This window comes from Geodermatophilus sp. SYSU D00708, from assembly GCF_054050115.1.
In genome coordinates this window covers 1-107,376 of record NZ_JBJGYS010000018.1, presented here as the reverse complement: position 1 = coordinate 107,376, position 107,376 = coordinate 1, and the positions used below count along the sequence as shown (strand labels likewise).

Annotated in this window: 94 protein-coding genes and 1 pseudogene; 45 read left to right on the top strand and 50 right to left on the bottom strand. The window is 74.4% G+C overall.

All coding sequences use genetic code 11. The annotated features are described in order from the left end of the window. Positions 1-212: 212 nt before the first annotated feature. Positions 213-896: a TetR/AcrR family transcriptional regulator gene (locus tag ACI79D_RS16260; RefSeq protein WP_456919480.1), complete on the top strand. Its 684-nt coding sequence runs from the start codon at positions 213-215 to the stop codon at positions 894-896. Positions 897-1,157: 261 nt separating this feature from the next. Here the strand turns inward: ACI79D_RS16260 and ACI79D_RS16255 are convergent, their stop codons facing one another. The 6 genes from ACI79D_RS16255 to ACI79D_RS16230 all read right to left on the bottom strand — a co-directional run bounded on the left by ACI79D_RS16255 (position 1,158) and on the right by ACI79D_RS16230 (position 8,357). Further along, on the bottom strand, positions 1,158-1,517 hold the full coding sequence (locus ACI79D_RS16255) for a DUF6221 family protein (RefSeq protein ID WP_456919479.1): 360 nt from the start codon (positions 1,515-1,517) through the stop codon (positions 1,158-1,160). Between the two features lie 72 nt (positions 1,518-1,589). Then, positions 1,590-1,922 carry a hypothetical protein gene (locus ACI79D_RS16250; protein ID WP_456919478.1) on the bottom strand — a complete coding sequence of 111 codons (333 nt, stop codon included), beginning with the start codon at positions 1,920-1,922 and terminating at the stop codon, positions 1,590-1,592. A gap of 119 nt (positions 1,923-2,041) precedes the next feature. After that, positions 2,042-4,195, bottom strand: a complete 2,154-nt coding sequence (gene helR, locus ACI79D_RS16245) for an RNA polymerase recycling motor ATPase HelR (RefSeq protein WP_456919477.1) — start codon at positions 4,193-4,195, stop codon at positions 2,042-2,044. Between the two features lie 351 nt (positions 4,196-4,546). Further along, positions 4,547-6,754, bottom strand: coding sequence for a catalase/peroxidase HPI (gene katG, locus ACI79D_RS16240; RefSeq protein WP_456919476.1), 2,208 nt, complete (start codon positions 6,752-6,754; stop codon positions 4,547-4,549). 111 nt (positions 6,755-6,865) lie between these two features. Then, positions 6,866-7,294, bottom strand: a complete 429-nt coding sequence (locus tag ACI79D_RS16235) for a Fur family transcriptional regulator (protein ID WP_456919475.1) — start codon at positions 7,292-7,294, stop codon at positions 6,866-6,868. A 235-nt stretch (positions 7,295-7,529) separates the two neighbouring features. Continuing rightward, positions 7,530-8,357 carry a mycofactocin-coupled SDR family oxidoreductase gene (locus ACI79D_RS16230; RefSeq protein ID WP_456919474.1) on the bottom strand — a complete coding sequence of 276 codons (828 nt, stop codon included), beginning with the start codon at positions 8,355-8,357 and terminating at the stop codon, positions 7,530-7,532. A gap of 121 nt (positions 8,358-8,478) precedes the next feature. Between ACI79D_RS16230 and ACI79D_RS16225 the strand changes: the two genes are divergently transcribed. The 4 genes from ACI79D_RS16225 to ACI79D_RS16210 all read left to right on the top strand — a co-directional run bounded on the left by ACI79D_RS16225 (position 8,479) and on the right by ACI79D_RS16210 (position 12,151). Next, positions 8,479-9,084: an acyl-CoA-like ligand-binding transcription factor gene (locus ACI79D_RS16225; RefSeq protein ID WP_456919473.1), complete on the top strand. Its 606-nt coding sequence runs from the start codon at positions 8,479-8,481 to the stop codon at positions 9,082-9,084. A 173-nt stretch (positions 9,085-9,257) separates the two neighbouring features. Further along, complete coding sequence (locus tag ACI79D_RS16220; RefSeq protein WP_456919472.1) at positions 9,258-10,094, top strand: mycofactocin-coupled SDR family oxidoreductase; 837 nt, start codon at positions 9,258-9,260, stop codon at positions 10,092-10,094. A gap of 122 nt (positions 10,095-10,216) precedes the next feature. Continuing rightward, positions 10,217-11,158 carry an AAA family ATPase gene (locus tag ACI79D_RS16215; protein ID WP_456919471.1) on the top strand — a complete coding sequence of 314 codons (942 nt, stop codon included), beginning with the start codon at positions 10,217-10,219 and terminating at the stop codon, positions 11,156-11,158. A gap of 318 nt (positions 11,159-11,476) precedes the next feature. Continuing rightward, positions 11,477-12,151: a vWA domain-containing protein gene (locus ACI79D_RS16210; protein ID WP_456919470.1), complete on the top strand. Its 675-nt coding sequence runs from the start codon at positions 11,477-11,479 to the stop codon at positions 12,149-12,151. A gap of 16 nt (positions 12,152-12,167) precedes the next feature. Here the strand turns inward: ACI79D_RS16210 and ACI79D_RS16205 are convergent, their stop codons facing one another. Next, on the bottom strand, positions 12,168-12,341 hold the full coding sequence (locus ACI79D_RS16205) for a hypothetical protein (protein ID WP_456919469.1): 174 nt from the start codon (positions 12,339-12,341) through the stop codon (positions 12,168-12,170). A 181-nt stretch (positions 12,342-12,522) separates the two neighbouring features. Between ACI79D_RS16205 and ACI79D_RS16200 the strand changes: the two genes are divergently transcribed. Together ACI79D_RS16200 and ACI79D_RS16195 are read left to right on the top strand one after the other, a co-directional pair. Next, the gene (locus tag ACI79D_RS16200) at positions 12,523-12,840 is read left to right on the top strand and encodes a WhiB family transcriptional regulator (protein WP_456919468.1); all 318 of its coding nucleotides are present in this window, start codon (positions 12,523-12,525) and stop codon (positions 12,838-12,840) included. A gap of 102 nt (positions 12,841-12,942) precedes the next feature. Further along, positions 12,943-14,328, top strand: coding sequence for an MFS transporter (locus ACI79D_RS16195; protein ID WP_456919467.1), 1,386 nt, complete (start codon positions 12,943-12,945; stop codon positions 14,326-14,328). Here ACI79D_RS16195 and ACI79D_RS16190 read toward each other — a convergent pair. From ACI79D_RS16190 to ACI79D_RS16175, 4 genes are all read right to left on the bottom strand, one after another. Beyond that, positions 14,321-15,073, bottom strand: coding sequence for an SDR family NAD(P)-dependent oxidoreductase (locus tag ACI79D_RS16190; RefSeq protein ID WP_456919466.1), 753 nt, complete (start codon positions 15,071-15,073; stop codon positions 14,321-14,323). The two genes, ACI79D_RS16195 and ACI79D_RS16190, sit on opposite strands and share 8 nt — an antisense overlap. A 17-nt stretch (positions 15,074-15,090) precedes the next feature. Then, positions 15,091-16,068: an ABC transporter substrate-binding protein gene (locus ACI79D_RS16185; RefSeq protein ID WP_456919465.1), complete on the bottom strand. Its 978-nt coding sequence runs from the start codon at positions 16,066-16,068 to the stop codon at positions 15,091-15,093. Between the two features lie 59 nt (positions 16,069-16,127). Next, positions 16,128-17,255: an LLM class flavin-dependent oxidoreductase gene (locus tag ACI79D_RS16180; RefSeq protein ID WP_456919464.1), complete on the bottom strand. Its 1,128-nt coding sequence runs from the start codon at positions 17,253-17,255 to the stop codon at positions 16,128-16,130. Between the two features lie 65 nt (positions 17,256-17,320). After that, entirely contained in the window at positions 17,321-17,968 is a 648-nt protein-coding gene (locus ACI79D_RS16175) for a cysteine hydrolase family protein (protein ID WP_456919463.1), read from the bottom strand. 183 nt (positions 17,969-18,151) lie between these two features. Between ACI79D_RS16175 and ACI79D_RS16170 the strand changes: the two genes are divergently transcribed. Next, complete coding sequence (locus tag ACI79D_RS16170; RefSeq protein WP_456919462.1) at positions 18,152-19,552, top strand: hypothetical protein; 1,401 nt, start codon at positions 18,152-18,154, stop codon at positions 19,550-19,552. 45 nt (positions 19,553-19,597) lie between these two features. Here the strand turns inward: ACI79D_RS16170 and ACI79D_RS16165 are convergent, their stop codons facing one another. The 5 genes from ACI79D_RS16165 to ACI79D_RS16145 form a co-directional block, all read right to left on the bottom strand. Next, complete coding sequence (locus ACI79D_RS16165; protein WP_456919461.1) at positions 19,598-20,062, bottom strand: MarR family winged helix-turn-helix transcriptional regulator; 465 nt, start codon at positions 20,060-20,062, stop codon at positions 19,598-19,600. 104 nt (positions 20,063-20,166) lie between these two features. Then, positions 20,167-20,559 (bottom strand): universal stress protein, encoded by a 393-nt coding sequence (locus ACI79D_RS16160; RefSeq protein WP_456919460.1) that lies wholly within the window; start codon positions 20,557-20,559, stop codon positions 20,167-20,169. Continuing rightward, entirely contained in the window at positions 20,556-22,070 is a 1,515-nt protein-coding gene (locus ACI79D_RS16155) for a tripartite tricarboxylate transporter permease (RefSeq protein ID WP_456919459.1), read from the bottom strand. Before ACI79D_RS16155 ends, ACI79D_RS16160 begins: the two co-directional genes overlap by 4 nt. Before the next feature lie 9 nt (positions 22,071-22,079). Then, positions 22,080-22,583, bottom strand: coding sequence for a tripartite tricarboxylate transporter TctB family protein (locus ACI79D_RS16150; protein WP_456919458.1), 504 nt, complete (start codon positions 22,581-22,583; stop codon positions 22,080-22,082). A 125-nt stretch (positions 22,584-22,708) separates the two neighbouring features. Beyond that, positions 22,709-23,722, bottom strand: coding sequence for a tripartite tricarboxylate transporter substrate binding protein (locus tag ACI79D_RS16145; RefSeq protein ID WP_456919457.1), 1,014 nt, complete (start codon positions 23,720-23,722; stop codon positions 22,709-22,711). Positions 23,723-23,862: 140 nt separating this feature from the next. On the opposite strand from ACI79D_RS16145, the gene ACI79D_RS16140 reads away from it, so the two are divergent. From ACI79D_RS16140 to ACI79D_RS16110, 7 genes are all read left to right on the top strand, one after another. After that, positions 23,863-24,756 (top strand): LysR substrate-binding domain-containing protein, encoded by an 894-nt coding sequence (locus ACI79D_RS16140; RefSeq protein WP_456919456.1) that lies wholly within the window; start codon positions 23,863-23,865, stop codon positions 24,754-24,756. Between the two features lie 136 nt (positions 24,757-24,892). Beyond that, positions 24,893-25,807, top strand: coding sequence for a 5-dehydro-4-deoxyglucarate dehydratase (gene kdgD / locus ACI79D_RS16135; RefSeq protein WP_456919455.1), 915 nt, complete (start codon positions 24,893-24,895; stop codon positions 25,805-25,807). Between the two features lie 25 nt (positions 25,808-25,832). Further along, positions 25,833-27,161 (top strand): glucarate dehydratase, encoded by a 1,329-nt coding sequence (gene gudD / locus ACI79D_RS16130; RefSeq protein ID WP_456919454.1) that lies wholly within the window; start codon positions 25,833-25,835, stop codon positions 27,159-27,161. Positions 27,162-27,178: 17 nt separating this feature from the next. After that, positions 27,179-28,351, top strand: a complete 1,173-nt coding sequence (locus tag ACI79D_RS16125) for an L-talarate/galactarate dehydratase (RefSeq protein WP_456919453.1) — start codon at positions 27,179-27,181, stop codon at positions 28,349-28,351. A gap of 27 nt (positions 28,352-28,378) precedes the next feature. Continuing rightward, complete coding sequence (locus ACI79D_RS16120) at positions 28,379-29,893, top strand: aldehyde dehydrogenase (NADP(+)) (protein WP_456919452.1); 1,515 nt, start codon at positions 28,379-28,381, stop codon at positions 29,891-29,893. Continuing rightward, the gene (locus ACI79D_RS16115) at positions 29,890-30,747 is read left to right on the top strand and encodes an ATP-grasp domain-containing protein (RefSeq protein WP_456919451.1); all 858 of its coding nucleotides are present in this window, start codon (positions 29,890-29,892) and stop codon (positions 30,745-30,747) included. Before ACI79D_RS16120 ends, ACI79D_RS16115 begins: the two co-directional genes overlap by 4 nt. A gap of 4 nt (positions 30,748-30,751) precedes the next feature. Beyond that, complete coding sequence (locus tag ACI79D_RS16110) at positions 30,752-31,672, top strand: AEC family transporter (protein ID WP_456919450.1); 921 nt, start codon at positions 30,752-30,754, stop codon at positions 31,670-31,672. 62 nt (positions 31,673-31,734) lie between these two features. Here the strand turns inward: ACI79D_RS16110 and ACI79D_RS16105 are convergent, their stop codons facing one another. Beyond that, the gene (locus ACI79D_RS16105) at positions 31,735-33,114 is read right to left on the bottom strand and encodes an MFS transporter (RefSeq protein WP_456919449.1); all 1,380 of its coding nucleotides are present in this window, start codon (positions 33,112-33,114) and stop codon (positions 31,735-31,737) included. Positions 33,115-33,307: 193 nt separating this feature from the next. Continuing rightward, positions 33,308-33,604, bottom strand: coding sequence for an antibiotic biosynthesis monooxygenase family protein (locus tag ACI79D_RS16100; protein WP_456919448.1), 297 nt, complete (start codon positions 33,602-33,604; stop codon positions 33,308-33,310). A gap of 218 nt (positions 33,605-33,822) precedes the next feature. Here ACI79D_RS16100 and ACI79D_RS16095 point away from each other — a divergent pair, with 218 nt between their 5' ends. Continuing rightward, complete coding sequence (locus ACI79D_RS16095) at positions 33,823-34,767, top strand: quinone oxidoreductase family protein (RefSeq protein ID WP_456919447.1); 945 nt, start codon at positions 33,823-33,825, stop codon at positions 34,765-34,767. A gap of 113 nt (positions 34,768-34,880) precedes the next feature. Next, positions 34,881-36,998: a DUF222 domain-containing protein gene (locus ACI79D_RS16090; RefSeq protein ID WP_456919446.1), complete on the top strand. Its 2,118-nt coding sequence runs from the start codon at positions 34,881-34,883 to the stop codon at positions 36,996-36,998. Between the two features lie 56 nt (positions 36,999-37,054). Here the strand turns inward: ACI79D_RS16090 and ACI79D_RS16085 are convergent, their stop codons facing one another. Beyond that, the gene (locus tag ACI79D_RS16085) at positions 37,055-37,750 is read right to left on the bottom strand and encodes an alpha/beta fold hydrolase (RefSeq protein WP_456919445.1); all 696 of its coding nucleotides are present in this window, start codon (positions 37,748-37,750) and stop codon (positions 37,055-37,057) included. Between the two features lie 184 nt (positions 37,751-37,934). Between ACI79D_RS16085 and ACI79D_RS16080 the strand changes: the two genes are divergently transcribed. After that, on the top strand, positions 37,935-39,533 hold the full coding sequence (locus ACI79D_RS16080) for a carboxylesterase/lipase family protein (protein ID WP_456919444.1): 1,599 nt from the start codon (positions 37,935-37,937) through the stop codon (positions 39,531-39,533). Positions 39,534-39,578: 45 nt separating this feature from the next. On the opposite strand, the gene ACI79D_RS16075 is transcribed toward ACI79D_RS16080, so the two are convergent. Continuing rightward, complete coding sequence (locus ACI79D_RS16075; protein WP_456919443.1) at positions 39,579-40,943, bottom strand: TrpB-like pyridoxal phosphate-dependent enzyme; 1,365 nt, start codon at positions 40,941-40,943, stop codon at positions 39,579-39,581. 308 nt (positions 40,944-41,251) lie between these two features. Between ACI79D_RS16075 and ACI79D_RS16070 the strand changes: the two genes are divergently transcribed. After that, complete coding sequence (locus ACI79D_RS16070; RefSeq protein ID WP_456919442.1) at positions 41,252-42,463, top strand: cytochrome P450; 1,212 nt, start codon at positions 41,252-41,254, stop codon at positions 42,461-42,463. Between the two features lie 87 nt (positions 42,464-42,550). On the opposite strand, the gene ACI79D_RS16065 is transcribed toward ACI79D_RS16070, so the two are convergent. From ACI79D_RS16065 to paaA, 8 genes are all read right to left on the bottom strand, one after another. Next, complete coding sequence (locus ACI79D_RS16065; protein ID WP_456919441.1) at positions 42,551-43,936, bottom strand: MFS transporter; 1,386 nt, start codon at positions 43,934-43,936, stop codon at positions 42,551-42,553. Positions 43,937-44,035: 99 nt separating this feature from the next. Then, positions 44,036-44,455: a thioesterase family protein gene (locus ACI79D_RS16060; RefSeq protein WP_456919440.1), complete on the bottom strand. Its 420-nt coding sequence runs from the start codon at positions 44,453-44,455 to the stop codon at positions 44,036-44,038. Continuing rightward, positions 44,452-45,222 carry an enoyl-CoA hydratase-related protein gene (locus tag ACI79D_RS16055; RefSeq protein WP_456919439.1) on the bottom strand — a complete coding sequence of 257 codons (771 nt, stop codon included), beginning with the start codon at positions 45,220-45,222 and terminating at the stop codon, positions 44,452-44,454. Before ACI79D_RS16055 ends, ACI79D_RS16060 begins: the two co-directional genes overlap by 4 nt. Next, a complete protein-coding gene (paaE, locus tag ACI79D_RS16050; RefSeq protein WP_456919438.1) occupies positions 45,219-46,295 on the bottom strand; it encodes a 1,2-phenylacetyl-CoA epoxidase subunit PaaE in 1,077 nt (358 codons plus the stop codon). Before paaE ends, ACI79D_RS16055 begins: the two co-directional genes overlap by 4 nt. Before the next feature lie 3 nt (positions 46,296-46,298). Further along, positions 46,299-46,805 carry a 1,2-phenylacetyl-CoA epoxidase subunit PaaD gene (gene paaD, locus ACI79D_RS16045; protein WP_456919437.1) on the bottom strand — a complete coding sequence of 169 codons (507 nt, stop codon included), beginning with the start codon at positions 46,803-46,805 and terminating at the stop codon, positions 46,299-46,301. Between the two features lie 8 nt (positions 46,806-46,813). Then, positions 46,814-47,725, bottom strand: coding sequence for a 1,2-phenylacetyl-CoA epoxidase subunit PaaC (paaC, locus tag ACI79D_RS16040; RefSeq protein ID WP_456919436.1), 912 nt, complete (start codon positions 47,723-47,725; stop codon positions 46,814-46,816). Between the two features lie 93 nt (positions 47,726-47,818). Continuing rightward, the gene (gene paaB, locus ACI79D_RS16035; RefSeq protein ID WP_456919435.1) at positions 47,819-48,181 is read right to left on the bottom strand and encodes a 1,2-phenylacetyl-CoA epoxidase subunit PaaB; all 363 of its coding nucleotides are present in this window, start codon (positions 48,179-48,181) and stop codon (positions 47,819-47,821) included. Next, positions 48,178-49,140: a 1,2-phenylacetyl-CoA epoxidase subunit PaaA gene (gene paaA / locus ACI79D_RS16030; RefSeq protein ID WP_456919434.1), complete on the bottom strand. Its 963-nt coding sequence runs from the start codon at positions 49,138-49,140 to the stop codon at positions 48,178-48,180. The genes paaB and paaA overlap by 4 nt, the downstream gene beginning before the upstream one ends. A gap of 230 nt (positions 49,141-49,370) precedes the next feature. Here paaA and paaK point away from each other — a divergent pair, with 230 nt between their 5' ends. From paaK to paaZ, 3 genes are all read left to right on the top strand, one after another. Continuing rightward, entirely contained in the window at positions 49,371-50,717 is a 1,347-nt protein-coding gene (gene paaK / locus ACI79D_RS16025; protein ID WP_456919433.1) for a phenylacetate--CoA ligase PaaK, read from the top strand. A gap of 69 nt (positions 50,718-50,786) precedes the next feature. Continuing rightward, positions 50,787-51,401: a TetR/AcrR family transcriptional regulator gene (locus tag ACI79D_RS16020; protein WP_456919432.1), complete on the top strand. Its 615-nt coding sequence runs from the start codon at positions 50,787-50,789 to the stop codon at positions 51,399-51,401. Positions 51,402-51,422: 21 nt separating this feature from the next. Beyond that, positions 51,423-53,471, top strand: a complete 2,049-nt coding sequence (paaZ, locus tag ACI79D_RS16015; RefSeq protein ID WP_456919431.1) for a phenylacetic acid degradation bifunctional protein PaaZ — start codon at positions 51,423-51,425, stop codon at positions 53,469-53,471. 9 nt (positions 53,472-53,480) lie between these two features. On the opposite strand, the gene ACI79D_RS16010 is transcribed toward paaZ, so the two are convergent. The 7 genes from ACI79D_RS16010 to ACI79D_RS15980 all read right to left on the bottom strand — a co-directional run bounded on the left by ACI79D_RS16010 (position 53,481) and on the right by ACI79D_RS15980 (position 61,559). Beyond that, positions 53,481-54,626, bottom strand: coding sequence for an RNA polymerase sigma factor (locus ACI79D_RS16010; protein ID WP_456919430.1), 1,146 nt, complete (start codon positions 54,624-54,626; stop codon positions 53,481-53,483). 6 nt (positions 54,627-54,632) lie between these two features. Next, positions 54,633-55,040, bottom strand: coding sequence for a YciI family protein (locus tag ACI79D_RS16005; RefSeq protein ID WP_456919429.1), 408 nt, complete (start codon positions 55,038-55,040; stop codon positions 54,633-54,635). Between the two features lie 140 nt (positions 55,041-55,180). Next, complete coding sequence (locus ACI79D_RS16000; protein WP_456919428.1) at positions 55,181-56,506, bottom strand: cytochrome P450; 1,326 nt, start codon at positions 56,504-56,506, stop codon at positions 55,181-55,183. Positions 56,507-56,536: 30 nt separating this feature from the next. Beyond that, positions 56,537-57,391 carry a 3-hydroxyacyl-CoA dehydrogenase family protein gene (locus tag ACI79D_RS15995; RefSeq protein WP_456919427.1) on the bottom strand — a complete coding sequence of 285 codons (855 nt, stop codon included), beginning with the start codon at positions 57,389-57,391 and terminating at the stop codon, positions 56,537-56,539. A gap of 101 nt (positions 57,392-57,492) precedes the next feature. Further along, positions 57,493-58,086: a TetR/AcrR family transcriptional regulator gene (locus ACI79D_RS15990; RefSeq protein WP_456919426.1), complete on the bottom strand. Its 594-nt coding sequence runs from the start codon at positions 58,084-58,086 to the stop codon at positions 57,493-57,495. A gap of 70 nt (positions 58,087-58,156) precedes the next feature. Beyond that, positions 58,157-59,608, bottom strand: coding sequence for an APC family permease (locus ACI79D_RS15985; RefSeq protein WP_456919425.1), 1,452 nt, complete (start codon positions 59,606-59,608; stop codon positions 58,157-58,159). Continuing rightward, positions 59,601-61,559 (bottom strand): primary-amine oxidase, encoded by a 1,959-nt coding sequence (locus ACI79D_RS15980; RefSeq protein WP_456919424.1) that lies wholly within the window; start codon positions 61,557-61,559, stop codon positions 59,601-59,603. The genes ACI79D_RS15985 and ACI79D_RS15980 overlap by 8 nt, the downstream gene beginning before the upstream one ends. Positions 61,560-61,705: 146 nt before the next feature. Between ACI79D_RS15980 and ACI79D_RS15975 the strand changes: the two genes are divergently transcribed. Beyond that, positions 61,706-62,029: a hypothetical protein gene (locus tag ACI79D_RS15975; RefSeq protein WP_456919423.1), complete on the top strand. Its 324-nt coding sequence runs from the start codon at positions 61,706-61,708 to the stop codon at positions 62,027-62,029. 136 nt (positions 62,030-62,165) lie between these two features. Then, positions 62,166-63,428 (top strand): MFS transporter, encoded by a 1,263-nt coding sequence (locus ACI79D_RS15970; RefSeq protein WP_456919422.1) that lies wholly within the window; start codon positions 62,166-62,168, stop codon positions 63,426-63,428. A gap of 21 nt (positions 63,429-63,449) precedes the next feature. On the opposite strand, the gene ACI79D_RS15965 is transcribed toward ACI79D_RS15970, so the two are convergent. Next, positions 63,450-64,463, bottom strand: a complete 1,014-nt coding sequence (locus tag ACI79D_RS15965) for an Lrp/AsnC family transcriptional regulator (RefSeq protein WP_456919421.1) — start codon at positions 64,461-64,463, stop codon at positions 63,450-63,452. Between the two features lie 111 nt (positions 64,464-64,574). Here ACI79D_RS15965 and ACI79D_RS15960 point away from each other — a divergent pair, with 111 nt between their 5' ends. Continuing rightward, on the top strand, positions 64,575-65,906 hold the full coding sequence (locus ACI79D_RS15960) for an MFS transporter (protein WP_456919420.1): 1,332 nt from the start codon (positions 64,575-64,577) through the stop codon (positions 65,904-65,906). A gap of 28 nt (positions 65,907-65,934) precedes the next feature. After that, complete coding sequence (locus ACI79D_RS15955; protein ID WP_456919419.1) at positions 65,935-67,353, top strand: amidase; 1,419 nt, start codon at positions 65,935-65,937, stop codon at positions 67,351-67,353. 13 nt (positions 67,354-67,366) lie between these two features. Here the strand turns inward: ACI79D_RS15955 and ACI79D_RS15950 are convergent, their stop codons facing one another. The 8 genes from ACI79D_RS15950 to ACI79D_RS15915 all read right to left on the bottom strand — a co-directional run bounded on the left by ACI79D_RS15950 (position 67,367) and on the right by ACI79D_RS15915 (position 76,671). Further along, on the bottom strand, positions 67,367-68,059 hold the full coding sequence (locus ACI79D_RS15950) for an IclR family transcriptional regulator (protein WP_456919418.1): 693 nt from the start codon (positions 68,057-68,059) through the stop codon (positions 67,367-67,369). 94 nt (positions 68,060-68,153) lie between these two features. Beyond that, positions 68,154-69,602 carry an aldehyde dehydrogenase family protein gene (locus ACI79D_RS15945; protein WP_456919417.1) on the bottom strand — a complete coding sequence of 483 codons (1,449 nt, stop codon included), beginning with the start codon at positions 69,600-69,602 and terminating at the stop codon, positions 68,154-68,156. A gap of 47 nt (positions 69,603-69,649) precedes the next feature. Further along, complete coding sequence (gene fahA / locus ACI79D_RS15940) at positions 69,650-70,840, bottom strand: fumarylacetoacetase (RefSeq protein ID WP_456919416.1); 1,191 nt, start codon at positions 70,838-70,840, stop codon at positions 69,650-69,652. Beyond that, entirely contained in the window at positions 70,837-72,042 is a 1,206-nt protein-coding gene (locus ACI79D_RS15935; protein ID WP_456919415.1) for a cupin domain-containing protein, read from the bottom strand. Before ACI79D_RS15935 ends, fahA begins: the two co-directional genes overlap by 4 nt. A gap of 57 nt (positions 72,043-72,099) precedes the next feature. Beyond that, positions 72,100-73,698, bottom strand: a complete 1,599-nt coding sequence (locus ACI79D_RS15930) for an FAD-dependent monooxygenase (RefSeq protein WP_456919414.1) — start codon at positions 73,696-73,698, stop codon at positions 72,100-72,102. A gap of 8 nt (positions 73,699-73,706) precedes the next feature. Then, positions 73,707-74,669 (bottom strand): MBL fold metallo-hydrolase, encoded by a 963-nt coding sequence (locus tag ACI79D_RS15925; RefSeq protein ID WP_456919413.1) that lies wholly within the window; start codon positions 74,667-74,669, stop codon positions 73,707-73,709. Between the two features lie 201 nt (positions 74,670-74,870). After that, on the bottom strand, positions 74,871-75,680 hold the full coding sequence (locus ACI79D_RS15920; RefSeq protein WP_456919412.1) for a phosphotransferase: 810 nt from the start codon (positions 75,678-75,680) through the stop codon (positions 74,871-74,873). Between the two features lie 40 nt (positions 75,681-75,720). Continuing rightward, on the bottom strand, positions 75,721-76,671 hold the full coding sequence (locus tag ACI79D_RS15915; RefSeq protein ID WP_456919411.1) for a sugar-binding transcriptional regulator: 951 nt from the start codon (positions 76,669-76,671) through the stop codon (positions 75,721-75,723). A 150-nt stretch (positions 76,672-76,821) separates the two neighbouring features. Between ACI79D_RS15915 and ACI79D_RS15910 the strand changes: the two genes are divergently transcribed. From ACI79D_RS15910 to ACI79D_RS15890, 5 genes are all read left to right on the top strand, one after another. Then, complete coding sequence (locus ACI79D_RS15910) at positions 76,822-78,183, top strand: ABC transporter substrate-binding protein (RefSeq protein WP_456919410.1); 1,362 nt, start codon at positions 76,822-76,824, stop codon at positions 78,181-78,183. A gap of 52 nt (positions 78,184-78,235) precedes the next feature. After that, the gene (locus ACI79D_RS15905; protein ID WP_456919409.1) at positions 78,236-79,198 is read left to right on the top strand and encodes a carbohydrate ABC transporter permease; all 963 of its coding nucleotides are present in this window, start codon (positions 78,236-78,238) and stop codon (positions 79,196-79,198) included. After that, a complete protein-coding gene (locus ACI79D_RS15900) occupies positions 79,195-80,088 on the top strand; it encodes a carbohydrate ABC transporter permease (RefSeq protein WP_456919408.1) in 894 nt (297 codons plus the stop codon). The genes ACI79D_RS15905 and ACI79D_RS15900 overlap by 4 nt, the downstream gene beginning before the upstream one ends. A gap of 87 nt (positions 80,089-80,175) precedes the next feature. Then, entirely contained in the window at positions 80,176-81,288 is a 1,113-nt protein-coding gene (locus ACI79D_RS15895; protein WP_456919407.1) for an ABC transporter ATP-binding protein, read from the top strand. Between the two features lie 25 nt (positions 81,289-81,313). Next, positions 81,314-82,831 (top strand): mannitol dehydrogenase family protein, encoded by a 1,518-nt coding sequence (locus ACI79D_RS15890; RefSeq protein ID WP_456919406.1) that lies wholly within the window; start codon positions 81,314-81,316, stop codon positions 82,829-82,831. 93 nt (positions 82,832-82,924) lie between these two features. Here the strand turns inward: ACI79D_RS15890 and ACI79D_RS15885 are convergent, their stop codons facing one another. Beyond that, positions 82,925-85,063 (bottom strand): MMPL family transporter, encoded by a 2,139-nt coding sequence (locus ACI79D_RS15885; RefSeq protein WP_456919405.1) that lies wholly within the window; start codon positions 85,061-85,063, stop codon positions 82,925-82,927. Positions 85,064-85,123: 60 nt separating this feature from the next. Continuing rightward, a complete protein-coding gene (locus ACI79D_RS15880) occupies positions 85,124-85,714 on the bottom strand; it encodes a TetR/AcrR family transcriptional regulator (protein WP_456919404.1) in 591 nt (196 codons plus the stop codon). A gap of 190 nt (positions 85,715-85,904) precedes the next feature. Between ACI79D_RS15880 and ACI79D_RS15875 the strand changes: the two genes are divergently transcribed. The 7 genes from ACI79D_RS15875 to ACI79D_RS15845 all read left to right on the top strand — a co-directional run bounded on the left by ACI79D_RS15875 (position 85,905) and on the right by ACI79D_RS15845 (position 95,258). Then, positions 85,905-86,936, top strand: coding sequence for a Gfo/Idh/MocA family oxidoreductase (locus ACI79D_RS15875; protein ID WP_456919403.1), 1,032 nt, complete (start codon positions 85,905-85,907; stop codon positions 86,934-86,936). 260 nt (positions 86,937-87,196) lie between these two features. Then, positions 87,197-88,171 carry a substrate-binding domain-containing protein gene (locus ACI79D_RS15870; RefSeq protein ID WP_456919402.1) on the top strand — a complete coding sequence of 325 codons (975 nt, stop codon included), beginning with the start codon at positions 87,197-87,199 and terminating at the stop codon, positions 88,169-88,171. A gap of 67 nt (positions 88,172-88,238) precedes the next feature. Beyond that, the gene (locus tag ACI79D_RS15865) at positions 88,239-89,297 is read left to right on the top strand and encodes an ABC transporter permease (protein WP_456919401.1); all 1,059 of its coding nucleotides are present in this window, start codon (positions 88,239-88,241) and stop codon (positions 89,295-89,297) included. A 4-nt stretch (positions 89,298-89,301) separates the two neighbouring features. Then, positions 89,302-90,117, top strand: a complete 816-nt coding sequence (locus tag ACI79D_RS15860) for an ATP-binding cassette domain-containing protein (protein ID WP_456919400.1) — start codon at positions 89,302-89,304, stop codon at positions 90,115-90,117. A 548-nt stretch (positions 90,118-90,665) separates the two neighbouring features. Beyond that, complete coding sequence (locus tag ACI79D_RS15855) at positions 90,666-91,514, top strand: glycine betaine ABC transporter substrate-binding protein (protein ID WP_456919399.1); 849 nt, start codon at positions 90,666-90,668, stop codon at positions 91,512-91,514. 220 nt (positions 91,515-91,734) lie between these two features. Beyond that, positions 91,735-93,105, top strand: coding sequence for a hypothetical protein (locus ACI79D_RS15850; protein ID WP_456919398.1), 1,371 nt, complete (start codon positions 91,735-91,737; stop codon positions 93,103-93,105). Next, entirely contained in the window at positions 93,102-95,258 is a 2,157-nt protein-coding gene (locus tag ACI79D_RS15845; protein WP_456919397.1) for a sensor histidine kinase, read from the top strand. Before ACI79D_RS15850 ends, ACI79D_RS15845 begins: the two co-directional genes overlap by 4 nt. A gap of 142 nt (positions 95,259-95,400) precedes the next feature. Here ACI79D_RS15845 and ACI79D_RS15840 read toward each other — a convergent pair whose 3' ends face one another. Both ACI79D_RS15840 and ACI79D_RS15835 read right to left on the bottom strand, forming a co-directional pair. Continuing rightward, positions 95,401-96,588 (bottom strand): phytanoyl-CoA dioxygenase family protein, encoded by a 1,188-nt coding sequence (locus ACI79D_RS15840; RefSeq protein WP_456919396.1) that lies wholly within the window; start codon positions 96,586-96,588, stop codon positions 95,401-95,403. An 88-nt stretch (positions 96,589-96,676) separates the two neighbouring features. Beyond that, positions 96,677-97,519 carry an aldo/keto reductase gene (locus ACI79D_RS15835; RefSeq protein WP_456919395.1) on the bottom strand — a complete coding sequence of 281 codons (843 nt, stop codon included), beginning with the start codon at positions 97,517-97,519 and terminating at the stop codon, positions 96,677-96,679. A gap of 95 nt (positions 97,520-97,614) precedes the next feature. On the opposite strand from ACI79D_RS15835, the gene ACI79D_RS15830 reads away from it, so the two are divergent. The 5 genes and pseudogenes from ACI79D_RS15830 to ACI79D_RS15810 all read left to right on the top strand — a co-directional run. Continuing rightward, entirely contained in the window at positions 97,615-98,658 is a 1,044-nt protein-coding gene (locus ACI79D_RS15830; RefSeq protein WP_456919394.1) for a LacI family DNA-binding transcriptional regulator, read from the top strand. 33 nt (positions 98,659-98,691) lie between these two features. After that, positions 98,692-99,780: a Gfo/Idh/MocA family oxidoreductase gene (locus ACI79D_RS15825; protein ID WP_456919393.1), complete on the top strand. Its 1,089-nt coding sequence runs from the start codon at positions 98,692-98,694 to the stop codon at positions 99,778-99,780. Continuing rightward, positions 99,777-100,805 carry a Gfo/Idh/MocA family protein gene (locus tag ACI79D_RS15820; RefSeq protein WP_456919392.1) on the top strand — a complete coding sequence of 343 codons (1,029 nt, stop codon included), beginning with the start codon at positions 99,777-99,779 and terminating at the stop codon, positions 100,803-100,805. The genes ACI79D_RS15825 and ACI79D_RS15820 overlap by 4 nt, the downstream gene beginning before the upstream one ends. Before the next feature lie 100 nt (positions 100,806-100,905). Further along, positions 100,906-101,922 (top strand): LacI family DNA-binding transcriptional regulator, encoded by a 1,017-nt coding sequence (locus ACI79D_RS15815; RefSeq protein WP_456919391.1) that lies wholly within the window; start codon positions 100,906-100,908, stop codon positions 101,920-101,922. Between the two features lie 116 nt (positions 101,923-102,038). Continuing rightward, positions 102,039-103,309: pseudogene (locus ACI79D_RS15810) on the top strand (cytochrome P450); the annotation flags it as partial. Between the two features lie 11 nt (positions 103,310-103,320). Here ACI79D_RS15810 and ACI79D_RS15805 read toward each other — a convergent pair. Together ACI79D_RS15805 and ACI79D_RS15800 are read right to left on the bottom strand one after the other, a co-directional pair. After that, positions 103,321-104,103, bottom strand: coding sequence for a DUF899 family protein (locus tag ACI79D_RS15805; protein ID WP_456919390.1), 783 nt, complete (start codon positions 104,101-104,103; stop codon positions 103,321-103,323). Positions 104,104-104,293: 190 nt separating this feature from the next. Then, complete coding sequence (locus ACI79D_RS15800; RefSeq protein ID WP_456919389.1) at positions 104,294-105,295, bottom strand: LacI family DNA-binding transcriptional regulator; 1,002 nt, start codon at positions 105,293-105,295, stop codon at positions 104,294-104,296. Positions 105,296-105,408: 113 nt separating this feature from the next. On the opposite strand from ACI79D_RS15800, the gene ACI79D_RS15795 reads away from it, so the two are divergent. Then, positions 105,409-106,428 carry a Gfo/Idh/MocA family oxidoreductase gene (locus ACI79D_RS15795; protein WP_456919388.1) on the top strand — a complete coding sequence of 340 codons (1,020 nt, stop codon included), beginning with the start codon at positions 105,409-105,411 and terminating at the stop codon, positions 106,426-106,428. Next, positions 106,425-107,207 (top strand): TIM barrel protein, encoded by a 783-nt coding sequence (locus tag ACI79D_RS15790; RefSeq protein ID WP_456919387.1) that lies wholly within the window; start codon positions 106,425-106,427, stop codon positions 107,205-107,207. The genes ACI79D_RS15795 and ACI79D_RS15790 overlap by 4 nt, the downstream gene beginning before the upstream one ends. The last annotated feature ends 169 nt before the right edge of the window (positions 107,208-107,376 follow it).

Below are 107,376 nucleotides of genomic sequence, written 5' to 3'. Positions count from 1 at the left end.
GCGATCTAGGGGTGGTCGAGGTTTTGGGCGGGAGGGGGGTGGCTGATCGCGATCGTCGCGGTGGGGGTGGTCACCGGGCGACCGGCGGGCGCCGCGGAGCCGGCGCCGGCTCCGCTGCCCGTCGAGGCGGACCTCGCGGCCGCCCGGTGACCTCGTCGGCGGCGGTGCGCGCAGGGGTCGTGCAGGCGGCCCGGGCTGGCACGATCCCACGCGTGCGCACCGCCGCCGGGCGCCCCCGGCTCGAGGACCGCAGGCGCCCGGGCGACACCGCCCGCGACGAGGTCCTCGACGCCGCGGGCGAGCTGTTCACCACCCGCGGGTACGCGGCCACCTCGACCCGACAGGTCGCCGAGGCCGTCGGGATCCGGCAGGCCTCGCTGTACCACTACTTCCGGACCAAGGACGACATCCTGGAGGCGCTGCTCAGCGGCACGGTGACCCGGCCGTTGGCCGCGTGCGCCCGGCTGGACCGGCTGCCGCTCCCGGCGGACGTCCGGCTGCACGCGCTCACGCTGCTCGACGCCCGGCAGCTGTGGGAGGGCGCGTGGAACCTGGGCATCCTGTACCTCCTGCCCGAGGTCCGAACCGATCGCTTCGCCCGCTTCCACCAGCAGCGCGACCTGCTGCGGCGGCGGTACCGGGAGCTCTCCCGCGCGGTGGTCGCCGACCTGCCGCCACCGGCCGCCGACGTCCTGCCGGCCGACCCGGAGGACGACCTCGTCTTCCGGCTGACCGAGACCCTGCCCGCGCTGCGCGCCGACGGCCTCGGGGCTCCCGACCAGCCGCTGCGCACCGCGGACCAGGGCCTGCACGTGCTGGGCTGGCGGGGCGACTGGGCACTCCTGCGCACGGCCTCCGCCACCGCGGCCGCCGGCGTCACGGATGGACCGGCCTGACGACGACCGCCTGCTCGGGGGCGCCTCGCGGAGCTTCGTCGCTGGGTCTCCAACCCGCCCGCTGGGACGCCCCGGACCTGGTCTCGGTCCTCGAGGAGCACGGCGGCGCGCGACGGTGCGGTCTGTTCGACACGGGCTCGCTCGCTCGCACGACGGGCCACCGTCGGCAGCGCCGGCTCAACAGGGGGGGGCTGCCGTGCACCGCACCGGTCTGGAGGCGCTCGCGCAGGACTGATGCCGCCGCGGTGAGAACGACGGCCGTCACGGCCGCCACTCCTCGCGGTAGTCCGCGTGCCCGGCGTAGAGCGACGCCAGCAGGCGGAGCACCTGCAGGTCCACCCGGCCGTCCTCGGAGCCGCGGTGCGGAGAGCCCGGCACGGTGTCCGTGGCCCGCGGCGAGCAGAGCTCGACCAGCCGGCGCTTGACCTCGATGGAGGTCCGCACCCGGGCGGGGTCGGACTGCGCTGCGGCGAACACCGCGCCGATGCCCTCCCGCACCCCGGGGTCGAGGTCGTCCGCGTCGGCGGTGGCGGTCGCCTTGGCCGACAGTCGGCCGAGGTCCTCCGCGGCGCGCTCCTCCTCGGCGATGCGGGCCAGGAGGAAGCCGACGAGGTCGCTCATGCGCTCATCCTGTCGACGTCATCGAGCTGGGGGCGATCCCTCCCGACAGTCGGGAGCCGGGTGTACGCCAGGTCACGTTCCGTCCGGGCCGTGTCCCTCGTCCTCGGGCCGCACTCGGGACGGCGGGGGGTCGGTGCGCTCGAGGCGCTGTCGGATCGCCGCGACGTTGAGCGCGAGGTCCTCGAGTGCCTCGACGGCGCGCGTCGCGAGGGCGAAGGTGAGGTTCTCGCGCTGCTCCCCGGGGCTGGGCTCGCGGTGGCCCTGGAGGACCTCGGAGCGCTCGCGCGGACGACGCGTGGCCTCGGCCCACGGCTCGTCGTCGCCACGCGGATCGCCGAAGAGCTCGCGCAGCATCCGCTGCGCCAGCTCGAGGAACTCACCCGGGTCGGGCCGGTTGTTCGCCATCCCTCGCCCCTCTCAGCTCGTGCGAGCACGCCGCGCGGACCGGCGGAGCGCCGTCCGCGACGGCGCGACCAACGTACGACCCACCGGCCCCCCGGGGTAGCCGCTGACGTCGGGCGACCTCAGGAGCTCGTGAGGACGACCAGGCGCTGGGTCGCGCGGGTCATCGCCACGTAGCGGTCGACCGCGCCCTCGATGCCGGTGCCGAACGCCTCCGGGTCCACGAGGACGACGAGGTCGAACTCCAGGCCCTTCGCCAGCGCCGGGGTCAGCGACCGGACGCGGGAGGTCGCCGCGAACGTGGGGTCGCCGATGACGCAGGCGGTCCCCTCGGCGTGCTCGGCGAGCCACGCGTCGAGGATCGAGCCGAGCTCCGAGGCGGACCCGTGCCGGACGGGGACGCCGCTCTGGCGGACGGAGGTCGGCACGTTCGCGTCCGGGAGGACGGCGCGGATGACCGGCTCGGCCTCCGCCATCACCTCCGCCGGCGTGCGGTAGTTGATCGTCAGCGACGCCACGGCGATCCGGTCCAGCCCCACCCGCTCGAGCCGCTCCTCCCACGACTCGGCGAAGCCGTGCCGGGCCTGGGCGCGGTCGCCGACGACGGTGAAGCTGCGGGACGGGCAGCGCAGCAGCAGCATCTGCCACTCCGCGTCGGTCAGCTCCTGCGCCTCGTCGACGACGACGTGCGCGAACGGCCCGGCCAGCCGGTCCGGCTCGGCGGCGGGCAGCGCGGCCTCGTCGACCAGGGCGTCGCGGAGGTCCTGGTGGCGCAGGCTGGTCATCAGCAGCAGCTCGGAGTCGTCAGCGGCGATCAGCTCGTCGATGACGCCGGCCATGCGCTCGCGCTCGGCGGCGACGACGACCTCCTGGCGGCGCCGGCGCCGGGACGCCTCCGGGTCGCCGAGCCGCTGCCGGGCGGCGTCCAGCAGCGGCAGGTCCGACACCGTCCACGCGGAGGCATCGGTGCGCTGCAGCGTCCGGACGTCGTCGGGACCCAGCCACGGCCCGCACCTGCGCAGGTACGCCGGCACCGACCACAGGTCGCCGACGACGTCGGTCGCCTCGAGCAGCGGCCACGCGCGGTGGAACGCCGCGACCAGCTCCCGGTCCTGCAGCAGCGTCTTGCGGAGCAGGTCGGCCGGGACGTCGTCCTCGTCGTGCGCGTCCGCCACGATCGCGAGCAGGGCCTCCCAGACCTGGTCGCGCGCCTCGTTGTGCGGAGTGCCGGGGTCCCGTGCGTCGAAGGCCTCGGCCCAGTCGTCGGCGTCCAGCCGGACGTCGGACCACGGGGTCGTCACGGTCATCGGCCTCGTGGGCGGCTCCTCGTAGAAGCGGACGGCCGCCTCCACCGCGTCGACCATGCGCGCGTCCGCCTTCAGCCGGGCCACCTCCGGATCGGGCTCGACCCCGGCCGCGGCGCCCTCGGGGACGAGGTCGCGCAGGGTGCAGGTCTGCACGCCCTCCTCGCCGAGGCTGGGCAGGACGTCGGACACGTAGGCCAGGTAGGGCTGGTGCGGGCCGACGAACAGCACCCCGCCGCGGGAGGAGCCGAGGCGGGGGTCGGCGTAGAGCAGGTAGGCGGAGCGGTGCAGCGCGACGACGGTCTTGCCCGTCCCCGGGCCGCCGTCGACGACGAGAGCGCCGTGCGACCCCGCGCGGATGATCGCGTCCTGGTCGGCCTGGATGGTCCCGAGCACGTCGCGCATGCGGGGCGACCGGCTGCTGCCCAGGCTGGCGATGAACGCGGACTGGTCGTCGAGCGAGACGGCGTGCCCCGCGAACCCGTCCGCGGCGAACACCTCGTCCCAGTAGTCGGTGATCCGGCCGCGGGTCCACCGGTACCGGCGGCGGGCGGCCAGGCCCATCGGCCGGGCGTGGGTGGCGCCGAAGAACGGCTCGGCCGCCGGCGAGCGCCAGTCGACGAGCAGCCGACGGCCGGCGCTGTCGGTGAGGCCGACCCGGCCGACGTACACCGGGTCGGTGCCGTCGGCGGGGTCCATGCGGCCGAGGCACAGGTCCAGCCCGAAGCGGCGCAGGGTGCGCAGCCGGGCGGTCAGCCGGTGCACCTCCAGGTCCCGGTCCAGCGCCTCCTGTCCCGTGCCGCCGGGGGCGCGGCGCTCGGCGTCCAGGCGGTGGGACAGGTCGGCGATCGTCTGCGCGAGGCTGTCGGCGACGGCGGCGAAGTGCGCCTCGTCGCCGGCGACGAGGGCGGGGTCGGCCTTGGCGGTGAGGTGGTCGGGGAGGTCGAAGGCGCTGGTGGTCAGCGGGGTCACGTCATCAGCTCCGATCCGGGCTCGCGCCTGTTTCCGCAGGTCACGGCCTCGGCCGGAGAGTGTGCGGCACCCCCGGGGCCTTGCCACAAGCCCCCGGGGGAGCTATACGTTGAGAGTGGCGGGGAGAGGGGACCCCTCCGGCCGGTCACCCGGTGAGCGCCGCGCAGCCCTGATCGAGGCTCCCGCTCGTCGCCCGCCTGCTGCTGATCCCCAGGTCACGCAGGATCGCGTCACCACGTCCTGCCCCGCGACGTCCTGCCCGCCGCGGAGGTAGACCACGACGCCCGGCTCGACACCGGAGCACCTCCGGTGCCGGGGCCGGCCGACCAGCGACCGGCCCCGGCACCGGGGTCAGCGCAGGTCGAACCGGTCGTTGTCCATGACACGGACCCACGCGGTCACGAAGTCACGCACGAACTTCTCCTGCGCGTCGCTCTGCGCGTAGACCTCCGAGATGGCCCGCAGTTGCGAGTGCGCCCCGAAGACCAGGTCGACGGCCGTCGCCGTCCACCGGACCTCGCCGGTGGCGCGGTCGCGGCCCTCGTACACGTTCTCCTCCGCGCCCTGCTTCCACTCCGTGGAGATGTCGAGCAGGTTGACGAAGAAGTCGTTGGTCAGCGTCCCCGGCCGGTCGGTGAAGACCCCGTGCCGGTTGCCACCGTGGTTGGCGCCCAGCACGCGCAGGCCGCCGGTCAGGACCGTCGCCTCCGGCGCGGTCAGGTCCAGCATGTAGGCGCGGTCGAGCCACCGGACCTCCGGCGGCAGCTTCTCGCCGGGCCGCGCGTAGTTGCGGAACCCGTCGGCGGTCCGCTCGAGCACCCGGAACGAGTCGACGTCGGTCTGCTCCTGCGTGGCGTCGGTCCGTCCCGGCGAGAACGGCACCGAGACGGCGACCCCGGCGTCCGCCGCCGCCTTCTCCACGGCCGCCGAGCCGGCCAGGACGATCAGGTCGGCCAGCGAGATCCGGGTGTTGCCGCTCTGCGCGGAGTTGAACTCCTGCTGGACCTGCTCGAGGACCGGGAGCACCTTGGCCAGCAGGGCCGGGTCGTTGGCCTCCCAGTTCCGCTGCGGCTCCAGCCGGATCCGCGCCCCGTTGGCCCCGCCGCGCATGTCGGTGGTGCGGTAGCTCGCGGCCGACGACCACGCGACCGAGACCAGGTCGGAGACCGACAGGCCCGAGTCGAGGACCCTGGCCTTGAGGTCGGCGATCTCCGCCTCGCCGACCAGGTCGTGGTCGACGGCCGGGACCGGGTCCTGCCACAGCTGCGGCTCGGGCACCCACGGGCCGAGGTACCGGGAGATCGGGCCCATGTCGCGGTGCAGCAGCTTGAACCAGGCCCGCGCGAAGGCGTCGGCGAACTCGTCGGGGTTCTCCAGGAACCGCCGTCCGATCTGCTCGTAGACCGGGTCGAACCGCAGCGCGAGGTCCGTCGTCAGCATCGTCGGCCTGCGCGTCTCCCGCCCCGTCTCCGGGTCCGGGATGACGTTGCCGACGTTCGTGGCGACCCACTGCTTGGCGCCGGCCGGGCTCTCGGTGAGCTCCCACTCGTAGCCGAACAGGTTCGCCAGGAACCAGTTGCTCCAGCGGGTGGGGGTCTGGCTCCAGGTGACCTCGAGCCCGCTGGTGATGGTGTCCCGGCCCTTGCCGCTGCCGAAGCGGTTCTCCCACCCGAGGCCCTGGGCCTCCAGCGGCGCACCCTCCGGCTCGGGGCCGACGTACTCCTCGGCGGGGGCGGCGCCGTGGGTCTTGCCGAACGTGTGGCCGCCGGCGATGAGCGCGAAGGTCTCCTCGTCGTTCATCGCCATCCGGCCGAAGGTCTCGCGGATGTCCCGGGCGGCGGCCAGCGGGTCGGGGTTGCCGTTGGGCCCCTCCGGGTTGACGTAGATCAGGCCCATCTGCACGGCGCCGAGCGGTCCGGAGAGCTCCCGGTCGCCGCTGTAGCGCTCGTCGCCGAGCCAGGCGTCCTCCGGGCCCCAGAAGACCTCCTCGGGCTCCCAGATGTCGGGCCGGCCGAAGCCGAAGCCGAAGGTCGTGAAGCCCATCGACTCCAGGGCGACGTTGCCGGCGAGGACCAGCAGGTCGGCCCAGGAGAGCTTCTGGCCGTACTTCTGCTTGATCGGCCACAGCAGCCGGCGGGCCTTGTCGAGGTTGGCGTTGTCCGGCCAGCTGTTGAGCGGGGCGAAGCGCTGCGCGCCCTGCCCGCCGCCGCCGCGGCCGTCCTCGATCCGGTAGGTGCCGGCGGCGTGCCAGCTCATCCGGATGAACAGCCCGCCGTAGTGGCCGTGGTCGGCCGGCCACCAGTCCTGCGAGTCGGTCATCAGCGCCACCAGGTCGCTCTTGAGCGCCTCGACGTCGAGGCCCTGGAAGGCCTGCTTGTAGTCGAAGCCGGCGTCGAGCGGGTTGGACCGGGACGAGTGGTGGTGCAGCACCGACAGGTCCAGCTGGTTGGGCCACCAGTCCCGGTTGGTCCTCGGCCGGTGTGCCGCCGGCTCGGGGGAGGGCATCCCCGGGTTCTCGCTCTCGCTCACGCTCGTGGTGCGGTTGCTCGGTTCGGTCACGTCGGGCCCTCCTCGTCCTCTGTTCTCCTCGGGCTGCCGGTCGGCGGGACGGCGGGCGTCTCTCCGACGGCGATCAGGTGCGCCACCGGGCGGGGCGTCGAGGGGCGCCGATCACCCGGCAGCCGCAGCACAGGCGGGACAGCGGCCCCACCAGATGACCTCGGCCTCGTCGATCTCGTAGCCCGTCCCGTCGGAAGCGGTCAGGCAGGGGCTGTCGCCGACGGCGCAGTCGACGTCGACGATCGCGCCGCACGACCGGCAGACCAGGTGGTGGTGGTTGTCCCCGACCCGGGCCTCGTAGCGGGCCACGGAGCCCATCGGCTGGATGCGCCGCACCAGCCCCGCGTCGGTCAGCGCGCCGAGGACGTCGTAGACGGCCTGGTGGGAGACCTCGCCGGATCTCTGCCGCGCGAGGCCGATGAGCGTGTCGGTGTCGGCGTGCGGATGAGCGTGCACCGCGGCCAGCACCGCCATCCGGGGCCTGGTCACCCGCAGGGAGGCCCCGCGAAGCATGCGCTCGAAGTCCGAAGTCGTCGGCACGCGCCGAGTCTGGCCCGGCCTCTGGAACAGCTCAAGCAAGTCGAGGGCGACCTGGCGTCCGGGCCGGACGCTTTCGCGCTCTCCCGCTCCGCCGTGCTCGGCCGGAGCGGGAGAGCGCGGTCGTCAGCGGACGGGGGCGGTGTTGATCCCGGGGAGGACCATGTGCCCGGCGTCCACGGGGATGGTCACGCCGGTGACCTCGGCGGCGAGGCCGGCCAGGACGACGTCGGCCGGTTCAGAGCTGGCCGCCGGCGTCCACCACGTGGGTGGTGCCGGTGACGTAGCGGCCGTCGTCGGAGACCAGGTAGAGGACGGCGTTGGAGATGTCGACCGCCTCGAGCGCCGGCACCGGCAGCGCGTTGAGGGTGAGCGCCGCCTCCTCGAAATCCGCCCGGGTCGGGTCCTCCAGGTCGGGACGGAAGAGCCGATATGTGGGCTCGTTGAGGATCATGTCCGTGGCCACCGTCGTCGGGTGGACGGTGTTCACCCGGATGCCGTGCGGTGCGAGCTCCTTGGCCATCACCTTCGCCAGCATCACCAGACCGGCCTTGGCCGCCGAGTAGTGCGCGGTGTTCGGGTTGGCGTAGATGGCCGCCAGCGAGCTCGTGATGACGACCGACCCGCCGCGTCCGCCGGCGACGACGTGCGGCACGGCGGCCCGGACGGTCTTCCACACGCCGGTGAGGTTGACGTCGATCATGGTCTGCCACGTCTCCTCGTCCATCTCCAGCGTGGGAGCGGGCGTGGAGATGCCGGCGTTGGCCAGCACGATGTCGAGCCGGCCGAGCTCGGCGACGCCGTCCTCGACCGCCTTCGTCAGCCCGGTGAGGTCGCGGACGTCGACCTCGGTCGCGATGATCCGCCGGTCGAGGGCCTCGACCTGGCGGACGGTCTCGGCCAGGTCGTCCGGGGTGGCGGTGGGGTAGGGCACCGTCTCGACCTGCTTGCAGACGTCGACGGCGATGATGTCGGCGCCCTCCTGGGCGAGGCGTACCGCGTGGCTGCGGCCCTGGCCGCGCGCCGCCCCGGTGATGAAGGCGACCTTGCCCTCGACCCGTCCCATGTGTGGTCCCCTCTCTCGCTCGCCGGCCCTGGTGGCCGGCTATGACGTGCGTCGCACGTTATGGCACTCGGTGTCACAAGGGGAAGGGGCGATCTCAGGACGGGTCGGGCAGGCTGCGGGGGTGACTTCGCGGGAGAGCGTGCCGTCGGGTGACCGGGGCGGGCGGCCGCCGGTCACGAGCGCCCACGAGCTCGCGGCGGTCGCCCAGCGGCTGTTCGTGGCCCGGGGCTTCGACGAGACCAGCGTCGACGACATCGCCGCGCAGGCCGGGATCAGTCGCCGGACCTTCTTCCGCTACTTCCCGACGAAGGCCGACGTGCTCTTCGTCGAGATCCCGCGGGAGATCGACCGGCTGCGGAGCGGCCTGGCCGGAGCGGCTCCCGGTGAGCCCTACCGCGCGGTGGTCCGGCGGGCGGTGGTCGACGCCCTGAGCTTCCCGGCGGGGGAACGGGAGTGGGCGTTGCACCGGGCGCAGCTGTTCACCACCGTCCCGGCGGTGCAGGCGCACGCCGTGCGGGTCTGGGCGCAGTGGCGGCAGCTCGCCGTCGACCACGCCCGCACCCTCGGCTCCCCGGACCCCCTCTTCCCGCTGGCCGTCGGGCACGCCGTCCTCGCCGCCACGCTCGCCGCGCACGAGCACTGGGTGAGCGCGCCCGACGAGGACCTCGGTCGCGTCCTGGCCGGCATGCTCGACCTGCTGCTCCCGCCCGAGCCGACGGCTTCCTGATCGGCCGGCCGGGGGCCGCCTTGTCTCTGTCACCCGGTGTCATTACCGTCCCGGTGTGATGCGGGTCGCAGGCGGGGGGCGGCCGCGATCGGCCCCGAGCAGTCCGCCCCCGCCGCCGTCGTCCGCGGGTCTGACCGACCGCGCGGTGCGTCCACACCGAGGGGAGAACCGCCGTGCCGGGACGGGTCGAGGGCAAGGTCGCCTTCATCACCGGAGCAGCTCGCAGCCAGGGGAGGAGTCACGCGGTCCGGCTGGCCCAGGAGGGCGCCGACATCGTCGCCGTGGACCTCTGCGGGCCCGTCGAGAGCATCGCGATGTACCCGCCGGCCACCGAGGACGACCTCGCCGAGACCGTCCGCCAGGTGGAGGCGCTGGACCGCCGGATCGTGGCCACGAAGGCCGACGTCCGCGACCCCGCGGCGCTGAGGGCGGCACTGGACGACGGGGTCGCCCAGCTCGGGCGGCTGGACGCGGTGCTGGCCAACGCCGGCGTGTTCGAGATCCAGCCGGCGCTGGACATCACCGACGACGCCTGGCGCGAGATGATCGACATCAACCTGACCGGCGTCTGGAACACCTGCAAGGTCGCCCTGCCGCACCTGGTCGACGGCGGGAACGGCGGCGCGATCGTCATCACCAGCTCCACCGCCGGGCTCAAGGGCGTCCCGAACACCATCCACTACACGGCGGCCAAGCACGGCGTCGTGGGCATCATGCGCACGCTGGCCAACGAGTTCGCCCCGCACCGGATCCGGGTCAACACCGTCCACCCCACCGGGGTCGACACCGTCATGATCCAGAACCCGAAGACCTGGGGGCTGTTCGACCCCGAGCAGCCGAACCCGAGCCGGGAGACGGCGGCGCCGGTCTTCGAGTCGACCAACGCGCTCCCGGTGCCGTGGGTGGACCCGGTCGACATCTCCAACGCCGTCCTGTTCCTGGTCTCCGACGAGGCGCGCTACATCACCGGCGTGACCCTCCCCGTGGACGCCGGGTTCACCGTCAAGTGAGTCCGCGCGCCGGCGGTCGGCCCGGCCGGCCCGCGCCCTCCCCGACCGAGGAGTCCGCCCTGAGACCGTCCGCCGACCCCGATCCCCGGCCCGTCGACGACGCGGTCGTCACCGGCTCCCGGGTGACCTCCGAGCCGGGGGCCTCCGTCCGGGAGGTCCGCCGGCGGGTGGCCCGCCACCTGGTCGGCCGCGACCGCGAGATCGACCTGCTGCTGGCCGCGGTCGCCGCCGGGCGGGACGTGCTGCTGGAGGGGCCGCCGGGGACGTCGAAGTCGACGCTGCTGCGCTCGATCACCGCCGAGTGGGGCGTGCCCCTGGTCTTCGTCGAGGGCAACGCCGACCTGACGCCGACCCGGCTGGTCGGCCACCACGACCCGGCGCGGGTGCTGCGCGAGGACTACACGCCGGAGAACTTCGTCGCCGGCCCGCTGGTCGAGGCCATGCGCTCGGGCGGGTTCCTCTACGTCGAGGAGTTCAACCGCGCTCCCGAGGACACCCTCAACACGCTGCTCACCGCGATGGCCGAGCGCCGGATCGCCGTCCCCCGGGTCGGCACGGTGCAGGCGCTGCCCACCTTCCGGGTCGTGGCCTCGATGAACCCCTACGACACCATCGGCACGACCCGGCTGTCCACCTCGGTGCACGACCGGCTGGTGCGCCTGGCGATCGGCTACCAGGACGCCGAGGCCGAGCGCGGCATCGTCGGCCGCCGCACCGGCGTGGAGTCGCCCCGGCTGGTCGCCGACGCCGTGGCGCTCACCCGCGCCACCCGGGAGCGGGACGACGTCCGCCAGGGCAGCAGCGTCCGCGGCGCGATCGACCTGGCCCTCGTCGCGGCCCAGTTGGCCGCGATGCGGGAGGTCCCGCTGCCCGACGAGCCCTCGGTCGAGCCGCCGCGCGGGCTGCCCGAGGCGTACACCGACGTCGTCCTGGACGCGCTGCTGCTGGCGCTGTCCGGGCGGGTCTTCCTCGACGAGACGGTGGAGACGACGCCGGAGGCGGTGCTCCGCGAGATCTGGACCGACCACTTCGTGCTCGCGCCCGCGGCGGCCCGGCCGGGTTGAAGGACGGTCGACGCCGACTCTCCGGTCACTCGCCGGCGCAACGCGACGGGCGCGCCGCGGGGCCTCCGGCCGCTGCGCCGCAGGCCCAAGCAGCTGACCGAGGCGCCCTCGCTCTACCGGCCGGCACCCGGCGGAGCCGGCCTGGCGCTCACCTCCGGGGACCGACGGCGCGCTCCGGCGGCCCAGCGCCCCGGCGGCAGCACTCCGGGGACGACCGACGAGCCGGCCGAGCTCATCCCGCTGGCGGACCTGGCCACCGACGGCGCCGCCGACCAGGAGACCCGCCGCCGGGCCCGCGCCATCGCCCGGCGGCTGTCCGTGCCGCGCCCGCCGCGGGACCGCCGCCCCCGCCGCGGCGTGGGGGAACTGGTCAGCCTGCCGTGGAGCGGGGGCTCCGACGACCTCGACCTGGAGCGGACGCTCGAGGCGCTGGCCGGCCGGCCGTTCCCCGAGGAGGGGGACGTCGTCGTCCGCGAGCGGGTGCGCCAGCGCCGCTCGGTGGTGCTCGTCGTCGACGTCTCGGGCTCCATGCGGGGCGAGCGCGTGCGCACCGCGGCGGCCGCGGTGGGGGCCCTCGCCGGCGAGCTGGCCCGCGACCGGCTCGCCGTCGTCGCCTTCTGGTCCGACGCCGCGGTCCTGGTCCGGCTGGGGGAGCAGGTCGCCCCGCTCGCCGTCCTGGACCTGCTCCTCCGGGTGCCCGCGCAGGGGCTGACCAACGTGACCTTCGCGCTGGAGACCGCGGCCCGGCAGTTGGCCGGCGTCCCCGCCCGCGACGCCCGGGTGCTGCTGCTCAGCGACTGCGTGCACAACGCCGGCCCCGACCCCCGGCTGACCGCCGCCCGCCTCCCTCGTCTCGACGTGCTGCTGGACGTCTCCGGCGAGCAGGACGTCGAGCTGGGCCGCGACCTCGCCCGGCTGGGCCGCGGCCGGGCGCGGCTGGTCCGCGACCACCGCGACGTGGCCGTCGCGCTCGGCGCCGTCTTCGCCGAGTGACGGTGCCCGCCGCGGGTCACCGCCCAGGGGGCGGCGCGGGTTCCTCCACCCGGTCCCAGCTGTGGTGGCTGAACACGACCTTGTGGATGCCGTCGTAGACGACGAGGTGCCCCGTGGCGGTGAAGCTGAAGCGAGCGTCATCGCCGTAGCGGATGACCTCACCGTCGGATCGGTAGAGATCGAAGCTCACGCGGGAGAGCCTGGCACGGCGGCAGCCGGGTTGCCGGTCCGGCGCGGTCGTCCCGGCGACCGGTACGGAGCGTGAGCCCGGCGGCACGGACACGGCAACCGGACTCGGCTCGACGCCGTCCCGGCGAGAAAGTCGCGCGCGCCTCCACCGCTCGCCATATCCCCCGTGACGCAATGGCGCGATGAGTCAGGACGAGGCTCCCCCCTACGGCTTGTGGGGGGTGCCGCCGAGGGCGGCGGCCGAGTGGCGCGTGCTGATCCGGTCACTCGCCGTGGCCCGCACCGTGGCGTGCGAGACCGGCGACCCGGCCGCCTGGTGGCCGGAGGCCCGCGAGGCGAACGCTCCCCCCGCGCGCGGAGCGCTCGAGGCCTGCCGGCGGTGCCCGGCGGCCAGGCCCTGCCTCGACTACGCCCTCGCCGCCGACGAGCGGTTCGGCATCTGGGGTGGCACCACCCCGGCCGACCGGCGGGCGATGCGGTGGAGGGCGGCGGAGCCGTGACCGGGCGGTGCCCGGCCCGTCGGTGCAGCCCAAGGTGCGGCACGTGGCAGCGTGACCCCCCGGACACGTCGACGGGACGGGAACGCAGCGGGGGTGCCGGGGGTGGGCAGCAGGGACGTCGCCGTGGAGCGGCCACCGGACCTGGGGCCGCGGCTGCTGGTCCCGCTCTGCCTCGGGGCGGTGCTGAACCCGGTCAACTCCACGATGATCGCGACCGCCCTGTCGCCGATCGGGCGGGAGTTCGCAGTGGGGGCCGCGGCGACGGCCTGGCTGATCTCCGCCATGTACCTGGCCAGCGCCATCGGGCAGCCGGTCGCCGGCCGGCTCGCCGACCAGTTCGGCCCGCGGCGGGTGTTCCTCGCCGGCGGGGTGCTGGTCGCCGTCGCCGGCCTGGTCGGTGCGCTCGGGCCGACCTTCGGGTGGATCGTGGCCGCCCGTGCCGTCGTCGGGGTCGGCACCGGCGCCCTCTACCCGGCCGCCGTCGCCATGGTCCGCGAGCAGGCCGACCGGGCAGGGGTGGCCGTCCCGGCGCGGGCCCTCGGCCTGCTCAACACCACCGGCCTGGTGACCCTCGCGGTCGGCCCCCCGCTGGGCGGCGTGCTGGTCGACACGGTGGGGTGGCGCGCGGTGTTCGCCGTCAACGTGCCCCTCGGACTGCTCGTGACGGCGTTGGCGCTGTGGCTCCTGCCGCGGTCCCGCCCGCGGGAGCGGGAGGTCGCCGCCTGGCGGCTGCTGGACCTGCCCGGCGTGCTGCTGTTCAGCGGCGCGGTGACGCTGCTGCTCCTCGTGCTCACCGGCGTGCCGCACCCCCGCTGGTACGTCGTCGCGGCGCTCGTGGCCTGCCTGGTCCTGTTCGTGGTGGCCGAGCGGCGGTCCCGGGTCCCCTTCCTCGACGTCCGGATGCTGGGCCGCAACCTGCCGCTGCTCGCGACGTACCTGCGGGTGGTCCTGACGTTCCTCGTCGTCTACGGCGTGCTCTTCGGGCTGACCCCGTGGCTGCAGGAGCGCCGGGGGCTGTCGGCCAGCGCGGCCGGCCTCGTGCTCCTGGGCATGTCTGCCGTCGGGGCGGTCGTGTCCCTGGCCGCGGCGCGCGGCGCGCGCCCGCTGTGGCCGCTGCTCGTCGCCGCCGCGGGCCTGCTGGTCGGGAGCATCGCGGTGACCGGCCTGACCCCGGCCACCCCGATCGCGGTCCTGGCCGGCGTGGCCGCGGTCTACGGCCTGCCCAACGGCATGGGGTTCGTCGCCAACCAGGTCATGGTCTACCGACTGGCGCCCGCGGAGCAGGTGGGCGCGGCCACCGGGCTCTCCCGCACCGCGCAGTACACCGGCGCCATGCTGGCCACGAGCGCCACCGGCGTCGCCTACGCCTCCGGGGTGGGGGACGCCGGCCTGCACGCGCTGGGCTGGCTCTTCACCGCGACCGGCGCCGTGCTGCTCGCCGTCACGCTCGCCGACCGGGCGCTGCGCACCCGCGCCGAGGTCAGCTGAAGACCGTGCCGCCGTCCACGACCAGGGTCTGGCCGGTGATGAACCCGCTGCTGCGCGAGCACAGGAAGGAGATCGCCGGGCAGAGGTCGTCGGCCTCCATGCGACGGGGGACCGCCCGCCGCCCGGCCGCGACCGCCAGGTAGTCGTCGTCGTTGAGCGAGCGCGTGGCCTCGGTCTCGACCAGGCCCGGGGCGATCGCGTTGACGGTGATGCCGTCGGCGCCGACCTCGCGGGCCACGCTGCGGGTGAGGGCGATGACCGCGCCCTTCGAGGCGGTGTAGTGCGCGAAGTACGGCACGCCCATGTGCACCGTGGACGAGGCGATGTTGACCACCCGGCCGTGGCCCTGCTCCTTCATGGCGGGGTGGACCGCCCGCATGCCCAGCCACACGCCGCGGGTGTTGACCGCCATCACCCGGTCCCACTCGTCGACGCCGATCTCGGTGAACGGGCGCTTGGCCCCGAGCCCCTGGTAGATCGCCGCGTTGTTGACCAGCGCGTCGACCCGGCCGTGCCGGTCCAGCGTCGTCGCCACGAGCCGCTCCCAGGAGCCCTCGTCGCTCACGTCGGCGTGCACGTGGGTGACCCCCTCGGCGTCCCACCCCGCGTCGGCGACGTCGGCTGCGACGACGAGCGCCCCCTCGCCGGCCAGGTGCCGGCTCACGGCCTCGCCGATGCCGTGCGCGGCGCCGGTGACGAGGACGACCGTCCCCGGCTCGACGCTGCCGTGCCCGTTCCCCTGCACGTTCTCCTCCGTCGCTCTCAGTCCTGCGGGAGCAGGGTGTCGAGGTCCGCCTGTCCCTCGAGGATCCCGTAGCGGACGCCGACCTCGGACATGTACTCGAAGGACCCCCGCTCGAGCTCCTCCGGCCAGCCGGCCAGCGTGATCGCGCCGGCCAGGTCCGGGCTGAGCTCGGTGAAGCTGCCCAGGATCCCGCGGGCCGCGTCGGGGTTCTCGGTGGCGTACGCGAAGGACTCCTGCAGTCCCTCCACGAAGGCGTCCACCAGCTCGGGGTCGGACTGCGCGGTCTCCGACGTCGTGAAGTAGGCGCCGATGAGCAGCGGGTCCTCCTGCGCCTCGGCGAAGACGTTCGACAAGCAGCGCGCGCCCTGCTGGAGCGCGATCGTCTTGAACGGCTCCACCGCCGTCGCGGCGTCGACCTGACCGCTGGCCACCGCCTGCGGGACGTCCGGGTGCGCGATCTCCAGGAACTCGATCGTCGAGGAGTCGGCGCCGGCACGGTCCACCACGTCGCGGATGACCGCGACGTTGATGTTGTTCAGGGTGTTCGTGCTGACCCGCTTCCCGGCCAGCTCGGCGACGGACTGCAGCGGGCTGCCCGCCGGCACGAGCACGCAGCCGAAGTCGTCGGCGGGGTCCCCGGTGGAGGAGTTCCCCGGTGCGACGACCTGGATCGGCAGGCCCGCCTCCTGCGCCACCAGCAGCGACAGGGTGTTGCTGAAGGCGAAGTCCTGCTCCCCGCTCACCACGGCGGGGACCAGCGCCGCGCCGCCCTGGCCGGTCACGACCTCGACGTCCAGCCCGCGCTCGGAGAAGAAGCCCTCCTCGACGCCGAGGTAGAGCGGGGCGACGTCGGCGATGGGGACGACGCCGACGGTCACGGGTCGGGGCGCGTCGCTCGACCCGGCGCCTGCCTGCTCGCCGTCCCCACCCCCGCCGCAGGCGGCGAGCAGCAGCACCGAGCAGGACAGGACGGCGGTCAGGCGCGGGCGGGGCATGGAGGGCCTCTCGACGATGAGGAGATCGCTGGACGGTGTGGCGGTGACGGCGGGTGCGCTCAGGCGGGGGCCGCAGCCGCGGGCGTGGACGGGCCGGGGGTCCGGGCCCGGACGGCCGGGACGACCTCGTCGCGGAACAGCCGCACCGAGGAGAGCACCGTCTCGACGTCGAGGGAGCCCCACGCGAAGGCGCCGGCGAGGTAGTTGATCTCCCCGACCGTCACCGCCTCGGTGACCTGGGCGGCCACGGTCTCGGGTGACCCGACGAACAGCTTGCGCTCGGCCACCAGGCGGTCGAAGTCGACCGGGCCCGTGAAGCGCTCGCTGCCGTGCAGCCGCCACAGGTGGGTGAAGCTCTCGTAGTGGGCGTCGAACGCCGGCCGGGCGAGAGCTGCGGCCTCCTCGTCGGTCGGGGCGACGAAGACGTGCCGCAGCATGCCGAAGCGCGGCGTCCGGCCCGGGAGGCTGTAGCGGACCCCGCCGCGCTCCGCGGACTCCCGGAAGTGCGTGAAGAACACCCGGCTCTGCTCGCGCACCACCTCCAGCGGCGGGGAGGCGAAGCCGAACCCGAACAGGACGTTGTAGCCCTCGTCGCCCAGCCGTGGGATCGAGGCGGCGTTCGACGTCGGGTACCACAGCGGCGGGTGCGGGCGCTGGAACACGGGCACGTGCAGCGGGACCTCCTCGCCGGCCGGTCCCTCGGCCCCCGGACGCCGGAACCGGCCGGTCTCCATCGCCTCGACGATGGCCGGGAACAGCTCCTCGAAGCGCTCGGCGGTGTCCGGCGGGGTCAGGCCGTACATGGCCGCCTCGATGGGGGAGGAGCCCTTGCCCACCCCGACGTCCAGCCGGCCGTGGCTGAGCTGGTCGAGCATGCAGATCTCCTGCACCAACCGGAGCGGGTCGTACAGGGGGACGATGAAGGTGGTCGGCGCCAGCCGGATGCGCCCGGTCACCCGGGCGGCCGCGGCGATGAACACCGACGGGGACGGCGCGAGCCCCAGCGGCGTGCCGTGGTGCTCGGCGATGTGGTACGTGGAGAACCCGCTCCGGTCGGCCTCGGTGAGCACCCGCAGCCGGGCGTCGTAGACATCGGCGGCCGTCATCCCGGGGTGCGCGTCGATCCAGTCGAACAGACCGAACTCGAGGTCGTGCGGGACGGCGTGCTCGGCCGGCTGTGCGGGCATCCGCTCTCCTGGGGTCCGATGGCGTGGGGCACGTCGAGCGGCGGGTCGGACGCCGCGGCCCGAGTCTAGGGAGCGCCGGCGGCCGACCCCGCCGGAACGGCCCACGACGAGAGCAGGTCGGCGCTGGGCACGACCGGCCCGATGGTGGCGGCGAACTCGGCGCAGGCGGTGGCCTGGGGGACCACCCCCACGGTCGCCGTCGCGTCGCCCACGAGCACCGCCCGGTGCCCCCGGGAGACCGCGTCGACGCCGGTCGCCCGGACGCACACGTCCGAGGTGAGCCCGGCCAGCACCAGCGTCGGGCGGGCCAGCGCGCTCAGGACCAGGTCCAGCGGGGTGAAGGCGAACGCGGAGTACCGGTGCTTGACGAAGGTGAAGTCCCCGTCGGCGACCAGGTCCCCGTACGGCTCGGCGCCCCAGGTCCCCGCGGCGACGATGGGGTCGGTCTCGGGCTCGATGGTCGTGCCGCCCTGCCCCCGGCGGCGCCACCCCGGGGTGTCGGTCCACCGCGAGTGCTGGGTGTGCACGTGCAGGACGGGGACGCCGGCGGCGCGGGCCACCGGCAGCAGCGCGCCGATCCGCTCCACGGCGGCGAGCGCCGACGCGCAGTCGACCCCGCGCCGCCCGAGCGTCCCCTCCGGGTGGCAGTAGTCGTTCTGGACGTCGACGACGAGGACGACGGCCTCGTCCGGGGGGATCGGTGCTGGGTGCATGTCGGTTCTCCGCTGTGCCAGGAGGACGGTCGTCGGGCAGCGTAGGGCCTGGCGGCGGGGGTCGCCGCCCGACTGCCCAGCGGCCCGCGGATCCTCCGATGGACAGGAAACCTGTGGATCTGCGAGGGTGGCCTGCATCACACGACCGGTGCCGGGCGTCGTCCGGCAGGAGTGGGGGTGCACGTGCACAGGTGGGGGACCCGACTGGCGGTGGTCGCAGGGACCGTCGCGCTCGTCGGTGGCGGAGCGTCGGTCACGGCGGCGAACGCCGCGCCGGCGCAGCAGCCGGACGTGCCGCCCGGGGAGTACCGCGGCGACCTGGACAGTGGCGCCCACTGGCTGGCCCACGTGCCGGCGGAGTGGAACGGGACCGTCGTCCTGTTCGCCCACGGCTTCGGGCCCCTGGTGGCCGAGGACGCCCCGGACGACGCGACCCGCGACGAGCTGCTGGCCCAGGGGTACGCCCTGGTGGGCTCGTCGTACTCGGGGACGTCGATGTGGGCGCTGGAGTCCGCCGTCGACGACCAGTTCGCCGCCCTGGACGCCTTCGAGGACCTGCTCGGGGTCGAGCCGGAGCGCACCATCGCCTTCGGCCGGTCGATGGGCGGCCTGGTGAGCGCCCGCCAGGCGGAGGACCCGCGAGGGCAGATCGACGGCGTCCTGACCACGTGCGGGCTGGTCGCCGGTGCGCTCAACCTCAACGACTACCAGCTCGACGGGGTCTACGCCCTGTCCCGCCTGCTGGCTCCCGAGGCGGACATCCCGCTGGTCCGGTACGAGAGCCCGGAGCAGGCGACCCGGGCGGCGGCGGGCCTCATCGCGGCGGTCACCGCGGCGCAGCAGACGCCGGAGGGCCGTGCGCGGATCGCGCTGGCGTCGGCGTACCTCAACATGGCGACCTGGTCCACCGCGGAGACCCCGCCGGCCCCGCGCGACTACGCGGCCCAGCAGGAGCAGCAGTTCGACGCCCTGGTCGCCGGCGGCGGTCTCGAGCGGTACGTGACCGGCCGGCAGCAGATCGAGCTGGCGGCCGGCGGCAACAGCGCCGCCAACGTCGGCGTCGACTACCGCGTGCTGCTCGACAGCAGCCCGCACGCCCGCCAGGTCCGGGCGCTCTACCGGGAGGCGGGGCTCGACCTGGACGCCGACCTGGCGACGCTGACCAGCGAGGCGGACGTCGAGGCCGACCCCGGGGCGGTGGCCGACCTGGCCGGTTCGTCGATGGTCACCGGCGAGCTGGGGGTCCCGGAGCTGGCCATCCACACCGTCGCCGACGAGCTCGTGCCGGTGGAGCACGAGGACTGGTACGCCGACCAGGTGCGCCGGGCCGGTGCCAACCGGTTGCTGCGCCAGGCCTACGTCGACGGCCCCGGGCACTGCGAGTTCCAGCCGGCCGAGCAGGTGGCCGCGCTGCACGCCCTCGAGCAACGGCTCGACACCGGCCGCTGGGGCGACGTGGCGACGCCGGCCCGGCTGAACGCCGCGGCCGACGCGCTCGACCTCGGAACGGCCGCGCGGTTCACGCGGTTCGAGCCCTCCCGGCTCGTCGGCGGCCTCGGCGAGCCCGGACGACGGGACCGGTAGGACCCGTCCGGGGAGGTGCCGGCCGGTGACCCGGCCGGCACCTCCTCAGCGGGACGGCTGGGTGTCCAGGGCGGCCCGGCAGAGCGCGACGTAGCAGCGCAGGTCCTCGGCCTGGGCCGGGGTCAGTGGCGCGACCATCCGCGACTCGACGCGGGTCACGTCGTCCCGGAAGCGATCGAGCAGCTCCTGCCCCTGCGGGGTGAGCCGGAGGACCCGGCGCCGCCGGTCGACCGGGTCGGGGATCCGCGACAACAGGCCGCGGTCCTCCAGGACGGCGACCATGTCTGCGGCGCTCTGGTCGGTGACGAACGAGTTCCGCGCCAGCTCCGCGGTGCTCAGGTCCGCGTGCCGCTCCAGCACGGTCAGCGCGGTGTACTGCAGCGGCGTGATGGCCGCCGGGCGGAGGACCTCGTCCAGCCGGGCGCGCACCGCCTGCTCCAGCTGCTTGACCAGGTACAGCGTGGACGGCCGCGACTCGCGGGCCTCGACCGGGCGGGCAGGCGTGGACACCCCGTCATCTTGTCCCAGGGGCCGCGCCTGGAGGCCCGCACGACACCGGGCCCGCGGCCCCCTGATGAGGGGAGCCGCGGGCCCGGCCGTCCGCAGTGGGGCTGTCAGGAGGGCTTGACCGCCAGCACCGGCCGGTCGGCGTCCAGCAGGATCCGCTGCTCGGTGCTGCCCATGAGCAGCTTCCCGACGGGGGAGCGGCGGCGCAGCCCGATCACGATCACCGACGCGTCGGCCTCGTCGGCCACCCGGACCACCTCGTCGGACAGGTCGCCGCTGTGCGCCGACTGGCGGAGGTCGAGGGCGACCCCCGCCGCCCGCGCCCGGTCGGTCAGGTCGGCCACCAGCTCGGGCGGGGCGACGTCGGCGCTCACCGGGGCGCCGCTGCGGGGGGAGTTGAGGACGATCAGGTCCTCGCCGCGGCGCCGGGCCTCGGCCAGGCCGGCGGCGAAGGCGGCCTGGCCTTCGGCGGTCGGCAGGAATCCGACGAGGACGGTCACACGAGCTCCTTGGTGTCGGTGGTGTCGGCGGCGCGCCGGCGGTGGCGGAGGGCCTGGACGGCGGGGAGGAGGGCCACCAGCAGGAAGAGCACGAACAGCGTCCCCGAGATCGGCCGGGTGAAGAAGCCGGTCGGGTCGCCCTCGAAGATCAGCAGCGACCGCCGCAGCGACTCCTCCAGCAGCGAGCCGAGGACGAAGGCGAGCACCAGCGGGCCGGGGTCGAAGCCGAGCTTCTTCATCAGGTAGCCCACGGCGCCGAAGGCGATGACCAGCACGATGTCGAAGACGTTGTTGCGGACCGTGTAGACGCCGACCAGCGTGATGAGCACGGTGATCGGCGCCAGCACCGTGGCCCGCACCCGCAGGATCCGCACGAAGACGCCGACCAGCGGGATGCTCATGATCAGCAACAGGATGTTGCCGATGTACATGGAGTTGACCACGCCCCAGAAGAGGTCGGGGTCCTCGCTCACCAGCTGCGGGCCGGGGGTCACCCCCTGGATGAGCAGAGCGCCGAAGATGACCGCCATGGTCGCGTTGGCCGGGATGCCCAGCGTCAGCAGCGGGATGAACGACGACGTCGCGGCCGCGTTGTTCGCCGTCTCCGGGGCGGCGACCCCCTCGACCGCGCCCTGCCCGAACCGCTCGGGCGTCTTCGAGCGCCGCTTCTCCAGCGCGTAGGCGGCCAGCGAGGACAGCGTCGCGCCACCGCCGGGCAGGATGCCGAGCAGGAAGCCGAGCACCGAGCCGCGGCCGATCGCGCCGGAGGACTGGCGCAGGTCCTTCCGCGAGGGCCACACGTTGGCGACCTTCGCCGGCGCCTGGACGGCGCGGTGCCGCTCCTCGAGGTTGTAGAGGATCTCGCCGAGCCCGAACAGACCCATGGCGATCGGCACGAAGTCCAGGCCGTCGGCGAGGTCGAGGCTGCCGAAGGTGAACCGCTCGGCGCCGGTGAAGCCGTCACGGCCGACGGTGGCCAGGAGCAGCCCCACCGCGGCGGCGATGACCGCCTTGAGCCGGTCGCCGCCGCTGACCGTCGAGACCAGCAGGATGCCCAGCAGTGCCAGGGCCGTGTACTCCGGCGGGCCGAAGTCGAGGGCGAACCCGGCGACCACCGGCGCGACGATCGACAGGGCGATGATGGACACCGTCCCGCCGACGAACGAGCCGATCGCGGCGATGCCGAGCGCGGTGCCGGCCTTGCCCTGCCGCGCCAGCGCGTGGCCGTCGAAGACGGTCACCACCGACGATGCCTCCCCGGGCAGCCGGAGCAGCACCGAGGTGATGGTCCCGCCGTACTGGGCGCCGTAGAAGATGCCGGCCAGCATGATGATCGCGGTGACCGGCTCGATGCCGAAGGTCAGCGGCAACAGGATGGCGATGGTCGCCGCCGGGCCGAGGCCGGGCAGCACGCCGATGAGCATGCCGATGACGACGCCGAGCAGGCAGTACAGCAGGTTGGTGGGCTCGAGGACGACGGAGAAGCCGTCGAGCACGGGGGAGAGGTCCACGGCTGCCTCCTAGAACAGGTGCGGGATCGGGACCGAGAGGGCGGCGACGAAGAGCAGGTAGAACCCGACGACGACGGCCAGACTCGTGATGACGGAGAGGCGCCAGCTCTCGTGTCCGAGGAAGCGCAGCCACACGAACACCAGCAGTGCGGCCGGGATCTCGAAGCCGATGACGCTGATGAGCGCGACGAAGACCAGCATCGAGGCCAGCCCGAGCAGCACGAGCCAGCTGGCGCGGGTGAAGCGCTCGGCGTCGTGCGTGCGGCGGGCGAGGGGAACCAGCGCCAGGCCGAGGACGACGAGCACTCCGCCGATCAGCAGCGGCCACATCCCCGCCGCCGGGGTCGCCGCGCTGCCGACGTCCAGGCTCAGGGCACCGGCGACGGTCGCGGCCCCGAGGGCCACCACCGCCGCCGCGACGACGAGGTTGGTGACCGGGCCGGCCGGCGGCGGCCGGTCCTCGTCCTCGATCTCGTGCAGCGCGTCCTCGAGCTCGTGCACGGTCTCGGCCACCCCGTGGTGCTCGGGCCCGTGGCGTTTGCGCCCGTGGTGCTCGGGCCCGTGGTGCCCGTGGGAGGGCGGGCCCCCGGCGGCGGCAGTGCCGCCGGGGACCGCCGGGCCGTTGCCCTGGGCCGAGCTCACTGCCCGCCGCCGAGGTCGATGGCGTACTCCTCGACCAGGGACCGGTAGTTCTCCAGGTTCTCGGTCCACTGCTGCTGCAGCTCCTCGCCGCCGACCTCGTTGGGCGTGAGCAGCCGCTCCTCGTTGAAGTTCTGGTACTCCTCGCTGGCGAAGGCGGCCTGGAAGGCCTCCTCCAGCTGCGTGACGACCTCGTCCGGGGTGCCCTGGGGCGCGGCGATGGCCCGCGACTGCTGCACTGGCACGTCGTAGCCGGCCTCGACGGCGGTCGGGGTGTCCGGCAGGTACTGCGGGCGCTCCTCGGCGAAGGTCACGATCGGCACCAGCTCACCGGCCTCGATCTGCGCGGCGGCCTCGCCCAGCTGCACCGAGCCGACGTCGACCTGGCCGCCGAGCACCGCGGTCAGGGTGGGGGAGCCGCCGTCGAACGGGACGGCGGTGGCCTCGATGCCGGTCTGGGCGAACAGCAGCTCCTGCGACAGCTGGCTGCCGGTGCCCACGCCCGTGGTCCCGAAGGTGATCGGCCGGCCGGCGTTGACGATGTCGTCGATGGTCGTGAAGCCGGTCTGCGGGCTGGTGACGAGCACGTAGTCGTCCTGGGAGATGCCCGTGACGACGGTGTAGTCGTTGATGTCGACCGCCTCGTCCTCGCTCACCGCCAGCGGGGTGATGTAAGCGAGGCTGCCGACGAAGGTCATCAGCGTCTGGCCGTCGGCCTCGGCGCCGGCCAGCTCCTGGGCGGCCACCGCGCCGTTGGCGCCGGGCCGGTTCTCGACGGTGATCGGGACGCCGAGCTCCTCGGACGCCTGGTCGGCCAGGGCCCGGGCGATGAGGTCGGTGCTGCCGCCGGCGTCCTGGCCGACCAGCAGGGTGATGGGGCCGTCGGGGAAGGACGCGGCGGCGTCCGCGCTGTCCCCGCCGCCCAGGTTGCCGCCGCAGGCGGCCAGCGAGAGGGCGGTCGCGAGACCGAGCCCGGCGGTCAGGCCGCGGCGGATCCGGGAGGTGCTGGTCATGTCGCGCTCCTGTGCGAAGGGGGTTGTCTCGGGGCCCGCGGCTGTGAGCACGGTCACCCGGAAGCGGTCGCGGCGGAGCGTAGGCAGGCCGCTTCATGCCTGTCCAAGTTCACTCGTGCATCGATTGATACCGTCAAGGCATGGCCTACACGTTGGAGCAGTTGAGGGGCTTCGTGGCCGTGGCCGACGAGCTGCACTTCGGCCGGGCGGCCGAGCGGCTGAAGATGACCCAACCCCCGCTGAGCCGCCAGATCCAGAAGCTCGAGCGCAGCGTCGGGGCGCAACTGCTGGAGCGGGACAACCGCCGGGTCGCCCTGACCGCTGCCGGTGAGGTGTTCCTCGTGGAGGCCCGCCGGCTGCTGGCCCTCGCCGACGCCGCTCCGGAGGTGGCCCGGCGGGTGTCCTCCGGCTCCAGCGGCCTGGTGCGGATCGGCTTCACCGCCGCCTCCACCTACGGCACGCTCGGCCGGCTGCTCAACGAGGTCGCCCGCGAGCTGCCCGACGTCGACGTCGACCTCGCCGAGATGGTCACCCGCGAGCAGGTCGGCGCGCTGCTCAACGAGGAGGTCGACCTGGGCCTGGCCCGGCCGCCCTTCGACGCCGAGACCTTCGGCTCCCGGCTGCTGCACCGCGAGGCGATGCTGGTCGCCGTCCCCGCCGGGCACCGGCTGGCCGGGCTGGGCCGGCCCGTCGTCGCCGACGATTTGGCCGGCGAGCCGGTGGTCATGCACTCGCCGACCAAGGCGCGCTACTTCTACGACCTCGTCGTGGGCCTGGTGCCGGTCGCGCACGAGAACGTCGTCCACACCGTCAGCCAGGTGCTGACCATGCTGTGGCTGGTGGCCGCGAGTCGCGGGGTCGCCTTCGTCCCGGAGTCGGCCACCCGGTTGCACATCGACGGCGTCGAGTTCGTGCCGCTCGCGACGCCGGTCGCCGAGCCGGTGGAGCTGCACCTGCTCTGGATGCGGCAGTCGCGCAACCCGGCCCTCTGGCGGGTGCTCGACGTGCTGGAGCGGGCCTTCCCGACGTCCTGACGATGCCCTCACGGCATCGGGCGATGCGAAACCAATCTTGGACACGCATCGTCGGCCGTTCTTACGGTGGCGCCGACCACTCCGGACCCGCCCTCTGGCGGACGACCCCGGACCCGTCGGACCCGAGGACGACCCCGTGACCCTGCTGCCGCCCGCCGAGCTCGCCACCCGGTTGAAGTCCGGCCTGCTCTCCTTCCCGGTGACCCACTTCGACGCCGACCTGCAGTTCGACGAGGCGCGCTACCGCCAGCACCTGGCGTGGCAGTCGAGCTTCGACGTCGCCGGCCTGTTCGCCGCCGGCGGCACGGGCGAGGGCTTCTCGCTCACCCACGAGGAGATCGACCGCGTCGTGCGCGTCGCCGTGGACGAGGTGGCCGGCCGCGTGCCGGTGCTCGCCCCCGCGACCGGCGGCACGGCGCAGTCGGTCGCCCAGGCCCGCGCCGCGCAGGAGGCCGGCGCCGACGGCATCCTGCTGTTCCCGCCGTACCTGACCGAGGCCAGCCAGGCCGGCCTCGTCGAGCACATCAGCGCGGTGTGCCGGGCCACCGACCTCGGCGTCATCGTCTACAGCCGGGCCAACGCCGTCCTGCGGGACGTCACCGTCGCCGAGGTCGCCGACCGCAACCCGAACCTCATCGGGCTCAAGGACGGCATCGGCGACATCGAGCAGATGACCCGCACCTACGCCAAGGTCGGCGACCGGCTGATCTACGTCGGCGGCCTGCCCACCGCCGAGACCTTCGCGCTGCCGCTGCTGCAGCTGGGCGTGAGCACCTACTCCTCGGCCCTGTACAACTTCCTGCCGGAGTTCGCGCTGCGCTTCTACGCGGCCGTGCGCGCCCAGGACCGCGCGGCGGTCTACGGGATGCTCAACGACTTCGTCATCCCCTACGCCGACATCCGCGACCGGCGGAAGGGGTACGCCGTCTCCATCGTCAAGGCCGGCCTGACCGCGGTCGGGCGCGACGGCGGGCGCGTGCGGCCGCCGCTGACCGACCTGACCGAGGCCGAGCTCGACGAGCTGACCGCGCTGGTCGGCAAGGTCTCCTGACCACCCCGCTCCCCTGGAGGACGGCATGAGCCGCACGCCCACCGTCGCCCGCGTCGAGGTGGTCCCCGTCGCCGGGCGCGACAGCATGCTGCTGAACCTCAGCGGCGCGCACGGCCCCTTCTTCACCCGCAACATCGCCGTCCTCACCGACAGCGAGGGCCGGACCGGTGTGGGGGAGGTGCCCGGCGGGGAGGCGATCCGCCGCACCATCGAGGACGCTGCCGAGCTGCTCGTCGGCCGGCCCGTGGCCCAGTACGGCCGGCTGCTGCGGGCGGTGTCGGCCGCCTTCGCCGACCGGGACGCCGGCGGCCGCGGGCTGCAGACCTTCGACCTGCGGACGACGATCCACGCCGTCACCGCGCTGGAGTCGGCGCTGCTGGACCTGCTCGGCCAGCACCTCGGCGTCCCGGTGGCCGAGCTGCTCGGCGACGGCCAGCAGCGCGACAGCGTCCCGATGCTCGGCTACCTGTTCTACGTCGGCGACCGGCGGGCCACCGACCTGCCCTACCTCGCCGAGAGCGACCCGGCCGACGACTGGGAGCGGCTGCGTCGCGAGCCCGCGCTCACCCCGGAGGCGGTCGTCGCCCTGGCCGAGGCGGCGCAGGCCCGGTACGGGTTCAGCGACTTCAAGCTGAAGGGCGGCGTGCTGGCCGGCGAGCGGGAGGTCGCCGCCGTCCGGGCGCTGGCGCAGCGCTTCCCGGACGCACGGGTCACCCTCGACCCCAACGGCGGCTGGCTGCTGGCCGACGCCGTCGAGCTCTGCCGCGACCTGCACGGCGTGCTCGCCTACGCCGAGGACCCGGTCGGCGCGGAGGGCGGCTTCTCCGGCCGGGAGGTCATGGCCGAGTTCCGCCGGGCCACCGGCCTGCCGACCGCGACCAACATGGTCGCCACCGACTGGCGGCAGATGGCCCACGCCGTCCGGTCCAACGCGGTCGACATCCCGCTGGCCGACCCGCACTTCTGGACGATGCGCGGCTCGGTGCGAGTGGCCCAGCTCTGCCACGAGTTCGGCCTGACCTGGGGCTCACACTCGAACAACCACTTCGACGTCTCCCTGGCGATGTTCACCCACGTCGGGGCGGCCGCCCCGGGGGAGATCACCGCCCTGGACACGCATTGGATCTGGCAGGACGGGCAGGCGCTCACCCGCGAGCCGCTGCAGATCCGCGACGGCGCCATCGAGGTCCCGACCGCGCCCGGGCTCGGCGTCGAGCTCGACCCCGACGCCCTCAAGGCCGCCCACGAGCTCTACCTCGAGCACGGCCTCGGCGCCCGGGACGACGCGGTCGCCATGCAGTACCTCGTCCCCGGCTGGCAGTTCGACCCGAAGCGCCCCTGCCTGGTCCGCTGAGCCCCTTGGAGACCGCGATGACGACGACCGTGCCTGCCCCGTTCCTCTCCACCGCGCCGGCGGTCCTCGACCGGATCGAGTCGGTGACGCTCTCCTCGGTCACCCTGCCGCTGCCGAACCCGATCAGCGACGCCAAGGTGTTCACCGGCCGGCAGCGGCCGATGACCGAGGTCGCCTTCCTGTTCGCCGAGATCCGCACCGAGGGCGGGCACGGGGGGGTCGGCTTCAGCTACTCCAAGCGGGCCGGCGGCCCGGCGCAGTTCGCGCACGCCCGCGAGATCGCCCCCGACCTGATCGGCGAGGACCCCAGCGACATCGCCCGGCTGTGGACCAAGCTGGTCTGGGCCGGCGCGTCGGTGGGCCGCAGCGGCGCCTCGACGCAGGCCATCGCCGCCATCGACGTCGCCCTGTGGGACCTCAAGGCCAAGCGCGCCGGCCTGCCGCTGGCCAAGCTGCTCGGCGCCCACCGCGACTCGGTGCGCTGCTACAACACCTCGGGCGGCTTCCTGCACGAGTCCATCGAGCAGGTCAAGGACAACGCCACCCGCACCCTGGAGTCCGGCGTCGGCGGCATCAAGATCAAGGTCGGGCTGCCCGACTCGGCCGAGGACCTGCGCCGGGTGCGCGCCGTCCGCGAGCACCTCGGCGACGGCGTCCCGTTCATGGTCGACGCCAACCAGCAGTGGGACCGGCCCACCGCCATGCGGGTCAGCCGCCGGCTGGAGGAGTTCGACCTGGTCTGGATCGAGGAGCCGCTGGACGCCTACGACGCCGGGGGCCACGCGCAGCTCGCCCGCACGCTGGACACCGCGATCGCCACCGGCGAGATGCTGACCAGCGTCGCCGAGCACGCCGAGCTCATCCGGCACGGCTCGGTGGACGTTCTCCAGCCCGACGCCCCGCGGATCGGCGGCATCACCCAGTTCCTCAAGCTCGCCACCCTCGCCGACGTCGCGAACCTGCAGCTGGCGCCGCACTTCGCCATGGAGATCCACGTCCACCTGGCCGCCGCCTACCCGCGCGAGCCGTGGGTGGAGCACTTCGACTGGCTGTACCCGCTGTTCAACGAGCGCCTGGAGACCCGGGACGGCCGGATGTACATCTCCGACCGGCCCGGCCTCGGCGTCACCCTCAGCGACCAGGCCCGCGCCTGGACCGTGGACCGCGTGCACGTCGCCACGGCCCGCTGACCCCGCAACTCCCTGGAGGACGAACCCATGACCGACGTCGTCAGCGTCGACCCGCGCACCGGTGAGGCCGTCGAGGCCGTCGCGCCGGAGACCCCGACCGCGGAGGTCGACCGCCTCTGCACCGCCGCGCTGGCCGCCGCGCCCGCCCTGGAGGAGCTGGGCCGGGCCGGCCGCGCGACGCTGCTCCGCGCGCTGGCCGACGCCCTGGAGTCCCGCCGGGACGACGTCGTGGCCGTCGCCGACCGGGAGACCGCGCTCGGCACCACCCGGCTCAACGGCGAGCTGACCCGCACCTGCTACCAGCTGCGGGTCTTCGCCGAGGTGCTCGACGAGGGCAGCTACCTGGAGGCGGCGATCGACCCGGCCGGGGACACGCCGATGGGCCCGCGGCCGGACCTGCGCCGGATGCTGGTGCCGATCGGCCCGGTCGCGGTGTTCGGTGCGAGCAACTTCCCGCTGGCCTTCTCGGTGCCCGGCGGGGACACCGCCTCGGCGCTGGCCGCCGGCTGCCCGGTGGTGGTCAAGGCGCACAGCTCGCACCCTGCGACGTCGCGGCTGGTCTTCGACGTCCTGGTGCAGGCCGCCGGCGAGGCCGGCGCGCCCGCGGGCACCCTCGGGATCGTCTTCGGCCAGCAGGCCGGCGCCGACCTGGTCGCCCACCCGGCGATCCGCGCGGTGGGCTTCACCGGGTCGCTGACCGGCGGGCAGGCGCTGCAGCGGATCATCGACTCCCGCTCCGACCCCATCCCGTTCTACGGGGAGCTCTCCAGCCTCAACCCCGTCGTCGTCACCCCGGCCGCGGCCGCCGAGCGCGGCGACCGCATCGGCGGCGAGCTGGTCGGCTCGTTCACCCTCGGCGGCGGCCAGTTCTGCACCAAGCCCGGTCTCGCGTTCGTGCCGGCGGGACCGGACGGCGACGCGCTGGTCGACGCCATGGCCGAGGCGGTGCGCGGCGCGGCCGCCCCGGTGCTGCTCAACGCCGGCATCGCCGCCTCCTACGGCCGCATCTCCGACGGCCTGGCCGCCGCGCCCGGCGTCGAGGAGCTCGCGCGCGGCGAGGAGCCCGCGGGCCCCGGGTTCACCGCCGTGCCCCGACTGCTGTCGACGACCGCAGCCGACCTGCCGTCCGAGGTGACCGAGGAGTGCTTCGGGCCGGTGTCGGTGGTGGCGCGCTACGACGGCGAGAAGGAGCTGTTCGCCGCGCTGGACGCCATGCCCTCCTCGCTGACGGCGACCGTGCTGCGGGGCGAGGGCGAGACCGAGCTGCCGCTGGCGGTCTCCCAGCAGCTGCGCACCCGCGCCGGCCGGCTGGTCTACGACGCCTACCCGACCGGGGTCGCGGTGTCCTGGGCCCAGCACCACGGCGGGCCGTGGCCCTCGACCAACTCCCAGCACACCTCGGTGGGCACCACCGCGATCCGGCGCTTCCTGCGCCCGGTCACGTGGCAGGGCGCGCCGCAGGAGGTCCTGCCCGAGGAGCTCACCGACGGCTACCACGGCATCCCGCGGCGGGTGGACGGCGTGCTGGAGCTGCCGAGGTGACCGCGCGGGTCGCGCTGGTGAGCTCCGAGCGCGGCCTGCGGGTCGACCCCGACCTGCCGATCGCGGCCCCGGCCCTGCGGGCGGCCGGCGTCGCGGTCGACCTCGTCCGGTGGGACGACCCGGCGGTGGACTGGTCCGCGATCGACCTGGCCGTCGTCCGCTCGTGCTGGGACTACTCCTGGCGCCGGGCGGAGTTCCTGGCCTGGGCGGAGTCGGTGCCGCGGCTGCGCAACGACCCGGCCGTGCTGCGGTGGAACACCGACAAGACCTACCTGCGCGACCTCGACCGCGCAGGCCTGCCGGTCGTCCCCACGGTCTGGGACCCGGTCGACGCCGGGGACCTGCCCGACGCCGCCGAGTGGGTGGTGAAGCCGTCGGTCTCCGCCGGGTCCCGGGACACCGCCCGGTGGGCCGACCCAGGCTCGGCGCTGGCGCACGCCGCGCAGCTCCGGGCGGCCGGGCGGACGGCGATGCTGCAGCCCTACCTGTCCAGCGTGGACCAGGCGGGGGAGACGGCGGTGCTGTTCCTCGGCGGCCGGTTCTCCCACGCCGTCCGCAAGGGGCCGCTGCTGGCGCCCCGCGAGGGCGTCCGGCAGGACCGGGACAGCCGCGGGGACCTGCGGCCGGTCGCGTGCACCGCCGCGCAGCGCGAGGTGGCGCAGGCGGTGTTCGACGCCGTGCCCGGCCTGGTCCCCGGGTCGGCCCCGCTGTACGCGCGGATCGACCTCGTGGCCGACCCCTCCGGCCGGCCCGTGCTGCTCGAGCTGGAGCTGGCCGAGCCGAGCCTCTTCCTGCCCCAGGCCCCCGCCGCCGTCGACCGGTTCGTCGAGGCGGTGCGGGCCGCGCTGCCGTGACCCGGTGAACGGCGTCCTCGGCGGCTTCGCCGCGCTGGGCGCGGTCATCGCCGTGGGCTGGCTCGCCGGCCGGACCGGCACGCTCGGGGCCGGCGCCTCGGAGGTGCTGTCCCGGCTGGCCTTCTTCGTGGCGACGCCGGCGCTGCTGTTCCTGACCCTCGTCGAGGCCGACCCCGCTGTGCTGGTCTCGCCCGCCCTGGTCGCCACAGCCGGCAGCGCGGTGGCGTGCGCCCTCCTGTTCGTCGTCCTCGACCGGTGGCGACGGCGCGTGCCCGCGGCCGACCTGGCGACCGGCGCGCTCGCCTCCTCCTACGTCAACGCGGGCAACCTCGGCGTCCCCGTCGCCGTGTACGTCCTGGGCGACGCGTCGCACGTCGCGCCGGTGCTGCTGTTCCAGGTGCTGGTCATGGCGCCGATCGGCCTCGCCGTCCTCGGCGGGCGGGACCGCGGGGGGACGTCGCGGTGGCGGGTGCTGACCGCGCCGGTCCGGACGCCGGTGGTCGTCGGCTGCGGGCTCGGGCTGCTGGTCGCGGCCACAGGTCTCCAGCTCCCCGCGGTGGTGCTGCGCCCGGTCGAGCTGGTCGCGGGGCTCGCCGTCCCGGCCGCTCTGCTCGCCTACGGCATGAGCCTGCACGGTGCGCCGCGGCCGGGGTCGGGCAGCGAGGCGGGGCGGGTGTGGCTCGCCGTGGCGCTCAAGACGCTGGGGCAGCCGCTGCTGGCCTACGCCCTCGGGCGGTGGGTGGCCGATCTCGACGGGGTGGAGCTGCTCGCGGTCACGGTCACCTCCGCGCTGCCCACGGCGCAGAACGTGTTCGTCTACGCGGCCGCCTCCGGCCGCTCCACGGTGCTGGCCCGGGACGTCGTCCTGCTCACCACGGTGCTGTCCGTGCCGGTCCTGGTGGGGGTCGCGTTGCTGCTGGGCTGAGGCGCCACGAACGACGAGGAGCCGGCCACCACGGGGGCGGCCGGCTCCTCGTGTCTCGTGGCTCAGGCGGAGGTGCGGGCCTCGGCCGGCTCCCGCTCGGCGGCCGGCACCTGGTCGTCGGCCGGCACCTGCTCCGCCGGCACCGGGGCGCGGCGACCGCGGAAGGTGGTGAGCACCGTGAGCGCGGCCAGCAGTGAGGCGGCGGCAAGCGCGTAGAGGCCGAGGGTGACCTCGCCGGTGGCCTCCTTGACCAGGCCGAAGCCGAACGGCGCGACGAAGCCGCCCAGGTTGCCCAGCGAGTTGACCAGCGCCACGGCCGGGGCCAGCACCACGGGGTTGAGCGAGCCCTGCGGGAAGGACCAGAACAGCGGGCTGGCGCTCTTGAAGCCCATCGCCGCGAGGCACAGGAAGACCAGCGCGAGCACCGGGGAGGCGACGGCGGCCAGGTAGGTGCCGACGGCGGCGGTGAGCAGCGCGCCGACCAGCAGCGGCTTGCGGTTTCCGCTGCGGTCTCCGGCCCGGCCGGTCACGTACATGGCGACGACGGCACAGATCCAGGGCAGGGAGGACAGCAGGCCGACCGTGACGTCGTTCGTGCCGTCGATGCGGCGGACGATCGACGGCAGCCAGAAGGTGTTGGCGTAGATCGACAGCTGGATGGCGAAGTAGACCCCGCAGAACAGCAGTACCTGGCGGTCGACGAGCATCCGCCAGCGCGAGCGGCCATTGGCGCGGTGGGCGGCGGCCTGCTCGGCGTCCTCGGCCGCGATCCGCCCGCCGAGGGCGTCCTTCTCCGCCGCGGTGAGCCAGCGGGCGTCGGAGACCTTGGAGTCGAGCATGCCGAAGGCGACGAGGCCGACGACGACGGAGAGCAGGCCCTCCAGGAGGAACAGCCACTGCCAGCCGTGGTGGCCCAGCACGCCGTCGAGCGACAGCAGCGGCCCGGACATCGGCCCGGACACCGCCGCGGCGATCGAGGAGCCGGCGATGAAGAGGGCGGTGGCCCGGCCGCGGTGGCTGTCGGGCAGCCAGCGGGTCAGGTAGAAGATCACCGCCGGGAAGAAGCCCGCCTCGGCCGCGCCCAGCAGGAAGCGCAGGACGTAGAACATCGTCGGGCCGGTCACGAACGCCATCGCCGCGGAGACCAGACCCCAGGTGACCATGATCCGGGTCAGCCAGACGCGCGCGCCGAACCGCTCCATGAGCACGTTGCTCGGCAGTTCGAAGATTGCGTACGCGATGAAGAACAGCCCGGCGCCGAAGCCGTAGGCCGCCGCCCCGATGCCGACGTCGGCCTCCAGGTGCGCCTCGGCGTAGCCGATGTTCGACCTGTTCAGCTGGTTGCAGATCAGCATGACGATGAACAGGGGGACCACGCGGCGGAAGAACTTGCCGACCGCACTGCTGAGCGCGGCGTCGCGCTCGGGGGTGGAGACCGTCACCAAGGGCTCTCTCTCCGTCGGGCCGGGCCCCGCCGCACCGCTGCGCCCGGGGGCGGCGGTGGCGCGGGCCACATCGAGGACCCGCCGACGCTATGCAGCCGCTCCGATGCGCGTCCAAGCCCCTTTGGGCATCGATCCATGCCGCGGGGGCATCGGGCGGAGGACAGGCAACCGCCCGCCCGTCGGGCGGGGGTCAGCCCTGTCCCGCCCGCGCGTCGGCCACGACGCTGAACCAGGCGGTGGTGCTCGGCTCGGCCTCCAGCTCGGTCAGCCGGGTGCGCTGGTCGAGGAAGGCGGGGTCCTCGTGCCAGGCCGCCCAGTCCTCCCGGCTGCGCCACGTGCCGACGATGACGCGGGTGTGCTCCTCGTTCTCGGGGGTCAGCAGCTGGCCGGAGATCCAGCCCGGCCGGCCGTGCGCGGACTCGAACCGGTCGCGGACCACCGAGTCCCAGTCCCGCTCTGCTCCCGGGCGCAGCCTGGTCGTCGTCACCACGGTCATCATCAGTGCGTCTCCCCTCGGAGGATCCCGGTCGTGCCGTCGAGTGTCGGCCGTCGAGGTGTCTCCCGGCACGCCGGCTTCCGGCGGCGGCGCGCTCGACCCCGTACACCCGGCCGTCGGCCCGGCCGGCTCGACCCGCAGGTCACCTCGTCGTGTGACCTGGGTCTCCGCGTGGTAGGCAGCAGACACGGCCGAGAACGGGAGGCGACGTGCAGGCGGTGGTCATCGAGCGCACCGGCGGACCCGAGGTGCTGATGGTGCGCGACGGCCCCGATCCCGAGCCCGGCGACGGGCAGGTGCTGGTCGACGTCGAGGCCGTGGGCGTCAACTTCCGCGACGTGTACGAGCGCGAGGGCCGGCCACCCTACGGCCCCGACCTCCCCGCGGTCGTCGGTGCGGAGGGCGCGGGCACCGTCGTCGGCACCGGCGAGCGGGTCGCCTGGCTCGACGTCCCGGCCAGCTACGCCGCCCGGGTCGTCGCACCCCGGGACAAGCTGGTCCCGGTGCCCGACGGGGTGGCCGCGGACGTCGCCGCCGCCGTCATGCTGCAGGGCTGCACCGCCCAGTACCTGACCGCCGACTCCTACCCCGTCGCCGAGGGCGACTGGGCCGTCGTGCACAGCGCGGCCGGGGGCGTGGGCCTGCTGCTCACCCAGCTGGTGCGGGCCCGCGGCGGCCACGTGCTGGCCACGACGTCGACCGAGGAGAAGGCCGAGCTGGCCCGCGCGGCGGGCGCCGACGACGTCGTCGTCGGCTACGACGGCTTCCCCGAGCGGGTCCGCGAGCTCACCGGCGGCGAGGGCGCGGCGGTCGTCTACGACGGCGTCGGCCGGACGACGTTCGCCGCGGGGCTGACCGCGCTGCGGCCCACCGGGCGGATGATCCTGTACGGCGCCGCCAGTGGGCAGCCCGAGCCGCTGGTGCTGCAGCAGCTGGCCGGGCACGGCTCGCTGTACGTGCAGCGGCCGACGCTGGCCACCTACACGCGCACCCCGCAGATGCTGCGCGAGCGGGCCGGCGCGGTCCTCGACATGGTCGCCGCCGGCCGGCTCGACGTCCGCATCGGCGGCAGGTACCCACTGGCCGAGGCCCGGCGGGCGCACGAGGACCTCGAGGGACGGCGGACGACCGGCAAGCTGCTCTTGATCCCCTGACGCCGGCCGGGCCCGTCGTCGCGGGCGCTGGCCGACTCGTCCGCACCCCGCGTGCAGATTCCTGACCTGCGGCTTCGCCCTTCCAGGCCTTGCCGATGGGATGACTCGAACATATGATCGAACACATGGGCGGCGGGGTGGCGATCGAGGCGGCAGGGTCCTCGGCGCCCGGGTGCACCTCCGGGACCGCGTCGACGGCGTGGCCGGCCTCTGGCCCGCCAGTGGCGCTGTCGGGTGGTCCGCTGGGCGTGGTCCAGGCGGCGGATCGCGAGATCTCCCGACTGGTCGCTCTGCGGGCTCGTGCGGTCGCCGAGTTCGCCGCGTCCCGGCTGGCGTCGCTCGACCGCCAGCAGGGTGAGCGCGGGGCGATGAGCCCGGAGCGGTGGGCGGCCCGGCCGGAGGTGCTGCGGCCGGTGAGCGAGTGGGCCACGGCGGAGCTGTCGGTGGCACTGGCCTACACCCAGCGGTCGGCGCAGAACCTGCTCGAGCGGTCGCTCACGCTGGTGACCCGGCTGCCGGCGGCGCTGGCGGCGACGGAGGCCGGTGCGCTGCACGCCGACCACCTGTGGCCTCTGCTGGACCTCGTGGCCCCGATCGGCGACGACCGGCTGCGCGCCGAGATCGAGGCGGCGTTGCTGGGGTGGGTGGCCGACCGCGCGGCGCGGGGCGAGATCACGACGCCGGCGCAGCTCCGCGACAAGGCCCGCCGCGAGACGCTGCGGCGGGGCGCCCGCGACGCGGCCGACCGGCTCGCGAAGGCGGTCAGGGAGCGCGGGGTCCACCTCCGTGGAGAGCGCACCGAGGGGATGGCTGCTGTCACCTCGGTGCTCACGCTGCCAGAGGCGCAGGCGCTGTACGGCGCGCTGGGTGCGTACGCCGACGCGCTGCCGAGCGAACCGGGCGACACCCGTACGCGGGGGCAGAAGATGGCCGACTGTCTGATGGACCTGGTGCTGCGGCCGGGGGAGTCGGATCGACCTCCGGTGCAGGTCGCCCTCACCCTGGTCGCCGCGGTCAGCACGGTGCTCGGTGGCGACGAGCCGGGGGAGCTGAACGGGCAGGTGGTGCCGGCCGAGGTGGTCCGCCAGTTGCTCCGGCTGCTCACCGGCGCCGATCCGGCCCCCGGGCCCGGCGGTCCCTCCGCCGCAGCCGCGTCTGCCGCCCCGTCCGACGCCGCCGCGTCCGGTGCTCCCTCCGACGGCCCCGTGGCCGACTCCGCCGTGTCCGACGGCGATCCGGCCGCGGCCGGCGGCGGTGCTGACGGGGACCGCGTCGGCACGCCGGCCACCGGCGACTGGGCGAGGGGCGACGGCGAGACGTGGCACGGGGACGTCGACATCGACCCGTCCCTCGAACGAGCTCTGCTGGAGGCCGAGGAGCGCTGGTGGGCGGACGTCGAACGCGGGCTGGTGGCCGATCCCGATCCGCCGGACGAACGGTGGGCGTCCGCGGCTCCGGGGCTGACGGCACCACCCGTCGGCGGACCGCCGGCCCATGGCGCGCCGGACCACGGCTGGTGGGCGGCGGCCGACCGGGCGGTGGACGACGCCTCCCAGGCCGCGTACCGCGCTCAGCTCGCGCTCGCGCACGCGCGGCGGCTGGTGCGCACCGCTGAGACCGCAGCATCCGCCGACGAGGCTGCCTGGCGGGCGAGCCCGACCGGGCGGGTCGACGCCGCCGCCGACGCGCTCGCGGCGCTCACGGTGGCGGCCGAGGCCGACCAGCAGTCGCTGACGGACCTGCTCGCCCGCACGGCCGGGGGCGGGCTGGCCGACCGGCCCCGCATCGCCCTGGTCGACGCCCTCACCGGGGCGCTGGTGTCGCTCACCGACCTGCCCGAGATCCGCCGGGCCGCCTGCTGCGGCGCCGATGGGTGCCGCCGCGACCCGGCGAGCTGCACCCACGACCTCACCGGCCGGCCCGGCCTCGGGGCGCCCGGCCCGACCGACGGCTACCGGCCCGCGGCCGCGCTGGACCGCTTCCTCCGGGCCCGCGACCGTCGCTGCCGGTTCCCCGGGTGCCGCCGCCCCGTGGCGACCGGGGAACTGGACCACCGGGTCCGCTACCCCGACGGGCCGACCGCGGTCGTGAACCTCGCCGGGCTCTGCGTCGGTGACCACCGCGGCAAGCACCAGGCTCCGGGCTGGTCGCACGACCTCGCCCCCGACGGCACGCTGACCGTCACCACCCCCACCGGCCTGACCGTCACCACGGCGCCCCCTCCGTTCTGAGGGACCGGCCGCGACCGACCGGCCGGCACCGGAGCTGGCGCGGCGCGGCTGCGCCGTCAGCCGATCGCGGCGACCCGCTCCGCGACCAGGTCGGCGAGCTGGTCCGGGCGGGTGGCGGCGGGGCTGTGCCCGGAGGGCCACTCCACGGTGCGGGTGGCGCGCTGCGCCATCGCCCGCTGCAGCTCCGGGTGCACCGCCTCGTCGGCCGTGCACACCACGTAGGTCGACGGCACCGTCCGCCAGGCGATCGCCTCCGGGACGCCGCGGAAGACGGTGCGGTGGACGGGGCGGAACCGGGCGGCGGCCGCCTCGGCCACGTCGGCCGGCGCGTCGCCGTACAGCAGGCGGAGCCCGAGGGAGCGGTCGAGGCCGACCTCGTCGCCGGAGACGCGCATCGCCTCGGCCAGCCGGGTGTCGGGGAGCCCCTGTCCGGCGCGGGTCCGGCTGACCGACTCTCCGTCGTCCAGCTGGAACGCCGCCACGTAGACGAGCTCGCGCACCAGTGGGTGGGTGCCGGCTCCGGTGACCACCGCCCCGCCGTAGGAGTGCCCGACGAGCACCGCCGGCCGCCCGAAGCGGGCGAGCGCCTCCCGCGTCACCCGGGTGTCCTCGGCCAGGCCGGTGAGCGGCAGGTCGACGGCGACGCTGTCGACGCCCCGCTCGTCCAGCGCGGCGCGGACGGCGTCCCAGCACCACGAGCCGTGCCACAGCCCGTGCACCAGCACGGCGCCCGGCGTCGTCGACGTCTCCACCGGCCCAGTCTGCCGGGCCGGCAGAGCGCCCCGGCGGCTGTTGCCGTCGGGGCGGTTCGCGGCGGATGCTGACCCGGTCCCGATCTGCCGCAGCGCCCGCCGGTCCTCCCGCGAGTGGCCAGCCCCGCCGCCCCGGACGCCCGGCGTCTCCGTGCCGTACCGATCGCCGCACGAGGGGGACGAGATGCGCCGTCGTCATCTGCTCGCCACGCCGGCCGCCGTGCTGGCCGGGGTCCTCGTCGCCGTGGGGGCGCCGGCCGGCACGGCAGCCCTGGCGGCACCCCAGTCGGACGACCCGCCCGTCGTCGACACGGAGCAGGGCGCGGTGCGCGGGATCCGCGCCGAGGGGGTGGAGAGCTTTCTCGGCATCCCGTACGCCGCCCCGCCGGTCGGGGACCTGCGGTGGACCCCGCCGCAGCCGGCCGCGCCGTGGGACGGCGTCCGGCCGGCCGAGCAGTTCGGCAACCGCTGCTCCGCGGCCGAGAGCACCAACGGGCCGCGCTCGGAGACCGAGGACTGCCTGTTCGTCAACGTGCAGCGCCCCACCGGGACCTCGGTCGACGACGGCCTGCCGGTCTACGTGTTCATCCACGGCGGCGGCTTCCTCAACGGCAGCTCCAACCAGCACGACATGACCGAGATCGTCGAGGCGACCGGCGTCCTCGGCGTGACGCTGAACTACCGGCTCGGGGCGCTCGGCTTCCTCGGCCACCCCGCGTTGACCGCGGAGCAGGGCGAGTCGGGCAACTACGGGCTGATGGACCAGCAGGCGGCCCTGCGCTGGGTCCGGGACAACGTCGCCGCGTTCGGCGGCGACCCCGCCCGGGTGACCGTCGGCGGCGAGTCGGCCGGCGGCTTCTCCGTCTGCACGCACCTGGTCGCCCCCGGGTCCCGCGACCTGCTCGCCGCCGCGATGCTCCAGAGCGGGTCGTGCCCGAGCCGCACCCAGCAGGACGCGGACGCCGGCGGCGAGGAGATCGCCGCAGCCGTGGGGTGCGCCGACCCCGCGACCGCGGCGGCCTGCCTGCGGAGCGCCCCGGTGGCCGCGCTCATCGACGCCCCGATGCCCGTCGTGCCCCCGGTCCGCGGCACGCCGTTCCTGCCCGCCGACCCGCGCGTCGCCGTCACCGAGGGAGACCTCGCGCAGGTCCCGGTGGTCATCGGGGCCAACCTCGACGAGGGCCGGACCTTCGCGGCCGACAGCATCGGCTGGACGCGGGAGCAGTACGAGGCGTGGGTGCGCGAGACCTTCCCCGAGGCCGCCGACGAGGTGCTGGCCCGCTATCCGTGGCCGGCCGACGCGGACCAGTTCACCCCGGCGTACCTCGCCGGCGCCGTCTGGACCGATGCCGGACTCGCCGCCGGCATCGGCGGCTGCCCCAACCGGGCGCTCACCCGCGACCTCGCCGCCCACGTGCCGACGTGGGCGTACGAGTTCGCCGCCCGCACCGGGCCCGGCCTGCGGCCGGTCCCCGGCTACGAGTGGGGCGCCGGGCACGCCGCCGAGCTGGCGTACCTGTGGCCCAGCTTCGACAACGGCACGCCCATCGCCCCGACCTTCGACGCGGCCGAGCAGCAGTTGGCCGCCGAGATGAAGCAGTACTGGGGTGCCTTCGTGCGGTCCGGGGACCCCGCCGTCGCCGGTCAGACGGCCTGGCCGGAGTACGGCTCGGGCGAGGGCGTGCTGTCCCTGCAGCCCGGCGGCGCGAGCACCGTGCTGCCCGACGCCGCCCTGGCCGACGAGCACCGGTGCGCGTTCTGGGACGCACAGCCCACCGGCTGACGCGGTCGGACGGACCCGGTGGTCCGCCCGACCGCGCAGCGGCGGTCAGAACGGCTGGTCGCCGGCGGTGGGTTCCGGGGTGCCGGTGAGGTGCTCGGCGAAGGCCGGCAGGTCCAGCTGCCCGTTGCCGGACAGCCCGAGGACCAGCACCCCCTCCTCGCCGGTGGCCGCGCGACGGCGGGCCTCGGCGATCGTGCCGGCGATGGCGTGGCAGGACTCCGGCGCCGGGACCAGCCCCTCGGTGCGGGCGAACAGCACCCCGGCGTCGAACGCCTCGCGCTGGTCGACCGCCTGCGCGGTGATCAGCCCCAGCTCGACGGCGTGGCTGACCATCGGGGCCATCCCGTGGTAGCGCAGCCCGCCGGCGTGGATCGGGTCGGGCACGAAGTCCCGCCCCAGCGTGTGCATCTTCATCAGCGGGGTGAGCCCCGCGACGTCGCCGTGGTCGTACTCGTACCGCCCCCGGGTGAGCGACGGGCACGCCGTCGGCTCGACGGCCACCACCCGGGTGCCGGTGCGCCCGGCCAGCTTCCCGCGCAGGAAGGGGAAGGCCAGCCCGGCCAGGTTCGACCCGCCACCGGCGCAGCCGAAGACGACGTCGGCCTGTTCCTCCCCGAACAGCTCCAGCTGCCGCAGCGCCTCCTCGCCGATGACGGTCTGGTGCAGGAGCACGTGGTTGAGCACGCTGCCCAGCGCATAGCGGGCCTCGGGGTCGGGCGCCGCCGACTCCACCGCCTCGCTCACTGCCATGCCCAGGCTGCCAGTCGTGCCGGGGAAGCGCTGGAGGAAGCCGCGGCCGGCCTCGGTCAGCTCCGAGGGGCTGGGGTGGACGACGCCGCCGAAGGTCTGCATGAGCATCCGCCGGTAGGGCTTGCTGTCGAAGGAGGCGCGCACCTGCCACACCTCGCACTCCATCCCGAACAGCGAGCAGGCGAACGACAGCGCGCTGCCCCACTGGCCGGCTCCGGTCTCGGTGGTCAGTCGCCGCACGCCCTCGGCCGCGTTGTAGTACGCCTGCGCGACCGCGGTGTTCGGCTTGTGGCTGCCGACGGGGCTGACGCCCTCGTACTTGTAGTAGATCCGCGCCGGGGTCCCCAGGGCCTGCTCCAGGCGGTGCGCCCGGTAGAGCGGCGAGGGCCGCCACAGCCGGTACACCTCCCGCACCGGCTCGGGGATCGGCACGAACCGCTCGCCGGTCATCTCCTGCTCGATCAGCGCGGCCGGGAACAGCGGCGCCATGTCGTCGGGCGCCAGGGGCTCCCCGGTGCCGGGGTGCAGGTACGGCGGCATCGGCGCGGGGAGGTCGGCGGCCAGGTTGTACCAGTGCGTGGGCAGGTCCGCCTCGGCCAGCACGGCCTTGGTCAGCGGACGGACGGCGCGGTCCAGGTCACCGACGTCGGTGCTCGTCATCGGGTGCTCTCCTCCAGGGAACGGCCCACCGGCCGACCGAAGGGGAGGACCTCGGACCGTCCGGCGGGGGGACGGTCCGGGCGCGCGTCAGCGGGCCGGGGTCGTCCTCGACGACCACGCCCACCAGTGCGTGCAACGGCTCACGCCCGCCACCGTAGCGGGGCAACCGCAGCCGTCGTCAACCTCACGGCTTCTCATTGGATGAGAGTCGGGTGGGATGCGGTGGTGAGCGCGGTCACCCTGGTCTGCGTGTCCCGGGCCGCCTGCCCCCGTCTCGTCCTCGACCTCTGAGCCCCAGGAGAACCCCGATGACCGTCGACAGCCTGCCCGCCACCGACGTCCCCGTGCTGGACGACGACCCGTTCGGCACCGAGGTGCTGACCGACCCCTACGACTTCCACCGCCGGCTGCGCGACGCCGGGCCGGTGGTGTTCCTGCCCCGCTACGGCATCTACGCGATGGGCCGGTTCGACGAGGTCTCCGCGTCGCTGCGGGACTGGGAGACCTTCGTCTCCAGCCGCGGCGCCGGCCTGGCCGACTTCGCCAAGGAGAAGCCCTGGCGGCCGCCGAGCCTGCTGCTGGAGGCCGACCCGCCGGACCACACCGTCGTCCGGACGGCGATGAACGGCGTGATCTCCCCGCGGAGCATGCGGGCGCTGCGCGAGCGGTTCGCCGCCCCCGCGGCCGAGATCGCCGAGCGGCTGGTCGAGCAGGGCACCTTCGACGCGGTGACCGACCTGGCCGAGGTCTACCCGCTGCGGGTCTTCCCGGACGCCATGGGCCTGCCCGAGGAGGGCCGGGAGAACCTGCTGCCCTACGGCGGGCTGGCGTTCAACGCCTTCGGTCCCGACAACGAGCTCCGCCGCAACGCCCTGGCCACCGCGGCCCCGGTGCAGGCCTGGATCTGGGAGCAGTGCCAGCGGGAGAACCTGGCGCCCGACGGGTTCGGCGCGCAGATCTGGGCCGCCGCCGACCGCGGCGAGATCACCCACGAGCAGGCGCCGATGCTGGTCCGCTCGCTGCTGACCGCCGGGGTGGACACCACCGTCTACGGCATCGCCAACACCGTCTACGGGCTGTCGCGGCACCCCGAGCAGTGGGCGCAGCTGCACGCGCAGCCGGCCAAGGCCAAGTTCGCCTACGACGAGGCGCTGCGCTGGGAGTCGCCGGTGCAGACCTTCTTCCGCACCACCTCCCGCGACGTCGAGGTCGCCGGCACGCACATCCCCGAGGGCACCAAGGTGCTGCTGTTCCTCGGCTCGGCCAACCGCGACCCCCGCCACTGGGGCGAGGACTCCGAGGTGCTCGACCTCAACCGCCGGACCGCCGGGCACGTCGCCTTCGGCATGGGCATCCACCAGTGCGTCGGCCAGCCGGTCGCCCGCCTGGAGACCGAGCTGGTGCTGACCGCGCTGGCGCAGCGCGCCCGCACCCTCGAGCCGGCCGGCGAGCCCACGCCGAAGCTGAACAACACGCTCAAGGGCTGGGCGAGCGTGCCGGTGACCGTCACCCGGGCCTGACCGGCGACCAGGCCCCTGCGCGCGGCCGGCACCCCCGCCGGCCGCGCGCAGCCGCTCGACCGCGTGCTGGTCGCGGCCGGGCCGGGATCACGGCCGCTGACCCAGGTCGCGGGCCACCTCCGGGTGCTCGCGCAGGTACTGCTCGTGGGCCTCGGTCACCCGCAGGTTGTTGCCCCGGGTCTCCCCGGCGACGGTCACCGCGACCAGCGAGACGACGCAGAGCGCCATGATGTAGATCCCGATCGACCCCGACCAGCCGGTGGTCTGGATGAGCAGCTCGGCGATCATCGGGGCGAAGGCGCCGCCGAGGATCGCGCCGAGGGCGTAGCCGATGGAGATCCCCGAGTACCGGACGGCGACCGGGAACATCTCCGCGTACATGGCCGACATCGGGCCGTACGACAGGCCCAGCCCGACGGTCAGCACCAGCAGCGCGACGCCGTAGAGCCAGATGTCGCCGGTGTCGATGAGCAGGAACAGCGGGATCATCCAGACGAACACCAGGGCGTAGCCGATCTGGAAGGTGCGCACCCGGCCGATCCGGTCGGAGAGGGCGCCGCCGTAGAGCGTGAAGACCAGCCAGCCGAACGAGGCGAGCGTGGTCGCCAGCAGCACCGAGGTGCGCGCCATCCCCAGCGCCGTGGTGGCGTAGGCGATGAAGAAGGCGATCAGCAGGTACCCCGCGGCGTTGTTCGCGACGAAGATCAGCGCGGTGAGGACGACCTGCTTGGTGTTCCTCCGGAACAGGTCGCGCAGCGGCGCCGACGACTCCTTCTTCCGCAGCCGCATCTCCTGGAAGACCGGGCTCTCGTCGACGGCCCGACGGATCAGGTAGCCGATGACGATCAGCGCGACCGACAGCAGGAACGGGATGCGCCAGCCCCAGGACGCGAACTGCTCGGGGGTCGTGACGGTGGAGATGAGGTAGAGCACGCCGGTCGCCAGGATCATCCCGATCGGGACGCCGATCTGCGGGTAGGCGCCGAACAGGCCGCGCCGGTTGACCGGGGCGTGCTCCACCGACATCAGCGCCGCGCCGCCCCACTCGCCGCCGGCGGAGAAGCCCTGCAGCACTCGCAGCAGGATCAGGATCGCCGGCGCGGCCAGGCCGATCTGCTCGTAGGTGGGCAGCAGCCCGATCAGCGCCGTGGAGGCGCCCATCAGCAGCAGCGTGAAGACCAGCATCCGCTTGCGGCCCAGCCGGTCGCCGAACCGGCCGGCGACGATCGCCCCGAGCGGGCGGAACAGGAAGCTGATGCCGATGGTGGCCAGCGAGAGGACCGTGGCCAGGCCCGGGGAGTCCTCGCTGACCGGGGAGAGGAACAGCGGCGCCAGGACCAGCCCGGCGGCCTGGGCGTAGATGAAGAAGTCGTACCACTCGATGGTGGTGCCGGCGAGGGTGCCCGCGAGGACCTTGCGCTCCTCGGTGGTCAGCCGTTCGCGCGGTCGCCGTGCCGTGTCGGTCGTGGCCATCCGTCGTCCCCCTGGGGCTCGATACTGACCGAGCGGTCAGTTATTACCGGCGGAACTGTAGCGGGGGTGTGGTCCGGGACACAACGATGCGTGCCCGAACTAACGGTCCCCGGCCGCCCGGGCCGCGGCCTGCTCGCCGATGCGCGCCGCCAGCGCCTCCTCGGGGAGCACCACCTGGACGGTCGTGCCACGGCCGAGCTCGTGGCCGCCGGCGTCGACGGCGGTGCACTCGCAGGTCAGCCGGTTGCCGCGCACCTCGACGCAGCGGGCCGTCACCCGGATCGGGTCGCCGACCCAGGCCGGGGCCAGGTGCTCGACCGACACCGACCGCCCGATCCCGGCCTCGCCCGGCTCGAGGTGGCGCAGCAGGAGCTTGCGCCCGGCCTCCTCGAAGTGCTTGGCCATCGTGTAGGTCGCGTAGACCGGGTGCACCGGGCCGAGCTCGTCGAACCGGACAATCATCTCCGGCGTCACGACGACGTCGAGGTCCGCGGCGGCCCCGACGGCGACGGGTCTCACGCCGGCACCCAGCGCGCGGGGCGCTTCTCGCGGAAGGCGGCGATGCCCTCCTGGCCCTCCTCGCTGGCGAAGAACCGCGCGGACAGCGCCAGCAGCTCGGGGAACCGCTCGCCCAGCGGACCTGATCGGGCACGCAGCAGGCGCTTGGTCTCGGCCAGGGCAGACGGCGCGCCGCGGCCCAGGGCGTCGACCTGCGCGGCCACGCAGGCGTCCACCTCGCCGTCCGGGACGGCCAGGTCCACCAGGCCGCCGGCCAGCGCTGCCGGGGCCTCGAACACCTCGCCGGTCAGCATCAGCCGGTGGGCCACGTTCGGCAGCATCCGCGGCAGGCAGACCGCGGAGATGACCGCCGGCACCACGCCCACCCGGACCTCGGTGAACGCGAAGGTCGCCGAGGTCGCGGCGACCACCACGTCGCAGGTGGCCAGCAGGCCCACGCCGCCGGCCCGGGCGGGCCCGCGGACGGCCGCCACCACGGGCTTGGGGAAGTCCCAGATCGTCTCCAGCAGCGCCGGGAACTCGTTGACCCCCTGGTCCTCCGCGGCCCCGCCGGCGGCCTCGGCCAGGTCCATGCCCGAGCAGAAGACCCGGCCGGTGTGGTCGAGGACGACCACGCGGACCGCGTCGTCGGCCCGCGCGGCGGCCAGGGCGTCGCGCAGCTGGGCGCGCATCGTCCGGGAGAGGGCGTTGCGGTTGGCGGGGGAGTCGAGGGTGAGGGTGGCGACGCCGCTGCGCAGCCCGACCCGCAGGACCGGCTCGGTGCTCACGCGTCGAAGTCCACGGTCACGTCGTCGGTCACCGGCACCGACTGGCAGGTCAGCACGTAGCCCGCCTCGACCTCCCTCGGCTCGAGGGCGTAGTTGCGCCGCATCTCCACCTCACCCGCGGTCACCCGCGCCCGGCAGGTGCCGCAGACCCCGCCCTTGCAGGCGAAGGGGAGGTCGCCGCGCACCCGCTGTGCGGAGTCGAGGACCGGCACGTCGCGCGGCAGCGTCATGGTGGTCGTGCGGCCGTCGAGGACGACGGTGACCTCGCTGCTCGGCCCGGTCACGGTCGCGTCGTCCCCGCGGACCGGCTGTGGCGGGACGTCGTCGACGTAGAACAGCTCCTGGTGCACCTTCTCGGCCGGGACGCCGAGCTCGGCCAGCAGCGCGCGAGCGTCGCCGACCATCCCGTGCGGGCCGCACAGCCACCAGTGGTCGACGTGCTCGGCGTCGACCAGGTTGTCGATCAGTGTGCGCAGTCGGGCGCCGTCGAGCCGGCCGCTGGTCACCTCGGCGTCCCGCGGCTCGCGGGAGAGGACGTGCACCAGCTGCAGCCGGGTGCCGTAGCGGTCCTTCAGGTCGGCCAGCTCGTCGGCGAACATGACGGTGTTGGTGCGCCGGTTGCCGTAGAAGACGGTGACCGTCGACTCCCCGTCGCGCAGCACGCTGGCGGCCAGCGACAACGCCGGGGTGATGCCGGAGCCGGCGACGACGAACACGTGGTCGGCGGGAACCGACAGGTCGGCGGTGAAGGTCCCCGACGGCGGCAGCACCTCGATCTCGTCGCCCGGGCGCACCGAGTGCACCAGGTAGGAGGAGAAGAACCCGCCGGGCACCTCGCGGACGCCGACCCGAGGCGCGGCGCCCACCGGCGCGCAGATCGAGTACGAGCGGCGCTCGTCGCGATCGCCGTCCACTCGGCGCAGGGTGAGCGCCTGGCCGGGCTTGAAGACGTAGTCCTCGGCCAGCTCGGGCGGGACGTCGAAGGTCACCGCGACGGCGTCGTCGGTGAGCTGCTCGACGCGGGCCACCTTCAGCGGGTGGAACTGCGGCCGGCGGCGGGTGCTCGCGGTCACGGGTCAGATCTCCTTGACGTGCTCGAAGGGCTCCCGGCAGCTGCGGCAGCGGCGCAGGGCCTTGCAGGCGGTGGCGCTGAACTCGCTGAGCTCCTCGGTGTCGGGCGAGCCGCACACCGGGCAGGCCGCGGTGCGGCGGGTCGGTCCCAGCTGCAGCGGCACCGGGCCGGCGGGGCGGACGGGCGCCTTCCCCGGCGGGGCGATGCCACCGGCGGCGAGCTTGCGGCGGCCCTCCTCGCTGATCCAGTCGGTGCTCCAGGCGGGGGAGAGCACGGTGCGCACCTCGACGTCGGCGAACCCCGCGCGGTGCAGGGCGTGCAGCAGGTCGGCCCGCATGACCCCCATCGCCGGGCAGCCCGAGTAGGTCGGGGTGATGTCGACGACGACCGTGCCGTCCTCGACCCGGACGTCGCGGAGGACGCCGAGGTCGGCGAGGGTCAGCATCGGCAGCTCGGGGTCGGTGACCGTCTCGGCCACGTCCCGCGGGTCCGTGAGGGCAGAAATGGCCATTTCTGCCGTCACCAGGTGGCCGCCGGGTGCTGCCGGGCCAGGCCCTGCAGGGTGGCCAGCAGCTCGGTCAGCTCGGCCGTGTGCTCGCCGGTGCGGCCGCGCGGCGCGGCGTCGGCCGGCCAGGCGGGGACCCGCAGCGTGGCCCGCTCGAGGACCTGCGTGAGCACCGAGACGACCTCCTCGCGGACGTCGGCCGGGTCGACGGCGACGCCGGCCGCGGTGAGCCGCGTCTCGACCTCGGTGGCGGTGAAGACGTCGTCCAGCAGCGGCCAGACGGCGTCGGCGCCGGCCTGCGCACGCCGGTGCGACTCCTCGGTGCCGTCGCCCAGCCGGAGGACCCAGCGGGCGGCGTGGTCGCGGTGGTAGGCCAGCTCGTTGACGCCCTTGGCGGCGATGGCGGCGACCACCGGGTCGCGCGACTCCCGCAGCCGGGCGAACACCGCGAGCCGCACGGTGGCGGCCACCAGCAGCCGGACGATCGTCTGCGCGAAGTCGCCGCCCTGGGCCTCGACCAGGCCGGTGTTGCGGAACTCGTCGGGGTCGCGGAAGTAGGCCAGGGCGTCCTCGTCGGGGATGCTCTCCGTCGCCCGTTCCCGCGAGCGGCCGAGCACGCCCACCGACCCGGCGCGGGCCAGCAGCAGCCGGGCCTGGCCGAGCAGGTCCAGTGCGACGTTGGCGATCGCCACCTCCTCCTCGAGCTCCGGCGCGGCGGTGATCCACTGGGTCAGCCGCTGGGCCAGCACGAGGGCGTCGTCGCCCAGCATCAGGCAGTACTCGCCGAGGTCGGCCGGGTCGATGCCGTCGGGGACGGTCGTGTCGACCCCGGCCAGCGGCTCGTCGAACCCGGTGCCGAACGCCCAGTGCCCCTCGCCCCCGTGGGCGTGGTCCAGCGCCTCGTACACGGTCTCTTCGTGCGCCACGCAACGGCTCCTTGCCTGGATGACGGCTGGCGGTCCCCTCCCAGGGCCCCGCCGCCGCGAGCAACGAGCGGTGGTGGGGAGGGAGGGGGCCCTTCACATGTGGGGGACGTTCTCCGGGATCTCGTAGAACGTCGGGTGGCGGTAGACCTTGTCGCCGCTCGGGGCGAACATCGGGTCCTTCTCGTCGGGGCTGGACGCGGTGATGTCGGCGGCCTTGACCACCCAGATGCTCACGCCCTCGTTGCGGCGGGTGTAGAGGTCGCGCGCCGCGTGCACGGCCATCTCGTCGTCCGGGGCGTGCAGCGACCCCACGTGCACGTGGTTGATGCCGCGCTTGCCGCGCACGAAGACCTCGTAGAGCGGCCAGTCCCGCCGGCTCGCGGCCGGCTTGGGCTCGACCGGCACCTCGGGCCCGGTGGGGACCGCGCCGTGGCCGCCCTCGCTGGTGAGGCTCATGCCCGCACTCCCGCGTACTTCTCGGCGTACGCGGTGGCCGCCTCGGTCACCCAGGCGTTGTCGTCGCGGGCGGCCCGGCGGCGGGCGATCCGGACGTCGTTCATCGGGCCGCCGCCGGAGATGACCCGCTTGAACTCCTCCCAGTCGATCCGGCCGAACCGGTGCTGGCCGGTCTCCGGGTCCAGGGACAGCTCGGGGTCGGGCAGGGTGACGCCGAGGAACTCCGCCTGCGGCACGGTCATGTCGACGAAGCGCTGCCGCAGTTCGTCGTTGCTGTGCCGCTTGATGCCCCACGCCATCGACTGCGCCGAGTTCGGGCTGTCGTCGTCCGGGGGGCCGAACATCATCAGCGACGGCCACCACCAGCGGTCGACGGCGTCCTGCACCATCGCCCGCTGCTCGGGGGTGCCGCGCATCATCGTCATCAGCAGCTCGTAGCCCTGCCGCTGGTGGAACGACTCCTCCTTGCAGATCCGGATCATCGCCCGGGCGTAGGGCCCGTAGGAGGAGCGGCACAGCGGCACCTGGTTGCAGATCGCCGCGCCGTCGACCAGCCAGCCGATGACGCCGACGTCGGCGTAGGTGAGCGTCGGGTAGTTGAAGATCGAGCTGTACTTCTGCTTGCGCTCGATCAGCTTGTCGGTGAGGTCGGCACGGTCGGCGCCGAGGGTCTCGGCCGCGGAGTAGAGGTACATGCCGTGGCCGGCCTCGTCCTGCACCTTGGCCAGCAGGATCGCCTTGCGCCGCAGGCTCGGCGCGGCCAGCAACCAGTCGCCCTCGGGCTGCATCCCGATGATCTCGGAGTGCGCGTGCTGCGCGATCTGCCGGATGAGCGTCTTGCGGTAGGCCTCGGGCATCCAGTCGCGCGGCTCGATGCGGTGCTCGGCGGTGATCGTGGCGTCGAAGTGTTCCTGCAGGGCGGCCTCGTCGGCCGGCCGTTCCAGGGTGGGCGCTGACATCTCGTTCCCTCGTTCGCGACGGCGGGAGGTCATTTACTGACCGGACGGTCGGTAATGAGTTTGCACGACCGCGACGGGGCGCACAACCCCGCGCCGGGAAGTTCCTCGCGGGGCTTGACAGTGTGCGCGCCGAGGAGTTGATTACCTGACCATCCGGTCGGTATTTCGCTGTCCGGTGCCGACCGATCGACCGTCCGGCGACGACGCCCAGGACCACGGAGGCCCCCGCCATGACCGCCACGACCAGCGAGACGTCCCGACGCCTGGGGTCGGCGCCCGACCCGGGCCTGCTCGACCCCGCGGAGCGGATGGGGGTCGACGAGCTGCGCGCCCTGCAGCTGGAGCGGCTGCGCTGGACGCTGCGGCACGCCTACGAGAACGTGCCGCACTACCGGCGGGCCTTCGACGAGGCCGGGGTGCACCCCGACGACTGCCGCGAGCTGGCCGACCTGGCGAGGTTCCCGACCACCAGCAAGGCCGACCTCCGCGAGAACTACCCCTTCGGCATGTTCGCCGTCCCCCAGGAGCAGGTCCGGCGGGTGCACGCCTCCTCGGGCACCACCGGCCGGCCCACCGTCGTCGGCTACACCGAGGCCGACATCGACACCTGGGCCACGGTCATGGCCCGCTCGATCCGGGCAGCCGGCGGGCGTCCGGGGGACAAGCTGCACAACGCCTACGGCTACGGCCTGTTCACCGGCGGGCTCGGCGCCCACTACGGCGCGGAGAAGCTGGGCTGCACCGTCATCCCGGTCTCGGGCGGCATGACCCCGCGCCAGGTGCAGCTGATCCGCGACTTCGAGCCGCGGGTGATCATGGTGACGCCCTCCTACATGCTCACCGTCATCGACGAGTTCGAGAAGCAGGGCGTGGACCCGCGGGAGAGCTCCCTGGAGATCGGCATCTTCGGTGCCGAGCCCTGGACCGAGCAGATGCGCCGCGAGATGGAGGAGCGCGCCGGCATCCACGCCGTCGACATCTACGGCCTGTCCGAGGTCATGGGGCCGGGCGTGGCCCAGGAGTGCGTGGAGACCAAGGACGGCCTGCACGTCTGGGAGGACCACTTCTACCCGGAGGTCATCGACCCGCTGACCGGTGAGGTGCTGCCCGAGGGCGAGCAGGGCGAGCTGGTGTTCACCTCGCTGACCAAGCAGGCCATGCCGGTCATCCGCTACCGGACCCGCGACCTCACCCGGCTGCTGCCCGGCACCGCCCGTCCCGGCATGCGCCGGATGGAGAAGATCACCGGCCGCACCGACGACATGATCATCCTGCGCGGGGTGAACCTCTTCCCGACCCAGATCGAGGAGATCGTGCTGCGCACCCCGGGGCTGTCGCCGCACTTCGCCCTGGAGCTCGTCACGCGCGGCCGGATGGACCACCTGATCTGCCGGATCGAGGCGCGGCCCGACTGTCCACCCGAGCGGCGGGAGGCGGCCGGCGCGGAGGTGGCGCAGGGCGTCAAGGACGTCGTCGGCTGCAGCATCGAGGTGCTCGTCGTCGACCCGGAGACCCTCGCCCGGTCCGTCGGGAAGCTGAAGCGGCTGTACGACAACCGGGAGCGGACAGGGGCGTGAGCATCGCAGTGAGGAACGAACGAGGAGCGGAGCGCCCCGCGGGAGTGACCCGATCAGAGGAGTGCGTGCGTGACCTCGACGGCTGATCCGGCCCGGGTGCGGCGCGGCCGGCCCGGGCACTCGCTCGACACGCTGCTCGACACCGCCGTCGCCGTGTTCAACGAACGCGGCTACGACGCCACGAGCATGGACGAGCTCGCCACGCGGCTGGGCATCACGAAGTCGGCGATCTACCACCACGTCTCGAGCAAGGTCGAGCTGCTCCGGCTCGCCCTCGACCGGGCCCTGGACGCGCTGTTCGCCGTCACCGAGGAGCCCGGCGCGACGACCGGTGCGGCCATCGACCGGCTCGAGCACGTCGTCCGCGGGTCGGTCCACGTCCTCGCGGCGGAGCTGCCGTTCGTCACCCTGCTGCTGCGGGTGCGCGGCAACTCCCCGGTCGAGGAGGCCGCGCTCGCCCGGCGCCGCGAGTTCGACCGCATCGTCACCGACCTGGTGCGGGCCGCCGAGGACGAGGGCGACGTGCGCCCCGACGTCGACCCCGCCGTCACCAGCCGCCTGCTGTTCGGCACCGTCAACTCCCTCACCGAGTGGTACCGGCCCGACGGCGGCCTGACGCCCGACGCCCTCGCCGACGCCCTCGTCACCACGACCTTCCAGGGCCTGCGCGCCCGGCCGTCCTGAAGCACCCCCGGGAGATCCGCCATGACCGCACCTCTGCTCGAGAGCTACGTCGCCGGCCGGTGGTACGCCGCCCCCGACGAGGGCACGCCGATCGCCGACGCCGTCACCGGGGAGACCGTCGTCCGGGTCAGCAGCACCGGCCTCGACGTCCCCGCGATGCTGGACCACGCCCGCACCGTCGGCGGGCCGGCGCTGCGCGAGCTGACCTTCCACCAGCGGGCCGGCCTGCTCAAGCAGCTGGGCCTCAAGCTCATGGCCGGCAAGGACGAGGTCTACGCGCTGTCCCGCCGCACCGGTGCCACCGACCGGGACAGCGCGGTCGACGTCGACGGCGGGTTCGGCACGCTGCTGTCCTACGCGTCCAAGGGCCGCCGCGAGCTGCCCGACGACACCGTCGTCCTCGACGGGCCGGTCGAGCCGCTGGGCAGGCGCGGCACCTTCGCCGGTCAGCACCTCTACACCCCGCTGCGCGGGGTCGCGGTGCAGGTCAACGCCTTCAACTTCCCGGTGTGGGGCTTCCTGGAGAAGCTGGCGCCCGCCTTCCTCGCCGGTGTCCCGACCGTCGTCAAGCCGGCCAGCCAGACCGCCTACGTCACCGCTGCGGTGGTCCGGGAGATCGTCGAGTCCGGCCTGCTGCCCGAGGGCTCGGTCCAGCTGCTCGCCGGCAGCGCCGCCGGGCTCCTCGACGGCCTGGCCGGTCAGGACCTGGTGTCCTTCACCGGCTCGGCCGCGACCGCCCGCAAGCTGCGCAGCTCCCCGGCGGTGGTCGCGCACTCGGTGCGGTTCAACGCCGAGGCGGACTCGCTCAACTGCTCGGTGCTCGGCCCCGACGCCGGCCCGGGCACCCCGGAGTTCGAGCTGTTCGTGGCGCAGCTGGTCACCGAGATGACGGTGAAGGCCGGCCAGAAGTGCACCGCGATCCGCCGGGCGTTCGTGCCGCGCGACATGGTGGACGACGTCGTCGAGGCCACCCGCGAGCGGCTGGCGCAGGTGGTCGTCGGTGCACCTGGCGCCGAGGGAGTGCAGATGGGCGCGCTGGCCAGCCTCGACCAGCGCGAGGAGGTGCTCCGCTCGCTCAAGGCGCTGCGCGGCGTCGCCGAGCTGGTCGCCGGCGACCCGGAGCACTTCGAGGTGGTCGGCGCCGACCGCGACCGCGGCGCGTTCCTGCCACCGATGCTGCTGCGCTGCGACGACCCGGCCGCCGCCGAGCCGCACGACGTGGAGGCGTTCGGCCCGGTCAGCACCGTCCTGCCCTACGACGGTGTGGCGCAGGCGGTGGAGCTGGCCGCCCGCGGGCAGGGCAGCCTGGTCGGTTCGGTCGTCACCCACGACGAGCAGTTCGCGCGGGAGTTCGTGCTGGGCGCCGCGCACGCGCACGGCCGGATCCTGGTGCTCGACCGCGACGACGCGGAGGAGAACACCGGCCACGGGTCGCCGCTGCCGGTGCTCGTGCACGGCGGGCCCGGCCGCGCCGGTGGCGGCGAGGAGCTCGGCGGCATCCGCGGCGTGCTCCACCACATGCAGCGCACCGCCGTCCAGGCCTCGCCGGACATGCTGACCGCGGTCGGCGGCCGCTGGGTGACCGGCGCCCGGCGGACCGACGACGGCGTCCACCCGTTCCGGAAGTCGCTGGCCGAGCTGCGGATCGGGGACTCGGTGACCGCCGGCCCGCGGGCGGTGACGCTGGAGGACATCGAGCACTTCGCCGAGTTCACCGGCGACACCTTCTACGCGCACACGGACGAGGCGGCCGCCGCGGCCAACCCGCTCTTCGGCGGGCGGGTGGCGCACGGCTACCTCATCGTGTCCTGGGCCGCGGGGCTGTTCGTCGACCCGGCGCCCGGTCCGGTGCTGGCCAACTACGGGGTCGACAACCTGCGCTTCCTCACCCCGGTCAAGCCGGGGGAGGAGCTCACGGTGACGCTCACCTGCAAGCAGATCACCCCACGCGGCGGCGCCGACCACGGCGAGGTCCGCTGGGACGCCGTCGTCGTCGACACCGCGGGCGCGCCGGTGGCGACCTACGACGTCCTCACGATGGTGGCCAAGACGTGGCCGCCGACCGCCTGACCGGGCCGCTCAGCCGCGCAGCCGGGCGTTGAGCCGGGCGGCCTGGCGGGTGAGGTGGTCCCGTTCGGGCAGGTTGGGCGCCGACCGGGCGGCCTCGGCGTAGAGCCGTGCCGCGGTCGCCGGGTCGCCGGCGCGCTCGTGCAGGTACGCGGCGACCGCGGTGTGGCGGGGCAGGGCGGGGTCGAGCCCGGCCAGGGCGGCCAGGCCGGCCCGCGGGCCGTCGGCCTCGCCGACCGCGACGGCCCGGTTGAGGCGGGCGACCGGGCTGTCGGTGAGCCGCACCAGCTCGTCGTACCACTCGACGATCTGCACCCAGTCGGTCTCCTGGGCCGTGCGGGCGTCGGCGTGGAGGGCGGCGATGGCGGCCTGGGCCTGGAACTCGCCCAGGCGGTCGCGGGCGAGCGCGGTCTGGAGCACGTCGACGCCCTCGGCGATGAGGCGGGTGTCCCACCGGCTGCGGTCCTGCTCGGCGAGGGGCACGAGGCTGCCGTCCGGGCGGGTCCGGGCCGGGCGCCGGGCGTGGTGCAGCAGCATCAGCGCCAGCAGTCCCGCCACCTCCTCGGAGTCGATCCGGGCCGCCAGCTGGCGGGTGAGCCGGATCGCCTCGGCGGCGAGGTCGACGTCGCCCGAGTAGCCCTCGTTGAAGACCAGGTAGAGCACCCGCAGCACCGTGCCGACGTCGCCCGGCCGGTCGAGGCGGACACCGGAGACGATGCGCTTGGCCCGGCTGATCCGCTGGGCCATGGTCGCCTCCGGCACGAGGTAGGCCTGCGCGATCTGCCGCGTGGTCAGCCCGCCGACCGCGCGCAGCGTGAGCGCGACCGCCGAGGCCGGGGTCAGGGACGGGTGGGCGCACAGGAAGTAGAGCCGGAGCGTGTCGTCCACCTCCTCGCCCGGACCGGGCGCCGGCTCGCTGTCGACGCGGACCTCGCGCTGCCGCCGGGAGGCGTCGGCGCGGGTGGCGTCGAGGAACCTGCGCCAGGCCACGGTGACCAGCCAGCCCCTCGGGTCCCGCGGCGGGTCGTCCGGCCACACCCGCACGGCCTCGAGCAGGGCGTCCTGGACGGCGTCCTCGGCCGCCGCGAAGTCGGCTCCGCGGCGGCCGAGGATCCCGATCACGGTGGGGATGAGGGCCCGCAGCAGGGCGTCATCCACCGCGCGTCACTCCGTGATGGTCGGCGGCGCGGCCAGGAACGGGCGCACCTCGAGCCACTCGTGGATCGGCTTCCCGCCGGCGCCCGGGGCCGCGGACAGCTCGCCGGCCAGCTCGACCGCCCGCTCGCGGGTCTCGACGTCGATCACCATCCAGCCGGCGATGAGGTCCTTGGTCTCGGCGAACGGACCGTCGGTGACCGGCGGCCGTCCCTCGCCGTCGGAGCGGACCCACATGCCGTCCGGGGAGAGCGCCTGACCGTCGACGAACTCGCCGGTGCTCTCCAGCCGGGCGGCGAAGTCGTGCATGTACTGCACATGCGCCGTGACCTCCTCCGGCGTCCACTGGTCCATCGGCACGTCGTTCACCGCCGCCGGCGCGCCGCGGTAGTGCTTGAGCAGCAGGTACTTGGCCATCGCGTTCTCCTCGGTGGGGTACGGCCCATCGTGGCCGTGTGCACCCGGGGGACGGAGCCGCGCGCGGGTTCTCGACATCCCCCGGCGACTTTTCTCGAGCGGAGTGTGGAGAGCGAGGAATCCTCGCCGGCCGCACTCCGCTAGGTGGCGGTCCAGCGGATCGGCAGGCGCTTGACGCCACGCTGGAAGTTCGACCGCAGCAGCGCCGGCGGACCGTCGAGGTCGAGCGTGGTCGTGCGGCGCAGCAGCTCGCCGAACAGCGCCCGCATCTGCACGCGGGCCAGTTGGCCGCCGAGGCAGAAGTGCGGGCCGTGCCCGAAGGACAGGTGCGGGTTGGGGGAGCGGCGGACGTCGAAGGTGTCCGGCTCGGCGAACACCGCCTCGTCCCGGTTGGCCGAGGTGAACGACACGACCACCTTGTCCCCGGCGCGGATGCGGGCGCCGGCGAGGTCGACGTCGCGCGTCGCGGTGCGGCGGAACACCATCACCGGCGTCCACCAGCGCAGCATCTCGTCGACCGCGCCGGGCAGCAGGGACGGGTCGGCGCGCAGCGCGGCCAGCGCCTCCGGGTGCTGGAGCAGCGCGATCAGCCCGCCCGGCAGGCCGTTGCGCAGTGTCTCGTTCCCGGCGACGGCGAACAGCCAGAACGTGTTCTCGAACTCCGCGTCGCTGACCGAGCCGCCCTCGTCGTCGACCTGGGCGAGCAGGATCGACATGACGTCGGTGCCGGGGGAGCGGCGCTTCTCCTCGGCCAGCAGCCGGGCGTACTCGTAGAGGTCGGGCATGCCGGCACGGGTGCGCGGGTCCGGCATCCGTCCGTCCGGTCCGGGCACCGGGCGCAGCGCGACGGCCGCCCGGGCCATCGCCGTCCCGCCGGTGCCGTCGAAGTGCGACGACGTGGCGTAGTCGGGGTCCTGCCAGCCAATGACCCGGTTGGACCAGTCGAACATCAGCCAGCGGTCCTCGGCCGGCACCCCGAGGACGTCGGCGAGGGTGAGCAACGGGAGGTCCGCGGCGACGTCCTTGGTGAAGTCGCACCGGCCCTCGGTCGCGCCGTCCACCATCCGGTCGACCAGGCCCGCCGCCGTCGCCTGGATGGCCTCGCCCACTGCCGCCACGGCCCGTGGCGTGAAGGAGCGGGTGAGCAGCCGCCGGAGCCGGGAGTGGTCCGGCGGGTCCATGTTGAGCATCATCCGGCGCACCCAGGCGAGGTCCGCGGCGTCGCGCACCTGGGTGGCGCCCAGCCACGAGGAGAACGTCGCCGGGTCGCGGAGCACCCGCTCGACGTCGGCGTGCCGCAGCACCAGCCAGAACCCCGGACCGGCCGGCTGACCGTGCAGCGCGGGCTCCTCGACCCAGGTCACCGGCGTCTCGGCCCGCAGCCGGCGCAGCAGCTCGAACGGCGGCCCCTCCTCGTAGGTCGCCGGGTCGACGAGGACGGCGGGGTGCAGCGCCGCTGACGCCATGTCCGCTCCTGGGGGTCGGCTCCTGGAGGGTCAGGAGTAGGTGTGGAAGCCCTTGCCGGTCTTGCGGCCGAGCTCGCCGGCCGCGACCTTGTCCCGCAGCAGCTGCGGCGGGGCGAACCGCTCGCCCAGGGTCCGGTGCAGGTACTCGGCGATCGCCAGCCGGACGTCGAGGCCGACCAGGTCGGTCGAGCGCAGCGGGCCCATCGGGTGCCGGTAGCCCAGCTCCATCGCGGTGTCGATCGCCTCGGCGTCGGCCACGCCTTCCTCCAGCATCCGGATCGCCTCCAGGCCCAGCAGGACGCCGAGCCGGGAGGAGGCGAAGCCGGGGGAGTCCTTGACCACGACGTCGGTCTTGCCCAGCGCCCGCACCCAGCCGCGGGCGGCGTCGACCACCACCGGGTCGGTCTCCGGCACGACGACGACCTCCACCAGCTTCGACGCGGGCACCGGGTTGAAGAAGTGCAGGCCGAGGAAGCGCGCCGGGCGCTCCAGCGCCGCGGCGAGCTCGGTCACCGACAGCGAGCTTGTGTTGGTCGCCAGCACGGCGGCGGGACCGGCGGCCGCCGCCGCCGCGCCCAGCACCTCGGCCTTGAGGTCGGCCCGCTCGGGAACGGCCTCGATCACCAGGTCGGTGTCCCGACCGAGGTCGGCGGGGGAGTCCAGCAGGGTCAGCCGGCCGAGGACGGCCGCGACGTCGTCGGCGAGCTTGCCGCGCCGAGCCGCCTCCTCCAGCCCCTCGGCCACGCGCCCGCGGGCGGCCGCCGCGGCCTCCTCGCCGGCCTCGACCACGGCGACCTGCGCGCCGGCGGCGAGGAACGCCTGCGCGATGCCGGCACCCATGCGGCCGCCGCCGACGACGCCCACCCGGGCGGGGACGCTGCTCATGTGTCCTCCTCGCGGCGCCGCACGCCGAGTTCCCGACCAATCGTTCAGTAATTCGTCCCGGGAAGTCTCGCGCACGGTCGGGGCTCCGGGCAACCCCCGGCTCAGCCGGCGCGCAGCCGCGCCAGGGAGTCGTCGAGCATCCGCAGCTGGGTGTCGGCGGCGGTGGGACCGGCGGGCAGCAGGGCGAGGACCTGCAGTCCCATGGCCATGGCCAGCAGCTGCTCGGCGAGGACGTCGTCCGGCGTGGCGACCGTGACGTCGCCGTCCTCCCGGCCCTGGGCGAGCAGGGCACACAGGTCGCGGCGCCAGGTCTGCATGGCGGCGTCGCTGATGCCGGCGAGGCGGTCGTCGGTGACGGTGCGGCTCCAGAACGGCAGCACGATCCGGGCCTCGAGTCGGGTGAGCTCGGTCGTCGGCAGGACCTCGACGAGGAAGGCGCGCAGGGCCGCCACGCCGCGCTCGCCCTCGACCGCCGCCCGGATCCGCTCGTTGGTGCGGTCGAAGACGTAGCCGTACGCGGCCTCGATCAACTCGTTCTTGTTGGCGAAGTAGTAGGCCAGCGCGCCGTTGGCGTACCCCGCGGCGCGGGCGATCTCCCGCATGGTGGCGGCGTCGGCCCCCTGCGTGGCCATGAGCCGCCAGGTCACCTCGAGGATCTCGCGGCGCTTGGCCTCGTGGTCCACCAGCTTCGGCACCGGGCTCCCGTCCTCTCGTCGGCGACGTCCGAGTCTGACCGATGGGACGGCGAGAGCCCGGCGCCGGGCGTCAGCGGTCGGCGGCCGCGGTCTGCTGCGGCCGGCGCACCAGCGCGACGACCACGCCGGCGGCGAACGCGGCGGCGATGACGGCCAGCAGCACCGTGGCCAGGACGGCGTCCCCACTGATGAGCGTGGTGAAGTTGGCCAGCACGAGGCCGACGATGCCCAGCAGGCCGAGGGTGCCGAGCACGGGGGCCACGCGGGTGTGCCACAGGCGGCTGTCCACCCGGCTGTGCGCGAAGAACGCCAGCACCGCCACGCTGGTCAGCACCATGAGCAGCAGGACGCTCACCGTCGCCAGGCCCGACATCCAGGTGAACAGCTGCAGCACCGGGTCCGACCCGGCCACGGCGAAGACCGCCACGACCACGAACGCGGTCGCCGTCTGCACCAGCGAGCCGACGTGCGGCGAGGCGTGCCGGGCGTGCGTGCGGCCGAGCCCACCCGGCGCGACGCCCTGCCGGCCCAGCGCGAACAGGTACCGCGAGATGGCGTTGTGGAACGCGAGCAGGGCGGCGAACAGGCTGGTCAGCAGCAGCACGACCATGGCGTCGGCGACGGCCGGGCTCAGGTAGTCGGCGGTCGCGCTGAACACCAGCCCCGCGGTGTCGGCCTGGGCCGCCGCGACCACGCCGTCGGTGCCGAACGCCAGCACGATCGCCCAGCTGGCCAGCGCGTAGAACCCGCCGATGAGGACCACGGCGACGTACGTCGCCAGGGGCACCGTCCGGCGCGGGTTGCGGGCCTCCTCGCCGTAGATGGCGGTCGCCTCGAACCCGATGAACGACGCGATCGCGAACACGATGCTGATGCCCGGCGCGCCGGAGAAGAACTCCGAGGGCGCGAACGACCGCACGTCGATCCCGTCGGCACCGCCCTGCGCCAGCACCGCGACGGCCACCACGGCGATGACGCCGATCTCCAGGGTGAGCAGGACGCCGAGGACCTTGGCGCCCACGTCGATGTTCCGGTAGCCCAGCAGGCCGACGACCGCCATGAGCACCAGCGACCAGACCCACCACGGCAGGTCCGGGCCGCCGTACCGGACGACCAGGCCCTCCGCGGTGGCGCCGGCCAGGCCGTAGATCGCCGCCTGGATGGCGGTGTAGGTGAGCAGCGCCAGGCCCGCGGCACCGACGCCGGTGGACCTGCCGAGCCCCTTGCTGACGTAGGCGTAGAAGGCGCCGGCGTCGACGACGTGCCGGCTCATCGCCGCGTAGCCGACGCTGAACAGCAGCAGGACGACGGCGGCGACGACGTAGGCCATCGGGCTGCCGGGGCCGTTGCCGATCGCGAGCATGACCGGCAGCGCGCCGCCGATCGAGGTGAGCGGTGCGGCCGCCGCGACGACCAGGAAGACGATGCCGACGACGCCGATCGAGCCGCGCAGGCCGCGACCGCCCGCGGGTTCCTCGGGAGCGGGCGTGGGAGCCGGCGCGGTGGAGGAGAGCTCACTCATGGCAGGAACCGCCCTCGGTCGAGCCGCCGGTGGACCGGGAGCGGCAGTGGGCACTGGCGTTGGGCGGGACGTCGAGGGTGGGGTTGCGGTCGAAGAAGCCGACCGGCTTGAGCCGGAAACCCGTGTGGTCGACGGGCATGATCGGCCAGTCCTCGGGCCGCGGCACGTGGGTCAGCCCGAAGGTGTGCCAGACGACCAGGTCGGTGCCCTCGATCTCCCGGTCGGCCCCGACGTACTCGGGGAGACCGGCCCCGCCGGGGTGCTGGTTGACGAAGTCGCCGGCCGCGTAGCGCTCGGCGGGGTCGTAGGCGGTCACCCACAGGTGCTTGGTGGCGAAGGTCGCGCGTCGGGCGATCGGGCTGTCCGGGTCGGCCAGCAGCGGCGGCTGGCCCTCGGGCAGCAGCGCGTAGGCGACCGGCTCACCGAGGCGGTTGCGGCTGTTCGGGTTGCTGATGTGCCACACCCGGCCCGCCGACTGGTCGGCCATCCGCTGCGCCTCGGACTCGCGGCGCAGCGCCGTCCGCCGCTGGGCGAAGGCGTTGCCCCGCGGGTTGTCCGGGCCCATCGGGACCCGGACGAAGTCCAGTTCCTCCACGGTGTTCGTCGGGCCGTCGACGGCCATGTCCAGCCGGGCGCTGAACAGGTGCTGGTGGAACGGGGCGCCGAGACCGGGTGCGATCTCCGAGGCGTACGGGTAGCCGGCGCCGGGGTGGGCGGAGGTGAAGACGATCCCGGTGGCCTTGACCTCGAACCCGATGGTGCCGTCGAGGTAGAGGTACCAGTAGAAGCCGTAGTCGTAGTTGCCGATCGTGGTGAAGAAGCTGATCACCATGCGGCGCTGGCGGCGGGTCTCCGACGAGCCGGCCCACAGGTCGGTGTGCTTCCAGAGGATCCCGACGTCCTCCTCGTGCATGCAGATCGCGTTGCGCAGCACCTGCGGGTTGCCGCGCTCGTCGGCGATCACGGCGTCCAGGTAGGTGATGTCGCCGAGGCAGTCGCAGCCGAGCTCGAGGGCGTTGGCGTACCGGCCGACCAGGTACTCGCCGGTGTCGAAGTAGTTCTGCCAGGACCGCACGGGGGAGGGGTCGGCGTAGGGGACGACCATCTCGGCGATCGAGGCGCGGTGGACGACCGGCCGCAGCCGGCCGCCGTCCGCGAAGCCGATCTGGTGCAGGGTCAGCCCCTCGCGGGCGTCGAAGCCGACCCGCAGCTGCCACTTCTCCCAGGTGAGCAGGTTGCCGTCGAGGGTGAAGCTCGGCCCCTCGGGCTGGGTGATCTCGATCGGCTTCTGCGTCGTGCGCAGCGGACCGGTGAGGGACGGGTCGGTGAAGTTGCCGTGCTCCTCGGGGACCGGCACCGGGCCGAGGTCGACGACCTGGTCGACGGTCCGGTGCATGACGTCGACGTAGGCGACCAGCCCGTCGATCGGGTGCGCCCAGGGGTGGTCCTCGGGGAAGTCCTGGCGGAAGGCCAGGCCGCGCAGGATGCGCCGGCCGGTCTCCTCCGGGTACTCGAAGACGCCGGCCGACAGCGGCGCCACGCGCACGTCGGCGACGTCGAGACCGCGCGCGGCCAGGGCGGCCAGCCAGCGCTCGTCGGTGGCGAGGACCTCCTCCACGAGGGCGAACTCCTCGTCGAGCACCGGCAGCTGCCCGTCGGTGGCGGCGTCGAGCGCGCGGTCGGAGACGACCTCGCGGCAGGTCACCGAGACGACGACGTCGTGGGCGTCGGGCCGCGACACGTCGTGCAGCAGCACCCGGACCCGGCGGTCGACGGGCGCGCCCGCGGACAGCGCCGCCTTGTCCGGCTCCTCGAGGCCGACGTAGACGAAGCGGGTCGTGTCGGCGACCAGCCCGGCGTCGGTCAGGACCTCGCGGGCGGTGGCGACCTCGTCGGCGGTGAGCTGCTCGAGGGGGTGGGTCGCGGTGGACGGCACGGCGGGTGCGGCCATGGGGGCTCCCTGTTTTGGTTCTACGGGTGTAGAAAGACTGCGTGACCCAAGTTACAGCCGGTGTCTCGATATGTGAAGCCCGTGTTCCACATACGAAGACAAGTCGGTGGTCGGCTCCGCTGCGCTGGTGCGCGGTCCTGGTGGCGATGGCCTCCGCAGCGGTGCACGTGCTCGCCCTGGCCACCGGAGGAACGCCGTCGTCGGTGCAGGTGGTGGTGCTGCTCGGCATGGGCGCGGCCTGCCTGCCGTGTGCCGTGCACCTCGCGCTGCTGCCCTGCCGGCGGGCGTGGCTGCAGACCGCCGTCGTGTCCGCGGCCATGCTCGGCGCCCACCCGCTGGTGCCGGCCGGTCACCACGGCGCGGGGCACGGGTCGGTGGGCGTCGCGCTGGTCGTCGTCCCCGCCGCCGGGCTGGCGCTGGCCGCGTGGGCGCTGGTGCTGGGTCCCCGGGCGCGGCGGGTGGTGACCTGACCGGGCGCGTCGGGTGGTGACCTGACCGGTCGCGGCCGGCGGCGCGCCTGGCCGCCGGTGCGGCGAGGGCGGTCCATCGGGGAGTCGGCCCATCCGGTACAGAGGAGGGCCGGGGTCCGAGCACGGGGGTGGAGCGGTGGCGCGTCGGTCGAGCAGGTCGACGTCGGCGGCGGCGGTCGCGGAGCGGAGCGCCGGGGACGGGACGCGCTGGGCGGCCGTGCTGAGCCTGATGGCCGCCGGGGTGGTCGCCGCGGCCCAGATCGGCAAGGCGTCCGCCGCGCTGCCCGTCCTGCAGGACGAGTTCGGCCTCAGCCCGGCCGCAGCGGCGTGGTTCCTCTCCGTGGTCAGCGCGATCGGCGCGGTGGTGGGCGCCGTCCTGGGGTGGCTCGGGCAGGCGCTCGGGTTCCGCCGTCAGGTGCTGCTCGGGTTGCTCGCGATCCTGCTCGCCAGCGCCGGAGGAGCACTCGTCCCGTCGAGCGGGTGGCTGCTGGCCGCCCGGGCCGCCGAGGGCCTGGGGCTGGTGCTCGTCGTCCTCGCCGCTCCCGCGCTGCTCCCGGAGGTCTCCGCGCCGGTGCACCGCCGGCTGGTCGTCGGCGCCTGGGGCGCCTACATGCCGGTCGGTGCCGGCCTGGCCACGCTGCTGGTGCCCGGTGGGGTCGCGCTCGTGGGCTGGCGGGGCACCTGGCTGGTCGACGCGGGCCTGGCTGCGTGCGTCCTGCTGGCCGTGGTCCGGTGGGTGCCCGCGACCCGGGCCCGTCAGCCGGCGCGCGGCGGTCTGGCGCGGGCTCTCCGGTCGCCGGGGGTCCTCTGCCTCGCGGCGGTCTTCGGGCTCTACGCCGGGCAGTACCTCGCCGTCGTCGGGCTGCTGCCCGCCGTGCTCGTCGACGACGGCGGGCTGTCGCTGGCCTCCGCGGGCCTGGTCAGCGCCCTGGTCTTCCTGGTCAACGCCCCCGGCAACGTGCTCGGTGCGGTCCTCCTCCACCGGGGGGTGCCGCGCGGCCGGCTGCTCGTGGCCGGCAGCGCCTGCATGGGGGTGACCGTGTGGGGGGTGCTGGACGCCGGACTGCCGCTCGGTGTGCGCATCGCCTCGGCCCTGGTGTTCTCCGCGACGGCCGGCCTGGTCCCGGCCGCCGCCTTCAGCGGGGTGGCCGCGATCTCCGCCGGCACCGCGTCGGCGGGGGCGTCCGTGGGCCTGCTGATGCAGGGCTCGAGCACCGGCCAGCTCGGAGGACCGCCCCTCGCGGTCGCGGTCGACGCGGCGGTGGCCTCGTGGGCGGGCCGTCCGGCGGCGCTGTGCTGTCTCGCCGCCCTGGCCGTGCTGGGGGGCCTGGCGTACCGGCGGCTGGAGAGACCGCTCGGCCCCCCGGGGGATCGCGTGCCGGGCTCGGCGGGCCTGTGACCCGGCGGGGTGCCCGGGCAGTCAGCCGACGTCGTCCCGGTCGCCGGTGGCGCGCAGCCGGGACGCGAGCACGGCGCTGCGCTTGAGCGACTCCACGACGACCGAGACCTCCAGGGCCGCCACGGAGGCCGACCAGGGGGAGGTCGTGATCAGCTCCCGCAGGGCCGCCTTGTCCGGGGCGGCCACGTCGACGAGGAAGGACCACTCGCCGGCGAGCTCCGCCGCGTACCGGACCGACGACGCCGCGGCGAGCGCCCGGCCCAGCTCGTCGACCCGGCCGGGAGCGGTGCGCAGCCACACCAGGGCCTCGACCGGCAGCCCCAGCAGCGCGGGCTCGACGACGGCGCGGAAGTAGACGACGCCGTCGGAGCGCAGGGCCTCGATCCGCCGCCGCACCGTCGCCTCGGACACCGCGCACAGCCGCGACAGCTCGTCGCTGGTCCGCCGCCCGTCCTCCGCGAGCGCCCGCAGCAGCAGCCGGTCCACGCCGCTCAGCGCCACCCTCGGGGCGGCGCCGGAGAGGGGGATGTCGGGGACGTCGCGGGCGAGCGCCGCCCGCTCGTCCGGGGCCAGCAGGTCCGGCATCCAGTCGTGCACGGTCCGGTGGTAGCGCAGCACGGGCGCGCTGCTCACCCGCCCCAGCCCCGGGACGGCGGGCAGCTCCTCCAGGGTGAGCGCGGCGACGTGCTCGTCGCGGCAGACCACCTCGGCCACGACGTCGGACGTGCCGGTCACGAGGTAGGTGAAGATCGAGTCCCGCCGCCGCGCCAGCGCCCCGGCCGCCAGCCGCGCCGTCCCCGGCGCGCACTGCGCCCGCAGGACCCACGGGTCACCCGCGCCGATCCGCGTCCGCGCCGGCAGCGCGGTGACCACCACCCAGCCCTCCTCGACCAGCCGGGCCCCGCGGCGGGCCACGGTGCGCTCGGGCTCGCCCAGCACCGCGGCGATCTGCCGCCAGGACGCCCGCCCGTCGACCTGCAGCGCGCCGACGATGCGCCGGTCCAGCGGCGTGAGCGGCCCCGGAGGCGTCGTCATGAGCCAGGAGCGTGGCCGATTCCGTCAGTCGCGACAAGAGCGTTGCCGATCTTCGTGGTCCGGCCGGACTCTGTGACCCAGTTCGCACTCAGGTCGTCCCCAGGAGGAGTCATGGCCGCACCCGCCGCCGTCGGGACCGGGGGTCCCCGGCACCCGGCCGACCCGCCGGCCCGCTCGTCGAGCCGTCGCCGCGTCCTCGCCGCCACCGGCATCGGCAACGCCCTGGAGTGGTACGACTGGAGCGTCTACGCGATCTTCGCGCCGTTCTTCGCCGCGCAGTTCTTCGCGCCCACCGACCCCGTCTCGGCGCTGCTGTCCACGCTGGGCGTCTTCGCCGTCGGGTTCCTCATGCGGCCTCTCGGCGGGTTCCTCTTCGGCTGGCTCGCCGACCGGCGCGGGCGGAAGACGGCCATGGCCCACGCCATGGTGCTGTGCGCCGCAGGCAGCCTGGTCATCGGCCTGGCCCCGACCCACGAGGCCATCGGCGTCGCGGCGCCGGCGCTGCTGCTCCTGGCCCGCTGCGTGCAGGGCCTGGCGCACGGCGGCGAGATCGGCTCGTCGCACACGTACCTGGCCGAGATGGCGCCGGCCCGCCGCCGCGGACTGTGGGCCTCGACGATGTACGTGGCGATCACCACCGGCACGCTGGCGGCCACGCTGATCGGTGCGGTGCTGACAAGCACGGTGTCGCCGGAGGCGATGACGTCGTGGGGCTGGCGCATCCCGTTCCTCGTCGGGGCCGCGCTGGGCGGCTACGCCCTCTGGCTGCGCCGCTCACTGGCCGAGACCGACGCCTTCCGGCAGGAGCGCGCCCGGACCGCGGTCCCCGCCGAGGCGTCGTCCCCGTCACTGCTCACCGGCGTGTGGGCGCACCGCTGGGCGGCCCTGCGGGTGATCGGCCTGACCGTCGGCGGGACGGTCTTCTACTACACGTGGGCGGTCGCGGCCCCCGCCTACGCCATCGGCGTGAAGGGCATCGACCCCGGCAAGGCGCTGTGGGCCGGGGTGGTGGCCAACGTCGTCTTCCTCGCCGTCCTCCCGCTGTGGGGCGCGCTGTCCGACCGGTGGGGACGCCGGCCCAACGGGTTCGTCTTCGGGATCGGCACCGTCGTCCTGGCCTTCCCGCTGACCGCGCTGATCCAGGACGAGGCCTGGCAGCTGGGCGTCGCGATGTCGCTGGCCCTCGTCGTCCTGGCGTCCAGCGCCTCGATGGTGCCCGCGTGGTTCGCCGAGCTGTTCCCGACGCGGGTCCGGGCGTCGGGCATGGCGATCCCGTACTCGATCGCCGTCGCGCTGACCGGCGGGACGGCGCCCTACCTGCAGACGTGGCTGGGCAGCCGCGGGCAGGAGGACCTGTTCACCGGCTACGTCGTCGTCCTCGGGGTGGTCACGCTGCTGACCGTCTGGCGTACCCGCGAGACCCGCGGCACCGAGCTGTCCTGAGCCGGACCGATCGAGAGGAGGACCGACCGTGTCCGAGGAGCTGTGCACCCTGTCCGCCGTCGCGCAGGCAGCCCTGGTCCGCCGCCGCGAGGTCTCGGCCGTCGAGCTGCTGGAGGCGCACCTGGCGCGGATCGACCGGCTCGACCCGCTGGTCAACGCCATCGTGACCCGGGACGACGACGCGGCCCGCGCCGCGGCACGGGAGGCCGACCGGCGGCTCGCCGCGGGCGGACCGGTCGGGCCGCTGCACGGCCTGCCGGTGGCGCACAAGGACACCCACGCCACCGCGGGGATGCGGACGACGTGGGGATCGCCGCTGATGGCCGACTCCGTGCCGACCGAGGACGAGCTGGTCGTCGCGCGCATCCGGGACGCCGGCGCGGTCCGGGTCGGCAAGACCAACGTCCCGGAGTGGGCCGCAGGCTCGCACACCACCAACCCGCTGTTCGGGCCCACGCGCAACCCCTACGACCTGCGGCGCAGCGCCGGCGGGTCGAGCGGGGGAGCGGCCGCCGCGCTCGCCGCGGGGATGGTGCCGCTAGCCGAGGGCAGCGACATGGGCGGTTCGCTGCGCAACCCCGCGGCCTTCTGCAACGTCGTCGGGCTGCGGCCCACCCCGGGGCGGGTGCCGATGGTGCCGACCGGGCTGGGCTGGCAGACCCTCGGCGTCCAGGGCCCGATGGGCCGCACCGTCGCCGACGTGGCGCTGCTGCTGTCGGTCCTCGCGGGCCCCGACCCGCGGGCACCGCTGTCGCTGGAGCAGCCCGGGTCGTTGTTCCTCGGAGCCCTCGACACCGATCTGAAGGGGCTGCGCGTGGCGTGGGCGCCCGACCTCGGCGGCCGCATCCCGGTGGACCCCGCGGTCACCGCCGTCCTCACCCCGCAGGCAAAGACCTTCGAGGACCTCGGCGCCGTGGTCACCGAGGCCTGCCCCGACCTCGCCGGCGCCGACGAGACCTTCGACGTCCTGCGCGCCTGGCACTTCGCCACGACCCTCGGCGACGCCGTCCGCCGGCACCCGGACCGGGTCAAGGAGACCGTGCGGTGGAACGTCGAGCGCGGGTTCCGGCTTCCCGCCGAGGACGTCGGCCGGGCCGAGCTGGCGCACACCCGGCTGCACCGGCAGGTGGTCGCGTTCTTCGCGGAGTACGACGTCCTCCTCGCGCCGACCACCCAGGTGCTGCCCTTCGACGTCGACCTCCAGTACCCCACGCAGGTCGACGGCCGGCCGATGGGCGACTACCTGGAGTGGATGCGCTCCTGCTCGCTGATCTCGGCCACCGGGTGCCCTGCGGTGAGCGTGCCGGGCGGGTTCACGCCCGAGGGGCTCCCCGTGGGCCTGCAGGTCGTCGGGCCACCGCGGGCCGACCGGCGGGTCCTCGAGGTCGCGCACGCGTTCGAGCAGGCGACCGGGCACGGCCGACTGCGCCCGCCGCTCTCCGGGTGAGCCGGGGCGGCGGTCAGCGGAGGGCGGCGGCGACCTTCGCTGCGGCGGCGGCCACGGCCCGGCCCACCCGGTCGACGTCGATGGTGTCGTCGACGTAGACGACGGCCAGTGCCGCGCGGGCCCCGCCGTCGGGCCCCAGGACGGGGGCGGCGACCGAGTGCATGCCGGGGATGACCTCGCCCCGCGACGTCGCCCAGCCGGTGCGGCGGGCCGCGGCGAGCTCCGGCCGGTCGTCGGGGGACGGCGGCTCCGGGATGAGCAGTGCGAGGCCCGGGGCGCCGCGGCCGACGGGGTGCCGGGTGCCCGGGCGGTAGGTGACGTGCGCCGGGGAGTCGTGTGGCTCGACGCTGGTCACGGTCACCGCCTCGTCGCCGGTGCGCACGACCAGGAAGGCGGTCATGCCCAGCTCCGCGACGAGCTCGTTGAGCCGGGGGAGCGCGGCGGCCTGCAGCCCGGTCCGGACGCCGCGGGCCAGCGCGGCCACCCCGAGCCCGAGCGAGAAGTGCCCGACGGCGTCGCGCTCGACGAGCTGGTGGTCCTCCAGCGTGCGCAGCAGCCGGTAGGTGATCGACCGGTGCAGCCCCAGCGCCTGCCCGATCTCCGCGATCGGCTGCGGTCGCCCGGCGGCGGCCAGGTGCTCGAGGACCCGCAGGCCGCGGTCGAGCGTCTGCGACTGCGGCGTGCTCGCGCCCTCGTCCGCCACCATCGCCACCCCCTCCCGTGCCGCTCGACACCACCCTACGGACGCGGCACCGCCCCGCCGCCCGGGTGGGTCCGGACGGCGGGGCGGTGCCGGGCCCTCAGCCGTTGACCACCTGCGGCACGGCCACCGCCTTGAGGCCCTCGACGCCGAACTCCAGCCCGTAGCCGGACTTCTTGACCCCGCCGAACGGGATCATCGGGTGCACCCCGCCGTGGGCGTTGATCCAGACGGTGCCGGCCTCCAGCCGGGCGGCGACGGCGCGGGCGGCATCCCGGTCGCTGCTCCACACCGAGGCGCCCAGGCCGACGTCGAGCGCGTTCGCCATGGCGACGGCGTCGTCGACGTCCTCGTAGCGGACGATCGGCAGCGCCGGGCCGAACTGCTCCTCGGCGACGAGCGGGTTGCCGTCGTCGACGTCGGCCACGATCGTCGTCGGGTAGAAGTGGCCCGGGGCGTCGGGGTCGGGGTCGCCGCCGACGAGGACCTTCGCGCCGGACTCGCGCGCGGCGTCGACCAGCCGCGCCACGATCTCGTACTGCGCGCGGTTCTGCAGCGGGCCGAGCACGTTCTGCTCCTCGAGACCGCGGCCCATCGGCATCGCCTTCGCGACCTCGACCAGCGCCGCGCACACCTCGTCGTAGACGTCGTTGTGCACGTACAGCCGCTTGAGCGCCGCGCACGTCTGGCCGGTGTTGATGAACGCGCCCCAGAACAGGTCCTGCGCGATCGCGCGCGGGTCGGCGTCGGGCAGCACGATGCCGGCGTCGTTCCCGCCGAGCTCCAGGGTCAGCCGCTTCACGGTGTCGGCGGAGCTGCGGATGATCGCCTGGCCGGTCGCGGTGGACCCGGTGAACATCAGCTTGTCGACGCTCGGGTGGGCCGACAGGCGCGCGCCGACCTCCCGCTCGCCGGCGACGACGGTGAGGACGTCGGCGGGCAGCACGCCGTTCAGGACCTCGGCCAGGGCCAGCACGGAGAGCGGGGTGTACTCCGAGGGCTTGACCACCACGGTGTTGCCCATCCGCAGCGCGGGGGCGACCTGCCAGATCGTGATCATCATCGGCCAGTTCCACGGGCCGATCGCGCCGACCACGCCCACCGGGCGGTAGCGCAGCTCGGCGTGGGTCTCGCCGTCGTCCACCACGGTCCCGCCCGGCAGCTCGGTGGCCGCGGTGGCGCGCAGCCACGCGGCGCACGCGCCGACCTCGAAGCGGGCGTTCGGGCCGTTGAGCGGCTTGCCCTGCTCCCGGGAGAGCAGCTCCGCGAGCGGTTCGGCCGCCGCCTCGACCGCGTCCGCCGCCCGCAGGAGCAGCTCGATGCGGTCGGCGTCGGGACGGGCCGCCCAGGCCGGCTGCGCGGCGCGGGCACGGGCGACGGCGGCCTCGAGGTCCTCGACGGAGCGGACCGGAGCGCGGCCGACGACCTCTCCCGTCGCCGGGTCGAGGACCTCGCGGCCGCCGGGGTCGGTGACGGCGGCCAGCAGGTCGTCGTAGGTCGGCGTCTCCGGCGTGGGGGTTCCGGGCTCGCTTCCGGTGGGGGTGGTCATCGTCGCCTTTCGGTCGGAGGGAGGAGCGGGGGAGGGGACGGCGGGGCTCACGGCGCTGGCTGGATGCGCCCGGTGACCTCGCCGAAGGTGATCCGGCCGCCGCCGGCGCCGGGCGCGGTGGCGGTGATGGTCACCTCGTCGCCGTCCTCGAGGAACGTGCGGGTGGAGCCGTCGGCGAGGGTCAGCGGCTCGGTGCCGCCCCAGGACAGCTCGATGAACGAGCCGCGCTGGTCCTTGCCCTGGCCGGAGACGGTGCCCGACGCGTAGAGGTCACCGGTGCGCAGGGACGCGCCGTTGACCGTCATGTGCGCGAGCTGCTGGGCCGGCGTCCAGTACAGCCCGCCGAACGGTGGGCAGCTGATGAGCTCGCCGTTGAGCCGGACCTCGAGGGTGAGGTCGAGACCCCAGGGGGAGTCGGTGTCGTCGAGGTAGGGGAGCAGCGGCACGTCGCGGGCCGGCGCGGCGACCCGGGCGGCCTCCAGCGCGGCCAGGGGCACCACCCACGGCGACAGCGAGGTGAGGAAGGACTTGCCGAGGAACGGGCCCAGCGGCACGTACTCCCACGACTGGAGGTCCCGGGCGGACCAGTCGTTGACCAGGCAGACGCCGAACACGTGCTGCGGGAAGTCGGCCACCGGCACCGGCCGGCCGAGCTCCGACGGCGTGCCGACGACGAAGCCCACCTCGGCCTCGATGTCCAGCCGCTGTGAGGGCCCGAAGGTCGGGGCGTCGTCGGTGGGTGCCTTGCGCTGCCCGTTCGGCCGGACGACGGGGGTGCCCGAGACCTGCACGGTTCCCGAGCGGCCGTGGTAGCCGATCGGCAGGTGCTTCCAGTTCGGCGTCAGCGCCGCGGAGTCGGGCCGGAACATCCGGCCCAGGTTCTCCGCGTGGTGCTGCGAGCTGTAGAAGTCGACGTAGTCGGCGACCTCGATGGGCAGGTGCAGGGTCACCTCCGACCGCGGCACCAGGTGCGGCTGCACCGCCGCCCGGTGCGCCTCGTCGGTGAACCACGCGGTCAGCTGCTCGCGCACCCGCGCCCACGCCTGCGGCCCGCGCGCCATGAACGCGTTGAGCGAGCCGGTGGCGTGCCCGTCGTCCCCCGTGGCCGCGGCCAGGTCGAGCACGTGCTCGCCGATCGCGACCCCGGTCCGCGGCGCGGTGCCGGGGGTGGAGAAGACGCCGTAGGGGAGGTTGTCCAGCCCGAAGCCGGTGCCGGTCGGGAGGTCGAGCCAGCTCATGCGCTCGGCCCCCGACCGGACCAGGTCCAGGCGTACTTCCCGTCGTCGGCGGCGGTGCCGGCCTCGCCGAGGTCCAGCGGCCGGAAGGTGTCGACCATGACGGCGAGCTCGTCGAAGTACTCCACGCCGAGGGAGTTCTCGACCGCGCCGGGCTGCGGGCCGTGGGAGTGCCCGCCCGGGTGCAGGCTGATCGAGCCCTTGCCGATACCCGAGCCCTTGCGCGCCTCGTAGTCGCCGTCGACGTAGAACATGACCTCGTCCGAGTCGACGTTGGAGTGGTAGTAGGGCACCGGGACCGCCAGCGGGTGGTAGTCGACCTTGCGCGGCACGAAGTTGCAGATCACGAAGTTGTTGCCCTCGAAGACCTGGTGCACCGGCGGCGGCTGGTGGACCCGGCCGGTGATCGGCTCGAAGTCGCGGACGTTGAACGCGTACGGGTAGAGGTGCCCGTCCCAGCCGACGACGTCGAACGGGTGCTCCGGGACGACGTGCACCGTGCCGGCCAGCCCGCCGGGGCCGTTGCCGCGGTGCTTGACGTAGACCTCGACGTCGGTGCCCTCGGCGAGCAGCGGCTCGGCGGGGCCGCGCAGGTCCCGCTCGCAGTAGGGCGCGTGCTCGAGGAACTGCCCGTACTTCGACAGGTAGCGCTTGGGCGGCGCGATGTGGCTGTTGGCCTCGACGGCGTAGGTGCGCAGCGGCTCGGTGCCGGTCGGGATCCAGCGGTGGGTGGTGGTCCGCGGGATGACCACGTAGTCGCCCTGGCCGACCTCCAGCGCGCCGAACACCGTCTCCACCGTCGCCGCGCCCCGCTCGACGTAGACGCACTCGTCGCCGGTCGCGTTGCGGTAGTACGGGCTGGTCAGGGACGACACCGCGTAGGAGATGCGGACGTCGCCGTTGCCCAGCACCAGCCGGCGGCCGCAGACCGGGTCGACGGCCTTGTGCTCCTCGCCGGGGAACAGGTCGTGCAGCTTCAGGTGCCGGGGCACCAGCGGGCTGTTGGGGGTCAGGGACTGGTCGGGCAGCTCCCACGGGCGGGCGTCGACGATCGCCGACGGCACGCCGCGGTGGTAGAGCAGTGAGGAGTCGCTGGAGAAGCCCTCCTCCCCGACCAGCTCCTCGTAGTACAGCCCGCCGTCGGGACGCCGGTGCTGGGTGTGCCGCTTCGGCGGGACGCTGCCCACCTGCCGGTAGAACGCCATCGGATGTGCCTCCTGCGGTGAGGGGGCAGAAATGGCCATTTCTGCCCCTCGATCGGTTCAGGCCGGGACGGGGGTGGGGATCGGGCGGGCGAGCAGCCGGGCCACCGCGGGGGCGACGTCGGCGGCGCGGGTGAGGACGGCGGCCACGTGACCGTCGGGCCGCAGCACCCAGACCTCGTCGGGCCGGACGCCGAGCGCCTCGCGCAGCGTGGGCCCGCCGTCCAGATCGCGGATGCGGTGCACTGCCACGGGCAGGTCGCCGAGGTCGGGCAGGGACGGCGTCTCGGCGTCGTCCCCGACCAGCACGGTGACCCCCGCGCGGGCGAGCTGGCGCAGCCGGACGACGTCCGGCCGGCCCGGCACGGTGACCGGGCAGTCGGGCACCAGCACCCCGGGGGCGGGGACGGGGACGTCGCCGCGGGCGGGCCGGCCGGGGAACGGGCGGCGGTCGTCCGGGGTGGTCAGGGGCGAGTCGACGTACCAGAACGGCTCGGCCAGCCGGCCCGAGTCGACCTGCGCCCGGGCGGCCGGGTCGGTGGCGGCCCGCTCGAGGACGTCGAGCCGGTGCCGGGCGTCGGCCTCGCTGCCGGGCACGAGGAACCGCATCGTCGCGCCGGTGACCTCGATGTTCTCCAGGGCCGCGGCGTGCCGCTCGTCGTGGTAGCTGTCCAGCAGCGACTCCGGCGCCCAGCCGTGGAGCACGAAGGCGATCTTCCAGGCGGCGTTCTCGGCGTCGAGGACCCCGGAGTTGAGCCCGCGTGCGCCGAAGGGGGAGACCAGGTGCGCCGCGTCACCGGCGACCAGGACCCGCCCGACCCGCATGCGGTCCACGACCCGCGAGTGGAACCGGTAGACCGACTTCCACACGACCTCGTAGTCGCGGTCGCCGATGACCTGCCGGATCCGCCGGTCCAGCCCGCCCGAGGCCTCCTCGGCGGCGAGGTCGAACTCCGCCGGCACCTGCCAGTCGATCCGGAACGTCGAGTCCGGGCAGGGGTGGATGAGCACCTGCCGGCCCGGGTTCCACGCCGGGTCGAAGTAGAAGCGGCGCTCGGTCTCCCAGCCGGGCAGGTCGGTGCGGATGTCGCAGATGAGGAAGTGGTCGTCGAACGTCTCGCCCTCGAAGGTCAGTCCGAGGGCCGACCGCAGCGCGTCGCTGCGCGGGCCGGGGCAGGCGACGACGTAGGAGCCGCGCACCGGGACCTCGCCGTCCGCCGTCGCGCAGGTGAGGGTCGCGCCCGTCTCGTCCTGGGCGACGCCGACCACCCGGGAGCCCCAGCGCACCTCGATCAGCGGCTGCTCGGCGATCCGCGCGTCGAGCAGCTGCTCGGTCTCGCACTGGGAGATGTTGACGAACGGCGGGAACGGGGACTTCCCGCGGTCGGCGAAGGAGAAGCTGAACAGTTCGGCGTCGCGGTGGAAGGTGCGCGCCGTCGTCCAGGTGACGCCGCGGCGGGCGACCTCGGCGCCGACGCCGACGGCGTCCCAGACGTCGAGGACGTCGCGCTGCTGGCAGATGGCCTTGCTGCCGATCGCGTCCCGCTCGGGGCGGCCGTCGAGGACGACGACCCGCAGGCCCCAGCGGGCCAGCAGCAGCGCCGCGGTCTGGCCGACCGGGCCGGCGCCGACGACCAGCACGGGCAGGTCGGAGGTCATCGCGGGCCTCATCCCTGCAGCTCGTCCCAGACCTGGCGGTCGCGCTCGGCGGTCCAGATCACGGGGCGCTCGATGCCGGAGAACTCGTCCCACAGCCGCTGCACGTCGAAGGGCAGGCAGTGCTCGAAGATCGGCCACTTCCCGTACTTGGGGGCCAGCGCCTCGTGGGTGGCGGCGAAGGCGTCCTTGAGCGTGCCGCCGGAGCGGTGCGCCTCGCCGACGGTGCGCTGCATGGTGAGCAGGAAGTCGCGGGTCTGCTCGATCGCGGCGTCCACCTGGTCGCGGCCGCGGGCGATGGCGCCGCGCCCGCCGACCAGCTGCCGTGCGCCGAGGGCCTTGACCCGGTCGAGGGTGTCGGCCGCCCAGTCGAAGTGGAACGCGTCGCCGGTGTAGAGCGCGGCCTGCGACTCCACGAGGTCGCCGGCGAAGACGATCTCCTGCTTGGGCAGCCAGGCCACGATGTCGCCCTCGGTGTGGCCGCGGCCGAGGAACTCGAGCACCAGCTCACCGCGGTCGCCGCCCAGCTCGATGGTGAGCTTGTCGCGGAAGGTCATGGTCGGCCAGGTCAGGCCGGGGATGGACTCCGGCTCCTCGAACAGCCGCGGCATCCGGCCGTACTCGCTCTCCCAGTCCTGCTGGCCGCGCTCCTCGATGAGGTGCTTGGTCTGCTCGGAGCTGACGATCACCTCCGCGTCGAACGCGCTGGCGCCCAGCACGCGGACGGCGTGGTAGTGGCTGAGCACCAGGTAGCGCACCGGCTTGTCGGTGTGCTCGCGCAGCTTGGCCAGCCAGCGGCGAGCCGCGACCGGCGTGGCCAGGGCCTCGAAGCAGACCAGGAAGTCCTCGCCCTCGATGGCGCCGAGGTTCGGGTCCCCCTCCGCGGTCAGCGCGTACACGCCGTCGGCGAGCACCTCGAGGGTCTGTTCCTTCACGCCGAGGTCGGCGGAGGAGGCGAAGGGCTTGGCGGCCATGGACGGGTCTCCCTCACTGTGTTCCATAATCGGACGAGCGATCCGCTTATCGACTGCGAGGCTACGACGTTGTGGTGCCCGACACAAGCCCCGCCGACCGGATCCGGGCGTCCTCGGGCTGCCGCGATCGCCACGCAGCCCGCGGATGGCGGGCCACGGCGGTGCCGGGCCAGGGGGGTGGAGTGAGTGCCACCCCGCGGATCAGGAGCGGGACGGTGGCCGGAGCAGGACCTCGCGCAGCAGATGGCCGTGGTCGAGGTACCACTGGTGGGTCTCGGCGGCGCGCAGGCCCGCGCCGCCCAGGTAGTCGGCGAAGGCGGCGTGCCCGTCGGCCGCCGCGGTGCCGACGATGTCGTAGCACCACTCGTGGTTGCGCAGGACCGCCAGCGCCACGCGCTCGCGCTCGGGACCGGTCAGCCCGTAGCTGTCGACGAACAGCCGGAGGCGGTCCAGCGCCCGTCCGCGCCGGCGGTCGGGGATGTGCCGGTCCGGCCGCAGCGGCGCCCAGAGCCGAGCGGCGCAGGCGACGTCCCAGACCCGGCTGCCGGGGCTGGCCAGGTCGAAGTCGATGAGGGCGACGGCGCGGCCGTCCCGGAAGACGACGTTGTCCAGGTTGGGGTCGTTGTGGCTGACCAGCGTCCCGGCGAAGGGCGGCGGGGGCGACGGCGGCCAGGCGTGCGGCGCAGGGTCGAAGGTGCTCACGGCCCGGTGGTAGTCGCGGAGCAGGTGGGCCACGCTGACCAGCGCCTCGTCGGTCAGCGCCCAGGCCGGGTACGGCGGCGTCACTGCGGTGCCGGCGACGTAGGAGAGGACCTCGCGGCCCCGGTCGTCCACCCCGAGGAAGCGCGGTGCGCCGCGGAACCCGACGTCGGCGAGGTGGCCCAGCAGCGCGCGGGTGGCCGGGCTGGTGGACCGCTGGGGCCGCCGCACGGTGTCCCCGATGCGCACCACCCGGCCCCGGTTGGTCAGGCCCCCCGTGAGGACGACCTCCGGCTCCCTCTCCTCGGGCACCTGCCCATCCTGGTCCTCCCCGGACCCCGCGGGGAGCCCGTCAGCGCCCGTCGAGGACGGCCTGGGCGAGGGCCGCGTGGGTGACGATGCCGCCGACCAGTCCGCTGCGGAGGGCGGCGCGGACGGCCGGGGCCTTGCCCACGCCGTAGGGGATGACGACGACCTCCGGGATGGCACGCATCTCCTCGGCGGTGATCCCGATCATCCGGTCGGCCAGGTCGGTCGGCACCGGTGCGCCGTCGGCGTCGACGAAGACGCCGGAGATGTCGGCGCAGACCCCCAGGTCGTGCAGCGCCCGCCGGTCCTCCTCGGACGCCGCGTCGTAGACCGTGGACTGCCCCGCCGCCCAGAGCCCCACGCCGGCGACGGCCTTGGTCACCGACGGCAGCTGGCCGAGCGCCCGGGCGACCTCGGGCTGCTGGCGGAGGGCCCGGGCGGTCGCGGCGTCGGGCACCGTGAGCGGGGCGTAGAAGCAGTGCGCAGCGCCGCCGGACGCGCCGGCCGCGTCGCGCACCGCGTCCACCGAGGTGTCGGGCCCGTCCGGCAGCGAGAGCGCCCCGGTGAGCTGCACGACCGGGACCCCGGGCAGGCGGGGCAGCGCGCGGGCCATCGCGCTCACCGAGCGCGCCCACGCCAGGCCGAGCACGTCCTCCGGTGTGGTGATCTCCGCCAGCAACTGCGCGGCGGCCCGGCCGACGTGGTCGCGCAACGACCGCACGTCGTCGTCCGGGGTGTCGACGACCACCGAGTGCCGCAGCCCGAACCGGGCCTGCAGCCGCGCCGACAGGTCGACGTCGATCTCCCCCTGGTGGCGGATCTCGATGCGGACCAGGCCGCTCTGCCGCGCGCTGTCGAGCAGCCGGGCCACCTTGAAGCGGCTCAGCCCGAACTCCTCGGCGATCTCGACCTTGGACCGGCCCTCCAGGTAGTACCGGCGGGCGATCGACGCGGTGAGGACGACGCGGGCCGGACCGGTCTGCTCTGCTGTCACTGCCCACTCCTGCTCATCTGAGCGCCCCGTCACTCACTATCACACGGCATCTTGACGCCGGTGCCCGTGCCCCCGAGACTCAGCTCACACTTTTGAGGGTCTTCCCGCTCATCTGAGCAGTCGCTTCCGTGCTCGCCACTGGAGGACGAGATGGTGCCCAGACGCGTCCTGGCCGCGACCGCGGCGACCGTGGTTGCGGCCGGGGTCGGCGGGTGTGCCGGCTGGGGCGGCGGGCCCGGCGGTGGAGGGCCGAACAGCATCAACGTGCTGATGGTCAACAACCCGCAGATGGTGGACCTCCAGCAGCTCACCGCGGAGCACTTCACCGCCGAGACCGGCATCACGGTCAACTACACGGTGCTGCCGGAGAACGACGTCCGGGACAAGATCAGCCAGGAGTTCTCCAGCCAGGCCGGGCAGTACGACGTCGCCACGCTGAGCAACTTCGAGATCCCGATCTACGCCCGCAGCGGGTGGGTGGCGCCGCTGGACGACTACATCGCGGCCGACTCCGCGTTCGACCAGGCCGACGTCCTCGGGCCGATGACCCAGTCGCTGTCCGGCGAGGACGGCCGGGTCTACGGCGAGCCCTTCTACGGCGAGTCCTCGTTCCTGATGTACCGCACCGACGTCCTGGAGGCCGCCGGGATCGCCATGCCGCCGAACCCGACGTGGCAGCAGGTCGCCGACATCGCCGCGGCGGTGGACGGCACGCAGCCGGGGATGGCCGGCATCTGCCTGCGCGGCCAGCCCGGCTGGGGGCAGCTGTTCGCGCCGCTGACCACGGTGGTCAACACCTTCGGCGGCACCTGGTTCACCGAGGACTGGCAGGCCCAGGTCGACAGCGGCGGGTTCGTCGAGGCCACGCAGTTCTACGTCGACCTCGTCCGCGAGCACGGGGAGACCGGCGCTCCGCAGGCCGGGTTCACCGAGTGCCTCAACAACATGATCCAGGGCAACGTCGCGATGTGGTACGACGCGACCTCGGCCGCCGGGTCGCTGGAGGCCGCCGACTCCCCGGTGAAGGGCAAGATCGGCTACGTCGCCGCGCCGGTCGTGGAGACCCGCAGCTCGGGCTGGCTGTACGCCTGGGCCTGGAGCATCCAGCAGGCCAGCCAGAAGAAGGACAACGCCTGGCGGTTCATCTCCTGGGCCTCCAGCCGCGAGTACGAGGAACTGGTCGGCAGCGAGCTCGGCTGGTCACGGGTCCCGGCGGGCAAGCGGGCGTCGACCTACGAGAACCCCGACTACCTCGCCGAGGCCGGTGCCTTCGCCCAGCCGACGGTCCAGGCGATCCAATCGGCCGACCCGGAGAACCCCGGCGTGCAGCCGCGCCCGGCCCCCGGCATCCAGTTCGTCGGCATCCCGGAGTTCCCCGACCTCGGCACGCGGGTGTCCCAGGACGTCAGCTCGGCGATCGCCGGCCGGATGACCGTGCAGGAGGCCCTCGACCGGGGGCAGCAGCTGGCCGAGGACGTCGCCGAGCGCTACCGCGAACGGGGCAGCGGATGACCGCCACCGCACGCCCACCGTCCGGACCTCCCCCCGACCCGGAGGAGCGGCCATGAGCACCACCCTGGAACGCAGCCGCGAGGACGTCCGGCCGCCCGGCCCCCCGCCCGGCGGAGCCCTGCGGCGGTCGGCCGACTGGGCGCGGCGGGCGCCGCTCCTGCCGGCGCTGGTCTTCATGATCATCGTGACCCAGCTGCCCTTCGTGGTCACGCTGGTCATCTCGTTCATGAACTGGAACGCCTACTACCCGGACGAGCGCGGCTTCGCGGGCTTCGGCAACTACGCGGACGTGCTGACCGACGTCGCCACGCGCGACGCGATCATCGTGACCATCGAGCTGACCGTGGTGGTCGTCCTGGTCAGCCTGGTGCTGGGCCTGGTCATCGCGCTGCTGCTGGACCGCAAGTTCCTCGGCCGGGGTGCGGTCCGGACGATGATGATCACGCCGTTCCTCGTCGTCCCGGTCGCCGCCGCGCTGCTGTGGAAGCACGCGCTGTTCAACCCGGAGTACGGCCTGCTCAACGGCGCCCTGACCTGGATCTGGGGGCTGTTCGGCTCCGACAGCCCACCGCAGCCGGACTGGATCACGATCGCGCCGCTGGCGTCGATCGAGATCGCCCTGATCTGGCAGTGGACGCCGTTCATGATGCTGATCCTGCTGGCGGGCCTGCAGAGCCGGCCGCTGGACGTGATCGAGGCGGCCCGCATCGACGGCGCGAGCAGCTGGCAGATCTTCCGCTACATGACCTTCCCGCACCTGCGCCGCTACCTGGAGCTGGGCGCGCTGCTGGGGGCGATCTACATCGTGCAGACCTTCGACGCGGTCTTCGTCATCACCTCGGGCGGGCTGGGCACCGCGAACCTGCCCTACACGATCTACCAGACCTTCTACACCGCCCACGACTACGGCCTGGCGTCCGCCGCAGGCGTCATCACCGTGATCGGCACGATCATCATCGCCACCCTGGCGCTGCGCACGGTGTCGACGCTGTTCCAGGAGGAGAACGCGCGATGAGCTCGGTCACCGACGTCGCCCCGGTCCCCGCCACCCGCACGACGGAGGGGCAGACCCGCCGGCCGCGCAAGCCCCGCGGCGGGCTGGTCCTCGGCCTGCTCGCCTGGCTGATCGGAGTGCTCTTCGTGCTCCCCGTGCTGTGGATGGTGCTCACGTCGCTCCACAGCGAGGAGGCCGCCGCCACCAACCCGCCCTCGGTCCTCGCGCCGCTGACCCTGGAGGGCTACCGGACGTTCTTCGGCGTCGGCACCGGCACCAACCCCTGGCCGTCCCTGCTCAACTCGCTGACCGCCAGCATCGTGTCCACGGTCCTCGTGCTGCTGCTGGCCATCCCGGCGGCGTACGCGCTGTCGATCCGGCCGGTGCGCAAGTGGACCGACGTGATGTTCTTCTTCCTGTCCACCCGGATGCTCCCCGTCGTGGCCGGCATCCTGCCGATCTACCTGTTCGCGCAGTGGAGCGGGCTGCTGGACAACATCTGGCTGCTCATCGTGCTCTACACCTCGATGAACCTGCCGATCGCGGTCTGGATGATGCGGTCGTTCCTCGCCGAGGTCCCCGTGGAGATCCTCGAGGCGGCCGCGATGGACGGCGCGGGGCTGCTGCGGACCCTGCGCCAGGTCGTGGCGCCCATCGTGCTGCCCGGGATCGCCGCCACCTCGCTGATCTGCTTCATCTTCAGCTGGAACGAGCTGCTGCTGGCGCGGACCCTCACCGGGACCCGGGCGCTGACCGCGCCGGTGTACCTGACCGGGTTCGTGACCAGCCAGGGGCTGTTCCTGGCCCAGATGTGCGCCGCGGCCTTCGTGGTGTCCCTGCCGGTGCTGGTCGCGGGCTTCGCCGCCCAGGACAAGCTGGTGCAGGGCCTGTCCCTGGGCGCCGTGAAGTGAGGGCCGCAGCCCGGCGGGAGCCGGAGCCCGTGCAGGCCGTCGTCCACCCGGGGGCGTGACCCCGGTCCACCCAGCGAGGAGACCCCCATGGCGTCCGTCACCTACGACAAGGCGAGCCGGATCTACCCGGGCGCCGAGCGCCCCGCGGTGGACGCGCTCGACCTGGAGATCGCCGACGGTGAGTTCCTCGTCCTCGTCGGCCCGTCCGGGTGCGGCAAGTCGACCAGCCTCCGGATGCTCGCCGGCCTGGAGGACGTCGACCGCGGCAGCATCCGCATCGGCGACCGGGACGTCACCCACGTCAAGCCCAAGGACCGGGACATCGCCATGGTGTTCCAGAGCTACGCCCTGTACCCGCACATGACGGTGGGCGACAACATGGGCTTCGCGCTGAAGCTCGCCGGGAAGAGCCGGGAGGAGATCTCCACCCGCGTCGCCGAGGCCGCCAAGATCCTCGACCTCGAGCCGTTCCTCGACCGCAAGCCCAAGGCGCTGTCCGGCGGCCAGCGGCAGCGGGTGGCGATGGGCCGGGCCATCGTGCGCCAGCCGCAGGTCTTCCTGATGGACGAGCCGCTGTCCAACCTCGACGCCAAGCTCCGGGTGCAGACCCGCACCCAGATCGCGGCCCTGCAACGCCGCCTGGCCACCACCACCGTCTACGTCACCCACGACCAGGTCGAGGCGATGACCATGGGCGACCGGGTGGCGGTGCTGCGGGCCGGGGTCCTCGAGCAGTGCGACACCCCGCTGCGGCTCTACCAGGAACCGGCCAACGTCTTCGTCGCCGGGTTCATCGGCTCCCCGGGGATGAACATCGCCGAGTTCCGGCTCGAGGACGGGCACGCCGTCCTCGGCCGGGCCCGCCTCCCGCTGTCCACCACGACCCTGAGCGCGCTGTCCGCGGAGGGCGCCGACACCGTGGTCGCCGGCTTCCGGCCGGAGTCCCTCGACCTGGTCTCGGAGAGCGACCCCGGGGCGTTCCCGGTCGAGGTCGGCGTCGTGGAGGAACTCGGCTCAGACGCGTTCCTCCACGGGCGGCTGCCCGAACTGGCCCAGGACGCCGGGGACATCAACGAGAACCTCGTCGCCCGGGTGGACCCCGGCCGGCCGCCCGCGAAGGGGGACCTGGTGTACCTGCGGATCCAGCCGGGCAGGGAGCACCTGTTCTCTCCGTCGACGGGCCAGCGGCTGCCCGCCTGAGCCCGGCAGCAGGAGGAGGAGAGCCGTGCCACCGCTGAACGCGGGGTCCCTGCCGACCCTGGCCGGCACCCTGCCCGTGCCGACGTACGACCGGTCCCGCGTCCGGCCCGGGATCGTGCACCTCGGGGTGGGGGCGTTCCACCGGTCCCACCAGGCGGTGTACGTCGACCGCCTCCTGCAGCAGGGCGGCGCGGAGGACTGGGGCATCTGCGGCGTCGGCGTCCTGCCGGCCGACCGCGGGATGGCGGAGGTGATGGCGGCCCAGGACTGCCTCTACACCCTCGTCGTCAAGAACGCGGACGGGTCCTACGAGCCGCAGGTCATCGGGTCGATCGTCGAGTACCTGCTGGCGCCGGAGGACCCCGACGCGGTCGTCGAGAAGATGGCGGCCGAGACCACCCGGATCGTCTCGCTCACGGTGACCGAGGGCGGCTACAACATCTCCGCGGTGACCGGGGAGTTCGACGCGACCGCGCCCGACGTCGTCGGCGACCTGCGGCCCGGCGCCGCGCTGCGGACGACGTTCGGGCTGGTGACCGAGGCCCTGGTCCGCCGTCGGGAGCGCGGGCTGGCCCCGTTCACCGTCGTCTCCTGCGACAACATCCAGCACAACGGGGACGTCGCCCGGCGGACCTTCGGCGCCTTCGCCGCGCTGCGCGACCCGGACCTGGGCGCGTGGGTCGAGCGGGAGGTGCCCTTCCCCAACTCGATGGTCGACCGGATCACGCCGGCCACCACGGACGAGGACCGGGCGGAGGTCGCCCGCCGGTTCGGGATCGAGGACCGGTGGCCGGTCGTGTGCGAGCCGTTCACCCAGTGGGTCCTGGAGGACCGGTTCGGCCTCGGGCGCCCGCCGCTGGAGGACGCCGGCGTCCAGGTCGTCGCCGACGTCGACCCCTACGAGCGGATGAAGCTGCGGCTGCTCAACGCCGGCCACCAGGGGCTGGCCTACCTCGGGCGGCTGGCCGGCTACGAGCTGGTGCACGACGCGGCGCAGGACCCACTGTTCCAGCGGTTCCTGCTCGGCTACATGGAGGAGGAGGCGACGCCGACCCTCCGGCCGGTCCCCGGGATCGACCTCGACCACTACCGGCGGGACCTGATCGCCCGCTTCTCCAACCCCCACATCCGGGACACCCTCGCCCGGCTGGCCTTCGACGGCTCCGAGCGGCTGCCGAAGTGGCTGCTCCCGGTCGTCCGGGAGAACCTGGCCTCCGGCGGCGAGATCCGGCGGTCGGCCACGGTCGTCGCGGGCTGGGCCCGGTACTCGGAGGGCGCGGACGAGCAGGGGCGGCCGATCGAGGTCGCCGACCGCCGGCGCGACTCGCTCCGGGCGCGCGCCGTCCGACAGCGGGAGGACCCGCTGGCCTTCGTCGCCGACCGCGACCTGTTCGGCGACCTCGTGGACGACGAGCGGTTCACCGCCGCCTACCTGGCCGCCCTCACCTCGCTGCACGAGCGGGGGGCCCGGGCCACCCTCGAGGCCGTGGTCGCCGGGCCCCTGCCCTCGCCGTCCCCGTCGGTCGGCGGTCCGGGGCGCTGACCCGGCGGCTGCCGTCCCCCCTTGTGCGCGCGGCCCGCCTCCGGGGAGGCGGGCCGCGCAGGGGAGAGGGTCAGCCGGGAGCCGGCCGGGCGGTCACCGCCCGGCGGCGACCGGCTCGTGCTGCTCGGCCGGGGCCGGGGCGGCCTTCTCCAGGGCCGCGCCCTCGACGTCGAGGACGGGCAGCCAGCGCAGCCAGCGGGGCAGCCACCAGGCCGCCCGGCCGAGCAGCGCCAGCGCGGCGGGCACGAGCACCATGCGGACGACGAACGCGTCGACCAGGATCCCGGCCGCCAGGGCGAAGGCGATCGACTTGATCGTGGCCTCCCCGGCGGGCACGAACCCGGCGAAGACCGAGAACATGATCAGCGCCGCGGCCACGACGACCGGCGCGGCCTGCCGGAAGCCGGTGCGGATCGCGTCCAGCGGCCGGGCGCCGTGGCTGTGCGCCTCGTGCATCCGGGAGACCAGGAAGATCTGGTAGTCCATCGCCAGCCCGAACAGGATCCCGATGACCAGGATCGGGGTGAGGCTGATCAGCGGGCCGGTGCCGTCGAGGTTGACCACGTCGGCCAGCCAGCCCCACTGGAAGACCGCCACCGTGGCGCCCAGCGACGCGCCGATGGTCAGCAGGAAGCCCAGGACGCCGACCAGCGGCACCAGCAGCGAGCGGAAGACCAGCACGAGCAGCACCAGCGCCAGGCCCACGACCAGGGCGAGGTAGACCGGCAGCGCCTCGTCGAGGCTCTGCGCGACGTCCACGCTCACCGCGGTGGCGCCGGTGACGGAGGCCTGCGGCCCGTCGGTGCCGGCGAGCAGGTCGCGCAGCGCGTGCACGAGGTCCTGGGTCTCCTGGCTGGTCGGCCCGGACCCGGGGACGACGGTGAGCAGGGCGGCGCTGCCGTCGGCGTTGGGCACCGACGGGGCCACCAGCACCACGTCGTCGAGGTCGGCGATCGCGGCGCTGACCCGGGCAGCCGCCTGCGCCGCGCCGTCGCCGTCGAACAGCACGGTGAGCGGGCCGGTGAAGCCGGCGCCGAAGCCGTCGGCGAGCAGCTGCTCGGCCCGGGCCTGGGTGGAGCCCTCCGGCGGGGACTGCACGAGCGTGGTCTGCATCGAGAACGCCGGGATCGCGACGACCCCGAGGGCCACGACCGCGAGCAGCAGGGAGACCACCCGCCGGCGGGTGACCGTGGTGATCCAGCCGTCGAGGAACCCGCGGCGGCCCCGCGCGTGGGCGGGGTGCCGGGCCTCGTGCGCCCCGGCGGCGCGCTGCCGGCGGGGCAGCGCCCGCGCGCCCAGGAAGCCCAGCGCGGCCGGCACCAGGGTGAGCGCGACGAGGACGGCGGCGACGATGGTCGCGGCCGCGGCGAGGCCCATCTGCGTCAGGAAGGGGATGCCGACGACGGACAGCCCGGCCAGCGCGATGACGACGGTGAGCCCGGCGGTGACCACCGCGGAGCCCGCGGTGCCCACGGCCGTGGCGATCGCGGTCCCGGTCTCGGCGCCGTGCCGCAGTTCCTGCCGGTACCGCGTGACGATGAACAGGGCGTAGTCGATGCCGACCGCCAGGCCGAGCATCGCGGCGAGGATCGGCGTGGTCGAGGACAGGTCGGCGAACCCGGTCACGATGGTGATGCCGAGGACGCCGATGCCGACCCCGACCACCGCCGTCAGCAGGTTCATGCCCGCGGCGATCAGCGAGCCGTAGGTGACGGCGAGGACGACCAGGGCGATGACGACGCCGATCGCCTCGGCGGGGCCCCCGACGTGCGGGGGCGACTGGACGGCCTCGCCGGTGACCTCGACGGTCAGCGCACCGCTGCCGGCGGACTCGACGGCCGCCACCAGGGCGTCCTGCTGCTCGGGGGTCACCTCGCCGGGCAGGGCGTCGTAGGTGACGGTGCTGTAGGCGGTGGTCTGCTCGGCGTTGACCGCCGGCGCGGCCGGGTCCAACGGGTTGCTGGCCGAGGCGATGCCCGGCAGCTGTGCTAGCTCGCCGACCAGGTCGCCGACGGCCGCAGCGTTCTGCGGCGTGGTCAGCGTCTGGCCGTCCGGTGCCTGCAGCACGACCCGGGCGGTGGCCCCGCCGCCGGCGCCGAACTCCTCCCCGATGCGCTCGAGGGCGATGGTCGACTCCTGCCCGGGGATGGAGAAGCTGCTCGACGTCTCCCCGGCCAGGGTGGCCGCGCCCGCGCCGCCGGCGACCAGGACGGCCAGCCAGACGAGGACCACGGCCCATCGGTGCCGGTGCGAGAAGGCACCGAGTCGGGACAACAACACAGCCATGGGGGATCAGGCCTCCACCTGGTCGGGGTCGGGTAGCGCGGAGCCGGGACGGCGGGAACCGAGCGCGTCGAAGCACGTGGCGACGATGTGCTGGCGCCACGCGGTGGTCTGGTCGGCGGAGTGCGCCGCGAGGGTGAGCACGGCCAGCGCGCCGAGCGCGCCCAGCGCCCGGACCAGCCGCTGCTGCTCGGTGGTGGCCGGGTCGACGCCGAAGGCGCGCAGCACCAGCTCGGCGACGGCGTGCTCGGGGCCGGCGGCGTCGGGCTGCGTGGTCGGCCCCAGCATGAGCGCGACCAGCCCGGGGTGGGCGAGGGCGACGTCGACGAGCACCTCGACGGCGCGCCGGTCGCGCTCGGCGCCCACCGGCAGGTCCTGCACCTGCTCGAGCACGCGCCGGCCCAGGGTGGTGGCCTGGGCGAGCACCGCCTCGTGCAGCGCGTCCTTGCTGGGGAAGTGGTGCAGCAGGCCGGCCTTGGACAGGCCGACGGCGCCGGCGACGTCCTGCAGCGAGGTCTTGGCGAACCCGCGGCGGGCGAAGAGTGCGGCGGCGCGGTCGAGGATGCCCTCGTCGATCTGCTGCCGGAACGGTCGGGCCACGAGGACAGGTTAGGCGCAACCGACCGTTCTGGTCGGTGATCCGACCGATTCGGTTGGGTGTCGTGCCTCACCCGTCCCAGGAGGGCTCGGGAAGGGGCCACGGGGCGTTGACCGGCGCCGGGCGCCACCCCGAGCCTGGACGCCGACCCCGCTCGCCGCGGGGCCGTCGCCCTGCGGAGGAGCCGCTGCGATGACCTCGTCCACCGGAGTGCACCTGGGCCTCGTCGGCACCGGGCGGATCGGCGCCATGCACGCCCGCACCCTGTCGGCCCTGCCTGACGTCGCGCGGCTGACGCTCACCGACGCCGACCCGGCGCCGGCCCGGCGGCTGGCCGCGGAGCTCGACCTCGACTGGGCCCGGAGCGTGGAGGAACTGATCGCCTACGGGGTCGACGGGCTGGTCGTGGCCGCGGCCACCCCCGCGCACCCGGCGCTGATCCGCGCGGGGGTCGATGCCGGCCTGCCCGTGCTCTGCGAGAAGCCCGTCGCGCCGGACGTCGCGGCCTCGCTCCCGGTGCTCGAGCACGTCCGGGCGGCCGGCGGCGTCGTCCAGATCGGGCACCAGCGCCGGTTCGACCCCGGCTACCTGGAGGTCCGGCGGGCCCTCCGGGCCGGCGAGCTGGGCTGGGTCCACAGCATCCGCGCGGTCACCTGCGACGCCGCGCCGCCCCCGGTGGCCTTCCTCGCCACCTCGGGCGGGCTGTTCCGGGACGTCAGCGTGCACGACTTCGACGTCCTCGCCTGGGTCACCGGCCGGCGGATCGCCGAGGTGTACGCGATGGGGAGCAACAACGGCGACCCGGCGATCGGGGAGGTCGGCGACGTCGACACCGCCCTGGCGGTGTGCACCCTCGACGACGGCACCCTGGCCACGGTCACCGCCTCCCGCTACAACGGCGCGGGGCACGACGTGCGCCTGGAGGTCCAGGGGTCGCGGGGCAGCCTCGTCGTGGGCCTCGACGAGCACGCCGCGCTGCGCTCGGCCGAGCCCGGCGTGACGTTCCCCGGCGGCCGGCCGCACGCGACCTTCGCCGAGCGATTCGCCGCGGCCTACCGGGCGGAGGCGCAGGCCTTCGTGGAACTGGTGCGGGGCGAGCGCGACAACCCCTGCACGCCTGAGGAGGCCGTGGCCGCCTCCCGCGTGGCCGACGCCGCGCAGGAGTCGCTGCACACCGGCCGGCCGGTGCGGGTCGCGGCCGACCCGGTGTCCGCCGGCGCGTAGCGCGCGGGGGAGTGGCACGGCCGCTGATGACCCCGGGTGCTCCCGGGGCCGCCGGTCGGGGCCGTGTCGCTGCTGCTGGGCAGGCAGGCCGCTGAGGAGGACCCTTGACGCTCCTGGTGAGCCGTGTCACATTGGCGCATGTCACTATGTCCGGACATAAGGACGGCACGAGGACCCCGGTCCCACGGCTGAGCGCTCGACCCGACGTCCCGGACGGAGCAGGTCACCAGCCCGGTGGCCAACCCGACGAGGAGACACCCATGAGGACCAGCCGTAGGTCGCTGAGAGTGGCGGTGGCCGTGGCCGCCGCTGCCACGGCGCTGGCCGCGTGCAGCAGTCAGGGGGGTGCGCAGAACGAGGCCGCCCCCGGCGAGGGCGAGGACTTCACCATCGCGATGGTCACCCACGAGGCGCCCGGCGACACGTTCTGGGACAAGATCCGCGCCGGTGCCGAGGCGGCGGCCGCGAACCTCGGCATCACCCTGAACTACTCCAACAACCAGGACGCCGGTGAGCAGGCGACGCTGATCCAGAACGCCATCGACAGCGGGGTCAACGGCCTGGCGACCACGCTGCCCACGCCCGACGCGATCGGGCCGAACGTGCAGAAGGCGGTCGACGCGGGGATCCCCACCGTCGCGTTCAACGCGGGCATCAACGACTACAAGAACTACGGCGTCACGATGTACTTCGGGTCGGACGAGGACCTCGCCGGGCAGACCGTGGGCACCAAGATCTCCCAGGAGAGCCCCGGCCACACGGTGTGCGTCATCCAGGAGCAGGGGCAGGTGCAGCTCGAGGCCCGCTGCGCCGGGGTGGTCAAGACCAACCCCGACACCGAGATCCTCTACGTCAACGGCCGGGACCTGCCGGCGGTGCAGCAGACGATCGGCGCCAAGCTCCAGCAGGACGCCAGCATCGCCAACGTCGTCACGCTCGGCGCGGACATCGCCCTGGCGGCGCAGCAGGCCAAGACCGACTCGGGAAGCCAGGCCAACGTCGTCACCTTCGACCTGAACGCCGACGTCGCCGAGCAGATCGACAGCGGCGGGATCCTGTTCTCGGTCGACCAGCAGCCCTACGTGCAGGGCTACATGGCCGTGACGGCGCTGTGGCTGAACCTCACCAACGGCAACGACATCGGCGGAGGCGGCCCGGTGCTCACCGGCCCGTCGATCGTCGACTCGGCCAACATCGGCCCGATCGTCGAGTACGCGAACAACAACACCCGGTAAGCCCGCTCGGGGGAGCCGGGGGCGGACCCCGGCTCCCCCGGATCCTCCCCGCCTCCCTGGAGCAACCATGAGTTCATCCGTGGCGACCAAGCCCACGGTGCCGGCGGCCACCCCGCCGGGGCGCGCCGAACGATCCCTGGTCTCCCGCGTCCTCTCCCGGCCCGAGATCGGCGCGCTGGCCGCGGCGATCGTGATCTTCGCCTTCTTCTGGGCGGTTGCCCCGCCGTTCCGGACGCTCCCGGCGCTGGCGACGGTCCTCTACGCCTCCTCCACGATCGGCATCGTCGCCGTCGGTGTGGCGCTGCTGATGATCGGCGGCGAGTTCGACCTGTCCGCCGGCGTCACGGTGACCACGACGGCGCTCGCGTCGGCGATGATCTGCTACCAGTTCAGCCTGAACATGTGGGTCGGCGTCGTCGTCAGCCTGCTGATCGCGCTGGCGATCGGGTTCGTCAACGGCTACCTGGTGATGAGGACGGGGATCCCGAGCTTCCTCATCACCCTGTCGACGTTCTTCATCCTCCAGGGCATCAACCTCGGCGTCACCAAGCTGGTCACCGGGACGGTCGCCACCCCGAACACCAGCGCGCTGGACGGCTTCGGCGCCGCGAAGGCGGTCTTCGCCTCCGACATCCCGCTCGGCTTCATGACCGTCAAGGTCACCGTGCTCTGGTGGCTGGTGTTCGTCGCCATCGGCACCTGGCTGCTGCTGCGCACCCGGACCGGCAACTGGATCACCGCGGTCGGTGGCAACCAGGCCAGCGCCCGCGCGGTCGGCGTGCCGGTTCGCGCCACCAAGATCGGCCTGTTCATGGGCGTCTCGTTCCTGGCCTGGTTCCTCGGCATGCACCTGCTCTTCAACTTCAGCACGGTGCAGGCGGGCCTCGGCGTCGGCAACGAGTTCATCTACATCATCGCCTCGGTCGTCGGCGGCGCCCTGCTGACCGGCGGCTACGGCTCGGCGGTCGGCTCGGCGCTCGGCGCCTTCATCTTCGGGATGACCACCCAGGGGATCGTCTACGCCGGCTGGGACCCGAACTGGTTCCGCACCTTCCTCGGCGTGATGCTCCTGCTCGCCGTCCTGGTCAACCTCTACATCAAGAACTACGCCGCCCAGAGGAGATGACGACGTGACTGACACCATCGCCGAGCACGCCGCAGCCGACCTGCACAAGGGCGAGCCCCTCGTCGAGATGGAGGGCGTCGGCAAGACCTACGGCGCCATCCGAGCCCTGGAGGGCATCAACCTCAAGGTCAACGCCGGCGAGGTGGCCTGCGTGCTGGGGGACAACGGCGCCGGCAAGTCCACGCTCATCAAGATCATCTCCGGGCTGCACGCGCACAGCGAGGGCACGCTCCGGGTCGACGGCCAGGAGCGGCGCTTCGGCTCGCCCCGCGAGTCCCTCGACGCCGGGATCGCCACCGTCTACCAGGACCTCGCCGTCGTCGGCCTCATGGAGGTGTGGCGGAACTTCTTCCTCGGGTCGGAGATCCGCAAGGGCAAGTATCCGATGGCGCCGCTGGACATCAAGGCCATGCGGGAGATCGCCGACGAAGAGCTGCAGAAGATGGGCATCGTCGTCAAGGACATCAACCAGCCGATCGGCACGCTCTCCGGCGGCCAGCGGCAGTGCGTCGCCATCGCCCGCGCGGTGTACTTCGGCGCCCGGGTGCTGATCCTCGACGAGCCGACGGCGGCCCTCGGCGTCAAGCAGTCCGGGGTGGTGCTCAAGTACACCGCCGCGGCCCGCGACGCCGGCCTCGGGGTCGTCTTCATCACCCACAACCCGCACCACGCCTACCTGGTGGGCGATCACTTCATCATCCTCAAGCTCGGCCGCCGGGTGCTGGACAAGAAGCGGTCGGAGGTCACGCTGGAGGAGCTCACCACCGAGATGGCCGGCGGCCAGGAGCTCGCCGAGCTCTCCCACGAGCTCAAGCGCTGAAGAAGGACCCCCTGCCCCCGCGGCGCCCGTCCTCCCGCACCGGGAGGGCGGGCGCCGTCGTGTCCGGTCTGTCTGGCTCGATACGCGGCGATCATGGAGTTGGCGCGGTGACACGCCGCGGTCGGCGCGCGTGTCGCTACCGCCGCTCCATGATCATCGTCCGGGGCCTGCGCGGCCCGACCACCTCGCTGACCGTCGGGAACCAAGGCGGACGTCTCGTGGGCGGTCGGGTCCAGATCTCCTCGATCGGGGAGCAGGGGGGGCGGCCGCATCACGCTGAGTGGGGACGAGCCGATGAGGCCGTCCGCCGCGCGACCGCCGCTGGAGGTCACGCTCGTCGACCGACCGATCGCACGGCGGGAGGCGCAGGCTCCCCCTGGGTCGCGCGACGCGCCCACCTCTCCGGCATGCAGAGGCCCCGGCGCCCCACGGGAGAAGAACCCATGCTGCGCACCCCCGTCCGTACCCGTGCGCACGCAGTGGGACTCGCGGCCCTCCTCGCTGCGTCCATCAGCGGGTGCGCCGGCGATGACGGCAGCTCCGGCGGCGTGGACGGCATCGTCGTGGAGGCCGCCCAGTACAGCTGGACGGCCGCGGTACTGACCAACGCCATCCTCGACGAGGTCGTCGCCGACCATCCTGAGCTGGGCATCGCCTCCCTGGAGACGACGCAACTCGACCCGGCCGCGGCCTGGTCCGGCGCGGAGCGCGGGGACATCGACCTGCTCACCGAGGTCGATCTCCCCAATCAACAGGAGCTCGCACACAGCGCCAGGGCCCGGGTCGACATCGTGTCGGAGACGTATGGCAACGCCTCACAGGGCTGGTTCGTGCCCGCCTACGCGGTCCAGCCCGGCGGCCCGCTGGAAGGGCTGACCAGCGTCACCCAGCTCGACGACTACGCCGCCGAGCTCGGCTACGCGTTCTACGACGCCGACCCCGGCTACATCACCACCGAGCAGAACGCCAAGCGGCTGGCGGGCTACGGCATCACCCGCCTGGAGCACGTCGTCGCCGGTGAGGCCGCCGAGCTCGCGCTGCTGGAGGACTCCTACCGCCGCAGGAAACCGATGGTGCTGTACCTCTACCACCCGCACTGGGTGTTCGCGCAGTACGACCTGGTGCAGCTCGACGAGCCCAGGCCCTACACCGACGGCTGCCTGACCACCGGCGACGGCGCCTGCGCGATGCCCTCGTACAGCGCGCACATCGCCGTGAGCAAGGACCTGCAGGAGCAGGCGCCGCAGTTCGTGGACCTGCTGCGTGATCTGCGCATCTCCATCGAGGAGATGGAGGCGATGCAGAAGCAGGTCGACGTCGACGGCGAGGACGTCGAGGCCGTCGCACGGCAGTGGGTCGACGAGCACGCCGGCCAGATCGACGAGTGGATCGGCTGATCATGACGCCGGTGCTGCGAGGTCCCGAGGCCGACGGTGGTCCACGGGACCCCAGCAGGTGGCGCACCGCCTCGGCGCAGGGCCCACTCCCGCCCACGGCCGGCCATGGAGTCCACGAAGCACCGTCGACTGGCGCGAGAGACGGTTGGCCCGGTCGGCTCGTCCGCCTAGCGTTGAGGAGTCACGGCCGCCATGGGTCGGGCGGGGGTCGGTGGTGGGGATGACCCGGGTCAGCATGGCAGCGGCGCTCCGTGCACTTCCGGTCGCCATGGGTGCGGCCGCGGTCCTCGTGGCGGTCGTCGACACGGGCCGCAGCGTGATCGCGCCTGGTCAGGTCCGGTTGGTGCTCCCGTTCCTCGCGGTGGCGCTCGCCACCGTCGCCCTCTTCCTGGTGTGGTCCTCCCTGGGGCGCGTGGCCACCCGGGTGGCGGGGCTCGGCGTGGTGAGCCCGTACTCGGCGCTGGCCGAGGCGGCCCGGCGGATCCAGGCGGGCTCCCTGGAGCAGGTGCTGCCCGACCTGGCCGGGGTGCTCGCCGCCGGCACCGCGGCGGACCGCGCCGTGATCTGGTTGGCCGTCGGTGACCGGCTGGTGGATGCCGCTCACCACCCGCCGGATGCGGGGGACCCGGACGGCCCCCCGCGGAGCGTGGCCGGGCTCGCGGACCTGCTCGCGGAGCCGGACACCGACTGTCTCGTGCCAGTGCTCGACGGTGGGCTCCTCCGAGCCGCTCTCGTGATCACCAAACACGCAGCGATCACCGCCGCGGACCGTCGGCTCCTCGACGACGTCGCCAACGGGGCAGCGCTGTTGCTGCGGGTCGCCGCTCTCAACGCGGAGCTCAGCGACCGGGTCCGGCGGGCGACGGAGCTCGCCGAGGAGCTGCGGGCCTCCCGTCGACGGCTCGACTCGGCGCGGGAGGCGGAGCGGCGACGGCTGACAGGCGAGCTCACCGAGGTGGTGGGGGACCGTCTGATCGAGCTGCGAGCCGGCCTCCAGCGGGCCCGTGCCGGCTTGTCCGGTGCAGCAGCCGACGTGGATCCGCTCCGGGAGACGCTCGCCGACACGCGGATCCGGCTGGACGACCTGCTCGACCGGTTCCGCACGGTGGCGCGAGGCGTGTACCCGGCCGTGCTCCGTGACCAGGGGCCGGCCGCCGCGCTCCAGGAGGTGGCGGCCGACCTCCCCCGGCCCGTCCGGCTGCTGGCGGACCCTGCGCCGCGCCTGGCATGGGAGCTGGAATCCGGGCTCTACTACGTCGCCGCCTCGGCGCTCCGCACGCTGGCCGGACGACCTGCCGAACGGGAGCTCGCCCTGGGGCTGGAGCCGGCTCCCGGCCGGATCTGCGTGGTGATCGAGGACCCCGTCCCTCCGGTGAGCGCCGCACGTCTGGAGGCGCTGCTCGCCGATGACGCCGACCGTCTCACCGCCCTCGGCGGCGCTGTGCAGGTCACCGAGACGGACGAGGACGACGGGGACGGCTCCTCGGTCGCCGGATCCGGGAACCACCCGATCGTCGTCCGGGCCTGGGTGCCCGACCGGGTGGAGCCCGTGGTGGAGAGCAGCGTCGAGGCGGAGATCGCGGTCCAGTGACGGCAGAGCGCTCGGGAGGCCGTGTCGGCGCCGCGTCGGCGGTCGCGTTCGCCTGCTGCGCGCTGCTGTCGGCCGGTTGGCTCGTCCTGGGAGTGGTGGTGGCCGTGGTGCACCACTCACCGGAACTCGCCCGCAGGGTCGCCACCGAGGCCGCCAGGGGCGACGACTGGGCCCTGGGCCTGCTCGCGGGCGGCCCGCGGACCGAGCCCCTCTACCAGCTGGTTCCGGACATGGCGTTCAGCGTGCTGGTGCTCCTCCTCGGGGCCGCCCTGCTGGTGTCCGGTGCCGGCGACCCCGCACAGTCCCTGCTCGGGCTCGCGTTGGCTGCCTCGGCCGCCGCCTTCAACCTGCAGTCGGGCGCGGCGTCGCAGGCACTGGCCACGGCCACGGAGCTCGATCGGGTGGACGTGGTGCCCCAGTTCCTGCTGCCGGTGGTGACCTGCGTCGCCTACGTGCTCGCCCTGGGCTGGGCACCGCGGGGCCGTCCGGCCGGACGGCCCGAACCGTGGGCGGTGGTGGCGGCCGTCGGCCTCGCAGTGGTCACCGTCCCCGCCGCGCTGCTGTACTCGGTGTCGGTCCGCTGCGTGTTCCTGCTCGGGCTCGCGCTGCCGCTCCTCGGGGTCGTCGGCGCGCGCCGGCGGTACCGCGCCTGCACGAGCGAGCGGTTGAGGGCGCCGGCGCGACTGCTCTTCGGCGTGCTGGTCGGGACGGTGGTGGCAGGGGCAGCGCTGGCCATCGTCACCGGGGTGCTGGTGGGGCTGGGGTTGCCGGGACTGCCCGTCATCGACCCGACAGCCGTGGGCGTGGGGGCGTCGTTCCCGTCCCTGCCGCCGTTGGTGCTGTGGCTCTGGGCGGCGCACCTGTCCCTGCCCGTCCTGGCCGTGGCGGTGCTGTGGGCCGGCCGGAGGTCCGGTGCCGTGAGCGCCCAGCGGTGGTTCAGCCGCAGCCTGGTCGTCGTGCTGGTCTCGGCGGTGATCGGCTGCCTGTACGTGGTCGTCGACACGGTCGTGGGCAGGAGGGCCGCTCCGGTCCTCTCCGAGGGAGCGGCCGTCGCGGTGTGCGCGCTCGCCTTCCTCCCGGTGTTCCTGCTGGCCGAACGCGTGTCCGACACGTTGCTGTACGGCACCCGACCGGCGCCCTACGGCGTGCTGGCCGAGCTGGCGGCACGGCCGCGGACCGTCACCGGGGGCCTGCCCGACCTGGCCGGCATCGCGGAGGTGATCGGCCGGGGACTGGGCGCGACCACGTGCCGGCTGACGGTGCACCGGCCCGGGCTGCGCGACAAGACCTACCAGTGGCTCAGACCGGGGGAGGAGGAGGCCGGGACGTTGCTGGAGGTCCCCAGCCGGCACGGGGGGCGGGAGGTCGGGACGATCGCGATCGACCGGGCCGCTGTCGCCGGGGCGGACGACCAACGACAGGACCTGCTGGCGGCGATCGCGAACAGCCTCGGAGTCGTGTTGGAAGCCACGCGCGTCAGCATCGACCTGGAGCGACAGCTGCGTGCCGGGCTCGCCCATGCAGCCGAGATCGCCGACGCGCGTCGCCGAGCGGTGGCGGAGGCCGACAGCGAACGGCGGCGCATCGAGCGCGACCTGCACGACGGTGTCCAGCACCACCTGGTGTCGGTGAGCCTGGCACTCGGCCTGGCCGAGTTCGAGGTCGGAGCCGGACGGCTGGGAGAGGCATGCGCCCGGCTGGACCAGGTCCTCGAGCAGCTCGAGACCGCGGAGACGGTCCTCGCCCGTACCGCCGCGGGCCTCTCCGCTCCCGCTCTCGGCGAACGCGGTGCGGTCGCCGCCCTGGGTGCCGAGTTCGAGGGAGACCCGCACGTCCGGGTCGACAGCACCGGAGTGACGGTCCAGCGGTTCCCGCCGGAGGTCGAGGCCGCCGTCTACTTCTGCTGTCTCGAGGCGGTGAACAACGCCCGCAAGCACGCGCCGGGTGCTCCGGTCCGGTTGCAGCTGTCCACCGAGGAGGAGCGTCTGCACTTCACCGTCCGCGACGAGGGACCGGGATGGGAGGCGCAGGCCGGCTCGCGGCGGTCGGCGGACAGCTGGAAGTCCGGACCAGCCCCGGCAAGGGGACGGCGGTCGAGGGCTTGGTGCCTCTGGGCGGTCCCGCGCTCACCCGGCCGGCCGCCGTGGCGGTGAGGGACCCGGGGGGCGCGAGCAGGTGAGCGGAGACACGTGCAGCACGGACCTCGACCAGCCCGGTGCCGGCCACTCCCGGAGTCGGCCAGCCAGCCGGTGCGGCGGGCGCGGACGGGCGGGCCCGGGTGCCGGGCCCGCCCGATCAGGGGGCGCTGGTGTGCCGCCCGGCCTGGGCGGTGAGCTCGGCGTCCAGCGCCTCGGGAGACCAGTCCTCCTGCAGGGCGCGCCAGACGAGCTCGGCCTGGGTCTCGGGGGCCAGGCCGCCGATCGGCTGGTCCCGGTCGAGGTTGGTCGGGAAGGCGTAGCCCTCGGCGGAGGTGGCCACGACGTTGTGCAGGGTGCGCTCGTCGATGCCGGCGGCCTTCTGCGCGAGCAGGACCGGGTGGAGCGCCCGCACCATCGCCGTCCGGTCGACGGTCTCCATCGCCCGGCCGAACGCGGAGGAGACCTGCAGCAGGTTGGCCATGCGGCGCACGTCGGCCGACCGGTTGGTGCCCGCGCCGTGGAACAGCGCCGGGTTGAAGAACGCGGCGTCGCCCTTCCGCAGCGGCAGCTGCACGAAGTGCTCGTCGAAGTAGGCGGTGAAGTCGGGCCGGTGGAAGGCGACGTAGCCGGGCGCGTACTTCTGCGAGTGCGGCAGGTACATCGTCGGCCCGGTCTCCACGGGCATGTCGCAGTGCGCCACCGCTCCCTGCAGGGTCAGGGCGGGGGAGAGCCGGTGCACGTGGGCCGGGAAGGCCCGGCTCTGCTCCTCGGACATGAAGCCCAGGTGGTAGTCGCGGTGGGCCACTTGCGCCGAGCCACCCGGGTTGACGACGTTGACCTGGCTGGTGACCTGGTAGCCGGGGCCCAGCCACGCCTCGGAGGCCAGCGCGAGGACGTCGTTGGCGTAGTAGGCGGCGAACGCCTCCGGGTCGCGGACGGCGAACTTGTCCAGCGCGCCCCAGACGCGGTCGTTGGCGCCGGGCTTGGCGAAGTGGTCCCCGCCGACGACGCCCGCGGCCTTCTGCTCGGCGATGAGCGCCTCGAAGACGGAGGTGGCCCGGTCGACGACGCCGGTGTCCGGGAAGGCGCCCGCGAACACGACGATCCCCGGCCCGTCGGCCAGCGCGCGGACCAGCTCGGCCTGCACCTCCCGGCGCCCCTCGGGGGTGGCGACGGAGTCGCGCAGCCCGGGGCCGTAGACGAGCACGTTCTCCCGGACCTCGTCGGCGTGCGGGTACTCGGCCGGGTCGGTGGTCGTCTCGACGGCCGCGCGGAAGTCCTCCAGGCGGCAGTCGGCCGCGGTGTACCAGCCGGGGGTGGGGGCGACGGTGGGCACTGCGGTCATGGCCTCGTCCTCTCGGTCGACGGGTGTGCCGACCAGCGTGCGCGGGCCTCAACGGCACGGTCAACGTCGCCGACCCATCAGAAACCCCTCAGAACTCCTCCCACGCGTCGGGGTGCTGGCCGTTGACCCGGGTGCCGTCGGCGAGCGTGGCGAGGCCGGCCAGGTCCTCGTCGGTGAGCGCGAAACCGTAGACGTCGAGGTTCTCGACCAGGCGGGCGCGCGAGGACGCCTTCGGGAAGGTCACCAGCCCCTGCTGCACATGCCAGCGCAGCACCACCTGCGCCGGCGTCCGGCCGTGCCGCTCGGCGATCCCGGTGACCACCGGGTGGCGCAGCAGCTCCCCGCCGTTGGCCAGCGGCGACCACGACTCGGTGACGATGCCGCGGCGGGCGTCGTCGGCCCGCTGCTCGACCTGCGGCTCGCGCGGGTGGCACTCGATCTGGTTGACCGCCGGCACGGTCGAGCTCGCCGCGGCCAGCCGGTCGAGGTGCGCGGGCAGGAAGTTGGAGACGCCGATCGCCCGGGTCAGCCCGGCGGCCAACAGCTCCTCCATCGCCAGCCACGACTCGACGTAGCGGTCCAGCCGGGGGAGCGGCCAGTGGATGAGGTAGAGGTCGACGTACTCCAGCCCGAGCCGGTCCAGGCTGGCCCGCAGCGCCGCCTTCGCCGACTCGCGACCCTGCTCGGAGCCGCGCAGCTTGGTGGAGACGAAGATCTCCTCGCGCGGCAGGCCGGAGTCGGCGATGCCCTGCCCGACGCCGCGCTCGTTCTCGTAGCTGGCCGCGGTGTCGACGAACCGGTAGCCGACCTCGAGCGCCTCGCGGACGATCCGCCGGGTCTCCTCGTCGGGGATGCGGGCGGTCCCGAGCCCGAGCTGGGGGATCGGCACCCCGTTGTTCAGCGGGACGGTGGGGACGGCGCTCACGGGCATCCTCCCGGTCGGGGTCCGTTTCCGGGTCACCCTCCCGCGGCGGACGGTCCCGGTCAACGTCGCGGATCCCTCAGGAACCCGTCACAATGCGGCGCGTGCCGCACCCCTATCCGATCCGCGAGATCGCCCGCCAGGCAGGGCTGTCGGAGGCGACCGTCGACCGCGTCCTCAACCGGCGCGGCGGCGTGCGGCAGAGCACGGTCGACGAGGTGCACCGGGCGATCGCCGACCTGCACCGGCAGCGCTCGCAGGTGCGGCTCACGGGGCGGACGTTCTTCCTCGACGTCGTCGTCGACGCGCCCGCCCGGTTCTCCTCCGCCGTCCGCGCGGCGCTCGAGTCGCAGCTGCCGCTGGTCCGCCCGGCGACCTTCCGGGCGCGGTTCCACCTCGCCGAGTCCCCGCCGGTGACCGAGCTCGCCGCCACGCTCGACGGCATCGCGCGGCGCGGCTCGCAGGGCGTCGTCCTCAAGGCGCCGGACTCGCCCGTGGTCGCCGCCGCCGTCGAGCGGCTGGCCGAGGCCGGGGTCCCCGTCGTCACGCTCGTCACCGACCTGCCGACCAGCCGCCGGGTCGCCTACGTCGGCCTGGACAACCGGGCCGCCGGCGCGACCGCGGCCTACCTGCTCGACCAGTGGCTCGGCGACGACGACCGCGCGGTGCTGGTCACCCGTGGCGACGGCTCGTTCCGCGGCGAGGACGAGCGGGAGATGGGCTTCCGCGCGACGCTGCGGCAGTTGCGCCCCGGCCGCCGGCAGGTCGACCTGGTCGACCCGACCGGGGACGACGACGTGCTGCGCGGGCGAGTCCGCGACGCGCTGGCCGCCCACCCGGACGTCGCCGCCGTCTACTCGATGTACGCCTACGGCTGCAACGCCGCGACGGTGGCGGCCTTCGCCGACGCCGGCCGGACCTGCCGGGCCTTCGTGGCCCACGACCTGGACGCCGAGAACCTCGAGCTGCTGCAGGCCGGCCGGCTCTCGGCGGTCCTGCACCACGACCTCGCGCTGGACCTGCGCCGGGCCTGCCACGTGGTCATGCAGGCCCACGGCGCGCTGCCGGGGACGCCGCGCTCCTGGCACTCCGGCGTCCAGGTCGTCACGCCGTACAACCTGCCCGCCGAGGTGCTCTCCGCCCGCTGACGGCGCTGACGGGTTCTTGAGGGGTCGGCGCCGTTGACCCGGGCTGCACCGGCGCACAGCCTGGAGCGGCACGGCCGCGCGGCGGCGGGCCGGGACGGGACCGAGGAGGACGTGGTGGCGCTCGACGTCGGGGTCATCGGGGTCGGCATGATCGGTCAGGAGCACGTCCGCCGGCTGGACGGCGGCCCCGGCGGCAGCCGCGTGGTCGCCGTCGCCGACGCGGACGCCGAGCGCGCCGCCACCGTCGCCGGGCGCCTGGCCGGCGCGAAGGCCCTGCCCACCGGCGAGGAGCTGGTCGCCTCGGACGCGGTCGACGCCGTCGTCGTCACCTCCTGGGGGCCGACGCACGAGCCGTACGTGCTCGCGGCGGTCGCCGCCGGCAAGCCGGTGTTCTGCGAGAAGCCGCTGGCGCCCACGCAGGAGGCCTGCCGGCGGATCGTCGACGCCGAGGTCGCCGCCGGCCGCCGGCTGGTCCAGGTCGGCTTCAACCGGCGCTACGACCCGGCGCACCGGGCCCTCAAGCAGGCCGTGGACGGCGGTGCCATCGGTGCTCCGCTGATGGTCCACTGCGCGCACCGCAACGCCTCGGTGCCGCCGCACTACACGCGGGACATGTCCATCTCCGACACCGCCGTCCACGAGATCGACGAGCTGCGCTGGCTGCTGGGCACCGAGATCGCCGCCGTGCAGGTGCTGACCCCGCGGAAGAGCAGCCGGGGCGGCGAGCTGCAGGACCCGCTGCTGGTGCTGTTCGAGATGGCCGACGGCGTGCTCGTCGACGTCGAGGTGTCGGTCAACATCCACTACGGCTACGAGATCCGCTGCGAGGTCTCCGGGGAGACCGGCACCGTCGAGCTGGCCGACCCGGCGCCGGTGACCATCCGCCGCGAGGGCGCGGTCGCGGGGCTGGTCCCGGGCGACTGGCGGGAGCGCTTCGCCCTGTCCTACGACGTCGAGCTGCGGGAGTGGGTGGACGCGGTCGTCGCCGGGCGGCCGCCGCAGGGCCCCGGCGCCTGGGACGGCTTCGTCGCGCAGGCGGTCGCCGACGCGGCGCTGCGGTCCCTGCACACCGGGTCCCGCGTGCCGGTGGAGCTCCCCGAGCAGCCGGCCCTGTACCGGTGACGGCGGACGCTGCCGGGCCCCTGCGGATCGGCGTCCTCGGGGCCGCCCGCATCGCCGAGCGGGCCATCGCCGTCCCCGCGCAGGTCACCGGCTCCCGGCTGGTCGCGGTCGCCGCCCGGGACCGCGCTCGGGCGGAGGCGTTCGCCCGCGCGCACGGCGTCGAGCGGGTGCTGGCCTCCTACGCCGACGTCCTCGCCGACCCGGAGGTCGAGGCGGTCTACAACCCGCTGCCCAACGCCCTGCACGGGCCGTGGAACCTGGCCGCGATCGCCGCCGGCAAGCACGTGCTGTCGGAGAAGCCGTTCGCCTCGGACGCCGCGGAGGCCGCCGAGGTCCGCGACGCCGCGCAGGCCGCGGGCGTCACGGTCGTGGAGGGCTTCCACCACCTCTACCACCCGGTGGTGCGCCGGCTGCTGGAGCTGGTGGACACCGGGGAGCTGGGCGACGTCGTCCGCGTCGAGGCGACCATCGCCATGCTCCCGCCGGACGACGGCGACCCGCGCTGGTCGTTCGAGCTCGCCGGCGGCGCGCTCATGGACCTGGGCTGCTACGGGTTGCACGCCGCGCGCGAGCTGGCGCCCTGGACCGGCGGCGAGCCGGAGCCGATCGCCGCGCGGGCAGGGGAGCGCGCCGGTGCGCCGGGTGTCGACGAGTGGCTGGACGCCGACCTGCGCTTCCCGTCCGGTGCCACGGCCGCGGTGCGCTGCAGCATGGTGCACCCCGACCGGGACTTCTCGCTGCGGATCGTCGGCAACCGGGGCGAGGCGACCGCGCCGGCGTTCGTCGAGCCGAACCGCGACGACCGGGTGCTGGTGCGCACGCCGGCGGGCGAGCGCACCGAGCACCTGGGCACGCGGTCGTCCTACACGTTCCAGCTCGAGGCGTTCGCCGCCGCCGTCCGGGGTGGGACCGGGGTGCCCACCGGGCCGGACGACGCGGTCGCGACCATGACGCTGATCGACGAGTGCTACCGGCTCGCCGGCCTCCCGACCCGGCCCCGGACGAGGCTCGCGCCGCGGAGCTGAACCCGGCCGGCTCCTGCGCTCTCAGGGTTCCTCGGCAGAGCGGTTGGCCACGCCGCGGTGAAGCGCTTCAATCCCAGGGGTGTCAAGGGAGGGGAGGAGCGTGAGCGACTCCGAGCCGGCGCGACGACCGCGGCTGGCCGACGTCGCCGACGAGGCGGGCGTCTCGGCGGCGACGGCGTCCCTCGTGCTCCGGGGAGCGCCCGGGCCCAGCGGGGCCACGCGCGAGCGGGTCCTCGACGCGGCGGCCCGCCTCGGCTACCGGCCCGACCGGGCCGCGAGCCTCCTGGCCCGCCGGCGCAGCCGGCTGATCGGCGTGGTGATGGACGTCCGCAGCACCTTCCACGCGCAGCTGGTCGAGGACGTGCACGACGCCGCCGAGGAGCACGGCTACGACCTGGTCCTCAGCACGGTCACCCGGACCCGCGACGAACAGCGGGCGGTGGAGACGCTGCTCGACTCGCGGTGCGAGGCGCTGGTCCTGCTGGGCCCCGACGCGCCCGCCGCCCGGCTGAGCGCGCTGGCCCGCCAGCTGCCGGTGGTCGCCGTCGGCCGGCCGGTGGAGGCCGATGGCGTCGACGTCGTCCGGGCGGCGGACGACGAGGGCGTGGCGCTGGCCGTCGAGCACCTGGCCGGTCTCGGGCACCGCCGCATCGCCCACGTCGACGGCGGCCGCGGGCCCATCGCCGGCGCTCGGCGGCGGGGGTACGAGCGGGCGATGCGCCGCCGGGGCCTCGGCGGGCACGTGCAGGTCGTGGGCGGGGACCCCGGAGAGGGGGCCGGCGCCCGTGCGGCGGCCACGCTGTTCGGTCCGGCGGAGCACCCGACGGCCGTGGTGACCTACAACGACGCCTCGGCGGTGGGCCTGCTCGACGCCCTGCTGCGCGCCGGGGTCGACGTACCGGGGGAGGTCTCCGTCGTCGGCTACGACGACAGCCCGCTGTCCCGGCTGGCGCACATCGACCTGACCACCGTCAGCCAGGACTCCGCCCAGCTGACCCGGCTCGCGGTGGCCGCGGTGGTCGAGCGGCTCGACGGGGGGCGCACCGCGCAGCGGGAGGTCGTCGTCCCGCCGCACCTGGTCGTCCGAGGGACGACGGGCCCGCCGACTTCGTCCTGACAAAGTCTTGACGGTGACGCGGGCCACCCGTCACCCTGGCGTTTGAAGCGCTTCAAAGCGCCCGTGCGCCGGCACCGGCGCACGCTCCTGGCCCTCACGCGACCGCGGAGACCGACATGACCACCGCCCCCACCGCGATGGAGTACGACCCCTTCAGCCCGGAGTTCCAGGCCGACCCCTTCCCCGTGTACCGGTGGATGCAGGAGGAGGCGCCCGTCTTCCACAGCGAGAAGTGGAACTGGTGGGCGCTGTCCCGGTTCGAGGACGTGCGCGCCGCCGCGACCGACACCGACACGTTCCTCAGCTACGAGGGCATCGACATCGACGACACCGCCAAGGACCAGAGCGGCCCGGGCTTCCTCCCCGACGTCGACAACCCGCGCCACGACCAGGTGCGCCGGGTGGTGCAGCCGCACTTCCTGCCGCGCCGCATCGCCACCAAGGAGGACGCTATCCGCGCCGTCGTCCGCGGCCTGGTCGACCGCTGGCGCGACCGCGGGCACGTCGACCTCGCCCAGGAGCTGGCCTGGCCGATGCCCAACGAGGTCTTCTTCACCGTCCTCGGCCTGCCCAGCGCGCAGGAGGAGGGCCGCGCCCAGCTGGACCGCTGGGTGCACGAGCTCAAGGACCGCCGTCCCGACGACCCCAGCCTGACCCCGGTCGCCAAGGCCGCCACCGAGGGCATCCGCGACTACTTCATCGACCTGCTCGAGGACCGCCGGCGCAACCCGCGGGAGGACGTCGTCAGCGCGCTGGTGCAGGCCGAGATCGACGGCGTGCCCTTCGCCGACGAGCACCTCACCCCGGCCTCGGAGATCCTCGGCCTGATGATGGTGCTCTTCCTGGGCGGGGTGGAGAGCACCGCGGGCCTGACCGGCTCGCTGTTCAAGCTGCTCGCCGAGAACCCCGACCAGCGCGAGCTGCTCCGGCAGGACCCCTCGCTGATCCCCACCGCGGTCGAGGAGACGATCCGCCACTCCAGCCCGCTGCAGCTGGTGGGGCGGACGGCCTCGCGCGAGGTCACCCTGCACGGCGTGACCATCCCCGCGGGCGGGCGGGTCGTGCTGGTCTACGGCGCGGCCAACCGCGACCCGCGCCAGTACGCCGACCCGGAGCGGTTCGACGTCACCCGCGGCAAGGTCCGGCACATGGGCTTCGGCGAGGGCAAGCACGGCTGCCTCGGTGCGCCGCTGGCCCGGCTGGAGGCCCGGATCGCCCTGGAGGAGGCGCTGCCGGTGCTCGGCGACTACACGCTCGCCGGCCCGCCGGTCCGGTACAGGACGACGCCCAACATGTACGTCTGGGACTCCCTGCCCCTGTCGTTCCCGGTCGGGGGCGGCGCGCGGTGAGCGGAGCCGCCGAGGCCGTCCGGCACCGGGCGGCCTCGGGCGGCTCGCCTCAGTGGTGGGCGCCCTGCCGGCCGAGGGTCTCCACCGGGGTCGCGCCCGGGCGGGTCCACTGCGGCGTCGGACGGCTGGTCGGGCCCCAGGTGGAGTTCCCGTCCGCGTCCGTGCGCCAGTACCAGCACGCGTCGCGCCCCTCGGGCCAGCCTTCGGGGTCGTCCTCCCACGCCTCGCCGCGGCCGTAGGGCGTCATGTCGAGCAGGCCGAGGGACCCGTCGGCCGGCTCGTTGCCGCGGCCGGTCGTGGAGTAGGTGAGGAACACGCGGTCGCCGTCGCGCAGGTAGCACACGATGTGCCCCTCGTCCGTGGCGATCGAGGCCTCCACACCGCGCACCGAGTACCAGGGCTGGGTATAACCCATGAACGCGACGTAGTCGGCCACCTCGTCCCACCGGCCCGAGGTCAGGACGGCGAAGGACACGCCGCGGGCGTTCAGGTAGACGGGGTCCCTCATCTGCCAGACGTTGAAGGTGCAGCCCTCGCACTGCCCCTGGGGCGGCGCGCCGTCGTACCACATGGAGTGGTAGACGACGAGCTCGTCGCGGCCCCGGAACAGGTCGCGGAAGGGGACCGGGCCGTCGGGTCCGACGACCTCGGCCGTCCCGTCGACCTCCACCATCGGCAGCCGGCGGCGCGCCGCGGCGAGGGCGTCGCCCGCGCGGGTGTGGGCCTTCTCGCGGACCAGCAGCTCGTCCCGGGCGGCCTGCCAGGTGGCCCGGTCGACGACGGGTGGGCGGCCGGGCAGCGTGGTGGCCCGGTCCTGCGGCGTGGCCGTCATGGCGTCCTCCTCGGTGTCCCGTGCCGGGGGTCTCCCGTGCCGGGGGCGGTCGGGCGGTCACCAGGAGCGACTCGTGATCCGGCCGGAACTCATCGCGGCAGGACCCGGCCGGGTGTCATCGCGGCAGGGCCCGGCCGGGTGTCATCGCGGCAGGACCCGGCCGGATGTCACCGCGGCAGGAGGGGCTCCGTCAGCCCGGCGGAGCGGTGCTGCTGCGGACGACCAGCCGGGGCGGCACGACCAGCTCGCGCTGCTCGACGGGGACCCCGTCGAGCCGGTCGAGGGCCCGCCGCACGGCCAGCGTGCTCAGCTGCTCGACGTCCTGGGCCACCGAGGTGAGGTCGACCGAGGAGAGCCGGGCGATCCGGCTGTCGTCGTAGCCCACGACGCTCACGTCGCCGGGCACCGTGCGGCCCGCCCGGCGCAGCACGTCGAGCAGGCCGAGCGCGCAGCGGTCGTTGAAGGCCGCGACGGCGCCGGGCAGCGGGCCGGACAGCAGCGTGCGCGCGGCGGCGGCGCCGTCCTCCTCGGTCGGCCCGCCGGGCACGACCCGGGGCTCGAGGCCGTGCCGGCGCGCCGCCTCGCGGTACCCCCGGCGCCGCTCGGCGGCGCCGGGTGCCCGCCCGCCGTCGACGTGGACGACGTCGCGGTGGCCGAGCGCGACCAGGTGGTCCACCGCCAGGTGGGCGCCCTGGTCGTCGGCGGTCCGGACGACGTCGACCGCGGTGGACCGGACCGAGCGGGCGACGACCACCACGGGCAGGCGGTCCGCGAGGTCGGTGAGCTGCGCGGTGGGCGACGAGGGGCCGAGCAGCACCAGCGCCTCGCAGCGGTCCCGCAGCAGGCTCTCGATCGCCCGCTGCTCCCCGCGGCCCGGCGTGACGGCGCTGAGCGCCAGCTCGTAGCCGACCCCCTCGGCGGCGTCGTAGAGCCCGGTCAGCAGGTCGCCGTGGAAGGCGTGCTGCACTCCGAAGACGACGCCGATCAGCCGGCTGCGGGAGCTGCGCAGCAGCCGGGCGCGGGTGTCGGGGCGGTAGCCGATCTCGTCGGCGGCGCGCCGCACCCGCTCCCGGGTCGCGGTGCTCGCGCCGGGAGCGTCGCGCATCACGATGGACACCAGCGCGGTGGAGACCCCGGCGCGGGCCGCGACGTCGGCCAGGGTGGGCCGCCGGTCGGGGCTCGTCGGGGTCACGGCGGCGAGCGTAGCGCCGAGTCGCTAGAACGTTCTAGCGGCGCGCCCTTGACGGGTGACTGTGGCGCGCGCCACGCTGATAGCGACCTAGAACGTTCTAGCGAGGAGTCGGGATGGCGAGCGAGACCGTGGGCGTGGCCCTCGTCGGGTCGGGGCGGATGGGTGCCTTCCACGCGCAGACGCTGGCGCTGCGTCTGCCCGGCGCGCGGCTGGCCGCCGTGGCCGACCCCGCGCCGGGCGCGGCCGAGCGGCTGACCGGCGCGCTCGGGACGGGCCGGGCGTGCACCGACGTGGCGCAGCTCTGGGCCGCCCCCGAGGTCGACGCCGTCGTCATCGCCGCACCGGCCCGGTCGCACGCCGACCTGGTCGTCGCCGCCGCGGCCGCCGGCAAGCACGTGTTCTGCGAGAAGCCGATGGCGGTCACGCTGGCCGACGCCGACCGGGCGATCGACGCCGCGCGCGCCGCCGGCGTCGTCCTCCAGGTCGGGTTCAACCGCCGGTTCGCCGCGGACTGGCGGGCGGCCCGCGCGCTGCTCGACGCCGGCACGCTCGGCACCCCGCGGCAGCTGCGCTCGGTGACCCGCGACCCGGGCGGCTTCGACCCGTCGCGGGTGCTGCCGGACACGATCTTCCTCGAGACGCTGATCCACGACTTCGACACGCTGCGCTTCCTCAACCCGGGCGCGCAGGCCGTCGAGGTGTACGCGACCGCCGACGCGCTGGTCGAGCCGGGGTGGCGCGACCGCGGGCTGCTCGACACCGCCGTCGTCCAGGTCCGCTTCGACAACGGCGCCATGGCGGTCGCCGAGGCGTGCTTCGAGGCCGCCTATGGCTACGACGTCCGTGGGGAGGTGCTCGGCTCCGGCGGCATGGCCACCATGGGCGACGGCCGGCGCAGCGGGATGGTCTTCTCCGGCCCCGCCGGCCGGCTGGTCGAGACCGTTCGCAGCGACCAGGAGCTCTTCCCCGAGGGCTACACCGGCGAGCTCGCCGCTTTCGTCGACGCCGTCCGCACCGGGACCCCGGCCCCCGTCACCGGCGAGGACGCCCGGGCGGCCCTGGCGATCGCCCTCGCCGCGGCGGAGTCGGTGCGCGCCGGCCGCCCGGTGCGCCTCGAGGAGGTCGAGAAGTGACCTATCGGCTGGCCGCCTCGGCCGAGATGCTCTTCCTGGACCTGCCGTTCGCCGAGCGGGTGCGGCGCATCGCCGACACCGGCCTCGAGGTCGAGATCTGGGACTGGACGACCAAGGACGTCGACGAGCTGGTGGCCACCGGTGCCACGTTCTCCTCGATGACCGGCTACGTCACCGGCACGCTGGCCGACGCGGACGGCGGCGAGGAGCTGCTGGAGACCGCGGAGCAGTCGCTGGCGGTCGCCGAGCGGCTGGACTGCCCGCGGCTCAACGTGCACGGCACCGGGCTCGACGGCCGGGGCCTGCCGGTGGTGCCGACCCAGGCCGTGACCCCGGCGATGTGGCTGACCGCGGCGCGCACCCTGGAGCGGCTGGCGGCACTGGGGGAGCGGGCCGGGCGGGTGTTCACGTTGGAGAACCTCAACACCGCCGTCGACCACCCGGGCACGCCGTTCGCCCGCGCCGCCGACACGATCGCGCTGGTGGAGGCGGTCGGCAGCCCGCACCTGCGGCTCAACCTGGACCTCTACCACGCGCAGATCGGCGAGGGGGACCTCGTGCGGCTCGTCGAGCGGGCGCTGCCGCTGGTCGGGGAGATCCAGGTGGCCGACGTCCCGGGCCGGTGCGAGCCGGGCACGGGGGAGATCCACCACCCCGCGATCGCCGCCGCCCTCGGCCGGCTCGGCTACACCGGCGTGGTCGCCCTGGAGGGCTGGGCGTCCGGCGACCCGGCGGTGGCCCTCGACCGGTTCCGCACCGCCTACACCCTGCCCGGCTGACCGGGGCTGGCCCCCGGCGGCTGCGGCGTCGTCCGCCACCGGTCCCTCGTCGGGGGCGCCGTCTCCTCCCGCACGGGGGGGGGGGGGGGGGGGGGGGGGGGGGGGGGGGGGGGGGGGGGGGGGGGGGGGGGGGGGGGGGGGGGGGGGGGGGGGGGCGCCGGGGGCGGCG

Coding starts and splice junctions, on each gene's coding strand:
- ACI79D_RS15865 (WP_456919401.1), top strand. CDS start 88,239: ATGAGTTCATCCGTGGCGACCAAGCCCACGGTGCCGGCGGCCACCCCG.
- ACI79D_RS15985 (WP_456919425.1), bottom strand. CDS start 59,608: ATGAGTGAGCTCTCCTCCACCGCGCCGGCTCCCACGCCCGCTCCCGAG.
- ACI79D_RS15900 (WP_456919408.1), top strand. CDS start 79,195: ATGAGCTCGGTCACCGACGTCGCCCCGGTCCCCGCCACCCGCACGACG.
- ACI79D_RS15975 (WP_456919423.1), top strand. CDS start 61,706: ATGGCCTCCGCAGCGGTGCACGTGCTCGCCCTGGCCACCGGAGGAACG.
- fahA (WP_456919416.1), bottom strand. CDS start 70,840: ATGAGCTGGCTCGACCTCCCGACCGGCACCGGCTTCGGGCTGGACAAC.
- ACI79D_RS16005 (WP_456919429.1), bottom strand. CDS start 55,040: ATGGCCAAGTACCTGCTGCTCAAGCACTACCGCGGCGCGCCGGCGGCG.
- ACI79D_RS16120 (WP_456919452.1), top strand. CDS start 28,379: ATGACCGACGTCGTCAGCGTCGACCCGCGCACCGGTGAGGCCGTCGAG.
- ACI79D_RS16200 (WP_456919468.1), top strand. CDS start 12,523: ATGAGTCAGGACGAGGCTCCCCCCTACGGCTTGTGGGGGGTGCCGCCG.
- ACI79D_RS15945 (WP_456919417.1), bottom strand. CDS start 69,602: ATGACCACCCCCACCGGAAGCGAGCCCGGAACCCCCACGCCGGAGACG.
- ACI79D_RS15960 (WP_456919420.1), top strand. CDS start 64,575: ATGGCCGCACCCGCCGCCGTCGGGACCGGGGGTCCCCGGCACCCGGCC.
- ACI79D_RS16145 (WP_456919457.1), bottom strand. CDS start 23,722: ATGACCAGCACCTCCCGGATCCGCCGCGGCCTGACCGCCGGGCTCGGT.
- ACI79D_RS15835 (WP_456919395.1), bottom strand. CDS start 97,519: ATGCCCGTGAGCGCCGTCCCCACCGTCCCGCTGAACAACGGGGTGCCG.
- ACI79D_RS16125 (WP_456919453.1), top strand. CDS start 27,179: ATGACGACGACCGTGCCTGCCCCGTTCCTCTCCACCGCGCCGGCGGTC.
- ACI79D_RS16255 (WP_456919479.1), bottom strand. CDS start 1,517: ATGAGCGACCTCGTCGGCTTCCTCCTGGCCCGCATCGCCGAGGAGGAG.
- ACI79D_RS16000 (WP_456919428.1), bottom strand. CDS start 56,506: ATGGCGTCAGCGGCGCTGCACCCCGCCGTCCTCGTCGACCCGGCGACC.
- ACI79D_RS16080 (WP_456919444.1), top strand. CDS start 37,935: ATGCGCCGTCGTCATCTGCTCGCCACGCCGGCCGCCGTGCTGGCCGGG.
- ACI79D_RS16090 (WP_456919446.1), top strand. CDS start 34,881: ATGATCGAACACATGGGCGGCGGGGTGGCGATCGAGGCGGCAGGGTCC.
- ACI79D_RS15905 (WP_456919409.1), top strand. CDS start 78,236: ATGAGCACCACCCTGGAACGCAGCCGCGAGGACGTCCGGCCGCCCGGC.
- ACI79D_RS15850 (WP_456919398.1), top strand. CDS start 91,735: ATGACCCGGGTCAGCATGGCAGCGGCGCTCCGTGCACTTCCGGTCGCC.
- paaA (WP_456919434.1), bottom strand. CDS start 49,140: ATGTCAGCGCCCACCCTGGAACGGCCGGCCGACGAGGCCGCCCTGCAG.
- ACI79D_RS15840 (WP_456919396.1), bottom strand. CDS start 96,588: ATGACCGCAGTGCCCACCGTCGCCCCCACCCCCGGCTGGTACACCGCG.
- ACI79D_RS15875 (WP_456919403.1), top strand. CDS start 85,905: ATGACCTCGTCCACCGGAGTGCACCTGGGCCTCGTCGGCACCGGGCGG.
- ACI79D_RS15795 (WP_456919388.1), top strand. CDS start 105,409: ATGGCGAGCGAGACCGTGGGCGTGGCCCTCGTCGGGTCGGGGCGGATG.
- ACI79D_RS16250 (WP_456919478.1), bottom strand. CDS start 1,922: ATGGCGAACAACCGGCCCGACCCGGGTGAGTTCCTCGAGCTGGCGCAG.
- ACI79D_RS16185 (WP_456919465.1), bottom strand. CDS start 16,068: ATGCCCCGCCCGCGCCTGACCGCCGTCCTGTCCTGCTCGGTGCTGCTG.
- ACI79D_RS15980 (WP_456919424.1), bottom strand. CDS start 61,559: ATGGCCGCACCCGCCGTGCCGTCCACCGCGACCCACCCCCTCGAGCAG.
- paaK (WP_456919433.1), top strand. CDS start 49,371: ATGACCGCCACGACCAGCGAGACGTCCCGACGCCTGGGGTCGGCGCCC.
- ACI79D_RS15950 (WP_456919418.1), bottom strand. CDS start 68,059: ATGGTGGCGGACGAGGGCGCGAGCACGCCGCAGTCGCAGACGCTCGAC.
- ACI79D_RS15930 (WP_456919414.1), bottom strand. CDS start 73,698: ATGACCTCCGACCTGCCCGTGCTGGTCGTCGGCGCCGGCCCGGTCGGC.
- paaB (WP_456919435.1), bottom strand. CDS start 48,181: ATGAGCCTCACCAGCGAGGGCGGCCACGGCGCGGTCCCCACCGGGCCC.
- ACI79D_RS15965 (WP_456919421.1), bottom strand. CDS start 64,463: ATGACGACGCCTCCGGGGCCGCTCACGCCGCTGGACCGGCGCATCGTC.
- ACI79D_RS16140 (WP_456919456.1), top strand. CDS start 23,863: ATGGCCTACACGTTGGAGCAGTTGAGGGGCTTCGTGGCCGTGGCCGAC.
- ACI79D_RS15995 (WP_456919427.1), bottom strand. CDS start 57,391: ATGAGCAGCGTCCCCGCCCGGGTGGGCGTCGTCGGCGGCGGCCGCATG.
- ACI79D_RS15805 (WP_456919390.1), bottom strand. CDS start 104,103: ATGACGGCCACGCCGCAGGACCGGGCCACCACGCTGCCCGGCCGCCCA.
- ACI79D_RS16070 (WP_456919442.1), top strand. CDS start 41,252: ATGACCGTCGACAGCCTGCCCGCCACCGACGTCCCCGTGCTGGACGAC.
- ACI79D_RS15935 (WP_456919415.1), bottom strand. CDS start 72,042: ATGGCGTTCTACCGGCAGGTGGGCAGCGTCCCGCCGAAGCGGCACACC.
- ACI79D_RS16065 (WP_456919441.1), bottom strand. CDS start 43,936: ATGGCCACGACCGACACGGCACGGCGACCGCGCGAACGGCTGACCACC.
- ACI79D_RS15925 (WP_456919413.1), bottom strand. CDS start 74,669: ATGGCCGCCAAGCCCTTCGCCTCCTCCGCCGACCTCGGCGTGAAGGAA.
- ACI79D_RS16230 (WP_456919474.1), bottom strand. CDS start 8,357: ATGGGACGGGTCGAGGGCAAGGTCGCCTTCATCACCGGGGCGGCGCGC.
- gudD (WP_456919454.1), top strand. CDS start 25,833: ATGAGCCGCACGCCCACCGTCGCCCGCGTCGAGGTGGTCCCCGTCGCC.
- ACI79D_RS16075 (WP_456919443.1), bottom strand. CDS start 40,943: ATGACGAGCACCGACGTCGGTGACCTGGACCGCGCCGTCCGTCCGCTG.
- ACI79D_RS15910 (WP_456919410.1), top strand. CDS start 76,822: ATGGTGCCCAGACGCGTCCTGGCCGCGACCGCGGCGACCGTGGTTGCG.
- paaD (WP_456919437.1), bottom strand. CDS start 46,805: ATGGCCATTTCTGCCCTCACGGACCCGCGGGACGTGGCCGAGACGGTC.
- ACI79D_RS15870 (WP_456919402.1), top strand. CDS start 87,197: ATGAGGACCAGCCGTAGGTCGCTGAGAGTGGCGGTGGCCGTGGCCGCC.
- ACI79D_RS15895 (WP_456919407.1), top strand. CDS start 80,176: ATGGCGTCCGTCACCTACGACAAGGCGAGCCGGATCTACCCGGGCGCC.
- ACI79D_RS16180 (WP_456919464.1), bottom strand. CDS start 17,255: ATGCCCGCACAGCCGGCCGAGCACGCCGTCCCGCACGACCTCGAGTTC.
- paaZ (WP_456919431.1), top strand. CDS start 51,423: ATGACCGCACCTCTGCTCGAGAGCTACGTCGCCGGCCGGTGGTACGCC.
- ACI79D_RS16175 (WP_456919463.1), bottom strand. CDS start 17,968: ATGCACCCAGCACCGATCCCCCCGGACGAGGCCGTCGTCCTCGTCGTC.